Annotated in this window: 81 protein-coding genes, 1 rRNA gene and 1 pseudogene (1 of these 83 running past the window's edge); 9 read left to right on the forward strand and 74 right to left on the reverse strand. The window is 45.4% G+C overall.

Annotated elements, in window-relative coordinates; all coding sequences use genetic code 11:
• Positions 1 to 93, reverse strand: a 16S ribosomal RNA gene (locus tag BMW94_RS23215); the annotation flags it as partial.
• 704 nt (positions 94 to 797) lie between these two features.
• Between BMW94_RS23215 and BMW94_RS23220 the strand changes: the two genes are divergently transcribed.
• Positions 798 to 2150 (forward strand): molybdopterin-dependent oxidoreductase, encoded by a 1353-nt coding sequence (locus BMW94_RS23220; protein ID WP_091001233.1) that lies wholly within the window; start codon positions 798 to 800, stop codon positions 2148 to 2150.
• Positions 2151 to 2304: 154 nt separating this feature from the next.
• Here the strand turns inward: BMW94_RS23220 and ligA are convergent, their stop codons facing one another.
• The 14 genes from ligA to uvrA all read right to left on the reverse strand — a co-directional run bounded on the left by ligA (position 2305) and on the right by uvrA (position 26130).
• Positions 2305 to 4323, reverse strand: coding sequence for an NAD-dependent DNA ligase LigA (gene ligA / locus BMW94_RS23225; protein WP_091001234.1), 2019 nt, complete (start codon positions 4321 to 4323; stop codon positions 2305 to 2307).
• Between the two features lie 83 nt (positions 4324 to 4406).
• Positions 4407 to 6770: a DNA helicase PcrA gene (gene pcrA, locus BMW94_RS23230; protein WP_091001235.1), complete on the reverse strand. Its 2364-nt coding sequence runs from the start codon at positions 6768 to 6770 to the stop codon at positions 4407 to 4409.
• Positions 6771 to 7066: 296 nt separating this feature from the next.
• On the reverse strand, positions 7067 to 7762 hold the full coding sequence (locus BMW94_RS23235; protein WP_079695681.1) for a heptaprenylglyceryl phosphate synthase: 696 nt from the start codon (positions 7760 to 7762) through the stop codon (positions 7067 to 7069).
• Between the two features lie 280 nt (positions 7763 to 8042).
• On the reverse strand, positions 8043 to 8918 hold the full coding sequence (locus BMW94_RS23240; RefSeq protein ID WP_091001236.1) for a phosphatidylinositol-specific phospholipase C/glycerophosphodiester phosphodiesterase family protein: 876 nt from the start codon (positions 8916 to 8918) through the stop codon (positions 8043 to 8045).
• 188 nt (positions 8919 to 9106) lie between these two features.
• A complete protein-coding gene (gene rfbD / locus BMW94_RS23245) occupies positions 9107 to 9988 on the reverse strand; it encodes a dTDP-4-dehydrorhamnose reductase (RefSeq protein ID WP_091001237.1) in 882 nt (293 codons plus the stop codon).
• On the reverse strand, positions 9985 to 11010 hold the full coding sequence (rfbB, locus tag BMW94_RS23250; RefSeq protein WP_091001238.1) for a dTDP-glucose 4,6-dehydratase: 1026 nt from the start codon (positions 11008 to 11010) through the stop codon (positions 9985 to 9987). Before rfbB ends, rfbD begins: the two co-directional genes overlap by 4 nt.
• A gap of 55 nt (positions 11011 to 11065) precedes the next feature.
• Entirely contained in the window at positions 11066 to 11614 is a 549-nt protein-coding gene (gene rfbC / locus BMW94_RS23255) for a dTDP-4-dehydrorhamnose 3,5-epimerase (protein WP_091001239.1), read from the reverse strand.
• A 183-nt stretch (positions 11615 to 11797) separates the two neighbouring features.
• Positions 11798 to 12676 (reverse strand): UTP--glucose-1-phosphate uridylyltransferase GalU, encoded by an 879-nt coding sequence (gene galU / locus BMW94_RS23260; RefSeq protein ID WP_091001240.1) that lies wholly within the window; start codon positions 12674 to 12676, stop codon positions 11798 to 11800.
• 73 nt (positions 12677 to 12749) lie between these two features.
• A complete protein-coding gene (locus BMW94_RS23265; protein WP_091001241.1) occupies positions 12750 to 16355 on the reverse strand; it encodes a DEAD/DEAH box helicase in 3606 nt (1201 codons plus the stop codon).
• Between the two features lie 179 nt (positions 16356 to 16534).
• The gene (locus BMW94_RS23270) at positions 16535 to 19048 is read right to left on the reverse strand and encodes a U32 family peptidase (protein WP_091001242.1); all 2514 of its coding nucleotides are present in this window, start codon (positions 19046 to 19048) and stop codon (positions 16535 to 16537) included.
• Between the two features lie 303 nt (positions 19049 to 19351).
• Complete coding sequence (locus BMW94_RS23275; protein WP_254790338.1) at positions 19352 to 21250, reverse strand: stalk domain-containing protein; 1899 nt, start codon at positions 21248 to 21250, stop codon at positions 19352 to 19354.
• 43 nt (positions 21251 to 21293) lie between these two features.
• Entirely contained in the window at positions 21294 to 22460 is a 1167-nt protein-coding gene (locus BMW94_RS23280; protein WP_254790339.1) for a S1C family serine protease, read from the reverse strand.
• Between the two features lie 276 nt (positions 22461 to 22736).
• Entirely contained in the window at positions 22737 to 22949 is a 213-nt protein-coding gene (locus BMW94_RS23285) for a hypothetical protein (RefSeq protein WP_076287653.1), read from the reverse strand.
• Between the two features lie 322 nt (positions 22950 to 23271).
• Positions 23272 to 26130 carry an excinuclease ABC subunit UvrA gene (uvrA, locus tag BMW94_RS23290; protein WP_091001243.1) on the reverse strand — a complete coding sequence of 953 codons (2859 nt, stop codon included), beginning with the start codon at positions 26128 to 26130 and terminating at the stop codon, positions 23272 to 23274.
• Positions 26131 to 26382: 252 nt separating this feature from the next.
• Here uvrA and BMW94_RS23295 point away from each other — a divergent pair, with 252 nt between their 5' ends.
• On the forward strand, positions 26383 to 26793 hold the full coding sequence (locus BMW94_RS23295) for a hypothetical protein (protein WP_175480828.1): 411 nt from the start codon (positions 26383 to 26385) through the stop codon (positions 26791 to 26793).
• A 139-nt stretch (positions 26794 to 26932) separates the two neighbouring features.
• Here BMW94_RS23295 and uvrB read toward each other — a convergent pair whose 3' ends face one another.
• The gene (gene uvrB, locus BMW94_RS23300) at positions 26933 to 28924 is read right to left on the reverse strand and encodes an excinuclease ABC subunit UvrB (protein ID WP_091001245.1); all 1992 of its coding nucleotides are present in this window, start codon (positions 28922 to 28924) and stop codon (positions 26933 to 26935) included.
• Between the two features lie 169 nt (positions 28925 to 29093).
• On the opposite strand from uvrB, the gene BMW94_RS23305 reads away from it, so the two are divergent.
• From BMW94_RS23305 to BMW94_RS23315, 3 genes and pseudogenes are all read left to right on the forward strand, one after another.
• A complete protein-coding gene (locus BMW94_RS23305) occupies positions 29094 to 29891 on the forward strand; it encodes a flagellar motor protein (protein WP_091001246.1) in 798 nt (265 codons plus the stop codon).
• Positions 29875 to 30717 (forward strand): flagellar motor protein MotB, encoded by an 843-nt coding sequence (locus BMW94_RS23310; RefSeq protein WP_091001247.1) that lies wholly within the window; start codon positions 29875 to 29877, stop codon positions 30715 to 30717. Before BMW94_RS23305 ends, BMW94_RS23310 begins: the two co-directional genes overlap by 17 nt.
• Positions 30718 to 30885: 168 nt before the next feature.
• Positions 30886 to 31068, forward strand: a pseudogene (locus BMW94_RS23315) (response regulator transcription factor); the annotation flags it as partial.
• A 52-nt stretch (positions 31069 to 31120) separates the two neighbouring features.
• On the opposite strand, the gene BMW94_RS23320 reads toward BMW94_RS23315, so the two are convergent.
• The 5 genes from BMW94_RS23320 to ftsE all read right to left on the reverse strand — a co-directional run bounded on the left by BMW94_RS23320 (position 31121) and on the right by ftsE (position 37140).
• Entirely contained in the window at positions 31121 to 32446 is a 1326-nt protein-coding gene (locus BMW94_RS23320) for a PDZ domain-containing protein (protein ID WP_091001249.1), read from the reverse strand.
• A gap of 64 nt (positions 32447 to 32510) precedes the next feature.
• Positions 32511 to 33980, reverse strand: coding sequence for a S41 family peptidase (locus BMW94_RS23325; protein WP_064641954.1), 1470 nt, complete (start codon positions 33978 to 33980; stop codon positions 32511 to 32513).
• A 134-nt stretch (positions 33981 to 34114) separates the two neighbouring features.
• Positions 34115 to 35392 carry a murein hydrolase activator EnvC family protein gene (locus tag BMW94_RS23330; protein ID WP_091001250.1) on the reverse strand — a complete coding sequence of 426 codons (1278 nt, stop codon included), beginning with the start codon at positions 35390 to 35392 and terminating at the stop codon, positions 34115 to 34117.
• A 154-nt stretch (positions 35393 to 35546) separates the two neighbouring features.
• Complete coding sequence (gene ftsX / locus BMW94_RS23335; RefSeq protein ID WP_063567509.1) at positions 35547 to 36464, reverse strand: permease-like cell division protein FtsX; 918 nt, start codon at positions 36462 to 36464, stop codon at positions 35547 to 35549.
• On the reverse strand, positions 36454 to 37140 hold the full coding sequence (gene ftsE, locus BMW94_RS23340; protein WP_024631580.1) for a cell division ATP-binding protein FtsE: 687 nt from the start codon (positions 37138 to 37140) through the stop codon (positions 36454 to 36456). The genes ftsX and ftsE overlap by 11 nt, the downstream gene beginning before the upstream one ends.
• Positions 37141 to 37392: 252 nt before the next feature.
• On the opposite strand from ftsE, the gene BMW94_RS23345 reads away from it, so the two are divergent.
• Positions 37393 to 38829 carry a VanW family protein gene (locus tag BMW94_RS23345; protein ID WP_091001251.1) on the forward strand — a complete coding sequence of 479 codons (1437 nt, stop codon included), beginning with the start codon at positions 37393 to 37395 and terminating at the stop codon, positions 38827 to 38829.
• 164 nt (positions 38830 to 38993) lie between these two features.
• Here BMW94_RS23345 and BMW94_RS23350 read toward each other — a convergent pair whose 3' ends face one another.
• From BMW94_RS23350 to BMW94_RS23365, 4 genes are all read right to left on the reverse strand, one after another.
• Entirely contained in the window at positions 38994 to 40556 is a 1563-nt protein-coding gene (locus BMW94_RS23350; RefSeq protein WP_091001252.1) for an MDR family MFS transporter, read from the reverse strand.
• A 73-nt stretch (positions 40557 to 40629) separates the two neighbouring features.
• Positions 40630 to 41334, reverse strand: coding sequence for a hypothetical protein (locus BMW94_RS23355; protein ID WP_091001253.1), 705 nt, complete (start codon positions 41332 to 41334; stop codon positions 40630 to 40632).
• A 34-nt stretch (positions 41335 to 41368) separates the two neighbouring features.
• On the reverse strand, positions 41369 to 42094 hold the full coding sequence (locus BMW94_RS23360; RefSeq protein WP_091001254.1) for a polymer-forming cytoskeletal protein: 726 nt from the start codon (positions 42092 to 42094) through the stop codon (positions 41369 to 41371).
• A 14-nt stretch (positions 42095 to 42108) separates the two neighbouring features.
• Positions 42109 to 42732 carry a YhbD family protein gene (locus BMW94_RS23365; protein WP_091001255.1) on the reverse strand — a complete coding sequence of 208 codons (624 nt, stop codon included), beginning with the start codon at positions 42730 to 42732 and terminating at the stop codon, positions 42109 to 42111.
• A gap of 221 nt (positions 42733 to 42953) precedes the next feature.
• Between BMW94_RS23365 and BMW94_RS23370 the strand changes: the two genes are divergently transcribed.
• Positions 42954 to 43742 carry an alpha/beta hydrolase gene (locus BMW94_RS23370; RefSeq protein WP_091001256.1) on the forward strand — a complete coding sequence of 263 codons (789 nt, stop codon included), beginning with the start codon at positions 42954 to 42956 and terminating at the stop codon, positions 43740 to 43742.
• Between the two features lie 246 nt (positions 43743 to 43988).
• On the opposite strand, the gene argH is transcribed toward BMW94_RS23370, so the two are convergent.
• The 7 genes from argH to argC all read right to left on the reverse strand — a co-directional run bounded on the left by argH (position 43989) and on the right by argC (position 53178).
• A complete protein-coding gene (argH, locus tag BMW94_RS23375) occupies positions 43989 to 45392 on the reverse strand; it encodes an argininosuccinate lyase (protein ID WP_053779582.1) in 1404 nt (467 codons plus the stop codon).
• Positions 45393 to 45497: 105 nt separating this feature from the next.
• Positions 45498 to 46733: an argininosuccinate synthase gene (locus tag BMW94_RS23380; protein WP_091001257.1), complete on the reverse strand. Its 1236-nt coding sequence runs from the start codon at positions 46731 to 46733 to the stop codon at positions 45498 to 45500.
• Between the two features lie 85 nt (positions 46734 to 46818).
• Positions 46819 to 47787, reverse strand: coding sequence for an ornithine carbamoyltransferase (argF, locus tag BMW94_RS23385; RefSeq protein ID WP_091001258.1), 969 nt, complete (start codon positions 47785 to 47787; stop codon positions 46819 to 46821).
• Positions 47788 to 47987: 200 nt separating this feature from the next.
• The gene (locus BMW94_RS23390; protein ID WP_091001259.1) at positions 47988 to 49244 is read right to left on the reverse strand and encodes an acetylornithine transaminase; all 1257 of its coding nucleotides are present in this window, start codon (positions 49242 to 49244) and stop codon (positions 47988 to 47990) included.
• A gap of 367 nt (positions 49245 to 49611) precedes the next feature.
• Positions 49612 to 50451 (reverse strand): acetylglutamate kinase, encoded by an 840-nt coding sequence (gene argB, locus BMW94_RS23395; RefSeq protein WP_091001260.1) that lies wholly within the window; start codon positions 50449 to 50451, stop codon positions 49612 to 49614.
• Positions 50452 to 50769: 318 nt separating this feature from the next.
• On the reverse strand, positions 50770 to 51996 hold the full coding sequence (gene argJ / locus BMW94_RS23400; protein ID WP_302848010.1) for a bifunctional glutamate N-acetyltransferase/amino-acid acetyltransferase ArgJ: 1227 nt from the start codon (positions 51994 to 51996) through the stop codon (positions 50770 to 50772).
• Between the two features lie 132 nt (positions 51997 to 52128).
• Positions 52129 to 53178, reverse strand: a complete 1050-nt coding sequence (gene argC, locus BMW94_RS23405) for an N-acetyl-gamma-glutamyl-phosphate reductase (RefSeq protein WP_091001262.1) — start codon at positions 53176 to 53178, stop codon at positions 52129 to 52131.
• A gap of 330 nt (positions 53179 to 53508) precedes the next feature.
• On the opposite strand from argC, the gene cls reads away from it, so the two are divergent.
• Entirely contained in the window at positions 53509 to 54957 is a 1449-nt protein-coding gene (gene cls / locus BMW94_RS23410) for a cardiolipin synthase (protein ID WP_091001263.1), read from the forward strand.
• 226 nt (positions 54958 to 55183) lie between these two features.
• On the opposite strand, the gene BMW94_RS23415 is transcribed toward cls, so the two are convergent.
• From BMW94_RS23415 to BMW94_RS23435, 5 genes are all read right to left on the reverse strand, one after another.
• Positions 55184 to 56089: a YitT family protein gene (locus BMW94_RS23415; protein ID WP_091001264.1), complete on the reverse strand. Its 906-nt coding sequence runs from the start codon at positions 56087 to 56089 to the stop codon at positions 55184 to 55186.
• A gap of 99 nt (positions 56090 to 56188) precedes the next feature.
• A protein-coding gene (gene prfB, locus BMW94_RS23420) for a peptide chain release factor 2 (RefSeq protein WP_139209401.1) occupies positions 56189 to 57302 on the reverse strand; the annotation gives its coding sequence in 2 pieces (ribosomal slippage) (positions 56189 to 57229 and positions 57231 to 57302; 1113 coding nt in all).
• Between the two features lie 435 nt (positions 57303 to 57737).
• A complete protein-coding gene (gene secA / locus BMW94_RS23425) occupies positions 57738 to 60242 on the reverse strand; it encodes a preprotein translocase subunit SecA (protein ID WP_091001266.1) in 2505 nt (834 codons plus the stop codon).
• 817 nt (positions 60243 to 61059) lie between these two features.
• Positions 61060 to 61623 carry a ribosome hibernation-promoting factor, HPF/YfiA family gene (gene raiA / locus BMW94_RS23430; RefSeq protein WP_091001267.1) on the reverse strand — a complete coding sequence of 188 codons (564 nt, stop codon included), beginning with the start codon at positions 61621 to 61623 and terminating at the stop codon, positions 61060 to 61062.
• A gap of 417 nt (positions 61624 to 62040) precedes the next feature.
• Positions 62041 to 62238 carry a cold shock domain-containing protein gene (locus BMW94_RS23435; protein WP_024631599.1) on the reverse strand — a complete coding sequence of 66 codons (198 nt, stop codon included), beginning with the start codon at positions 62236 to 62238 and terminating at the stop codon, positions 62041 to 62043.
• A 326-nt stretch (positions 62239 to 62564) separates the two neighbouring features.
• Here BMW94_RS23435 and BMW94_RS23440 point away from each other — a divergent pair, with 326 nt between their 5' ends.
• Positions 62565 to 63707, forward strand: a complete 1143-nt coding sequence (locus BMW94_RS23440; RefSeq protein WP_091001268.1) for a DUF4309 domain-containing protein — start codon at positions 62565 to 62567, stop codon at positions 63705 to 63707.
• Positions 63708 to 63852: 145 nt separating this feature from the next.
• Here the strand turns inward: BMW94_RS23440 and fliT are convergent, their stop codons facing one another.
• The 37 genes from fliT to BMW94_RS23625 form a co-directional block, all read right to left on the reverse strand.
• Positions 63853 to 64215 carry a flagellar protein FliT gene (gene fliT / locus BMW94_RS23445; RefSeq protein ID WP_254790340.1) on the reverse strand — a complete coding sequence of 121 codons (363 nt, stop codon included), beginning with the start codon at positions 64213 to 64215 and terminating at the stop codon, positions 63853 to 63855.
• The gene (fliS, locus tag BMW94_RS23450; RefSeq protein WP_091001269.1) at positions 64205 to 64594 is read right to left on the reverse strand and encodes a flagellar export chaperone FliS; all 390 of its coding nucleotides are present in this window, start codon (positions 64592 to 64594) and stop codon (positions 64205 to 64207) included. The genes fliT and fliS overlap by 11 nt, the downstream gene beginning before the upstream one ends.
• Before the next feature lie 20 nt (positions 64595 to 64614).
• Entirely contained in the window at positions 64615 to 66114 is a 1500-nt protein-coding gene (gene fliD, locus BMW94_RS23455; protein WP_091001270.1) for a flagellar filament capping protein FliD, read from the reverse strand.
• A gap of 12 nt (positions 66115 to 66126) precedes the next feature.
• Complete coding sequence (locus tag BMW94_RS23460; protein ID WP_091001271.1) at positions 66127 to 66510, reverse strand: flagellar protein FlaG; 384 nt, start codon at positions 66508 to 66510, stop codon at positions 66127 to 66129.
• 676 nt (positions 66511 to 67186) lie between these two features.
• Complete coding sequence (locus BMW94_RS23470; protein WP_091001273.1) at positions 67187 to 67528, reverse strand: hypothetical protein; 342 nt, start codon at positions 67526 to 67528, stop codon at positions 67187 to 67189.
• A gap of 500 nt (positions 67529 to 68028) precedes the next feature.
• The gene (tagD, locus tag BMW94_RS23475; RefSeq protein WP_091001274.1) at positions 68029 to 68412 is read right to left on the reverse strand and encodes a glycerol-3-phosphate cytidylyltransferase; all 384 of its coding nucleotides are present in this window, start codon (positions 68410 to 68412) and stop codon (positions 68029 to 68031) included.
• 115 nt (positions 68413 to 68527) lie between these two features.
• On the reverse strand, positions 68528 to 72049 hold the full coding sequence (locus tag BMW94_RS23480) for a CDP-glycerol glycerophosphotransferase family protein (protein WP_091001275.1): 3522 nt from the start codon (positions 72047 to 72049) through the stop codon (positions 68528 to 68530).
• A gap of 27 nt (positions 72050 to 72076) precedes the next feature.
• Positions 72077 to 73954, reverse strand: coding sequence for a tetratricopeptide repeat-containing glycosyltransferase family 2 protein (locus BMW94_RS23485; protein ID WP_091001276.1), 1878 nt, complete (start codon positions 73952 to 73954; stop codon positions 72077 to 72079).
• Between the two features lie 158 nt (positions 73955 to 74112).
• Positions 74113 to 74928 carry a flagellin N-terminal helical domain-containing protein gene (locus BMW94_RS23490; protein ID WP_091001277.1) on the reverse strand — a complete coding sequence of 272 codons (816 nt, stop codon included), beginning with the start codon at positions 74926 to 74928 and terminating at the stop codon, positions 74113 to 74115.
• 143 nt (positions 74929 to 75071) lie between these two features.
• Positions 75072 to 75317, reverse strand: coding sequence for a carbon storage regulator CsrA (gene csrA / locus BMW94_RS23495; protein WP_091001278.1), 246 nt, complete (start codon positions 75315 to 75317; stop codon positions 75072 to 75074).
• 1 nt (position 75318) lies between these two features.
• Complete coding sequence (locus tag BMW94_RS23500; RefSeq protein ID WP_254790341.1) at positions 75319 to 75714, reverse strand: flagellar assembly protein FliW; 396 nt, start codon at positions 75712 to 75714, stop codon at positions 75319 to 75321.
• Between the two features lie 136 nt (positions 75715 to 75850).
• Positions 75851 to 76420, reverse strand: a complete 570-nt coding sequence (locus BMW94_RS23505) for a DUF6470 family protein (protein WP_091001280.1) — start codon at positions 76418 to 76420, stop codon at positions 75851 to 75853.
• Positions 76421 to 76437: 17 nt separating this feature from the next.
• Positions 76438 to 77358, reverse strand: a complete 921-nt coding sequence (flgL, locus tag BMW94_RS23510; RefSeq protein ID WP_091001281.1) for a flagellar hook-associated protein FlgL — start codon at positions 77356 to 77358, stop codon at positions 76438 to 76440.
• 25 nt (positions 77359 to 77383) lie between these two features.
• Positions 77384 to 78940, reverse strand: coding sequence for a flagellar hook-associated protein FlgK (flgK, locus tag BMW94_RS23515; RefSeq protein ID WP_091001282.1), 1557 nt, complete (start codon positions 78938 to 78940; stop codon positions 77384 to 77386).
• 19 nt (positions 78941 to 78959) lie between these two features.
• Positions 78960 to 79463: a flagellar protein FlgN gene (locus tag BMW94_RS23520; protein WP_091001283.1), complete on the reverse strand. Its 504-nt coding sequence runs from the start codon at positions 79461 to 79463 to the stop codon at positions 78960 to 78962.
• An 11-nt stretch (positions 79464 to 79474) separates the two neighbouring features.
• Positions 79475 to 79759 carry a flagellar biosynthesis anti-sigma factor FlgM gene (gene flgM, locus BMW94_RS23525; protein WP_063568400.1) on the reverse strand — a complete coding sequence of 95 codons (285 nt, stop codon included), beginning with the start codon at positions 79757 to 79759 and terminating at the stop codon, positions 79475 to 79477.
• Between the two features lie 152 nt (positions 79760 to 79911).
• Positions 79912 to 80319: a TIGR03826 family flagellar region protein gene (locus BMW94_RS23530; protein ID WP_063568399.1), complete on the reverse strand. Its 408-nt coding sequence runs from the start codon at positions 80317 to 80319 to the stop codon at positions 79912 to 79914.
• A 313-nt stretch (positions 80320 to 80632) separates the two neighbouring features.
• On the reverse strand, positions 80633 to 81127 hold the full coding sequence (locus BMW94_RS30635; RefSeq protein WP_175480829.1) for a ComF family protein: 495 nt from the start codon (positions 81125 to 81127) through the stop codon (positions 80633 to 80635).
• A 406-nt stretch (positions 81128 to 81533) separates the two neighbouring features.
• On the reverse strand, positions 81534 to 81728 hold the full coding sequence (locus BMW94_RS30640; protein ID WP_175480830.1) for a hypothetical protein: 195 nt from the start codon (positions 81726 to 81728) through the stop codon (positions 81534 to 81536).
• A gap of 109 nt (positions 81729 to 81837) precedes the next feature.
• On the reverse strand, positions 81838 to 83091 hold the full coding sequence (locus BMW94_RS23540; RefSeq protein ID WP_368086935.1) for a helicase-related protein: 1254 nt from the start codon (positions 83089 to 83091) through the stop codon (positions 81838 to 81840).
• 1206 nt (positions 83092 to 84297) lie between these two features.
• Positions 84298 to 84678: a hypothetical protein gene (locus BMW94_RS23545; RefSeq protein ID WP_091001286.1), complete on the reverse strand. Its 381-nt coding sequence runs from the start codon at positions 84676 to 84678 to the stop codon at positions 84298 to 84300.
• A 326-nt stretch (positions 84679 to 85004) separates the two neighbouring features.
• Positions 85005 to 85727 (reverse strand): response regulator transcription factor, encoded by a 723-nt coding sequence (locus BMW94_RS23550; RefSeq protein WP_063567747.1) that lies wholly within the window; start codon positions 85725 to 85727, stop codon positions 85005 to 85007.
• Positions 85728 to 85731: 4 nt separating this feature from the next.
• Complete coding sequence (locus BMW94_RS23555) at positions 85732 to 86892, reverse strand: sensor histidine kinase (protein ID WP_024631628.1); 1161 nt, start codon at positions 86890 to 86892, stop codon at positions 85732 to 85734.
• A 47-nt stretch (positions 86893 to 86939) separates the two neighbouring features.
• A complete protein-coding gene (locus BMW94_RS23560; protein WP_091001287.1) occupies positions 86940 to 89663 on the reverse strand; it encodes a stalk domain-containing protein in 2724 nt (907 codons plus the stop codon).
• Positions 89664 to 89987: 324 nt separating this feature from the next.
• Entirely contained in the window at positions 89988 to 93884 is a 3897-nt protein-coding gene (locus BMW94_RS23565) for an Ig-like domain-containing protein (protein ID WP_139209407.1), read from the reverse strand.
• 29 nt (positions 93885 to 93913) lie between these two features.
• The gene (gene metK / locus BMW94_RS23570; protein ID WP_063567744.1) at positions 93914 to 95116 is read right to left on the reverse strand and encodes a methionine adenosyltransferase; all 1203 of its coding nucleotides are present in this window, start codon (positions 95114 to 95116) and stop codon (positions 93914 to 93916) included.
• Between the two features lie 257 nt (positions 95117 to 95373).
• Positions 95374 to 95646, reverse strand: coding sequence for an alpha/beta-type small acid-soluble spore protein (locus BMW94_RS23575; RefSeq protein WP_053782866.1), 273 nt, complete (start codon positions 95644 to 95646; stop codon positions 95374 to 95376).
• Positions 95647 to 95794: 148 nt separating this feature from the next.
• Entirely contained in the window at positions 95795 to 96388 is a 594-nt protein-coding gene (locus BMW94_RS23580) for a hypothetical protein (RefSeq protein WP_091001289.1), read from the reverse strand.
• A gap of 147 nt (positions 96389 to 96535) precedes the next feature.
• Positions 96536 to 99142, reverse strand: coding sequence for a hypothetical protein (locus tag BMW94_RS23585; RefSeq protein WP_091001290.1), 2607 nt, complete (start codon positions 99140 to 99142; stop codon positions 96536 to 96538).
• A 134-nt stretch (positions 99143 to 99276) separates the two neighbouring features.
• Positions 99277 to 102879 (reverse strand): Ig-like domain-containing protein, encoded by a 3603-nt coding sequence (locus tag BMW94_RS23590; RefSeq protein ID WP_091001291.1) that lies wholly within the window; start codon positions 102877 to 102879, stop codon positions 99277 to 99279.
• Between the two features lie 517 nt (positions 102880 to 103396).
• Positions 103397 to 103738 (reverse strand): hypothetical protein, encoded by a 342-nt coding sequence (locus tag BMW94_RS23595; RefSeq protein ID WP_091001292.1) that lies wholly within the window; start codon positions 103736 to 103738, stop codon positions 103397 to 103399.
• A gap of 207 nt (positions 103739 to 103945) precedes the next feature.
• On the reverse strand, positions 103946 to 107836 hold the full coding sequence (locus BMW94_RS23600) for an S-layer homology domain-containing protein (protein ID WP_063567740.1): 3891 nt from the start codon (positions 107834 to 107836) through the stop codon (positions 103946 to 103948).
• A gap of 161 nt (positions 107837 to 107997) precedes the next feature.
• The gene (locus tag BMW94_RS23605; protein ID WP_091001293.1) at positions 107998 to 109125 is read right to left on the reverse strand and encodes a glycosyltransferase family 4 protein; all 1128 of its coding nucleotides are present in this window, start codon (positions 109123 to 109125) and stop codon (positions 107998 to 108000) included.
• 372 nt (positions 109126 to 109497) lie between these two features.
• Entirely contained in the window at positions 109498 to 110256 is a 759-nt protein-coding gene (locus BMW94_RS23610; RefSeq protein WP_091001294.1) for a WecB/TagA/CpsF family glycosyltransferase, read from the reverse strand.
• 6 nt (positions 110257 to 110262) lie between these two features.
• A complete protein-coding gene (gene csaB, locus BMW94_RS23615; RefSeq protein ID WP_091001295.1) occupies positions 110263 to 111417 on the reverse strand; it encodes a polysaccharide pyruvyl transferase CsaB in 1155 nt (384 codons plus the stop codon).
• Complete coding sequence (locus tag BMW94_RS23620) at positions 111393 to 113414, reverse strand: DUF5693 family protein (protein ID WP_091001296.1); 2022 nt, start codon at positions 113412 to 113414, stop codon at positions 111393 to 111395. The genes csaB and BMW94_RS23620 overlap by 25 nt, the downstream gene beginning before the upstream one ends.
• A gap of 245 nt (positions 113415 to 113659) precedes the next feature.
• On the reverse strand, positions 113660 to 115343 hold the 3' portion of the coding sequence (locus BMW94_RS23625; RefSeq protein ID WP_091001297.1) for a phospho-sugar mutase. It continues 38 nt past the right edge of the window; 1684 of the gene's 1722 nt are visible here — the last part of the coding sequence; its start codon lies off the right edge, out of view; it ends in the stop codon at positions 113660 to 113662.

The following is a 115343-nucleotide window of genomic DNA, read 5'->3' on the forward strand; positions in this document are numbered from 1 at the left end:
GGAGAAGCAAGCTTCTCTTCAAGTCCGCTCGACTTGCATGTATTAGGCATGCCGCCAGCGTTCGTCCTGAGCCAGGATCAAACTCTCCAATAAAGATGAATTTCAGAAGCATCGTTAGAAGCTATGAAAATCATCGGTGGTATTGAAAAGAGCGATAAGCTCATTTTGAAACTGACGATTCATTATGAATCAAAAGTTACTATCCATTTGTTCAGTTTTCAAGGAACTTGTTATCCGTTTGTGTTAATACTTGTCAACCGGACAGGAATCTTATCATATCATGTTGACCAACTAAATGTCAACTCTTTTTTTTCGTCAGCGTTCAAAGCGTTTCGACAATCATTCGTTTGAGGCGACAAGAAATAATATATCATGATCTAATTCATTTAGCAAGCACTTTTTAATAACCTTTATATAAATGCTTTATAATCCATAACTCCCGCTAATGAAGGAACTATCAACTACATTAATCGACATATTATATGAATCCAGATGGAGCAACTCTATTTACATACAGATACTTTGGGTTACTGAATACATGAATACTAATCACTAAAAATAGTTGAGCACATCTACTTTTACGCAAATAGTATTAGATAGCTATTTAGAGGATACTTTTATAATAAGAATTGTTTTCCCCTCCATTTTTGATACAAGTGATCCAAACGCTCTATAATAAGGTATATATAATGTAGAACAAGGAATGAATACGATACTCTCGTTCAAGTACTCAATAACACAATACTCAATTATATCGAAGATGCACAGGATGAATAACCTATATGGGGTGAACGCATATGAAGCAATGGCTGAAAAATATTCGAAAGGGTTACGGTAAAAAGCTCGTTTCCATTCATGCCTGGAATGCCTGGATTGTTGTAATCCTCGCAGTAACAGGCCTTATGTTGGTCGGTGGTTTCTGGCGCGAGTTACTCGGGATTGGACGCGTATGGTTAAAGTGGCTACATATTGTCGTCGGGCTAGCTATGCTGGCACCCGTGGTGTATTACTTACTTTTGGCCGGAAAGCATTGGAAACAACTTCGTAATCGGCCTTGGCAAAGAGCAAATACAATCGTTGTTCTTATACTGCTGGTAGGGTGGCTGGTATCAGGGATTGTGTTATGGCAGTTCAAGCTAGCGGGGCCGAGATGGTCGAATACCGCGCTTTTGATTCATGATTTGCTGACTTGGGTGGGCCTGCCTTATATTATCTACCACTCCATCACGCGAACGAGATGGTTAAAAGATCCTGCACGCCGTGCAGTAAAAGCAACAACAGTTGTAGCAGAGGGTAGAAATAGGGTGCATCCAAGTGATGCTCCTGATGAAAATACGACACCTGCAGCGGTAGTTTCTACCGAATCTATACGTACCACCCAGGAAAGTCCTCTCCATCAACCAGAGAAACCTCAACCCGTGTATACACGGCGGGCATTTATTCGGTCTGCTGTAGGCGTGGGCCTAGCTGTGACTTTGGGGCCTACTTTTATATCATGGGTTGGACGAAACCTCAAACTAGACAACAGTATCGATAGCATGCTGGAGAACGATTCCAATCACATGGTGCCTTTGCCACAAGCGCTGCCAGCTTCCTCACCGCCCGTCGGAGGCGGAGCTGAAGGTCATTTTCGCGTATACACGGTTACACCGATACCTTCCTTTTCCAATGCAAACTGGTCATTCCGGATTGATGGGCTTGTTGAACGGGCACAGGTATGGAACTGGGAGCAGTTCGTGAAGCTTGCACGTACCGTTCAGGTCAGCGACTTTCACTGCGTTACAGGCTGGTCTGTATATAAGAACACTTGGGAAGGAATATCTCTTAAGCAACTATTGACCCAAGCAGGCGTAAAACCCGAAGCGCACAGCGTCAAATTCTACTCCGGAGATGGTGTATATACGGATGCCATTACCATGGATCAGGCACAGATGGAGGATATTATGGTAGCTGTCCTGCATGATGGCAAACCGATTCCAGCCGATCTGGGCGGTCCGGTACGTTTGGTCATTCCCCAGATGTATGCCTATAAGTCCGTCAAGTGGCTGAATCGTATTGAACTGATCGACAGTGAACACATCGGCTACTGGGAAGAACGAGGATACGACAAGGATGCATGGCTTACTGGTGCTTCACAGGCGCGTTCCTGATTTAGTTAATGCACATATACAGTGGAGTTTAAATAAATGTACAAACCAAAGACCCCCGTTCCACTTATCGTGGTACAGGGGTCTTTAAGTGATTTATTACTTATTCGAGCGAGATAAGCTGCGATTTAATCAAAGCCTACTCCACATTCAGGATCTATCCCTGTTGATTCAAAAGACGTACAAGTTCGTCCTCATCCTCAATGGTAGGAATGCCGAGATCATGAGCTTTGGTCAGTTTAGAACCTGCCTTCTCTCCGGCAATAACGAGGTCTGTCTTTTTGGAGACACTACCCGTTACCTTCGCTCCAAGGGCTTCCAGTCGTTGCGTTGCCTCTTCCCGCGTAAGTTGATGCAGCGTTCCGGTCAGCACGACGGTTTTGCCACTGAAGAAGGAATCTTCCACAATCGCTGCTGGTGCCTCAGGTGCCTGGGCTTTCACACCCAAATTCAGCATCTTCTCGATAGCTGCCTGTGTAAACGGGTCTGCAAAGAAAGTCACAATGCTCTCAGCTACAATGCCGCCTACGTCGGGAAGTTCAACGAGCTCCTCTGCCGTTGCATTCATAATGGCATGCAGGTCGCGGTAATGGTCAGCCAGCATACGTGTAGTTGATTTACCTGTATTCGGAATACCCAGTGAATACAGGAACGAAGCGAGGTCACGATCCTTGCTCTGCTCCAGGGCAGCAATAAGGTTGTTTGCTTTCTTTTCACCAAACCGCTCCAGCTTCACCAAATCATCGAATTGCAATGTATACAGGTCAGCAGGCTCACGCACATTCAATTCATCGTACAGCTGAATCGCCGTTTTCTCGCTGAATGTCTCGATGTCCATAGCATCACGTGAAGCAAAATGAGAAATCCGGGCCACCGTCTGCGGTTTGCACGCCAGCTTATTGTTACAGAACAAATGTGCTCCACGCTGTTCCAACGGGAATCCACATGCCGGACATTGCTCAGGGAACACAATTTCCTCGCCGTCACTCTCTTCAGTCACTTTACCCAAGATTTCAGGAATGACATCATTGGAACGACGGATAAATACACGTGTGCCCAAAGCAAACTTCAGATTTTTCCGCTCAATGTCACCTACGTTATTCAACGTGCAGTTCTGTACCGTTACCCCAGCTAGCTCAACCGGTTCAACTCGAGCAAGTGGAGTCACTTTGCCGGTACGACCCACATTCCAGACTACAGAGTTCAGAACGGTTGTGGTCTCTTCCGCCTCGAATTTGTATGCTACCGCCCAACGAGGGAATTTATCCGTGTAGCCCAATGCCTCACGGGTGCGCATGTCTGTGATTTTGATAACAGCTCCATCGATCAGGTAGTCTAGTTGACCACGGCTCTCCTGTATCGCAGCCAACTGCTCCATCACATCATCAAACTCATGGAAATACGTAATGGACGGATTGACTTTAAATCGATTCTCACGGAGAAAGTCCATCATCTCCTTATGGTTGGCAAACTGAATATCATCCGAATAACCTACATTATAGAAATAGGCGTTCAACCGCCGCTCGGCGGTAGTCTTCGGATTCAGGTTGCGCAGTGCTCCTGCTGCGGCATTCCGGGCATTTTTAAGCGGCTCTGCTGCTGTTTCATTATAACGATTCAATACAGACAGGTTCATGATGCCTTCACCCTGGACTTCAATCGTGCCACCTGTATACGGAATTTTGAGCGGAACAGATTTAATGGTTCTAACCTGAGCCAAAATGCCCTCCCCTACAGCTCCGTTTCCACGCGTAGAGGCTTGAACCAACTCACCGTTTGTGTACGTTAGATTCAGGGTCAAACCGTCAAACTTCAGTTCAATCACATAGCCGGGTTCGGGCAACGGATTGTCCGGATTTTTGGTGTTGTAGTCATTAACCAGCTTGAACACACGAGTATTCCAGTTTCGCAGTTGCTCTATATTCTGGGCTTTGTCCAAGCTCCACAATGAGGATAAATGGCGATGCGGTGTAAACCCTTTGAGCAGTTCACCACCCACACGCTGTGTCGGAGAATCTGGCAAAACCATGCCACTCTCCTGTTCCAGCGTAACCAGTTCGTCGTACAGAAGATCATACTCCTTATCACTGATCTGCGGCTGATCCATCGTGTAGTACTGATAATTATGCTGGTTCAGCTCGGTAACGAGTTGCTCCATCCGGTGCATCGGGTCCATACAGGGCCATCCCTCCGTTATTATAATTTGGATCTATGTAGAACGAACGTTAGAGCAATCTCTACGTTCGTTCATGAATATCTCTATTCCACTTTGGTGATTGGGGCAAAGCCTGCAAGCAGACGTTTTAGGCCAACCGGGGCCGGGAATGCGATCTGAAGCTCTGTGTCATTACCAGAGCCTTTCACCCCAACAATGGTACCTGTTCCCCACTTGCCGTGTTGTACTTTATCTCCGGCTTTGAATCCGTCAGAACCAGCTCCGGCAGCGACCGGTTTAGATGCCGACGACGGGGCAGGCGTGCTGGATGTGCTGGACGACGTACTCATGGTCACCCGTGAGGAAGTAACTGACGAAGCGGAAGAACCACTTTGGCTCTGACGATCAAACAGCTTGCTTGCTCCGCCACCAAAGTTGCTTCCTCCACTTGCACCAAGTCCACGGCCACCATATGATCCACCTGCGCTGCTACCACGACGATAGCGGTCACGAGCGATGGAGGTATCTTCTTTTAACTCATCCGGAATTTCATCCAGGAAACGTGAAGGCGGGTTCGCCGTTGTGCGTCCGAACAAGGTACGCATTTGCGCGCAAGACAGGAAGAGTTGTTCTTCCGCACGCGTAATACCCACATAAGCCAGTCTGCGTTCTTCCTCCAGCTCCTCGTTATCCATAAAGGCCCGGCTGTGCGGGAAAACCCCTTCCTCCATACCAACGATAAAGACGACAGGGAATTCCAGACCTTTGGCACTGTGCATTGTCATCAGGGTAACTGCGTCACTCTGATCCTCTTCATCATCGTTCATACTGTCGATATCCGCAATCAGTGCGAGATCGGTGAGGAACGAAACGAGCGTTTTGTCTTCATTATTTTTCTCAAATTCCATAGTTACGGACAGGAACTCATCAATGTTCTCCAACCGTGCACGGGATTCGAGTGTGTTTTCATTTTGCATCTCAAGTCGGTACTGGCTCATCTCGAGAATCTTCTCGGTCAATTCAGTCACAGACAGATACTCTACCATCTGATGCAGCGCGGCGATCATATCATAGAACTCCACCAGCGCATTCCGCGTTCGACCGGCAAAACCGAGATCGTCCACAACCTGAAGCACACGGTATATTGAAATCCCCCGTTCTCCTGCTGCAGCTGCCAGCTTCGCTACCGTTGTATCACCAATGCTGCGTTTTGGTACATTAATAATCCGGGTAAGGCTGATGTCATCATCGGGGTTCGACAGCAGGCGCAGATACGCCAGAATGTCCTTGATCTCTTTACGATCATAGAACTTGATGCCGCCAACGATCTGATACGGAATATCAGACTTGATCAGAATTTCCTCTATAACCCGGGACTGGGCGTTGGTACGGTACAAAATGGCATGGTTCTGATAGGATTTGCCGTTCTTCACATTTTTACTAATCTCAGAGGTTACAAAATACCCCTCATCATGTTCGGAATCCGCACGGTACACCTTGATCTTTGAGCCACCCTCTTTGTCCGTCCACAGTTTCTTCGGTTTGCGCCCAGTATTCAGGCCGATTACCTCATTCGCTGCATTCAGGATATTCGAAGTGGAACGATAGTTTTGCTCGAGCAAAATCGTATTGGCTTCAGGGTAGTCTTTCTCAAAATTCAGGATGTTGCTGATATCCGCTCCACGCCAGCGATAGATGGATTGGTCACTATCCCCTACGACGCAAATGCGGTGGTGACTGTCAGCAAGCATGCGGCAAAGCATGTACTGCGCACGGTTGGTATCCTGATACTCATCCACGTGAATGTACTGGAATTTCTTTTGGTAAAAGTCGAGAACTTCCGGAACTTCTTTGAAAAGTTGAATAGTCGCCATGATAAGATCATCAAAATCGAGCGAGTTGTTGGCTCTGAGCCGTTTTTGGTACATCTTATATACCTTCGCCACAATGCCTTCGAAATAATCAGTAGCCTGCTTCTCATATTGCTCCGGACTGATCAATTCATTCTTCGCGGTGCTCATCATCGACTGCACGGCTTTTGGTTCAAATTTCTTAGTGTCGATGTTCTGGTCTTTCATACAGCTACGAATGACAGATAATTGGTCAGATGAGTCCAAAATGCTGAAATTGGAGGTAAAGCCGATGCGTTCAATGTCACGGCGCAGAATACGCACGCACATGGAGTGGAACGTTGATACCCAAATGTCACGACCCTGAGAGCCGCCAACCAGTTGGGATACCCGGTCTTGCATCTCGCGTGCCGCTTTGTTCGTAAACGTAATAGCCAAAATACCCCAAGGGGGTGCTTTTCGCGTTGCAATAAGATAGGCAATCCGGTGTGTGAGCACCCGTGTCTTGCCACTGCCCGCTCCAGCCATTATCAATAGTGGTCCATCCGTCGCCTCAACGGCTTGCCGTTGGGGCGGGTTAAGCCGTGCAACGGCATCATGTATATTTACAGGTTGCATGCATGCATGCTCCTTTCGTTGGTTGAAATATAAAGTCTAATTCAGAGGTTACACTAGGACTCCGATTGCAGAACCGTCCTTCGATCGCTGTTATCCCCAGATTTTTTTGCTTCCCTTCTCCAAAGGGAAAATCCGGTGATAAAGGCGAACACTTCGTTTCTCCAGATCGGTTCCGCCTTCTCCGTTTTAGTGTAAAAGATAATTAATCCTTATAAAAGCTGTTCTATAATAGTAAGGTCAAAGTTCTATTTTAACAGATCAGGAGGGGAAATTGGGGGAATGGTAAACTAAACCGATTAAATGGATTGTTTCACAGCTTGGACCGTCTCCAATGCCTTGTGCAAATCACTGTACACAATATTGCCAACCACAACGGTGTCTGCGACCTGTGCAGCTTGTCCAGCTTTCTCCGGACTATCAATCCCGCCGCCATAGATGAGATGCGCCTTGGTGAGTTGTCTGTGCGTCTCTCCAACCAGCTCCATATCTCCAAACGTTCCGCTGTACTCCATGTATACGATAGGCAGGTTTAGCAGACGTTCCGCAGCCTGGGCGTAAGCAACCGCAGCATCCGTCGTTAATTCCGTATCCGCTCCCGTCATTCGGGCAACAGTGGAGTCGGCATTAAGGACAATATAGCCTTCTGCAATAAGCAGATCCCATGGGATCAGATAACCGTACCGCTCGATGGCTTGCTGGTGCTGTCCGATCATCCATTTGCTATCCGTTGCATTCAGCACCATCGGAATCAGATATCCGTCAAAACCAGGCACAACTGCCTCCAGATCGGATACTTCAAGCACACAGGGCAACTCGTAGCGACGTACTCGGGACATCAGGTCCACCGTGTTGTCATAGGTAATTCCCGAAGACCCGCCAACAATAATGGCATCGGTTCCCGACATGCAGATCAGGTCGAGTGCTTCATCCGTTATTTCCCGGTCCGGGTCTAGCTTAAATACATGTCTCCACTGCTTAATCATGTCTATCAACGAACATTCCTCCAGAGGTTCTTCTGCATCCTAAAAAGCTTGTAAACTAAGTCTAAGTCAGCAGGGAGTGAGTGTCAATGTTCGTATAAAAAGGGGAACAAAAAATCACAGGCTTTTCCCTGGAATTGCAGGAGAAGCCTGTAATTTTATATGGCAGGGATGTGATGCAACAGAATTTATACCAGCGCCTGGTTGCCAGTTCGAACATCAATATCTTGAGTAGGGTTGGATCCAAAGTCTCAAATAGGAACACTGCATCCTTTGAATCAACATTTAATACTCAAGGCTTCCAGGCAAAACGTGTTTTCATCTCATCCAGTTCCTGCTCGGTCAATACATCCGAATACACGCCGTACACGCCCCATTTCTCATAGTTCGCTACTTGATCGGTGTCATTAATGGTATGCACGTAGGTGACGGCTCCTGCCTGCTTCAGCTTGGCAACGAAATTCTGGTTTACTTTATATTCCGGCATAGTAACGGCATCAATATCATTCTTTTGTACAAAATCAACCACCTGGGCTTCAGTATCCTGCGTAGCATAAAGGGTATAAATAATAGAAGGAAACGCGTAGATTTCTTTCACGGTTTCGAGCATTGGCTCGTTATAGATCTGTACTACAACCCGATTAAGGATTGAAGAGTCATGTTTCTTGGCTGCGTCCACGAGTGATTTTAGCACCTGCTGAATATCCTCGTCCTTCTGTTCTTTGGTATCGGTCACGATATACATATCCGGGTACTTGGCCAGTACATCCATAATGCCTTCGGCATCCATCGGTTGGTACATGCCCAGAATGGGCGTATTCATAAATTCATCATGTGTCAATGCTCCAGCCTGTTTGTCTTCGGGTAACTCCTCGTCCTGTCCCAGCATTTTGCTCATGTTGGCGGTCCATTCATGTCTGGCTACTGCTTTGCGGTCCGAGGTCAGCATAAAGTCAATCTCAAACACACGGGTGCCCTTCTCATAATTGGCAATCATCGCCTCATAGGCGTTCGTGTAAGGCTGCTCACGGATACTGCCCATGGCATGGGCAATCAGTCGATAGGCCGTAAACCCATCGTGCTGTTCCTCGCTCTGACTGTCATAGGCAAAAAAGAGTGTGCCCACGGTTACAATGAGTAGTATAATGACGGCGGCAATTCGTTTCATATGGCGTTCACATCCTTAGTAAGGTGGTAGGGAAGAAAGAGAGTATGAAAATGATGATATGACGAAGCATGTGCGGTTTTCCTTTTTGATAGCTAACTACCCTGATTCGAGAGGTGTAAAACAAAAAGCCGCTCGAAGGCGGCTGTTAAATGGTGGATTTAGAATTTCGGATGGATAAGAAGCACCATCTATTCGGCTTGTTGTACACTCAATTCATTCAGAAATGCGATCAAAGCTTCGCGCCAAGCTCTCATGGGTGGCAGACCGTTTGTACGAATAGCGAGATGATCCATTACGGAATATTGAGGTCGAGGAGCAGGACGTGGGAATTGCCCGGTGGTACAAGGCTCGAGAACAGCACTCGGTTTGAATCCGGATTGCTTGGATGCTTCTTCCGCAATGGCCTGAGCAAATTCATACCAGGTGCATGTTCCAGAATTAGAGGCATGGTAGATACCATATTTCTCAGTTAATGAAAGGTTGCTCACGAGTCTGGCTAAATCCACAGTATATGTGGGCGATCCTTGTTGATCATGAACCACCTGAAGTCGGGGACGCTTTTCTAGAAGTTCCAACATGGTTTTGACAAAATTACTGCCGTGGACTCCAAACACCCATGATGTTCGTATAATAAACCATCGCGTGCAGAGACTCTCAACCAGTCTCTCTCCGGCAAGCTTTGACTTGCCATACACGGTCTGCGGATTCGTCAAATCATATTCCTGATAAGGTCTCGTTGCCGTGCCATCAAAGACGTAATCCGTGCTAATATAAATCAGTTTGGCCTTCACTTTCTCTGCAGCAACGGCTATATTTCTAGTGCCTGTTACATTGACTGTATACGCCATATCCTCATCTGTCTCGGCCTTATCAACGGCTGTATAAGCAGCACAATGAACGATGATGTGAGGCTGAAAAGCGTTAATGGTTTCTCTGCATTGCTGTTGGTCCGTAATGTCCAGCTGATCCCTGTCACAAGCCATGACATCATGACCACCTGCTTGAAATGTCTTTACAACATCGTATCCGAGCTGTCCCGCAGCCCCTGTCACCATCACTCTGTACTTCATTCTGTAGGATCACCCATTCGATCACCATACTGAAGTTGAACATAATCTTGATACGTACCTGTTTGAATTCGTGTCCACCATTCCTGATGGTTCAGATACCACTGGATGGTTTCCTTGATCCCTGTTTCAAAATTGTGCACGGGCTTCCAGCCAAGCTCAGTATGCAATTTGGTCGGGTCAATCCCATAACGTCGGTCGTGGCCCAGTCGATCCTGTACATATTGAATCAAACTTGCAGGTTTGCCTAGTTGTTCTAGAATCTTTTCAACAATATATATATTGGTACGTTCATTATTCCCCCCAATGTTATATACCTCTCCAATCTTGCCATTATGAATGACCAGATCGATAGCACTACAGTGATCTTCTACATAGAGCCAATCACGAATATTAAGCCCATCGCCATAGACAGGAATAGCCTCATCATTTAATGCACGAGATATAATAAGTGGTATAAGCTTCTCTGGAAATTGGAAAGGTCCATAATTGTTCGAACAACGTGTAATGTTTACAGGCAAACCAAAGGTTTCATGATACGCTCTGACAAGCAAATCCCCACCCGCTTTACTGGCAGAGTAAGGACTGTTCGGCATCAAAGGCGTCTCTTCTGTGAACAAACCTGTTGGACCAAGTGAGCCATATACTTCATCCGTAGACACCTGAACATATTTAGTAACTTGATATTTCTTCGCCGCATCCAGCAACACCTGAGTTCCGAGTACATTGGTGCGCACAAAAATATCGGGGGACAGAATGCTGCGATCCACATGAGACTCAGCCGCAAAATTGACGATTACATCGATCCCTTGGGAAATAATTTGTTCCATCTGCTGAACGTCAGTGATATCCGCTCGGATAAACGTATATTGAGAATTCGATTCTACGGATTGCAAATTCTCAAGGTTGCCCGCATACGTTAAGGAATCCACGTTAACAATTTCATAATCAGGATGCTCACGAAGCATATACATCACAAAGTTGCTGCCAATAAATCCAGCCCCTCCAGTAACGAGCAGTTTCATGTTATCTCTCTCCTTCTGCCCCCAGATACTGTACGATCCGAGAAGCTTTTTTTAGTTAGCCAAAATTCAGTTCCGCCCCTTGAAGTAAAGGGTGCTTCTGGTCTTTCTCGGAGAGAATGGGATCCGACACAGGCCAATCAATTCCGAGCGCTGGATCGTTCCACAAAATACCCCGGTCATGTTCAGGTGAATAGTATGCATCCACCTTGTATGTCACCTGTGTATGTGGCACCAGTGTACAGAATCCATGAGCGAAACCTTGAGGGACAAGCAACTGCCGCTGATTATACTCACTGAGAATGACACTTTTCCACTGTCCAAAGGTTGGTGATGAGCTACGAATATCTACAATAACATCATAGATGGCCCCGGATATAACTCTGACCAACTTGGTCTGTGCTCTGGGCTGAAGCTGGTAATGAAGTCCGCGAAGAACTCCAGCTTCGGCGGACAGGGATTGATTGTCCTGAACAAACACATGATGGATACCATTTTCATACAGAACACGCTCATTATAACTTTCCATGAAATATCCCCGATGATCGCCATAAACCTTAGGTTCCAATATAGCTGCGCCATCCATAAACAGCGGAATCACCTTCATGTTATCCCTCCGTTATTGCTATTAACAGCATTTCTTCATATTAATCTATGTATATGTAAAGCATCGGGCAAGTGATCGTTCATTGGCCTGGTTACATCATGATATTTCAATACGTTGCTCCATAAAATAATTAAAACCCAGCCGTTGTTTTACTTTGGGCTGGGCTTGATCATAGCGATTTCTCTATTTGTTCTGTACTATATGCTCCAAATACTTCAACAAGTCCTCCCGCAAATCCGGGCGCTGAAGGGCATAATGAATCGTGGTTTCAATAAAACCAAGCTTCTCCCCAACATCATGACGCAGGCCGTCAAAGTGATAGGCGAGAATCTGTCGTTGTTCATTCAGACGGGACAAGGCATCCGTTAACTGGATTTCTCCACCCACGCCAGCAGACTGCTGACCAAGGATATCGAAGATATCCGGCGTTAGAATGTAACGCCCCATAATAGCCAGATTGGAAGGTGATTCTTCCGTCTTCGGTTTCTCGATCAAACGACGCGCACGGTACACACGATCTTCGGTGCGAGATACCAATTCCCCATCCACAATCCCGTAACGTGACACTTCGCTCCAATCAACTGGCTGTACACCTACGATCGGAGATTGCAATTCATCATAGACTTCAATCATCTGCTGTAGACAAGGATGATTGGACTCCACGATGTCATCCCCCAGTAACACGGCAAATGGTTCATTTCCGATAAACTTGCGGGCACACCAGATGGCGTGTCCAAGACCCTTCGGTTCCTTTTGCCGAATATAATGAATATCTGCCATTTCAGAAGACTTACGTACCTCATTCAACAGATCCCACTTCTGTTTGCCAGCCAGGTTCTGCTCCAGCTCGAATGAATAGTCAAAATGATCCTCGATGGCCCGTTTACCTTTACCTGTTACGATAATGATATCCTCAATGCCTGAAGCCACGGCTTCTTCAATAATGTACTGAATCGTTGGTTTATCAACGATGGGCAGCATTTCCTTGGGCATCGCCTTGGTGGCAGGCAGAAACCGGGTACCGAGCCCGGCCGCTGGAATGATTGCTTTGCGAATATGCACGCTAGATCCGCCCCTTCTGGTGGAGAAATAATTATATATTAGATAAATCGAATACGAATTTGGCTATATTTCATTATACCATCAACAGCTCCCGGATATCCTGCTCGGATAAGGTGGTCGATCCTCGATCTCCGGGTTCAATGACTTCGGCAATCAAATCTTTTTTGCGCTGCTGCAGCTCCAGAATCTTCTCTTCAATCGTACCTTCCGTAACGAGGCGGATAACCTGTACGACTTGTTTCTGCCCCATACGATGGGCACGTCCGATGGCCTGTTCTTCCACGGCGGGATTCCACCAAAGGTCATATAAAATAACAGTATCTGCACCTGTTAAGTTCAATCCGGTACCGCCAGCCTTCAAGGAGATCAGGAACAGCTCAGCTTCACCCTCGTTGAATCTGCGACACATCTCTACCCGACTCTGTGCAGGTGTCTGACCATCCAGGTAGAACAAATCTCTCCCTTGTGCAGCGAGCGTCTGTCGAATCAGATTCAGCATGCTAGCGAACTGGGAGAAGATGAGAATGCGTTTCCCAGCAGCGAGACAATCCTGGACCGTCTCCAGCAGCTGCTCCATTTTCCCGGAATCCCCTTGATACCCCTCCACAAAGAGAGCGGGATGACAGCACAACTGGCGCAGGCGTGTAATACCAGCAAGTATTTTAATCCGGTTCTTCTGAAAACCGTTCTCTTCCATATCCTTGGATGTCTCATCCTGAAGCTGGGACAGGTACGCGGCATACAGTTTCTTCTGTTCGTCCTTCAGCTCGGAACGCTGAACGGTTTCAATACGATCCGGCAGTTCCTCCAGCACATCTTTCTTCAGACGGCGAAGAATAAACGGACGGACCATCCGGGCAATGCGTTCAGGAGGCAGATCCCGGAATCTGCGATAGCTTGGAAATAGGCCCGGGAATACGGCTTCAAAGATCGACCACAGCTCATCCAGTGAGTTCTCCACGGGTGTTCCTGTAAGAGCGAAGCGACGTGGTGCCTGAATCTGTTTAACCGCCTGAGCCGTTTGGGAAGAAGAGTTCTTGATCGCTTGGGCTTCATCCAAAATAAGCGTATGAAACGTTCTTCCGATATATGTGTCCAGATCACGCCGCAATAGAGGATAGGAAGTCACAATAACATCTGCGTCATCCATGCCTGCGAGCATACTGGCTCGTTCGTCTTTTTGACCTGCTGCAATCAATACTCGCAAATGCGGCGCAAATCGGGCAAATTCATTCGCCCAGTTGTACGTTAACGAAGCTGGTGCAACGACGAGTACCGGGGGATGAGTAGCTTGTTGGTCCAACAGTCCGGCCTGTACTTCATCTGGGATGTTATTCCCGAAAGTCTCCTCATCGACAGTGTAATCAGCATCACCTGAATTGCTATTGTGCTGTTGCGGCTTTTCTTTCAGTTCAGCCGCGATATAGGCGATACTTTGCAGCGTTTTACCAAGTCCCATATCATCTGCCAGAATGCCGCCAAATCGGTAAAATGCGAGTGTACGCAGCCACTGGTATCCACTGGCCTGGTAATCACGCAGCACAGGAGCAAGCGCATCCGGCAGCGCAAAATCCATCCGCTCTGGATCACGAAGATCATCCAGGAAACGTTTCAGGGAACCTCCCCACTTCACATGGCCCGAAACCTCGTCCCGGCCCGGAAGCTGTAACGCCCGAACTGCCGGCATCCGTATATGACTGCCCTTGATGTCGCCCGACGCAAGACCAAGCGAGTCCGCCATGTGTGCGAAGCTGTCCGCTCCTTCATTCTCGAGAGAGACAAACACACCGCTGCGCAAGCGGAAATACGGTTTCTTTTCTACAATGCTGCGCATAATTTCCTGAAGCTCCAGCTCATCTACACCTTCCATCTCGAATGAGATCTCCAGCCAATCCAAGCCTTTGCCCAGATCTGCCCGAACTTTCGGCGGTGTCGGATAGGATTGCACCATGGCCTTCACCGCATTCGGGATATAGATATCTACCTGCTTCTCAAGCTCCGGCAGCAAATGATACATCACATCGTATACCGCATCTTCTCGTTCACTTGCCCATACACTGCCATCCCGTTCCAGGAAAGAGAGATCTAGCCGGTCGATCAGGTTACGCTCCGCATGACGGTCACGTACCAAAATCACTTTTTTTTCTTCCTCATCAATCAAATATTCGGCCAGCGGATTAATCACCATTACGCCATAATCAAACTCCAGACGCGCAGTAATCCGTTCCCGGTAGAAATCGATATACAACTTTGGCGCAAGCTCCGGCTCTGCGATTCGTTCTCTCACCTGGGAGTCGATGGAAAGATGTCCAAGTGTACGTAGTTCCGGCACTACATGCTGCACGAACTCATCCACCTGCTGAGCAGAAATATCGATACTTTCCTTGATTCCATAAGAAGTGAGCGCTCTGCTCAAATCCTCTAGACTTCGCATCTGCATCGGCTCCAACATATGCAATTGTCCTTCCACCACGGCTGCATCATAGGCTGGAAGAAGAATCAGCTCACGCAATCCGGAGATCTCCAGCTGATATCCTTCATTAGTCCCCTGTGCAATACGGTAAAATAAAGGCAGTGCCCCCTCACCCAAAGTGAGCGGACCATTGGCTAACCCTGTTCCCTCCATCCGGCTATCTGCCTGAAGCAGCAAATCCAGAAGAGGCTTCCAGACCAGAGGAGCAATCAATATATCTCTTCCATCTGAAGCACCCAAGTAACCGGAGATGGATTCGCGGTAAGCTTCCTCACTCTGCCTCATCCGAATAAGCATAGACAGGATGGCCTGATCCTGGGGACTAAAATAATGCATTGAAGGGTCGTAAAAGAAGAGCTTGGTAAACGACATCGGCTCACCATTCTCGATGCAGTTCAGGAACTGCTTCACTTTCTGAACGACATACAGGCGTTTATTTCCGACCTTCAGTTCAAGCGCGAGTTTGGCTCCGCCTTTGTGAACCTGCACAAGCTTGCATATAAATTGGAGCTGCAGCTCCTCCCGCAATGAAGACCTGGTTACAGGCGCAGTGTATTTACGATCATTTGATTGCAGGGGGCTGCGTTCTTTGGCAAACATGGAAAGAATCTGATCCGCTGTGCGGTACGAAGGTTTATCCGCTGAGCGACCCCACCCCGAAGCTGAGCTTGGACGACCTGCCTGGGAGAATGGAGACACCGTGGATTTCGAAGCAGCGTCAAAATGCGGCCTGGATTCGAAAGATGAATCGGGACGCTCCCAATGACTTTCCTCAATCAGTGTACCCACTTTGGAAATAGAGCCTGAACCAGAGGTAGCACCCCGCCGGGAATCAATTTGAGATGATTCTTGCTGTTTCCCGTTATTAGCCTTTCTGCCTTTTTGGCCCTCTTCATTGTTCGCCGAGTGGTCTCCCAGCTCTTCTACCCGTTCGTGGATTGCCAGCAGTACAGCCGCGACATGCTTACAATAGTCATAATAGTTACCGTAAGCCGGACAGTTGCAAGTTGCTTCAATCTCTCCCACATCATCCAAGTCTACGGTTACTTTGTATCGTTTGGTCCCTCTAACAACAGCATCGTAATGACACTCATCCTCACTAACGACCATATTGGTAACTCTTCCGGATAATTTATAATCTTCTCCACGCTTGAATGCCGTGACCCCGCACAGCAATTTGATATCCATCATGGTGAATGACGCCACTTGTCTAACCCTCCTTATCCGTACCACCTTGAACGAAGACTTATTAAAGACTGCATTGAAGTCACCTTATCCCTGGTATCCCTTTTATAGAAAAAACCCCAAGAGCTCCGTAAAGCAGAGATTGGGGTTGCAGTATAGTTCAACTTCATGCTTGTTCTATTTATTTCCGTTTCGATCTATTATTTCACCAGTTGACCACGCGTTACGCCAAGCTGGTTTGTTGCTTTCAGCGTTTTCCAAACTTGTGTACCACTGATCTCGCCACGCAGAGCACGGTTATACAGATCAATAACCTCACGCACCTGCTCTGGAGTTTCCTCCAGGAATTCAACACGGTAACGGGATACACCCAGATCCATGAAGTTGGTCAGGTATTCAGCACCAGATTGTTCCACTGCATTATACACGGTATTACGGCAGCCTTCGTCCACACGTACCGGGTGAGACATACCGATCCGGTCTTGCAAGGAAGCCCGGTGATCTTCACATGGACGTCCACAGTTCGTAAAGTCCGTTCCTTCACTCATAAACGTACAGTACACACAGTGCTCAGTATGGAACATCGGCAAATGCTGATGAATTACGACTTCCGTCTGACTTGTACGGGAGTGTCCCAGCAAATCAACCATTTGCTGAATGTTCAGGTCATAAGAAGGTGTAATCCAGTCACAACCCGCTTCCAGGAACAGTTCCACTGCTTTGTGATTGGCGATGTTGAGTGAGAAGTCACCGATCAATTCCGGGTGCTTCGCATCCGGGTTCTCCATCCGATGGCGCAAGTAGAAGTATAACGCACCCGTATTACGTACGAGCACAGCATCCGGCTGCAAACGCAGGATGTTGTTGTGATATCCGTTCTCGCCAGGCATATGAATGCGTGGTGTTGCCAACGCAATCTTGCGGCCTGCGGCACGAACAGCTTCCACCGCTGCCGGGAACTGCTTGATAAACTCGAAGTCGGCGTAGATCATGCCGACACCTGCTTCCAGCGCTGCCTCCACTTGTGGCAGGCTGCGGCAGAGCGCGGTCAGCTCCGCATGACCGCGAGCAACTGGCGATGCCGGTTTAACCGCATCGCCGTAGACTTCCACCGCCCGCTTTACGTAGACGGGCGGTTTAGGGCGCTCGCCCGCGAGTTGTTCCACCGCCTGACGGCGAATGTTATTCAACTCGCGCATCGGGATGATGACGTCACCGTGCAAGTTGACGTCCAATTCTTCCAGCTGGAACACAGTGCCGCCCAGACGTCCGAATTGCTCTTCGAGCAGTTCGTGCGTCATTGGACGCTTCTGGGCAATATCCAGTTCCATCTCGGAATTAACACGGACGATCGTGCCCTTCTGCACGTCCGTCCACCATGTGCTAAGCGGCTGCCCTGGGCTGCCGATAACTTTTACGTTTACCGGGAAGATACGATAAGGCTTCTCGGTTTCAAAGCTCTGACGCAGACGTTTGTCCAGCGCCGGATCATTCGTTTTCCATACTTTGTCGCCAACTTTCACGCGGCGCAGGTCCACGTCACTACGGCCTGGTACAACGTCCACGATCCAGCCTTCCTCTGCTTCGCCTTCAAGCTTCACACCTTTGCGACGTACATCGTAGACACGCCCGCCCTCTTCCTTCTTCGTCGGATCTCCGGCATCAAATACAATTCCGTCTCCACGTTTCACGGGTGCATCAAGCTTCAGGACGACACCATCACGCAATACTTGGTCTACACGACCCAGATAGACGCCACGGCTTTTCGGGAACGTACCGTCAACCAGCTGTTTATTATTCGTTCCGTCCAGGAAACCGTGTGTGAATCCACGAGAGAAGCTCTGCTGCAATTCACGAACTTCTTCCTTACTTGGAGGAGTATTATCTCCATCAAAGTAACGGTCGATCGCTTTGCGGTATTTACTAACCACGTTGGCCACGTATTCCGGCGTTTTGAGACGTCCTTCGATTTTGAAGGAAGTTACGCCTGCTTCGATCAGTTCCGGCATCAAGTCAATTGCAGCCAGATCCTTCGGAGACAGCAGATATGCCACATCGCCCATCGGCTTATGCTCGCCATCCACCATCAGGTCGTACGGCAGACGACAAGCCTGTGCACATTCCCCACGGTTGGCGGAGCGTCCGCCCCACATTTCAGAAGTCAAACATTGCCCGGAATAAGACACACACAACGCACCGTGAACAAATACTTCCATCGGCAACTTCGCCTGTTCTCCGATCTTCTGAATCTGCTTCAGGTTGTTCTCCCGTCCAAGCACGACACGTTCCATATCAAACGGCTTCGTAAACTCCACCGCTTCCGGTGACGTAATCGTCATTTGGGTTGAACCGTGAATCGGGAAGTCCGGCGAGATCTCGCGAATCATTTTGACCAGACCCAAATCCTGTACAATCACGGCGTCCACACCTGCATCGACACAAGCGTCGATTAGTTCTTTGGCATCCGTCAATTCATTTTCAAAAATCAATATATTAAAGGTCAAAAAACCTTTTACGCCATAACTGTGCAAAAACGCCATAATCTCTGGCAGCTCGTCCATACGGAAATTGTTCGCCCGTGCCCGTGCATTAAATTTTTCGACTCCGAAGAAAATCGCATCCGCGCCGTTGGCTACCGCCGAACGCATACAATCCCAGTCACCTGCGGGTGCCAGAAGCTCAACGTCTTCTCTTCGTATTGTTGCTGTTTTCATGTGTATCCTCCCCATAACCGGCATAGCCGGAGTTCATCCCTGTACCCTGTACGCTAAATTCTGTACCTTGATTCCATATCCTGCATTGTCACTGTATCGCTATATCTATACATTATGTCTGTATTGCCTGATTCCCAAGCCTACAGTCATTCTTATTTTTCAGAACAGCAGTCATAACTCCTGAACTAGTATAGTGTACCACTTCTGCAACGACTCTTCTACGCTTTCCTGAAAAAACCACGAAAAACCGGAAGGTCTTGTGACCCTCCGGCAACATACATCTATTTATTTCATCATTTTGCATTATTTGATAAAAGTAAATGAGTTCACGGCTTTTTCCAGCGCTGCTGCCTGCACTTCTGTCTTGTTGGCGTCATTCAGCCCGCTCGTAATGGTATACGTCGTTCCATTCTGTTCAAACACGATCTGACGTCCGGTATACGGCACACCATTGTCCACTTCATGATAGATAAAGGAAAACGCAGGCACACCCGCAAACGTCAACTCCTCACTGCTAATCAATTTGAAGTTTTTACGCGTTTTGGTTGCTTCCGCATACGCCTCTCTAAGTTGACTGACAGTCATTTCAATGGATTTGTCCTCACTCGCGGCAATGGAGAATTGACCACCTGTGAAGGTATACACGACAGGAGAATACTCAAACCGATCATTGTACGGCGTCCAGTAACGTGGAATATCTACACTGTAATGATAACGTTTGGACGTTCGTGTCACAGATTTTGTTTTATCCGTCAAATATGGGTCTTCATCCAACTGTCCGAAATTATCAGATACGGTATCAAAATCAATCTCAACACTCTTCATGATACTCTTAAACCATTCACGATCCTTCGTCTGCTCCTCAGGGAACGTATACTCTGCATAATAGCGATAGCCGTTTTTTTGCAAAAGAACATCGAACTCTGTCTGCCATCCATCGCCAAAGTTATAACGGAACTCATTCACCTCAGCAGTCTCGCCTGATACATCCATCGTATATGAACCTATCGGTTCATAACTTTCTGGTGTGAACGTCTCACGCATCCATTTGTCCAGTTGGCCGCTCCACTCTTTGACCGTCGCACCTTTCGGTGCAGATGTAACACGCAGTTGCAGATATGCACCATCCTTGGCTTCGTATATCATCTGTGTGTTGTCCATGGACCAACCTGCTGGAATCTTCAGTTCAATGCCATAATCGTCATTCCAGGTAGAGCGCATACCCTCATCCACGGTTGAAAGATCCTTAATGGTACGATCCGACTGAACATAAGTAGGCTGGAATGAATTGAGCAGCGCTGCACGTTTGCCCAGATCCTTATAATTCAGTGCGTCATAATCCGCCAAGTATACGTCGTATTGGCGACCATCATGGATATATTGGCGCATTTCCCATAACACCCCGTCTGCATCTTTAACCACAATCCGGGCATAAGGGGTTTTCCCTTTGGCAATCGATTCTCGATCGAGCACCGTATCTCCGCTCTCTTTCGCTTCCTGAACAAGCTGCTGTAACAAATCATCCGAATCCAGATTAACATCCTGGTCACTCACATACACTTCAAGATAATAACTGCTGTCTTCCGCGCCAAATGTCATCATGCGCTCCTGCTCACCCGTTTGCAGAATCATGAGGTCAGATGGGTAATTAATGGACCAGCCGTAATAACTGTTACCAATTCTCGTTTTGCCTTCGTCCAGATTAATGCCGCCCTCGTCCTCATCAAACGATTCATCCGTTTGCAATAATCGAATGACCATTTCTCCTGAACTGCTTGGGGCAAGTGTAGCGCCAATCCCCGCCGCTACCGGGCGAAGTGGCACCATGAGAACGCCATTCACCATTTTTGGGGCAGTGCCCATCTCTTTTTTGACTCCATCCACCCAGGCAATCGAACTGCCAATGGTTAAGGTGACAGTATGCGGGCCTTCCTTAACCTTGACCACATCATTCTTCTCCAGTCGGATCTCGCTACCAAAAGCTTTCTTGAATACACCGACAGGAACCATCGTAACCCCTTTGAACTTATATGGTTTGGCGATTGCCTGCTTGCTGCCATTGATATAGGCGCTCGTACTACCCGCTGTGATCCGCAGCTCACTTGTTATAAGATCGGATGCCCACGCAGGCAATGCCGCTCCAATGCTCAGCATCCCGGCTAACATTCCTGTGCTCAGCACACGTAAAAATGATTTTTTCATTCCGTTCATTCGTCCTCTCTGGATCCGGATGGCTCGCCGGGCTTTATTGATCTTCATCTACAGTGAACTGCTCATCTTCATCGTCTTGGATATCCGCTCGATCAGCAAGGACCACCGTACGAGTGACAATATCGCCGTCCGTTTGCATTAGCAGTTTGACTTTCTGTCCTGGCACATACTTTTTGAGCAACTCATTGATATCCACCACAGAGGACACACGTGTGCCTGCTACACTGTATAACACATCTCCCTCTTTAATTTTGGCTTTCTTCGCTTGAGCTGACAGCACACCCGTAATCGTCAAAGGATCATCTGTAGGCAGGCCCACAATCGCTGACCAGCTCTCTTCCAGTTGCAAGCCGAGGCTTGCACGCTTGATTTTTCCGTATTCAAAGAACTGATTGATAATATATTGAACGGTATCTACTGGAATTGAAAATCCCATGCTCTCGATACCCACTGCTGAAAATTTCATAGAGTTAATACCAACAACTTCACCTTTGAGGTTGACCAGCGGTCCGCCGCTGTTGCCAGGGTTAATGGCTGTATCTGTTTGAATCAACCGATAGGTAGCCTCCACTCCCCGATTAAGACCACTGATTACGCCCACTGTCGCCGAGTTACGCAAAGAGAAGGAAATCGGTGTGCCGATGGCAATGACGGTTTCTCCAACAGTTGTTTGGGAAGCTTTGGCGAAGGTCGCCGGTTTAAGAGATTTGGCATTAATTTTGATTAGTGCGATATCGCTTAACGGGTCACTGTATGTTTTGGTGATTTTATATGTATTGCCATCAGTCGTCACGACCAACGGATTTATTAATCCATCAACCACATGGGCATTCGTCACAATCCAGCCGTTGGAGCGGATGATCACGCCAGTGCCATGAGCTAGGTTATAGCGATCCGATGTGACGCCATCCTGTAATTCAGTAGATTTGCCGATAATGCCTACAACAGAAGGAGATACTTTTTCAATTACTTTCGGGACTGCTTCACTGCCCTTATACTGAAACGTTCCAGACTTGGCGTCATATTGCCCACTTCCTCCGAGCGCTTTGACCAAATCCTTTGAACTAACATAGACTTGTCCATCTACCATTTTGGCTTGCATACTTGATGAAGACTCCGCTGCCCCAGCCGTTGCTGCAACACTGATCGAGAGTACAGCAGCCATCAGTATGGCTACACCCTTTTTCCCCAACTCGCTCACGCTCATTCTCTCACCTAACCCTCTCTATATGTCCTCCGTTATGCAACCGAACCATATGATCCATTACTAAATCTCTTTCTCTATTATCTGCAATACCGGTATCCTCAAATTTAACATACAAATTATTCCTGTACAATCACTTTAAGACCTAATTTCTATAGAGAAGACCGTATGATCCGAACCACTCTGCAAAACACAAAAAAACACCCTCCTTCATTCACTGGAAAGTGTTTGTCTGTTCTTCTAATTGCTGTTTTCAAATAAGTTCAGCGTTGTCTACGAACCAAACCAACCGGTAATCATGGCATAGTCCGTCAAAAGGAATACCAGCAGACTGACCACTGCAAATCCGATAGCAAACAAATTCTTCTTCGGTGCTCGAAGCAGACGAACCACTCCGATGAAAATCAGGATCGTAAATAAGATGACAAAAATATCAAACGCATTAAAATTTGAAGTGCTCGCCGCGGCAGCTTCTGCAAACAGCATGGATAGACAGACCTCCTCACCATAGTTGAACAGCTAAACGCATACCCTAATATCTTCCTCTATGTTATCTGTACCCTGCTTGTAATGCAAGCCCTATCATCCAGAAAAATGAAAAAAATCCAGTTTGGCAGTCGATTGTTGGAATGCTTGCTCTACCGCATATGTAAACACTTTCACCGATACCTGAATGAGATTGGCACAACGGCAAAATATCAGAAAACCCTTCTCCTCGGAAGAAGAGGGCATCAGATCATACACCGATGCCGCCTACTTCATGAAAAGAAGGGTTAGATATTCACAAACAACCTGTAAACTGGAGCATTTACTCCGTCAATTGTAACGTCTTGCTTCGTTCTGTATCCCGCTCCAATACTGGCTTCAAGTACTTACCCGTATAGGAAGCTTCCACTTTAATAATATCCTCAGGCGTACCTGTCGCAACAATGGTTCCGCCACCGCTTCCACCTTCCGGCCCCAGATCAACGATATAATCGGCTGTTTTGATAACGTCCAGGTTATGCTCGATAACGAGTACCGATTCACCGGAATCCACCAGACGGTGCAGGACGTTCAGCAGACGATCAATATCATCAACATGAAGACCGGTCGTTGGCTCATCCAGAATATAGATCGTTTTACCCGTACTGCGACGATACAGCTCGGAAGCGAGCTTCACGCGTTGTGCTTCACCGCCAGACAACGTTGTTGCAGGCTGACCCAGGTTAATGTAGCCCAACCCTACGTCGAGCAAGGTTTGCATTTTGCGATGAATTTTCGGAATGTTCTCGAAGAACTGCGTTGCATCCTCTACCGTCATTTCCAGCACATCTGCAATATTTCTATTTTTGTATTTGACTTCAAGTGTTTCGCGATTGTACCGTTTGCCTTTGCAGACCTCACAAGGCACGTAGACATCCGGCAGGAAGTGCATCTCAATTTTGATAATGCCGTCCCCGCGACATGCTTCACAACGCCCACCTTTAATATTGAAACTGAATCGGCCTTTTTTGTATCCACGCACTTTGGCTTCATTGGTCTGTGCAAACAGATCACGGATATCATCAAAGACGCCTGTATACGTTGCCGGGTTGGAACGTGGTGTCCGTCCGATTGGAGACTGGTCAATATCAATGACTTTATCGATATGTTCCAGACCGCGAATCTCTTTGTGCTGACCAGGGCGTACCCGTGCACGGTTCAAATCACGAGCAAGCGTTTTATACAAGATCTCATTAATTAGCGTTGATTTACCCGAGCCGGATACACCCGTTACTGCGGTGAATACACCCACCGGAATTTTTACATTCAGGTTTTTCAGGTTATTTTCCTTCGCTCCGCGCACTTCCAGCCAGCGGTCCCCGACACTACGGCGTTCGGTACGTACCGGTATAAACTTGCGCCCACTTAGATATTGACCCGTTAACGAGTTCTCATCATTCATGATTTCTTCCGGCGTACCCTGCGACATGATGGTACCACCGTGGATACCTGCCCCCGGACCAATGTCGATAATATAATCGGCGGCCATCATCGTATCCTCATCATGTTCAACCACGATCAGTGTGTTACCGATATCCCGCATGTGAGCGAGTGTTGAGATCAGACGATCATTATCCCGTTGATGCAGACCGATACTCGGCTCATCCAGAATATACAGCACACCCATCAGGCTGGAACCAATCTGTGTCGCCAGTCTGATCCGCTGGGCTTCACCACCGGACAACGTTCCTGCAGCACGGCTCAGGGTCAGATAATCCAGTCCTACGTTTACCAGGAAGCCGAGACGGCTGTTGATCTCTTTTAAAATAAGTTTGGCGATTATTGCTTCTTTTTCACTCAATTGCAGCGAGTCGAAGAAACGACCAGCTTCTCCAATGGACAAACTTGTCACATAAGCCATGTTGTGATCGTTAATCGTAACAGCAAGGCTTTCACGTTTTAGTCGCTGTCCTTTACATGTTCCACACGGCTTGGCACTCATATAACCTTCAATGAATTCACGGATACCTTCGGATGCTGTCTCACGGTAACGACGCTCCAGATTATTTACAATACCTTCAAAGGTAACCAATGCTTCTTTCCGTTGTCCAAAATCATTCTCGTACCGGAAACGAATTTTCTCCGTACCTGTACCCTGCAACAGCTTGTTCATTTGTTCAGCAGGCAGATCTTCTACAGGTACGTTTTGCGGAATGTTAAAGTGTTCGCATACCGATTTGAGGAACTGCGGATAATAGGTGGATGTACCACCTGTCCAGGCATCGAACGCGCCCTCTTCAATGGTTTTGCTGCGATCCGGTACCAACAGGTCCGGGTCAACAATCATTTTGACACCTAATCCATCACAATCCGGGCAGGCTCCAAATGGGCTGTTGAACGAAAACATGCGCGGCGCCAGTTCTTCAATACTGAATCCACACACCGGGCAGGCAAAGTTGGAACTGAAACGCAGTTCTTCTTCACCCATAATATCTACCAGCAGTTGTCCACCGGACAGATTAAGTGCAGTCTCAATGGAGTCGGCCAAACGTGATTGCACATCTTCCTTGATCACGATCCGGTCAACGACGACTTCAATCGTATGCTTCTTGTTCTTTTCCAATTGGATATCTTCGGACAGATCCCGTAATTCCCCGTTCACCCGAACACGGACGAAGCCCTGCTTGGACACATCGGCAAATATACTTTTGTGTTCACCCTTGCGTCCCGAGACAATCGGTGCCAGAATCTGCAACCGGGTCCGCTCAGGATATTGCATGATGCGGTCAACCATTTGTTCTACGGTCTGGGAACTAATTTCGACGCCATGATCCGGACAATGAGGATGTCCCACACGGGCAAATAACAGACGCAGGTAGTCATAGATTTCCGTAACGGTTCCCACAGTAGAACGCGGGTTACGACTTGTCGTTTTCTGATCTATGGAGATAGCCGGAGATAATCCTTCAATGGAATCCACGTCTGGTTTCTCCATCTGCCCCAGAAACTGCCGTGCATAAGCCGATAATGATTCAACGTAACGTCGCTGTCCTTCGGCATATATCGTGTCAAAAGCCAGCGAGGACTTGCCTGAGCCGCTCAGACCGGTTAATACAACAAAACGGTCACGCGGGATGGTGATATCAATGTTTTTGAGGTTATGCGCTCGCGCGCCTTTGATGACAATGTTCTCGCTCGCCAATGGGTTTCATCCTTTCAATGTTGAAATTCCAACCTTTTTAAAGGCTTTTCGATCCCTCCCAAACCCTCCCTTCCAAGGGAGGGCCCCAAAGGGCGCAGCCCTCTGGACACCCGAAACAAGCGGTGCAATGGTGAATGGTCGGGTCTTGCTATGTGAAGGTTGTCGTGTGCCCGCAGCTTCGTCCAAGATCCCGGCCGATCGCCGGTCTCTTGGACGGCCGCTCTACCACGAGAGGACGCTCACGACTTCGCCTTGCTCGCGATGGTCGCCATTGCCTTTGGCTCGGCTCCCCTTGAACACCGGGACGCTCACGGCTTCGCCTTGCTCGCGAAGGTCGCCATTGCCTTTGGCTCGGCTCCCCTTGAACACCGGGACGCTCACGGCTTTGTCTCGCTCGCGATGGTCGCCATTGCCTTTGGCTCGGCTCCCCTTGAACACCGGGACGCTCACGGCTTTGCCTCGTTCGCGAAGGTCGCCATTGCCTTTGGCTCGGCTCCCCTTGAACACCGGGATGCTCACGGCTTTGCCTCGCTCGCGATGGTCGCCATTGCCTTCGGCTCGGCTCCCGGGTACACGACTTCCAAATGTTTTCCTATAAACCTTTTAACCAATTTCAACTTTTCTATCAGTATAGACCTGATTTTACGTTTTCAACATATCTAATTATAGGTAGATATCACTGATTTCCTGACTCAACAAGAGAACGGCCACCCGGCCGTTCTCTTGTTGCAGATCTATCCTTGCTGCGACACATTCATTAACTGTGCCTTTATCTTATAGCTCTACAGTCTGCCTTAATAAGCTATTCTGCGCGCAGTTCCAGCAATGCATCACGAAGTTCAGCAGCACGCTCAAACTGCAGGTTTTTGGCTGCGTCTTTCATCTCTACCTCTAGGCGCTGAATAAGCGACTGACGTTCCTTCTTCGACATCTTCTCGGCAGCGCCTGTAAGATAGTCTTTCTTGGATTCAGCAACTTTGGTTGCTTCAATCACATCACGCACTTTTTTGCGAATCGTCTGTGGTGTAATGCCATGTTTTTCGTTATATTCAATCTGGATTGCACGACGGCGTTCTGTTTCCTTCATCGCTTTTTCCATCGAATCCGTCACTTTGTCACCATACAGAATGACTCTGCCTTCACTGTTCCGTGCTGCACGACCAATCGTTTGGATCAGTGAGCGTTCCGAGCGTAAGAAGCCTTCTTTGTCGGCATCCAAAATAGCTACCAAAGAAACTTCGGGAAGATCCAGACCTTCCCGGAGCAAGTTGATTCCGATAAGGACATGGAAAACCCCTAGCCTTAGATCACGCAGGATCGCCATACGCTCCAACGTCTTGATTTCGGAGTGCAAATAACGTACCTTGATTCCGATCTCCTTCAGATAATCTGTTAAATCCTCGGACATCTTCTTCGTTAATGTTGTGATCAGGACTCGCTCATCCTTCGCAATCCGGTCGTTAATCTCACCGATCAGGTCATCGATCTGTCCCTTCGTTGGACGCAGCTCAATAATTGGATCAAGCAGACCGGTTGGACGAATGATCTGTTGTACCATCGTATCCGTATGCTCTATCTCGTAAGGACCCGGTGTCGCAGATACATAGATGATCTGATTCATCTTTTCTTCGAACTCTTCGAATTTAAGCGGGCGGTTATCCAGCGCAGATGGCAGACGGAATCCGTGATCAACCAATACAGTCTTCCGCGCTTGGTCACCATTATACATTGCACGAATCTGTGGCAGCGTCACGTGGGACTCATCGACCACAATCAACATATCATCCGGAAAATAGTCCATCAGTGTATAAGGTGTATCGCCACGTTCACGGAACGTCAGTGGTCCGGAATAGTTCTCAATCCCTGAACAGAACCCGACTTCCTTCATCATCTCGATATCGTAACGTGTACGTTGCTCCAGTCGCTGAGCCTCCAGCAATTTCCCCTGTTCTCTCAGCACTTCAAGACGCTCTTCCAGTTCACGCTCAATGTTCACCAGCGCGACGCGCATCGTCTCTTCTTGGGTTACGAAGTGAGATGCGGGGAAAATGGCGATATGTTCACGTTCGCCAACCAGTTCTCCGGTTAACACGTCAATCTCCGTAATTTTCTCAATCTCATCACCGAACAATTCCACCCGAATCGCGTGTTCACCCTTCGATGCCGGGAAAATTTCGATAACGTCGCCGCGAACACGGAACGTACCACGCACAAAGTTAATATCATTCCGCTGATATTGAATCTCTACAAGACGAGACAAAATCTGATTGCGTGGTTTCTCCATCCCTACCCGCAGGGACAGAAGCATGCTGGAATACGAATGCGGGGAACCCAAACCATAGATACAGGATACACTCGCTACAATAATGACATCCCTGCGTTCAAACAATGAACTCGTAGCCGCATGGCGCAACTTATCGATCTCTTCATTGATACTTGAATCCTTCTCGATATACGTATCCGAGGAAGGAATATAGGCTTCTGGTTGAAAGTAATCGTAGTAACTGACAAAATACTCAACCATGTTATTTGGAAAAAAATCTTTGAACTCACTTGCAAGCTGAGCTGCCAGCGTTTTATTGTGGGCAATAATCAGCGTGGGACGTTGCAGCTTGGCAATCGTCTGTGCAATGGTGAACGTCTTACCCGTACCGGTTGCACCCAGCAGCGTCTGATATCTCTTCCCCTCCTGAACACCCTTCACCAATTCTTCAATGGCTACAGGCTGGTCACCTTGGGGAGAAAACTCTGACTCGATTTCGAACGTTTTGTCGCTCATTATAATATCGCTCATTGCCGTATCTCACCCTATCGTCTAAAATAATAGTCACTATATATTGTCGAAGTTCCCCGAATTTACATATGGGAAAACTTATAGTAATAGGAATATTTGTTCCCGTTTAATTATACCTCGTCTGTGCAAGTGATGCAATCGCGAACTAAAGATAGGAGTGGGTTAATTTATGGATATTGCGACACTTATCGGCATTATTGCCGGGATTGCCGCAGTCATTAGTGGTTTTTTATGGGAAGGTGGCCAATTATCCGGTCTGATGCAAAAGACGGCTGCTCTAATTGTATTTGGTGGAACGATTGCCGCAGTTGTTGCCAGTTTCCCTGCACATCGGCTGCGTACGATTCCTGCTGCCCTCCGTATGGCCTTCGGGCGTAACAACAATGACTCTAGCCAGTGGGTTGAAGAACTTGTAGATATGTCTTCAATCGCTCGCCGATCAGGCGTGCTTGCACTGGAACGAAAAGTGATGGACCATCCGCATCCATTTTTGCAAGATGGTATTCAGATGGTTGTCGATGGCACAGATCAGGATGTTGTTCGCCAGATCATGGAGATGGAGATTGATTCCGTCGAACAAAAATATGAAGACTATGCCAAAATTTTTGAATCAGCAGGCGGTTATGCTCCAACGATGGGTATCATCGGTACCGTGATGGGACTTATTCAGGTACTTGGCAGTCTGACCGATCCTACCGGACTCGGACCAGCGATTGCTGTTGCCTTTACCGCAACCCTTTACGGGGTCGCCAGTGCCAATCTTATCTTTTTACCCATTGCTTCCAAAATCAAATCCCGTGGAGCAGACGAAATTCAGACGATGGAAATGCTGCTCGAAGGCGTACTGTCCATCCAGAACGGGGAAAACCCTCAGCTTGTGCGTAAACGGCTGGAGTCCTTCACACTTACTCACCGCCAGATTACACGTCCTGTAGTGAAGGAGGGATTGGATGAGTCGGCGCAGTAAACGGCGCGGAAAACGTGAACCTGGAGATCATCGAGATCGCTGGATGATTACCTATGCCGATCTCATTACTCTGCTATTGATCTTTTTTGTGATCATGTATGCCATGAGCCATCTGGATTCTGGTAAATACGATGTGGTTACTCAATCGTTGCAAAATACATTTAACCAATCCAACTCCCTGCTTGATCAAGGTGAAGGCATTGGTGGAACAGCTGGACAAGCCATTACCAAAAATCCACCTTCCCAGATTCAGGGCGAAGACCCTGGAGAAGGCGACGGACCCTCTTCCGGTTCCGAGACAGATAAGCCGGATGATGACGATCAGCCACTTACGGAGCGGGAAGAGCAATTCAGATCACAGGAGCAGGAGCTGCAAAATCTGTTCAATATGATTACCCAGTACATTGAGGACAATAAACTGGAAAATCAGATTTTTGTTGCGGACAAGCCGCAAGGCATCTCCATCACACTCAGCGACCGCTTCCTGTTTGATCAGGGAAAAGCCGCACTCAAAAGTGATGCTTCACCCACACTAAGCAAATTGGCAAGCCTGTTCCGTGATCTGAGCACCGTTGTCAGCATTGAAGGGCATACGGATAACGTTCCTATCGGGGCAAACGCTACCTATAAAGACAATTGGGAGCTTTCCGGGGAACGTGCACTGTCTGTATTGCGATTTTTTCTCGACAAAGAAAAGCTTGACCCTGACGGTTTTCAATATGCCGGATACGCGGATACCCGCCCAACTGCGGATAATACCACCGCCGCAGGGCGGCAAAAAAATAGACGTGTGGAAATCACCGTCTTGCGTCAACTCCAGCCCTAATCTCCAACATATCGTATGAAGCATCCTTGCTCTATTATAAAAAGCACGTTCTTACTGAATTCGATTCAGCAGAACGTGCTTTTAGTTTATACTTCTATCTCTTTTTGCTAAACGACAGACCCCTTATTTTACTCATTGTACAGACATGGCACACGATCTGAACACTCTTACGGACTAACCCGTATGGAGCTGGCTGTGGCAGAGGCTATATCAGAAGGGCTATCCAATAAAGAAATTGCCGCAAAACTATTCTTGAGCGAAGGCACGGTCAAAAACTATGTTACCGATATTCTCGGTAAGCTAAGTTTGCGTGATCGGACTCAAATTGCCATTTTCATGTTGAAAAAGTAGCAAAAAGGGTATTTCCCTCGCCTAATATGGCGGAGGAAATACCCTTTCTTCATTACATCTCTACAGATCTTTGCTCCCCCGCCGGGGCGGGTGGCAATGCTAGTGGAGCTTCAACATCAAGCTGATCTTTCCGACGTCGTGCAAACAACTTGAGACTTACGATATGAAACAGAGTTAGGGGACGCAAGCGGAGCGCCCAGGCTTCATGATTGTCCGGGGCCATGAGCACCCCGAGCTGATGATGCTCACCTTCATAGATCGCCCGTTGTATAAACTTGCTCTCACCCTGATGATTGCGTACCTCCAGCTTGCAAAAGGCCGGATTCATACGCAAAGCGCGATGTAATTGCTCAGGCGAATGCACCAATACGCCATTCACCTTGTACAAGGTCTCCCCAGCTTCAATTCCCAGTTCTTCTGCGGGACTATCAGGAATAACACCCAGCACCTTCAGGCCGTGCTCAGGGTGTACAAACAGCGGGCTGCGGTTTTGTTCTTCGAAGCCACTGTACCACACCAGGAACTCATGCCCAATGAAAGCAGCCAAGGCTGCAACAACCATGAGTGGAGACCACCATGCAGCCAGGAGACTGAGCACAAGTAGCCCTGTCCCATATAGCAGCAATCGTTTTGCGGAAATCTGGACTTTTTTTCCGGGGAGCATACTTTGCGTAACTTCTCCGAATCCCAGCATAATCGGCAGCGCAACGAGCATGTAGCCATTCCCTCCGCTGATTAAAGCGGTCCATGGCAATTCGGCCCCGCCCGTAACTGGAACAAGAATCAGCAGCGGAATGGGCCAGAAATGCTGCAACTGGTAGCCTCCAACGAGCTTGCCGCGTTTACCTTCGAAGAGCAAAGGCGATGCCATGGATACCCCTTGCATGCGTACCATCAATGCTTCACCGATATGTAATACAGCTGCGAGCACAAGAAGTGCAGGCATATCCAGCGCACGTAATGCTTCAGTGACAGTTCCCAACCATCCTGCGGGCTGCCAGCCCGAAGCCATATTTAAACCAAACTGCAACACGCCAAGCAAACCTGCAGCATAAGCAAAACATAAGTATCGGATACGGAATAATGCCAGAAATAACGTAGCTGCCCATATACAGATTAGGCTGCCCAATGTAAGATGTGCCCCAAGAAACAGCGACACGATTGAGACCATTGCACCAATCACAATACCTCCAAGTATTGCACGAATGGTCTGTGTGATCGAGCTTTGCAGACGAACGTGGAACAATTTACGTTCCTGCAAGAGCTGACGATGATAAACGAGAGCAATCAAGATTACCGCAATATAATAAAACGGCTGAATAAACAACTGCAACAATGCTTCTCCTAATGTGGTCAACCATGGCCAAGCCCATTCCATTGTGGACGGTCACCCCTCTCCTTCAGCCGGTTCAGAAAAAAAGAAGGCTGAAAATCAGCCTTCTTTATGGCTTCGACACTGCGGACGAAATATCCTTTGAGACATTTTCGATCGCGCGCTTCAGCTGTGCATCATATTGAGGATTGGCAATGCGTTCAATCAGAGCCGCTTCCAGTGATTCCGCGGTTTTCTCATCAATCTGGCCCGTTGCCTGAATGCCTTTTTGTTTCTGGAATGCTTTGACCGCTTCTTCTGTCTTCTGGTCATAGTATCCGTCTACACGATCCGGCTTAAAGTCAAGTCCTCTCAGCATCGTCTGCGCACTTTTCACATCCGTGCTATTGCTGTCGTATTTCAAAGGTAATTTTTCTTTGTTGATTGGTGCCACCGAGAAGTAATCCGGCTGGTTCACCGCGATATCCGGTTTGATCCCTTTTTCATGAATCCAGTCTCCGTTCGGAGTCAGCCATTTCGCGATGGTGATTTTCAGCAGACTGCCATCACCCATCTGCTTGTCATAACTCGTTTGTACGGTTCCTTTACCAAAGGAGTTTTCTCCAACCAGCGTTGCGCCTGCCGACTGTTGCAATGCACCAGCCAAAATTTCCGACGCACTCGCGCTTCCTTTGTTCATCAATACCGTAATGGGGTACGATTTACCTGATCCGTTCGATTTGCTTTGTTCCTTTTTACCGTTCTTGTCTTCGACTTGAACAATAACTTTGCCTTTCGGAACAAATTGCTCTGCAATATCAATAACGACCTGCAAAACACCACCCGGGTCATTACGAACATCAATGATCAGGCCCTTCATGTTCTGCTTCTCCAGCTTCGCCAGTTCTTCCTTAAAACGATCTCCTGTGTTCAGCGAGAATTGGGTGATCGTAATCACACCAACACCGTTATCCTCCATGTGGGCGTACACCGTCTCCAGATCAATGTCATCACGTACAATGACAAAGTCAATCAGTTCGGAAGATCCGGCACGTTTAACCTGTACCTTCGCTTCACTGCCTTTTGGACCTCTGATTTTGTTAACGGCTTTGTTCAGTTCCAAACCTTGCAGAGATTCACCATTCACGGACATGATCATGTCTTTCGCGCGAATACCCGCTTTCTCGGCAGGTGATCCTTTGATCGGTGATACCACTACGACATTCCCGTCCTGTGAGGATACCTCTGCGCCGATTCCGGTAAATGAACCTTCAATCGACTCCTCGAACTGGGCTGCTGTTTCCTGCCCCATATAGTTGGAGTACGGATCACCAAGGGATTCCATCATGCCGTTGATCGCACCATCAATCAGTTTGGTTCGATCCACGTCTTTATAATAGTTGCTTGAGATCAAATCCATCGCGGTTTCAATCTTCTTCAAATCGTTCTTCTGCTGCGAACTGCCAGTAACGCTGGCGAGCAATCCTTCGCCAGGTGTCGTCTGTGCCAAGCCAGGAGAGCTCATCAGCACCAGCGTAAGCAGGCTGCCTCCGAGAAGGGCTACAATGACAAGCAGCAGGGCCGATCTTTTCTTCATCATCCGTTTGTCACCGCCTTTAGTATTGAAGCGTGTCAAATTCAATTGTTCCGTGAATCATTCCCTGAACATGCCAGCTTAGTATATGCCTAGCTTGTACGGAATATGTTTGTTCCATTCCAACTGTTGGCTAAAAACTACAAATAGTTAAATGGATTCACAGCTGTTCCATTATCACGTACTTCAAAATGCAAATGCGGTCCAGTAGAGTTGCCTGTACTACCTGATTCAGCGATAATATCGCCACGGCTTACCGTGTCACCCTTGCTAACCTTAAATCCGCCTTCACGTAAATGACCATATAGCGTCCATAATCCGCCTCCATGGTCAACAATGACGGTGTAACCATATCCGCTATACCATTCAGCCATGATGACGATTCCGCCTGAAGCGGCATGAACGGACGTTCCTTGAGCAACAGCAAAGTCTACACCTGCATGCATTTTACCTACTTCACCCGTGATCGGGTGAATACGAGGTCCAAAACCGGAAGATACACGCGCACCTGATACTGGCATGCCAAAGATGCCGTTACCACTGGAGTATGTGCTGCTACTGCTGTTGGAGCTGACCTTGGTCGGCGCCTTCGCAGCAGCAGCGGCACGTGCAGCAGCAGCTGCTTTTGCTTTGGCGGCCGCCGCCGCTTGCTGCTCACGCAATTTATTTTTCTCTTGCAGAAGGGCCGAACGCTTGCTGGCAATCTGCATCAATACGTCTTCCTGTTCTTGCGTCAGCTCTTCAGACTCTTCAATTTTAGCATCATAGGAAGCGAGAAGCACTTGCTTCTCCTGTTCCTTCTCATTCAATTGGGACTTACGCTGTTTCTTCTGCGCATACAGACTCTTGGCTTCTGCATATTGCACATCGAGTTCTGCTTTTTTGTCCACGACGAGCTGCTTGTCCTTTTTGTGTTCATCCAGCAGATGCTGATCCTGATCCACAATCGTTTTCAGTGAATCGGCACGAGTCAAGAAATCGGAGAAGCTTGTGGAAGTTAACAACACATCGAGATAAGAAACGGCACCGTCTGTATACATCAGCCGTACACGTGATTCAAGTAATTTCTCCCTTGCAACGATACGTTCTTCTGCGGCCTGCAGATCTTTTTTCGTTGTCCGAAGATCCTCTTCCGTATTTTCAATCTGCAAGGATACGTTTGCCAGCTCATCACTAACTACATTGATCTGCTCCATGACGACTTTCAAGTAAGCATTGGTCTTGTTCTTGTAATGTTGAGCTTCCTTTTTGTTGCTGGCAGCCTTTTGCTGCTCCTTTTTGGCCGAAGCCGCCTTGCTCTCCAGTTGCTGAATCTGCTGATCAATGTCGCTAATGCTACTCTTGGCATATCCGTCAGAAGGTTGAAGCGTCAAACTGGCCAATAACGTTAAGGCCAGCAGCGAAGCTGTTTTTTTCAAAATGTGATCCCCCATCCTATGAATTCACAAGAAAGCAACCTGCACAGGTGGTGAACAGCATGTTCTTTTGCTTTCTTTACACTAAAGACTCCGTCTTTACTACATATCGTCAAACAGCGTTCAGTTGTGAACCTGCTTTGCCATTCTTTTTCGATTAAACGTTAAGCGATTTGCGGATGGACAATGTGCTTCCCAAAATACCAACCAGCACACCCAGTCCGATCAACAGTGTTCCAAACAGCAGCCAAATATCACCGAGTGGAATCAGATTAAGCATCTGCATGAATACATCCTGACCGATCGTAGCCATCAGGCGGCTGTAACCGAAGAACAGTACCGCTACCGTAATCGCCGAACCGATCAATCCAATCAATGCCCCTTCGACAAAGAAAGGCCAGCGAATGAACGTGTTGGTTGCTCCAACCAGTTTCATAATACCGATCTCCCGGCGCCGGGCCAGAATCGTTACGCGAATCGTATTCGAGATCAGGAACATGGACATCAGACCCAGTCCCCCAACAAAAATAAATCCGATATTCCGGACAAGCTTCGTAAATTTGAACAACACTTCCACCGTTTCCTTGCCGTAGTTCACTTTCATAATCGGCTTCTCTGGGTGTTTATCGTTCAATGCTTCGATTTTTTGCGCCACAAAAGTGACGGTTTCCGGTTCAATGACCTCTACTTCAATGGTCTCCGGCAGTGGATTGTTATCCACATCGAAACCGCTTAGCACATTGTCTGCACTTTCTCCGAGACGTTCACGGAACTCTTTGAGTCCCTCTTCTTTGGAGACAAAACGAATTTCACTGACTTCAGGCATCGCACTGATTTCCTGCTCGAGCGTGTTACGCAGATTTTCATCCACGTTCAGCTCGAGAAACGTACTGATCTCGACCTGACTGTCCACCTGGTTGGCCATGGAATTCACATTGAGCACCAGCAGCATGAACACGCCCAGAATGAGCAGAGACACGATAATGGACATGATGGAGGCCACGGACATCCAGCCGTTGCGGAATACGTTTTTGAATCCCTCCCGTAAATGGCGCAAGAGAGTACTAAAATTCATAACCGTATTCTCCTCTCATCTGATCCCGTACAATCTGTCCCCGTTCAATCGCAATAACCCGTTTACGCATCGTATTAACGATATCCTTGTTGTGGGTCGCCATAACAATGGTGGTTCCGCGAAAATTAATTTCATCCAACAGCTGCATAATGCCCCATGACGTCTCCGGATCAAGGTTCCCCGTAGGCTCGTCCGCGATAATGACAGACGGATTATTCACGATGGCACGTGCGATGGCAATACGCTGCTGTTCCCCACCCGACAACTGTGAAGGTTCACGGTTCGCCTTACTGCGCAATCCCACCAGATCAAGCACTTCCATCACTCGTTTCTTGATATGGCGCTTCGGTGCTTCAATAACTTCCATGGCAAATGCCACGTTCTCAAATGCCGTCATGCGTGGCAGCAATCGGAAATCCTGGAACACAACACCGATATTCCGGCGTACATAAGGAATCTTGCGTGGCTTTAACTTTCCGATATTAAATCCGTTAATGGATATTTGTCCTTTGGTAGGAACTTCTTCCCTGTACATCAATTTCATAAATGTCGATTTGCCTGCGCCGGACGGACCGACGATATAGACAAATTCATTGCGGTCGATCTTCACCGACACCCCTTGTAATGCGTGGGTACCATTGGCGTAGGTCTTCCACACGTCCTGCATTTCTATCACATCATCACTTCCCGTTGCATAGTTAGCCATTATCATTTCGACACAATCCCGGCATTTCCTTTAAAAAGACCTGAATTTCATCAGGGAAAATCCATTTCGCCCTTTTTTCGATGGTGAAGCATGGATTCATATGAATTTTATTGTAACAAATTTGTTACCTATTGAGTACCCGAAAGTTTTCCATCATTGGATCATATATATGGAAAGTGTTACGAAATGCGGAACAACAGAAGTACAAAGGAGCGTACGGATATGAAAAAAATACATTTGATGGTCATTGTACTGTTCTCCATCCTATTAATCGGTTCCGCGTCCTATGGATTGCTGTATATGTACGTGAACCAACCCGCTCTACCGGCAGGGGTACGTGTTGGGGAGTGGTCGGTTGAGGGCGTGAAGCGCAAGGAAGTTCTACTGGGACTGGATGAACGATTGAAACAAATGGAAGCGTGGCCGATCACCCTGGAGGTTGACGGTTCTACACCCAGAGCAATGACGTTCACCGCCGCCCAGACAGGCGCACGCTACAGTGCTGACGACTTCCGGACAGCTGTGCAGCAGCTGGATGAAGGCAATCTGTGGGAGCGCGCTTATGCCCGATATCATTTCATCAAGGAATGGCCCCTGAAGCTGACGTATAATTCAAAAACACTGAAAGAGCAGCTTACCCCTGCCTGGGAAAAGGAAACCTTCGGTACACCCGCGAACGCCGTTCGCCGCATTACCGCAAGTGACAAGGTCCAGTACATCCCGGAAAAAGGCGTCCGCCGGATCGCCTGGGATGAACTCGCGAGCCTGATGCAGGCTAAGCTGCACCGGGGTTTCGCTCCACTGGACCAAGATGCGAAGCCCAACCCGCTGTTGATTCAGCTGCCGTTGTATACGCTGCAGCCCGAAGTGACTCTCGACTCGCTGCGCCAAGAAGGAATTGACCGGAAGATCATTCAGTTCTCAACTAGCCTCGGAAACAGCAGCGCAGGCCGGATACATAACGTCAGCGCAGCAGCGCAAGCCGTTAACGGTATGATTTTGCCACCAAATGGTACGTTTGATTATGAGAAGGTCATTCGCAAGGCCGAGGAGGACTATGGTTTCCGGGAAGCCCCGGTTATCGTGAATGGGCAGCTGACCCCCGGCATTGGGGGCGGTATCTGCCAGGTATCGAGCACGGTTTACAATGCTGCCCTGTTGACCGGACTGGACATTGTAGAACGCCGCAACCACTCCCTGCCCGTCAAATATTTGCCGAAGGGACTGGATGCTACGTTCGCCTCAGGTTCCATCAATTTTCGGTTCAAAAACAATACCGGCAAGTCTCTGCTCATTTATGCCAAAGTGGAAGGCGGAAGCTTAACCGTCAAATTTTTCGGGACCTTCCCGGAGAACGTCAGTTATGCCCTGGAATCCCGTACAATTGAGACATTAAGTGCTCCCGTCAAATATGTATCGAGTAATGTGCTGCCTGACGGTGCCCAACAGGTGCTCCAAAACGGTCAACCCGGATATATTGTAGAGACGCTGCGTACCAAAAAGGTGGATGGAAAAGTCGTCGAATCCAAGACCATTACTCGTGACACGTACAAAGCCCAGAATCGCCTGATCGCCCGTTCTTCCGGTCATATTAACCTGCCCGACCCTCAGGAACCTTCTGTTGTAGAGGATGGCATAAGTGACACGAAGCAGCCTTAATCTTTTTTTCACATGCGTGCACATGGATAGGATAGGCTCAACTCATCAAACGAATTACAAATAGAAAAAGACACATCTCCTGTTCCCCATTATGGGTCCCTCGAGAGATGTGTCTTTCGTTTGTTTTACAGATACATATTGTGTATTGATTAGACTGAAACCTTTTAATGTCCGCCTGTGTACTCTTTCTGCTCCTCGCTGATAACCATCTTCTCATTACCCATGAAGAAAGAAGCTATCAACGCGAGTGCAGCCGGGATCGCAGCCCAGGCAAAGAGCTGCACGATAGATGAAGACAACGCGTGCGTAATGGCGTCCAGTACCTGAGGCGGAATCGCCTTTCTCAGCTCTGGCGACAGCAACGCATGTGGATCGCTCAGATTCACTCCCTGAGGCACGCCGCCTGCTGCAGGAGCACCAGCTCCACCCGCTTCCGCCGCTGATCCGGCGAGGGCATCATTCATTTTGCGCGTAAATACCTGACTCTGCACGATACCAAAGATCGTAATGCCCATCGTCATCCCAAGTGAACGCAGGAAGTTAAGTGTGGAGCTTGCCGCTCCGCGTCTTTGCGGTTCAAACGCGTTCATGGCTGCATTGCTGAGTACCGAGAACGACGCCCCGACACCGAGACCAATCATCACCATGAATATACGTATCGTCCATAGAGATGAAGTTTCATCCAGCGTTGTCAGCAATCCAAGACCAACCACCAGCAAGGCCAGCGTAGGAATCATAATGTTCCGGTACTTGATTTTGGTCATCAGTACGCCACCCATGGAAGCCGTCACAACGGAACCCAACATCATGGGCAATAACACGAGACCAGAGTTGGTCGCTTTGCCACCGAGTACCCCCTGGATGAAGATTGGAATGTATACGGATGCGGTAATAAACGCCGCACCACTGAACATGCCAATAACGTTACTGGACCAGTACACCCGGTTACGGAACATCCCGAAGGAGATGATGGGTTCCTTGGCTCTCGTTTCTGCAAACAGGAAGAGCAGCGCTAGCACCACGAATCCGGCAAACAAACCAAGGATCTGCCACGAGCCCCAGGCATACGTTTTGCCACCCAGTTCAAGTCCGAAGATGAGACAGACTACCGCACCAATCAGTGTGATTGCACCGAGCCAGTCAATCTGTTGGGATTGATGCTGATGAGATTCTTTGTAGAAAAATGCAATAAACACAAACGCAATCAGACCAAGCGGCAGGTTGATATAAAATACCCATTCCCATGTCGCATACTCCGTAATGTAAGCACCCAGCAGCGGACCAAATACGCTGGATAAACCAAACACGGCTCCGAACAAACCGCCCAATTTGCCGCGTGATTCCGGTGCCACCACATCAAACATGATCGTAAAGGCAATCGGCACCAATGCACCTGCACCAATACCCTGAATAGCTCTGTACATCGTCAACTCAACGATTGATGTTGCCGTTCCACATAACGCAGATCCGAGCATAAATACCAGTATTCCGAAAACAAAAAACTTCTTTCGTCCGTACATGTCGGATAACTTACCGAAGATTGGCATACCCGCCATCTCGGCCACCATGTAAGCGGAAGTCACCCATACGAACTTGTCGAGTCCACCCAGCTTCCCGACAATATCGCCCATAGCTGTTGCCACGATGGTATTGTCCATCGAAGCCATCAGTATGCTCAGCAGTAACCCTGCCAGCACCAATCCAATATTATTTCTACGTGTAGCCATTCTACTCAATCTCTCCCATTCACATCCGATTCATATGACTGAATTAGTATATCCGAAAAGTTACGGCGGATAATCAGTCCAAGGACCGATTGCTTTGCACCAAAACTTCCGATTGTGGATGAATTTGCAGAGAAGAGCGGTATTCTACTGTACCAATCCGGCAGCCTGGGCCAATTTTTATTTTATCCCCTCGTACAACCTCGGCCTCCGTGTTCTCAAGTTCAATTTCGTCGCCTTCGATCATGTTCACTTTGAGAATCGATTTGTTACCAGTGAACAAACCCTCCAGCAGTTTCCCCCGCGAACTCTTCACTGAAATGATGGAACCGCCCATTTCCTTCACCTCAGATGGCCCCATAATTTTGAGTGTCATATGTTCGGCACTGAGCATACCCGTTATCGTAAAACGGCCATTCAGCTTCATATTCTCCACCTGACAATCGCCTGACACATGAAGCTCGCCTACTATTTTCATATGTTCAGCTTTGGCATACAGGTTAGAGGAAAAATCGCCCTCCTGATCTTCGTCGCCGGCAGCAGCCCGCTCTTTCAGGGTAAGGGTTCCTGTAATTTTGATATCGGTTGATTCCAGAGATCCGTATACGACCGATGTGCCAGTGCATTTGAATTGATCACAGATCAGATTATCGTTAAATGAGGAATCCCCCACGACCTTGACCTTGCCGTACACACCGCCAGAAGAACTGCCGTCGCCGATGATGCTAATATCGTGTTTTTTAGCCAATGAACCAGCAATATGGTTATTCAAATCGATCACATCCCTTTCTCTCCAGGTCAAAACAAATTAAAACTTAAATCCGCTGACTGCTGCCCACCTTGGCGTCTGGATCAACCTCTAGTTCACCCGAATATTCGACCAACCTGATGTTACAGCCACGACCGATATGAACCTTGCTGCCACGAACAATATCAGCCTCGGTATCTTCCAGCACGATTTCATCCCCCTCAATTAAGGATGACTTAAATGAAGGTGTGCCCCCCAGGCCAATACTTTTCCAAAAACCAGTCTGTTCCTTACGACGAATATCGATGCGTTCCCCGCCAATTTCTTTGGCCGAAGAGGATGTATGCAGCCTGATCTCTACCGTTCCCGCATTCAGAAAGCCACTAATTTTAATATTGCCCTGTACATTCAAAGACTCACATTGTACGTCGCCTTCGATATCAATCACGCCACCAATATCGATCCGTTCCCCATCTACCCGACCGCGTACAGTACACTTCCCGTTGACTTCAAGCTCAGGGCTTCGGAGGTCTCCGTTAATGGTTGTTAAGCCATCCACACGAACACGAGAGCTCATCAAGGGACCGTTCAGCGTGCACATACCGTTGATTGTTGCACTCTCTGAGCTCAAAGCTCCGTGCATCTTCATTGTTCCATTCACATTCAGGGAGGTACAGTCCAGGTTACCGTTTACTTTAGCCATGCCATCGATAGATACCCGGTGAAAATTCCCGCCTGCCGTTTGGCTCATGCCCGCTACGTTCAGATCATTGCGCAAATTACGTTCCTCCATATATGATCCTCTCCTTATCCCAATTTGAGTTTTAATTCTTCCATGAACGTCCCCATTGGCTGCCTGAGAACGACCTTCACTCCATTGTCAAAATAAAGCTCTGTTCCTGCCGTTACCAGCAAGAATGAAGGGACACCCATCTTGCGAATAAGCACCAGCTCGCTTGGTTTGCCTGTGAAACGATAATAATGCTCGGACATGACATCGATCAGCAGCGTACCCTCCTGCCGGGTAATATCTCCGCTCATTAGCAGCTTATCGAGTACATAGAGCATCATAATCTGCTCCAAAGCATACAGCGGCCGCTCCCGACCCGCTTCTTTCAACAGCTCAAGTGAAATGTTCGAAACAATGTTTCGCTCTAACAGCTCCTGAGCGGACATTTCCACTTCACCCAACGTTGGTGAAAATACGTCTGCCAGTTCATCCAGTGACAAGCCGTCTTTCATATTGAGTATCTTGTCAATCCGCAGTAAAATCTGTTGTTTTGGAAAAAAAGTTTCTTGTCCCGTATAGGACGACTTCCGAATAAACCATTCCTCCGGAATGAGATTCTTCCGTTTCCAGCGGTACAACTGGCCGTAGGAGATACCCGTCAGGTCCAGCAATTCTTTTTTGGAGATCAAATCATCCGTCATATATGGTCCCCCTTTGTGTTGAAAACAGTGTAACATAACATTGTTACGCTGTAAAGAACGTGAATAACTAGTGGAGAATTTCTTATTATTGCAATGAAAAGGCTTTGCGTATAACCTGTTTATTATAGATACTATGGAACCATTATGGATTCAGATCCCATCCTATTGAATCGGGTCTGGACACATCGTTAATGGACTTATGAAAGGGGTTTCTCCTATACATGGCACTTATTAAATGCGACTTTTACTCTGACACGCTTGGTCTGAGCACCAGCATGCATGTCATTCTTCCACAACAGACCCACAATCAGATTGGCATGGAGAACGTATCCGGCCAGGGGTTACATCCCACGCTGTATCTGCTGCACGGGCTATCAGATGATGACTCCATCTGGCTGCGCCGAACATCCATTGAACGATATGTTGCGGACCTCGGTATTGCCGTTGTGATGCCTCAGGTACATCGCAGCTTCTATACGGATATGGCGGAAGGTGGACGCTACTGGACATTCATCAGTGAAGAGCTGCCTGCACTTGCACGTTCCTTCTTCCCGCTTTCACACAAACGTGAGGACAACTTTGTTGCCGGCTTGTCCATGGGTGGCTATGGAGCATTCAAGCTGGCACTTCACAAACCGGAGCAGTACGCCGCCGCGGCAAGTTTGTCCGGAGCGCTCGACATGGTAGCACATATGGACAACCGAATTGTTAAGGCATTAAGTGATGCTGAATTCAAGCGGATTTTCGGAGCAGAAATTAAAGGCTCGGAGAATGACTTGCTGCATCTACTTGAAGAAAGCAAAGCAATTCAGGGCCCAAAACCTTTGCTCTACCAATGCTGTGGAACAGAAGATTTCCTGTATGAAGAGAATCAATCGTTCCGTCAAGCTTGTGCACAGACCGATTTCCAGCTGACGTACGAGGAAGAACCCGGTGGACATGACTGGGGATATTGGGACGAGAAGATCCAGAATGTGCTGAAATGGTTGCCTTTGCGTGAACGTAAGTAGTCGAGAAATTTAAATGAAGCCACTGCATTTTAGTTAGATATGTACAGAAATAACTATATAAGTTCAACTAATGAATATTTACACTGGCACTCCAATGACAGATTAATCTTCCGATCGCTGTTATCCAGTAAATGTTGAGTTGAACATATCTAAATCGTTGTAATACACAAAAAGCAGGCCCTTGAGAAGAAATTCTCGGCCTGCTTTTGCGTTGTATATCTTTATTTCATTATAGTAAATGCTTTATTATCCTCGATTGGTGATCCATTGCTCCGTAATTTCCAGCACCTTTTCACTACGTCCAATCGCCTCAGCCACCTGATTGGAAGCTGTTCCGCCGTAAACATTACGAGCATTTACAACCGCTTCTGGTTGCAGCACATCGTAAATACGCTCATCGAACAACGGAGAGAACTGACGGAATTCATCGATGGTCAGATCCAGCAAATACTTGCCGTTCTGGATACAATACAATACCGTCTTACCGATAACTTCATGCGCTTGGCGGAATGGCAAACCTTCGCCCACGAGGAAGTCCGCAATATCTGTAGCGTTGGAGAAATCCTGATTGACTGCTTGACGCATCCGACCCTTGTTGACCGTCATCGTTGCAATCATCGGAGCGAACAATTGAAGTGCACCTTCCAGCGTCGCTACCGTGTCAAACATGCCTTCCTTGTCTTCCTGCATGTCTTTGTTGTAAGCGAGCGGAAGAGATTTCAGCACTGTCAGCAAACCGATCAGGTTGCCGTACACACGTCCTGTTTTACCACGAACGAGTTCCGGAACGTCTGGATTTTTCTTCTGTGGCATAATGCTGCTGCCCGTGCAGAATGCATCATCCAATTCAACAAATCCAAACTCCGTGCTGCTCCAAAGTACCAACTCTTCGCTCAGACGGGACAAGTGAGTCATGATCAGTGAAGCGGCTGCCAGGAACTCTACGATAAAGTCACGGTCGCTGACCGCGTCCAGACTGTTCTCATATACACCATCGAAGCCCAGTTGTTCCGCCACAAAATGACGGTCAATTGGGAACGTTGTGCCTGCAAGCGCACCTGCACCCAGTGGCAAAACGTTAATGCGTTTGTAGCTGTCCATAAGACGCTCTGCATCCCGTTGGAACATCGATACATACGCCATCAGGTGATGAGCGAACAGAATCGGTTGTGCACGTTGAAGATGCGTATATCCCGGTACAATCGTATCAAGATTATCTTTGGCTTGTCCGATCAGCGCTTCCTGCAACGAGTGCAGCATGCCAACAAATCCAACTACGCGCTCACGCAAGTACAAGTGCATATCGGTTGCCACTTGGTCATTCCGGCTGCGTCCTGTATGTAATTTGCCGCCTACAGGGCCGATGGTGTCGATCAGGTTTTTCTCAATGTTCATGTGGATGTCTTCATCCGATACGGAGAATTCCACTTCGCCTGCACGGATTTTATGCAGAACAGTGATCAAACCTTCCTTAATCGTCTCTACATCCTCCGCTGGCAGAATGCCGCATTTGCCGAGCATCGTTACATGAGCCAGACTTCCTTGAATATCTTCCTCGGCTAACGCTTTGTCAAAGTTGATTGACGCTGTATATTCCTCAACCAGGTGATTGGTTTGTTTGGTAAAACGTCCTCCCCACAGCTTGCTCATAGTGAGTACTCCCCTTTCGTTCATGGACAAAGCCGCTCCTGCCAGATGTGCAAGAACGGCCCGCCTTGTCAGTTATTATCGTAATGCTTTATATGCATGATGAAATTAGTTTTTGTTTTGTTCCACACCGGAATTTACTTTCAAACGCAATGCGTTCAGGCGGATAAAGCCCGTTGCATCCCCTTGATCGTATGCTTGTGTTGGATCAGCTTCCATTGTGGCAATGTCCGGGTTGTACAGGCTGACAGGGCTTTTCACACCTGCGCCGATGATGTTGCCTTTATACAGTTTCACACGAACGGTACCTGTTACATTTTTCTGACTTTCGGTCACCAGGGCTTGCAGCGCCAGACGTTCCGGTGCGAACCAGAAGCCGTTGTATACGAGTGTGCTGTAACGTGTGATCAGGCTATCACGCAGGTTCATGACTTCACGGTCCATCGTGATGGATTCCATTTTGCGGTGTGCCGTGAACAGAATCGTTCCACCTGGTGTCTCGTATACACCACGGCTCTTCATGCCGACGAAGCGGTTCTCTACCATGTCCACACGGCCGATACCATGTTTGCCACCAAGTTCGTTCAGTTGCTCCATCACTTGTAGTGGGCTCAAGCGCTCACCATTCAGTGCAACACAGTCGCCTTGTTCGAATTCAAGTTCAACATATTCCGCTTGATCCGGTGCATCTTCAGGTGCACTGCTGAGCAGGAACATGTCTTTGTTCTCGTCCGCACTTGGATCGAACCAAGGATCTTCCAGCACGCCGCTCTCATAGCTGATATGCAGCAGGTTACGGTCTGTGGAGTACGGTTTAGCCGCCGATGCGGTTACCGGAATGCCGTGTTTTTCAGCGTAAGCGATCATTTCGGCACGTCCCGGGAACTGGTTGCGGAACTCTTCCAGACGCCAAGGCGCGATGACTTGAATGTCTGGTGTCAGCGCAGCTGCGTTCAGCTCAAAGCGAACCTGGTCATTCCCTTTACCCGTAGCGCCGTGAGCAATCGCTGTAGCGCCTTCTGCACGAGCAATATCCACCATACGTTTAGCGATCAGTGGACGTGCGATACTTGTGCCAAGCAGATATTGTCCTTCATAAAGGGCACCAGCCTGGAACATTGGATAGATGAAATCTTTGACGAACTCGTCGCGCAGATCGTCGATGTACACTTTGGAAGCGCCTGTAGCGAGAGCTTTCTCCTCAAGGCCGTCCAGTTCATCCTTTTGTCCGATATCCGCCGTAAATGCGATAATCTCCGCATCATATGTTTCTTTCAACCATTTCAAAATTACAGATGTGTCCAACCCGCCAGAATAAGCGAGTACAATTTTTTCCTTAGCCATGTTCGATGGTCCTCCCCAAGTTCAGTTGCTTAATCTATCATCGCGAAATCTGTGCCTAAAATCAACCCATTCAGGCAAACAGCATCTATTCACTCATTAACGCAGCCATCAATGCTTTCTGCGCATGCAGTCGGTTCTCCGCCTGATCAAAGATCAGGGAGTTTGGACCGTCAATCACTCCAGCACTCACTTCTTCTCCACGGTGAGCTGGCAGGCAATGCAGGAACATATAATCCGGCTTCGCGCCTTTCATCAGTTCCTCATCCACCTGATACGCAGCAAATGCTTGTTCACGAATCTTCTGTTCTTCTTCAAAACCCATGCTCGCCCATACATCCGTATACACGATATCTGCATCTTTCACAGCTTCCTGTGCACTGTACGTTACAGTCACCTGTGAGCCGCTCTCCTGTGCAATGCTGCGCGCCTGCTCTACGACTGCGCTATCAGGCTCATAGCCTTCCGGAGTCGCTATTGCAACATGCATACCCATCTTCGCTGCACCAAGCATAAGGGAATGAGCCATGTTATTGCCGTCTCCGACATAAGCCATTTTCAGCCCTTCCAGCTTTCCTTTGTGCTCCAGCACAGTTTGGAAATCTGCGAGTACTTGGCATGGATGTGCTGCATCGCTCAGGCCGTTAATAACCGGAATATCCGCATGTTGTGCCAGTTCAGTCACATTATGGTGTCCAAAGGTACGAATCATGATGCCGTCCAGGTAACGGGACAGAACTTTGGCTGTATCATGTGTCGTTTCCCCACGACCAAGTTGGATATCGTTTTTGCTCAGGAAGAGCGCGTGTCCGCCCAGTTGGAACATGCCGACTTCAAAGGATACACGCGTACGCGTAGAAGATTTTTCAAAAATGAGTCCGATCGTTTTGCCTTGCAGTGGCTGATACGGCACACCGTTTTTTTGTTTGCCTTTAATCTCAATCGCAAGATCCAGCAAATAACGGATTTCCTCCGCTGTATAATCTGTAAATTCAATAAAATCACGGCCTCTAAGATTGACCTTCTGTACCTTTTCCGTCTGTTGCGCTTGTGTCATGTTAGTGTTGTCCTCCTTATTTCCGGTTCCCTGCACCCGCATGGGCAGAAGAGTATAGAAGGTTGAGATCTTGCCATCCGGCTGCTCACTTTCATCTTCCGCTAGTTTACCGCGCGGCTACAGGGATTCATGATTCATCATTTTGGTTCCGCTTCGAGGCCCGCGAAGGCCCCGAGTCAGAAAGGTTGTATAAAGTCTTATTAAGCGTTCTTCGCAGCCACATGCTCTTCAATCAACGTAGCTACCAAGGATACCGCCTCATCGATCTCTTCCTTGCTCACATACAAGTTTGGAAGCAGACGAATGACATTCGGTCCTGCGGAAACAAAGAGAATGCCTCGTTTCTGACCAGCAAGCACGATGTCGCCTACCGCTTCAGCACATTCGATTCCAACAAGCAGCCCCATACCCCGAACTTCTTTTACAAACGAATTACCAGCCAAACGCTCCCGCAGAGAGTTCATCAGGTATTCGCCCATTTCAGCTGCACGTTCTGGCAGGTGATCTTCGAGCATGGTTTCAATCGTTGCAATGACAACGGAGGAAGCAAGCGGTGTACCGCCAAATGTTGTTGCATGACTGCCTGCAGTAAACGCATCCTTCAGATAACCTTTACCTAGCATCGCACCTACAGGGAATCCACTACCAATACCTTTGGCTACCGTGAAAATGTCCGGCTCAATACCATAATGCTCATGCGCGAACAGTTTGCCTGTACGTCCCATTCCGGTCTGTACTTCGTCTACAATCAACAGCAATCCGTGCTCTTCACACAGTTTGCGAACGTGGTGGACAAAATCAGGTTTGACCGGATGCACGCCACCCTCGGCTTGCACCATCTCCAGCATAATCGCTGCTGTATTGGGTCCGATTGCAGCTTCTAGAGCCGCTGTGTCATGCAATGGTACGGTTACGAATCCGGCTGGCAATGGCAAAAATCCTTCTTTCACCTTATCCTGCCCAGTTGCTGTCAAAGTTGCAAGTGTCCGTCCGTGGAAAGACTGGGCAAATGTAATAACTTCGTACCGACCTGTGCCTTTTACCTTCTGATGATAGCGACGAGCCAGTTTGATTGCCGCTTCATTCGCTTCTGCACCACTGTTACAAAAGAATACAGCGTCTGCGCACGTATTTGCTGTCAACAAAGCCGCTGCTTTTTCCTGACCGGGAATCTGGAACAGGTTGGATACATGCCACAGCTCATCAATCTGAGCTTTCAGCTTGGCTCCGACTTTCTCCGGTGCATGGCCCAGACTCGTTACAGCCAACCCACACATGAAATCAAGATACTTATTGCCCTGATCATCCCATAGCCAGCTGCCTTTACCCTTGACCAGACTGATTGGATAACGTGCATACGTTTGGAAAAGAGAGCTTTCCGTCGTTGCCGCTGCACCTGTTGCTGCTACGCCCGCTACTGCTGTGCCAGAACCTGGCTGTTCATTGCCTTTTGCCATCACCTATCACTCCTATTGGTTGGTGCAACGGCAATCATATAAGAGCTATAATTTACACTAGACCACTCCGATTGCAGGACCATCTTTTGAACGTACGCATACTCCACTTCGATGACAGAACAACCTTTCGATCGCTGTTATCCCCGGATTTTTTTGATTGATCCTTAAAGGGGAAAATCCGGGGATAAAGGCGCACGCTTCGCTTCTTCAGGTTATTTCTGTCCTCTACGTTATGCATTTTTATTCTTCAGATCGGTTCTGCACCCTACGTTATTGTGTGTGTAATATTAGATTTCTTATATAAAAAAGCGATGCACATATTTTTTTTTACTATAAGACCATGAAGACACTAGCGCACTGAGAATAATTATTGCATACGGATAATTCGGGTTCCGATTGTTTCTCCGCCAAGCACACGGCTCAGGATCTGTGGTTCGCTGCCATCTACGATGATGACTTCACGCACTTTGCCGTGAATACAAGCGATGGCTGCACGCACCTTTGGAATCATGCCGCCATAGATTTCTCCGGTATGGATCATATCCTCAATCTCCTGTACAGAGACGGATGGCAGTACTTTTTTCTCGCCGCCTACATTCTTCATAATTCCAGGGACATCAGTCACTACGATCATCCGACTCACTCCGAGATGGGAAGCTACCGCACCTGCGGCTGTATCCGCGTTGATGTTATAGCGTTGACCGGATGCATCCACACCAACTGGCGCGATAACTGGCATATAGCCCATTCCCACAATACCTTGAATAATCTCCGCGTTAACGCCCGTCACGTCACCTACCCAACCGATCTCTGCGTGATTGCTAACCGGTTTCGCTTGGATCAAACCACCGTCCACACCCGACAATCCCAGCGCACGTCCACCGACACTTTGGATTAGACGTACGATCTGTTTGTTAATATTCCCCGCAAGAACCATCTCCACGACGTCCAGCACGGGTTCCGTTGTTTTGCGCAATCCGTTCACAAACTCGGTCTCAATGCCCAGCTTCGCCAAGTTATCCGAGATCGCAGGACCGCCGCCATGTACGATCACAGGCTGAGTTCCCTGGGACTGCAAGTCACGCAGATCTGCAAAAAAGGATTCAGGCAACGCCGCCAACGTGCTGCCTCCGCATTTCATTACAAACGTCTGCTTCTCGGCACCTGCTTCAGTTCCGGTACTCTCATTTTGCAATGTTGAATTCATGAGGGCACTCCTTTCGTTCAAATATTCTAAAAGGCCTAACACTTAATAAATCCAGATTAGACGGGAATAGCCGTTACAAATTCGGATCGTTCTTTCGATCGCTGTTGTCTCCAAGTTTTTTGGATTCCCCTTCTCTAAGGGAAAAACTTGGAGACAAAGGCGAACGCTACGCTTCTACAGAATCGATTCCGACTTTTTCACTATCCCCGTCAATGATCAAACTCAAAAAGTTTAATCCTTATAGATGTTCTACATATTTTTGTAAAGCAGCTTTTCAATAATGAAGCTGCTAGATTAACTAAAACTAACCACAAAATATTACGTGCGGTATGCCGCGTTAATTCGTACATAGTCGTACGTCAAGTCACAGCCCCAAGCGATGGCTGTTCCGTCGCCGTGGTGCAGATCGACTACGATGCGTACGGTATCCGTCTGCAAGTAGGCCAGCGCCGCTTCTTCGTCAAATGCGACTGGACGGGATTGTTCAAGTACAGAGATGTCACCCAGACGGATATCCACCGTCTCCGGGTTCACCGGCTGTCCTGCTCGCCCAACGGCTGCAATAATTCGTCCCCAGTTGGCATCTGCTCCAAACATCGCGGATTTCACCAGGCTGGACCCAATGACGGTCTTTGCAATAGCTTGCGCAGATTCATCACTTACGGCACCCGTTACCTGTACTTCTACCAGCTTGGTTGCTCCTTCGCCATCGCGCGCAATGGCTTTGGCAAGCACTTCGCACACATAAGTGAATCCGGCAGCAAAAGCATCCCAATCCGGATGTTCCACGGTCAGTTCTTCGTTGCCTGCCAGACCGCTGGACATTGCTACCAGCATGTCGTTCGTGCTCGTATCTCCATCCACTGTAATCATGTTAAATGTATGATTGGTCGCCTGGCGAAGCAGGCGTTGCAACGCTTCCGCACCAATGACCGCATCAGAGGTCATAAAAGCCAGCATCGTCGCCATATTCGGATGAATCATCCCCGATCCCTTGGCGGCACCTGCAATCGTAATCGTTTTGCCGTTCACCTCAACGGAGACGCAGGCTTCTTTTTTCACCAAATCGGTTGTCAGAATAGCTTGGGAAAAATGCTCCGCTTCTGCTGCTTCCTTGCCCAAACGTGCCGGAAGTGCGGTAATCCCCGAATGTACAGCGTCCATCTTCAGTAATTCACCGATAACACCTGTGGAAGCGACAGCAACATCCTCTTCCGCTACACCCAATTCACGTGCAGCTGCGGTACGCATGGCGTAGGCATCCTCTTCACCTTGTTGTCCAGTACACGCATTGGCATTTCCGCTGTTCACGATGACTGCCTGAAGGCGTCCATTGCTCAAGCTCTCACGTGTGACTTTCAGAGGTGCGGCCTGGAACACGTTTGTTGTATACACCGCAGCTGCAGTTGCCGGCACGTCACAGCGGATCGCTCCGATGTCGTTACGAGACGTTTTTTTCAATCCGCAGTGCAGTCCACCAGCAGTGAACCCGTGCGGGGTTACAATCGTTCCGTTCTCAACTATAGTAAAAGCCTTTTGCTCCACATTTGTTCCCATATGTTATCCCCCGTTATGCGTTCGGCTGCATGCCGATTGTCCGCTTGCTTTGCCTGATCCGTCTTCCCCATATGGTTGGTTTTGGAATTGCGTCTAGGCGCTCTCCCAATGATTCAACCCTTATGGATATACCGGCGTCATGTTCAGCCCGAGGTTCTCCTCCCATCCCATCATCAGGTTCATATTTTGAATAGCTTGCCCGGATGCACCCTTCACCAGGTTGTCGATGACCGAAATAATCGTCAAACGACCTGTACGAGGGTCAGCCGCAAATCCGATATCACAATAGTTCGATCCGTACACTTCCTTCGTTGAAGGCCAGATCCCTGGCTCACGTACACGCACAAACGGCCGATTTTCATAATATTTGCGGTACAGATCAACGATTTCACGGTCACTGTGTTCACCAGTTAAATTGGCATACATCGTGCTCATGATTCCACGCGTCATTGGCACCAGTTGAGTTGTGAATGTTACTGTCACTGGTGTTCCAGTGATATCCCCCAGCACTTGCTCGATTTCTGGAATATGCTGATGTTTGTTCAGTTTATATGCTTTGAAATTCTCATTCATCTCTGCATAATGATACGCCAGAGCTGTTCCCCGCCCCGCACCCGATACGCCGGATTTGGCATCAATGATGATACTGGAAGGGTCAATCCATCCTGCCTCAACAGCTGGAATCAATCCGAGTAACGTAGCCGTTGGGTAGCAGCCTGGGTTGGAAATAAAGTTTTTACCCTTCACTTCGTCGCCATACACCTCTGCCATGCCGTATACCGCCTGTTCCAGCAATGAAGCAGATGGTGCCGGATGTTTATACCACTCTTCATACACCGTTCCGTCCTTGAGTCTGAAATCTCCAGACAAATCAATGACCTTAAGACCTGCTTCAAGCAGGCTCGGAACGAGCTTTGCGCTTACACCAGACGGGGTCGCTGTGAACACCAGATCTGCACGACTTGCGATCTCAGCCGGGTCTACGCCGTCGAGTGGCCTCTGAATCACGTCCGTCAAATGCGGGAATCCATCTGCGATGGACTCACCACTGCTGGATGAAGAGATTACCGAAGTAATTTCAACCTGCGGATGATTCTGAAAAAAACGAATCAGTTCCACCCCGCCGTAGCCGGTGGAACCGACGATTGCCACTTTTAATTTGTTATTCACTCTCGCTCCCCCAATCTTGTCGTATGCGCTACTTATACTGTTCTCCTGCTCCCAATGAGCTTTCATACAGCAATTCCGTCGCTTCTATGCATATTTGTGTATTATTATACGACTCTAGTTATATAAATACAACACTCTATCATCAATTTTACATGGATTCTCATCACTTCCGAACATATCTTTCCAACATCTGCGGACGAACCCGTATACTTCTGCTAAAATACGTATTATAGGAAACATTACAACCAGGGTCTAATTCATAATCAATCTACACGACGAAGGGTTTATGAATGGATTCATGATGGTCATTATGAGACATGGGGGACTACAGTGCATATCGAATCCATTTTACTTGTTGTACTCCTGGGCCTGAATATTATTTTCGCTGCAGCGGTCGTTTTCTTCGAACGAAAGGATGCCAGTGCATCCTGGGCTTGGCTGCTCGTCTTGAACTTTATTCCGGTGTTCGGGTTTGTACTCTACTTATTAACAGGGCAAAACCTGACGCGCTACCGACTTTTCCAGTGGAAAGAGCGCAAGAAGCTTGGGCTTGAAGAACGTATTGCTGCCCAGCTTGCACAGCTGCAAGACAATCGAACACCTTTCCGCAATCAAGCGACAGAGAGTAGTCAGGACATGATCTATATGAATCTGAAGCAAAACGATGCTCTGTTGACAGAAGACAATGCGGTCGAGATTATTACCGACGGAACAGACAAATTTCAACGTTTGCTCGATGATATCGAGGCAGCGAAAGATCATGTTCACGTGCAATATTACATTTATAGAGGCGACCGACTCGGTAAAAGAATCCGGGATGCACTCATCCGTAAAGCGCGCGAAGGTGTCAAAGTTCGTCTGCTGTATGACGCGCTGGGATCACGGCGGGTATCCAAACGCTTTTTCAAAGAGTTGCGCGAAGCAGGCGGTTTGGTTGAGGTCTTTTTCCCATCCAAATTCAGTCTGATTAACCTGCGTATGAACTACCGAAATCACCGTAAAATCGTCATCATTGATGGCAACCTTGGATATACAGGCGGGTTTAATGTAGGGGATGAATATCTCGGCTTGAATTCCAAGTTCGGTTACTGGCGCGATACTCATTTGCGTATTCAGGGTAATGCCGTCCATGCTCTTCAGACTCGTTTTCTCCTGGATTGGAATGAAGCGTCCAAGCAGCACGATACCCCATATGTTCCGGCGCATTTCCCTCATATTGAGGGCACAGGAACAACCGCTATGCAGATTGTATCCAGCGGACCGGATGCAGAGACAGAGCACATCAAGAACAGTTATTTGAAAATGATTAATGGAGCCAAACATTCGATTCTGATCCAAACACCTTATTTTATTCCAGATGCCAGTGTATTCGAAGCCATCCGTCTTGCGTGCCTGTCAGGAATTGATGTTCGCATTATGATTCCAAATAAACCGGATCACGCCTTTGTATACTGGGCTACGCTATCTTATATCGGTGAGTTGTTAAAAGTGGGAGCAACCGTGTTCATCTACGATAACGGCTTTATTCATGCCAAAACGCTCATTATCGACAGTATGGTCGCATCTGTGGGAACCGCTAATATTGATTACCGCAGCTTCCGATTGAACTTTGAGGTAAATGCATTTATGTATGACGAGGCGATTGCAACTGCTCTTGTGCAGACGTTTGAGCATGATCTTCTTGTATCCCGTGAGATGACGCTGGAGGAATACAATAAACGCAGTGTGAAGATCAAATTTAAAGAAGCGATTTCTCGTCTGCTGTCTCCGATTCTCTAGATACAGTAGTTATAGCAGATACAGTAAGTAGTACAGCGATTTTCGTTCCAAAAGACAAAACAAAAAGCAGGTACTTCCTTTCCAGCTATTTCTGGTGGAGGAGTACCTGCTTTTTTTGGATTATATATTTACTTTCTTATAAGTTAAACGAATGACCTCTAGAGTGCTCTCCGTTATCATGTGAATGTGTTAAGTTTGATTTATAGAGTGCCCTACTCGCTGTACCTTACAATTCCCCACGCTTAAAGCCTTCGCCCAGTACTTCATGCGCATTGCTAATAATGACAAAAGCCCCCGGGTCCACGGACCGGATCAACGCTTTCAGTCTCGGCACCTCATTCTGTCCGACGACCACCATCAGTACGGTTCGCTGATCGTCGGTGTAGCCACCTTTTGCCTCCAGCTTCGTCAGTCCGCGATCCAGATCATCCAGTATCACCTTCGTAATCGGTTCGGTCTGGTTGGAAATAATATAAGCAACCTTCGAGTTACCAAGCCCCATCTCCACGGCATCAATGACTTTTCCGGTAACGTATAACCCGATCAGAGCAAAGAGCGACTGCTCCAATGACAATACAAAGGCAGCCATTATAATGACCGTAGCATCCATCATCACAACGCAAAGGGAATAACTCAGCCCACTGTATTTTTGTACGATCCTGGCCAGAATGCTCATGCCACCCGTTGAACCTCTACCCCGATATACGATTCCGATCCCGAGACCAACCCCAATTCCGCCATAGAGTGAACCGAGAAGTGGATTCGTTGTTGGAATGGCCCAGTCTTTCGTGAGGTATACAAACAGTGGCAGTACAACGCTGCCGAGTACAGAACGTATACCATACTGCTTGCCAATCAGGAGAAAACCCGCGATCAGAAGCGGAATATTAATAGCCCACTGGGTGTATGCCGGCTCAAGTCCCAGCCAATGTTTGCCCAATATTGATAGCCCGGACACCCCACCTGAAGCAATCTGGTTCGGTAGTAAAAATAAATTAAAGGCCACGGCAATCAAAAACGAACCTAAAATAATGGATACGGTATCTACAACGTTTCTCCATGGGCCGTTCAGGGGAATGAGCGTGGTTAACCTCTTCTTGCGGTTATTGTGTAACGGTTGTTGCTGTTGCATGTCATCTTGCTCTCCTTTTTTGTATATATGCTCAAAAAAAAGCCCCTGTATACACCCAGCATACGCCTACTCGTATCGGGTCTATACAGGAACTTTTGATTAATCGGTATCTACTTTAATCTGGCTGCGCAAATAACCATCGATGAATCCATCGAGGTCGCCATCCATTACTGCCCCTGTGTTTCCAGTCTCTACGCTCGTACGGTGATCCTTTACCATACTATAGGGATGGAATACATAGGACCGAATCTGGCTACCCCACGCAATATCCGACTGTTCTCCTCGGATTTCGTCCAGCTGTTGTTTTTGTTCTTCAATTTTACGTTCATACAGTTTGGAACGAAGCATCGTCATCGCTCGCTCACGGTTCTTAATCTGTGACCGTTCATTCTGACACGTTACAACCACACCTGTTGGAAGGTGAGTAATCCTTACGGCTGAGTCAGTGGTATTGATATGCTGTCCACCCGCGCCGCTCGCACGGTACGTATCGATCTTGAGATCTTCTGTTCGAATATCCAATTCAATGGTGTCATCAATCTCAGGCACCACATCACAGGATACGAAGGAAGTATGCCTGCGTCCTGATGAGTCAAAAGGTGAGATCCGCACCAATCGGTGGACACCTTTTTCGGCTTTCAGATACCCATAAGCATTATGCCCCTTGATGGATAGTGTGACACTCTTGATTCCTGCTTCATCTCCTGCCAGATAATCCAACACCTCAACCTTGAAGCCACGTTTCTCGGCCCAGCGAGTATACATCCGCATCAGCATCTGTCCCCAGTCCTGTGACTCGGTACCACCAGCACCCGGGTGAAGCTCCAGAATCGCATTCATCTTGTCATACGGCTGATTCAGGAGAAGCTGTAGCTCGAACGCTTCTACCTTGCTTACGATGGCTGTCACGCTGTTGCCGATCTCCACAGCCAGATCATCGTCGCCTTCTTCGTCAGCCAGTTCTGCCATCATGACCGCATCGTCATAATCCTGCTGCAGCTTGGTGTATTGATCCACAGATCCCTTCACCGCGTTCAGCTCGGCGATTAAAGCTTGTGCCTTATCATTATCATCCCAGAAATCCGGGGCGGACATCTTCACTTCGAAGTTCTCGATCATCTCTTGCTTAAGATCTAAGTCAAAGAGACCCCCTAAGATTGGTTAGTTTTTTGCCTATTTCACGCAGGTCCTGCTTCACGCTTGGATCGATCATGTGCAATTCCTCTTTTCATTAAGATAAGCTCCCCGCATCCAGGGCATTCCTCCAAATCAAGCTTCCGATGTTTCACCTTGGAGTCTCGGTTACCTTTATATCGGCAATCCTCTTCTCCATGATCATGGTCACATAGTTATAACTATGCACCAATTACAGGTTATGCATCCTTCACTTGATCATTTGAAATACCCGGCTGCAAGGAGCCGTTCATGTCATTCTATTTAAGTTGATCCAGCATTCGTTACACCTTACCACTCCAATTGCAGTAGCATCTTCCGATCGCTCTTATCCCCAGATTTTCTCAATTCCCTCTCACAAGGGAAAAATCCGGTGATAAAGGCGAACGCGTAGCTTCTCCAGATTGCTTCCGCACTCTCCGTTATGGTGTAAAAAATTTAGATCCAACTTATACACAGGGTAATATAAGAGAGTCTACTCTTGACCGTGGCAATGTTTAAACTTTTTGCCGCTGCCACATGGACACGCATCGTTACGTCCGATTTGGTCAGACACTTTTACCGGACGTTTCTCCGTAGGTTCGCCGCTTGTCGAGATCTGACTTTCGTCAACAACCGCTTGACGCTCCTGGTTGCTCTCGATTTGTGCTCTCATCACATAGGTTGCCACTTCTTCCTGAATCGAAGCAATCATCTGATGGAACATTTCGAAGCCTTCGAACTGGTACTCACGCAGCGGATCTGTACCGCCGTAGGCACGAAGGTGGATACCTTGACGCAATTGATCCATCGCATCAATATGATCCATCCATTTGCTATCTACTGCACGGAGCACAACCACTTTCTCGAATTCACGAACCATCTCTTCACCGATTCGCTCTTCACGTGCATTGTACTTGTTCTGAACTTTCTCAAACAGGTAGTCAATAATCTCTTCTGCTTCTTTGCCCCACAGATCATCCTTCGTTACTGAGCCTTCATCCAGCAATTTGCTGTTCATGTAGTCTGCAACTTCCTGCAGTTCCCAGTTTTCCGGAATATCGTCACTGCAATGAGCTTCCACAATACGTTCAATGGAAGGCTTGATCATATCCATAACGATCTGTTTGATATTCTCGGACTCAAGCACCTCACGGCGCTGTTTATATATAATTTCACGTTGTTGGTTCATGACATCATCATATTGGAGAACGACTTTACGTACGTCAAAGTTATTACCTTCAACCCGTTTTTGTGCCGACTCTACCGCACGGGTAATCATCCGGCTCTCAATCGGTTGGTCTTCTTCAAAACCAAGACGCTCCATCATGTTCAGTACATTGTCTGCACCGAAACGTCTCATCAGCTCGTCACCCAGTGACAGGTAGAACTGTGTAGAACCAGGGTCACCCTGACGTCCTGCACGTCCACGCAGCTGGTTATCAATCCGGCGAGATTCGTGACGCTCTGTACCAATGATATGAAGGCCGCCCACTTCAGCTACACCTTCGCCCAGGATAATATCCGTACCCCGTCCAGCCATGTTGGTTGCAATCGTTACTGCACCGGCTTGTCCAGCTCCTGAGATGATCTCCGCTTCTTCCGCGTGATATTTGGCGTTCAATACCTGGTGACGGACACCACGGCGTTTCAACATATCGGAAATACGCTCGGAGTTTTCAATGGAAACCGTACCAACCAGAACCGGCTGGTTCTTGCTGTGACGTGCCACGATTTCTTCCACAACCGCGTTGAACTTTCCATCGATGCTCTTGTACACCACATCAGCCATATCATCCCGTTTGTTTGGACGGTTGGTTGGAATCTGCAATACTTCGAGACCGTAGATTTTTTTGAATTCTTCTTCCTCGGTCTTCGCTGTACCCGTCATTCCCGCGAGCTTGCGGTACATCCGGAAATAGTTCTGGAAGGTAATTGTAGCAAGTGTCATGCTCTCGTTCTGTACTTCAATGCCTTCCTTGGCTTCGATCGCTTGGTGCAATCCATCGCTATAACGACGTCCTGCCATCAGACGGCCTGTGAACTCATCGACGATCAGTACTTCTTCATCACTCACCACATAATCGACGTCACGACGCATGATTACGTTAGCTTTCAATCCCTGTACGATGTGATGGTTGAGCGTAACATTGGCATGATCATACAAGTTTTCGATACCAAATGCTTTCTCCGCCTTCGCCACACCAGCTTCAGTCAGCGCTACGGATTTCACCTTGATGTCCACCGTAAAGTCTTCTTCTGGAACCAGACGTTTCACGAAACGGTCAGCTGCATAGTACAGGTCCGTGGATTTCTGAGCTTGTCCGGAAATGATTAGAGGTGTACGTGCCTCATCGACCAGAATGGAGTCCACTTCATCAATGATACAGAAGAACAATGGACGTTGAACCATCTGCTCTTTGTACAGCACCATGTTGTCACGCAGATAGTCAAAGCCAAATTCATTATTCGTTCCGTACGTAATATCACATGCATAAGCATGTTGTTTCAAAGCATGGTCCATACCGCTCAGGTTAACCCCTACCGTCATGCCCATGAATTCATAAATTTGTCCCATTTCCTGGCTATCCCGTTGAGCCAAATAATCATTGACCGTTACCACGTGTACACCTTTGGACATCAATGCATTCAGGTATACCGGGAGTGTTCCTACCAGTGTCTTACCTTCACCCGTCTTCATCTCTGAAATCCGGCCTTCATGAAGGGCAATGCCTCCGAGCATCTGTACGTCATAGTGACGTTTGCCCAGTACACGGCGAGATGCCTCACGTACGGTTGCAAATGCTTCAGGAAGAAGTTCATCTGTTGTTTCTCCCTTTTCAATGCGGGCACGGAATTCATCCGTTTTGGATTTCAGTTGTTCATCAGACAGAGCCTGAAATTGTGGTTCCAGTTTATTGATCACATCGACTGTCTTCATCAGACGTTTAACATCACGTTCGTTCATGTCGCCGAAGATCTTTTTGACAAGTCCTAGCATGGTATACCCCTTTCGTGCAAAACAGAATAGACCCCCTGCTGCCGCCGCGCGACACCATCGGATGGATATGTATCCACTTGCCCGGGGGTGACAAACGATATAAAAAATAATATAAATGAATCAACTCCAGGCTTGCCAAGGTTCCCTCATGAAGCTGATTCGGTATTCAACCGGACCCGGTTATTAGAAATAAGCCGAATACCGACCCTTATGAATCATGTTCATGGTGCTGTGCCTGTCATTGATTATGATTAGCGATCATTCGTTGACAATTCCTCATCAGGACAATGATTCTCTTTGTATAAATTGTAACAGTTTGTAAGGGTCGCCGCAACACGCCACGGCACACTTCTTTGAACTTCTGAAGCCTCTCCGATGGAGTTTAAGTGCAAAAAATCGTAGTCGTTAGCGGAAGCCTTGGATTCTATCGTTTCATTTTCCAGTTAGATAAGGCATGTTCACGAATTCCGGTGGTAAATTTGGATGAAAATCTCAATACAGAGAGAAAGAATACATCTTCAACGAATTCTCCGTGAGTATTGAAAATTTATCATTCACTTTGCACAGATTGGTCTCATTCCTACTATCTATTAGACGCAGTAGCATGGGAAATAGTTTCACAATCTTGCCTCAGCGACTTTTTTCCAGCCCCACTACGCACAAAAGAGCCCCATCCCATAAAGGATGGAGGCTCTTGTTAGTTTAATCCAATACAGGAATGCAAAGTATCCCTGTCTTCATTCGTAATCGTTAAAGAATCATTTTCGGTTGAATACGTTGGTTAGGTCATTAAACTGGGTTAGGTTTCAGTCAACCATTAACCTTGTTCAATCAAACCGTATTTACCATCGTTCCGTTTGTACACAACGCTGACTTCTTCGTTCTCAATGTTGGAGAATACGAAGAAATTGTGGCCGATCATGTTCATTTGGAGGATAGCCTCTTCCACGTCCATGGGTTTCAACATAAACCGTTTCGTCCGTACCACTTCCAGGTCATCATCTTCGGTCTCCGCATCCAGTTCAGCGGTAGCCACTGTACCTGTCGGATCTTCGACGAAGAGCGTTTTCAGGCTGCCTTCCTGGCGGAACTTACGGTTGATTTTCGTTTTGTGTTTACGGATCTGACGTTCCAGCTTGTCCACCACGGAGTCAATGGAAGCGTACATATCGTCGCTCTCATCCTCGGCGCGGAGCACAATGCCTTTCAAAGGGATCGTCACCTCTACTGTATGCAAGCCTCTCGTCGTGCTCAGGGTAACAGCACCGTCAGAGTTAAGGGGTGCATCGAAATACTTCTCGAGTCTACTCAACTTTTTGTCGACATAATCCTTCAAAGCATCGGTAACCTCGATTTGTTGACCTCGAATACTTAAATTCATAGGGCACTCCTCCTTTTCCTTTGCCACTTCATTATAACACGAATGTAAGCGCCATGTAAAAACTCCCGGTGACCGAATAGTGACATCTGTTTAAGCCACCTCAGCCAACATAGGCTTACCGCCATATTTCGCGATATTTCACCATTTTGAGGCATAATCATTCATTAACATGGATTGTCTTATTAGGCGCTTGATGATGTAATTAACCGTTTCCGAGCTCCTTCAATCTATTATGTAAAATGAATACAATCTATTTCTTGAATATATCAAATTCATGAGAATAATGTTGTTCGGCTGATTCTCAAGTTTCGAATCTATTAAAACAAAAAAAGACCCCGGAAAAACCGGAGTCTGATGCTAGCGATAATTCAATTGGTAACCATCTAACCATATATGTAGGTCGGATTGTCCGGATGATTATAATTTGATTACGTTAGCTGCTTGCGGTCCACGCGCGCCTTCGACGATATCGAATTCTACGGATTGACCTTCTTCCAAAGTTTTGAATCCTTCGGATTGAATTGCGGAGAAATGTACGAATACGTCGCCGCCGTCTTCAGTTTCAATGAAACCATAACCTTTTTCTGCGTTGAACCATTTTACTTTACCTTGCATGCACTAACATTCCCTTCGTCATCAAATGAAGTGAGGTTGTGTCAAAGACCCTTGCCCACAACTCAGATAATACCATCCAAAGTTATCCATTGTCAATTGGTAAAGTAAATGTTTTCTTGGAATTTTTTGTAGATTAATCGGGGATCCTGTTGAACGATGGGATATTGCTAATATATCAGGTTATTAGACTAGTGATACGGCTATTTTTATGTATTAATTACAGATTAATTGGAATTCCTCTACTGTGCGGATAACAGCAAAAATGATACAATTTACTAAGTTTCAAATTACATATTTTTACTAGAATAGCCAGAGGAGAATCAACGATGATTTATTCAAAGTATTACAGAAAGTGGAGCTTACTAGCAATACTAATTTTCGCCAGTATCACATTATGCACATTACTAATACTACCGACAACTTCCGCTGCAAAAGAAAAACAAATCTCTGCCGATCAACTCAAAAGTAAGAGTCGTCTCTCCTTCACCCTACGGGATGCAAATCAAACGTCTTACACCGTTTATATATTCGCGGATGACGAGCAGAAATATACCCTTACAGAGCCTAATGACTGGACAAACAATAAAACAGACGACAAAAGTTATTCTGGAACGTATCGTGCAGTGCTTCTAAAAAAAGGAGCCAAGTATGGGACCGTTCAAACCACGAAGTTACCCATCGAAACCATTATTTTGCCTCAGACCTGGAATTATACAATCAAAGGGAAAGAAGCAGGGACACCTGACATGTTAATGCTTACAGATTGGGGAACTTCCAACTTCAATGAGGTGCACACTTATATAATCCGTTCTGGTGTGTTACAACCAATAAAATTCACCGACAATAAAGGAAAAAAGATTTCCGGCGCATACTGGGCTTCCAGAAATAATGGTATCCGCAGTTTGTCAGGCTCCAGAGTACAATTCAAATATTATAACAATATGCAGTTCAAGTATGCAGTCGATACGTTCAAGCTAAATGTCAGCAAGCTGGAGCTGCGTCTCAGCGATACCCGCTATGTGGATCAATCCTCTTGGCCAAACTCCGGAATGGGGGACCGTGCCTACCTGGAGAGTCTTAAGGCCGCTGCATCAAAGGGCATGTTGCCAGGTCGCTCTGACATCAAGATTGGAATGACTCTCAAGTCCGTGCAGAGTAATCTAAATAAACCTAAGTCTCGTGGAAACGAGGAGTGGGGAGCCTTTTATTACTACTCTCAATTTGGCTTAGGCTTTGATTCATATATGCATGAGCTTAATGCCAAGTCACGCATTGCCATTCTGCAACTATACAACGAGAAACAAAATCTTGCTCCACAAAATGTGAGGCTGTGGCTAGGTAAACCTTCTAATGAATATTATAACGAAGCAGCCGGTGGATATGAAATGACGTACAGACTGGGGAAACATACATTAGTGTTTAATTATGAGGAAGAAGACGATTTAATAGATTTTACAAATATTTATTGATTATCATTCGCTAAAAGAAAATAGTTTTCTGAAAAAAGAGGAGCCTGTGGAATTATCCACAAGGCCCCTTTTATATATATCGATCATATTAGACCAACATGTAATATTTAACCCCAAAAAGTCTACCCTAGTATTGATTAATATGCTATTTCCTTCTATCCATCAAATAACTATCAGGTGCATATTTAGAATCATAAGCATTTCTTTGTGATTTAGCTCGACTACGTTGGACTAGCCAATCTTTGGCTTCTTCTTTAAGGAATTGCATACGCTGGTTTATCTGAGCATCGTGACTTAAAATACGTTTCAACATTTGTTTTTGTTCTACAGTAATTAATTGTTCATCGAGTATCTTGAGTAAATGATCTACATGATCCTGACGTTCTTCTACAAATCTCTCAACTTCTTCATAGTCAGTATCATCAAGTTGTAAGATGAATTGCTGCGTTTTCTGCTCTAAATAGTTAAGACTTTCCTCTAACATATCACCGTTACTATTACTCATCATGTAATGACATACCTGCTGTTTGTTTAGTTACTATGATCCAGGTTTCACGAAGCTCTTGAAGGTAACCCAAGACCTCTTCACCTGATTCCACTTTCTTTTTAATATTCGTTTGAATTAATAGATAGTTCATATATTCATAAAGAGCATACAAGTTTTTCGAAATATCATAAGAACGATTCAATGTAGACATTAGCTCGCTTATAATGGTTTGAGCCTTTCCTAGGTTCATATTAGCTTTAGCATAATCATTCGAAGAAATTCCATCCAAGCCTGCTTTAACAAAACGAATGGCACCATCATACAGCATGATGACAAGCTGACCTGGTGTTGAAGTTTGCACTGATGAGTTTTTATATTTTTCATAAGGAGATGTAATCAAGTTAAATCATCCTTTCTTTACTATTGTAGAAGACTTGTTAAGCTGGATGACTGCGATTGGTATTTACTCATTGCAGACTCCATCGCTGTGAACTGTTTATAGTAACGTGTCTCAGCATCTTTCATTTTGCGTTCGAACTCTGTAATCCGACTGTTGTAATCTTTAAGTTGTTTACCCATTATACTGTCAGCATTTAATGTGAAGCTTCCGTCTGTGTCTACTTTCGATGTACCTACTTTTTTTACGAACATTTCTAAAGGAGCGTTTAGTTCACTTCTTAATTGACTAAAGAGCGGTTTATTCGTATCACTTAAAGATGAACCCTGGAATATATTCACAACTTTTTCAGGGCTTGTTGTCAAGGCTGCTTTCAATTTATTCTCATCAATCTTCAACTTACCATTTTCGTAATATTGCCCAGTTGTTATGCCGATGGAACTCAAGTCTCCTAATTTACTAGAAATAACCATACGCATTGAGGAAACAGCAGAACTCAAGATAGAGTCATTTTTCAGAAGACCGCTTTTTGCCTTCTCTTCCCATTGCTTAATTTCTTCTTCCTTCATGTCTTTTTTTTGATCAGCTGTTAATGGAGGGAAATCGCGATACTTCTGTTCACTCATCTTGGTATTCATTAAGCCTAATAATTCGTTATACGTATCAACGAAAGACTTAATAGTCTCCATAGCTTTGGTTGGATCTGATTGCGTTGTGACTTTGGTCGGTCCTGTGGTTCCTGTAGTTTCCAATAGCGTAAGTTTTACACCATTAACAACAAGAGAATTTCCATCTGGTTTGTAAGTCTTCGTGCTATTGTCTGTTGTGTTGGTGACAGTTACCTCACCTGCTTCAGCTACTTTTACATCAGCACCGGTAATTCCGAATAACTCCATTAACGTACTATCTTTAGGCTGCTTATCTGCACCCGTCAATATAATATTATTTTTTGTCCCATAATCTTTAGCTGTAATAGAGAATTTACCACTAATTTCATCAAAGGTCGCTGTTACGTTAGCATTCTCCGAATTAATGCGTCCAATTACCGTTTCAATTGAATCTGTTTTAAGAAATGTTATCGTTTTATTGTTAATATTTAATTCATATTTATCAGATGCGGCACTTCCCGCAATTTGCTCCAATGTAGTAGTTTTAGTAGCATCTGTCGGAGTAGTGCCCGCAGTGCGTAATCCACTCGCAGTCTGCATCCCAGACTTTGTCGCTAATTTACTGACTACCACAGACATAGGTGTACTGCTCGCATTAGCATTGGCATCTGCTTTAACAGCAGTTGTATTTCCTGTAACTACGGATTGTTGTGTGTTCATTGCATCCGAAATATTCATTTTTTGCAATTTATCACTTAGCTGAACAATCTTACTATTTAACTCACGGTAACTATCTCGTGTCCACTCTAAAATTTGTTTTTGCTGAGTTAATTTATTTAACGGTAATTTCTTAGCAGTCATTAGTGATGTCACCATACTATCTATATCCATACCAGAAAAACCATTTATACGCATGTCAATACCTCCTTATACTTTTTCGTCTATAAGAATTCCTGCAATCTCCATCATGTTAGCCACAAGATCAAGCGTTTTTTCAGGTGGGATTTCGCGAATCAACTCGCCAGTTTCTTTGTTCAAAACCTTAACTAGGATCTGGTGTGTTTTCTCATGGACACTCATCTCCAAAGTTGTAGTGGGGCCTTGTAATGCTTTGACAGCTTTGTCAATTGCCTTTATAAGTTGCTCGTCTCCAAATGGGATGTTAACTCCTTGGCGTTCGAGTTTAGACAACTCTACTCCATTTTTAACAGCCTGCAGAAGCTTACTATCATGATTAGTATCACTGGATTGATTTATAGAACCTGACGTGCCATTCACCATATTGGTTGAAAGTGAGAACTGTAGATTCATCGTTTATCCCCCGATGGAATTATTTATTATATTATCGGTTAGTTTTGTATGAGATTGAATAGGAGTATAAAAATATTAACAACACAAAAAACAGAGGCAATTTGTTTGGAGAACTCTGTACATAATAGAAAATATAATTTAGTAGTTAGATTTTTTTTCAAATATTAAATCAATCGTTTTCAAAGCACCTTGATTACTCATATGATCTATATCGACAAAGTCTGAGTCTTCATATGATCCACTCGTTGCTAAATAAATACTGAAAACTGCCAAAATTCTTTAAATCTTGAATGATTTCATAATACTTTTTTATAAAACCCTCATCAAAATACTTGAAATAGTATTGAGTTGCTGGAAAATTAACTACCATTAATTCTATTGATTGTTCATTAAGAAACTGTATAAATTGACCTAACATCTCCTTTTTTCTGTTTCTTTGTATTTCAGGTTTGCTCTAAACTCTCCAATTTCTAATTTTCTTTTCAAGTCTAATTCATCTAATGTATGCGGTGCTATTTCTCTACAATTTTCTCTGCTTATGACGGCATTGAAATAGGTACCCCCATAACTCATAAAAACTATACGATTTAATATGTTGTATATTGATTTAAGGTTGAATATATTTTTGATTAAAATATCAGAGCCTATATCTAAAGTGGTAATTTTTTTATTTTCGCTAGTTGTAATGATTGCTATCTCCAAAGATAGGATAATAAACTTTTTCTATTCTAGCAGCTTTACTCTTGATGGATTTTGACAAATCAATATTAAAAGTCCAGTAGCCTGTACCCATGTAACATCTTTTTATATTCTTGTTACTGTTGATTACTTCTTTCGCTTTCAGAATGGAATAATAGATATCTTGTGAAGGTAAAGATAAATTTATGACTCCTGCATTGAGTTTTTTCTCATCCATTCCGTACATGGAGTAAGAAGATCCCACAATAACTTCATTTATGAAAGGTTTTTTACATTCCTCAATAGCATTCGACAAAAAAATTATAGTCATAATTGGCATGATAGAGCTTCTGAGTAATATCGAATAATTCATTCATAACTTGATCATATAAAACAACATGGTCATACTTCTCAATGTCTACCTCTTGAAGACTTACCTTATCACCCAAAATTAAAATTCTAAATTCATTTTCCTGCCTCACATTTTCATTTTTTCCATAAATTTAACATTATCATTTATGATATTATCAATGATTCCATACTTATCAATACCACAAACATAATGATTGAAAGTCGTCCCATTACAATAATCAATTAGATTAACAGTGATTTTTGCTAATTCATCAAAACTTGGAATAGAACAATATTGCTCTTTATATTAAATGAAGTCTGCCAAAACATTGAAGAAAGAGAACAATTTATTTTCATCATTCTCTTCATTTGCTATTAATAAAAACTGAGATAATATTTCTATATTATTGATATGATCTTTGAAAGTATATATATTCATATGAATTTATTCCTCATTTATAGTTTAATCAATGAAAAAGAGAATATATGCTAAAGTACCTTTATCACTTCTTTAATACTACTTGTGGAGATTTTGGGAGTACGGGGCAAGTAAATAACTTCACATTCTAATTGATCAAATTTACCGCTCCAATCATCACCCATGACAAAAATATCTATTTTTCTTTCTTTAATATCCTTAGCCTTCTGACTCCAATTTTCTTCTGGGATTATTTTGTCAATAAACTTAATTGACTCAAGGATGTCTTTACGTTCAGAGAAAGACATATAAGATTGCTTGCCCTTTAAAGTATTAAAAGAATCAGTAGAGAGTCCTACCGTTAAATGGTCTCCAAGTTCTTTCGCTCTTTGGAGTAACAATATATGACCATAATGCAACAAATCAAAAGTTCCATATGTGATTACTTTTTTCATAAACATACCTCCTTAGAGAAAATTCTAATGATTAAACTTTATTGATAACGACATAGTTCCCAGACAACATTTACTGTATTTCAAGTGTTGTCTGGGTACTTATAATTGTGATAACCTACACCAACTTTAATTTATCATTTATACTCAATTCCTGATCTATCAATTCCCACACGCGGTCGGATGAATTAAAATCATTATACTGATGAATTAAGCTTCTGATTTGTTTTCTTTCGAAACTGAAGTATTCTTTATCCCCTAAACTCTTTGAAATCTCTTCTTGGAAAGAAACTTGATCATATACTTTAGGTCCAGGTGTCCAAAATTCATAAGGTTCAAGTAAAAACCCTCTATTTTTTTTGTAGGATTCAAGATCAGTAGGAGTAAAGATTATCGGACGGTCCAACAACAAATAATCAAAAAAGATAGAGGAATAATCAGTTATTAAAAGATCTGCACTACTAAGTAATTCATAAAAGTCCATGCCGCTATCGACAATATCTCCTTCGGTAATAAGTCTAACTCTAGGACAGTTTAAGTTTGATATATGCTCTTTTGCAGTAGCCTCTTCTACCCAATGATACTTAACAAAAAGAGTTATTTTACTTTGTTCTAAGAATTCATTGAATCTTTCTTGCTGAAAATGTTCAAATCCAAAAAAATTGGACCAACTTCTTTCACCCTCCACTTTAGAAGGATTAAACATTGAACTTCTAAATGTAGGGGTATATATTATAATCTTTTCATCTGTCAAATCAATTCCACTTAATTGATAGAACCATACCCTGTTATTTTGGGCCAATAAATCATTTCTCGGAGCCCCAGTAATCTTATATTTGTTCGCTCTTAAACCAATGCAAGAATTAAAAAGTGTATTAAACATACTTGAATATGAAGATACTATATCGACATTCTCCCACCACTTATCTAAAAATTCGCTTGATTTCCTTTCAGTGAGATCCATTCTTTCCATAGCTTTTATGGGAAATCCATGCCATAGTTCAATATTTATCTGTCTGTTATTAAAAGGATAGTTTGCCTGAGTAGTAATTACCATATCACTTTCTTTCACAAACAGGTCATATGCATCATAGCTCTGCTCTTGAAATAATCTAATTTCATACTTTTCTTGTATATACTCAGGTATATTTACTGAAAGAGCTCTAGCATTACATCCTGAACTTGTGGTTGTAATAAGTGCTATTCTAGTTTTATTAGTGATAGTGCTTAATTTATTATATTTATGCAATTGTCTATTACTTATATTTTCAAAGTAACATGTATATCCTTGCAAAGCTCTAGTTCTGTTACCTTCTTCTCCATATAATTCAGCAAGTAATAATCCCGATCTATGGTTAGGGCTGGTTCTTTCTATTTCTTTCAGAAATTTGAAGACTTCTTCTTTCCTACCATCTTTAACTAAAACTCTGGCTTTCAAAATTTCAACAAATAATTTGTCGGACAATGAAAAGGCACTTTCTTCAAGCTTAGAAATCACTTTCATAACAGGCTGAACGGACTCAATTTCAAGCCACTCTATAATTTGTTCCTCAATCTCCTTTTCAGTGAGATTTAGTAACTGAGATTCAAATTCAGTAAACAAATTAAAAAAACCACTATCAACCATTAATTCATACATTGGTGACTCTTTATCTAAATTACTCGGAGTTTTTCCTGAGGTCACGTTACCTAATATATAGTTCCAATAATTATTGTATAAAAATATAATATTCTCATCAGAAATAAGTTTAATATACCTATCATAAGAAGACTTATCATTTATGCAAAAAGTAGCAATTAACAACACACATTCATATTCCAATCTTTCGATACGAAAGGTTAATTCATTTTTTAATTCTAAGTTGATATTGTTGGATAAACCAATTACATCTATTAATTCAGACAAATTATTATTGATAATAAGTACTCTTAAATACTGTTTCTCGATATATTTCGTAGGCAATCTTTCATATGCTATTTTTAAATTAGCCTCAGATTGCACTCGGTCATCTTTACTTAAATAAACTGCATATAATGCGTCAAATACTGGAAATCGGAAACGTTCCTTTAGAATTTCAAGATTTCTACCAATTAGCTCGAATTCTAATCTTTGCTCGAATTCGGTTATTTTTCCATTAACTAAATTCAAAAGCAGCGCTGCTCTTAAATGCCAGTTATTTTTGATTATAAAATCGGTAATATTAACATTATTCATCTTTGAATTTAAAGCTGCATTAATAACTTTAGTAAACTCTTCTGCAGTATTAGCTAAAAAGGTATGGGGCTTTTCTATACCACTATCTGGTATTAATGTAGTCACAACAGGAAGTCCACAAGCTAAGTACTCATAATGTTTTATAGAATCTGTATTTATGATAAGATCAGTTTTGTCTTTAAAGGGAATAATACCAATTTGCATATGCTTTAAATATAATTTAAGTTCGTTGTGCTTCTTAGCCTCGATAAAATATAGATTTGGAAGCCTGTCCTTCAAGAGCTCTAACTTACCAAAGCCGATAACGACAAAAGACTTATCAGGATTTAGTTTCACAACTTCATAAAAGAGTTCTACATCAAATCTTTCGTAAATTGCCCCTGTATAGGCTATTCTTGGTTCTGGTATATTGACTAAATCAGTCGGGATAGCTCCTTGTACTGAAAAAAAATCCGACTCATTCACTGCATTTTTTGACATATAGACATTACTTCTATTCTCAATAGCCACTCTCTGTAAATAAAGTGCGGTAGCAGTAGTTGTAATTGCATCAGCAGAATCCATTAACTCCTGTTCCCATTCTATATCGTGTTTCCCCCCCCAAAATGCATGTTCTAAATCTGAATGATCGTCCACACATTCGTAAATATGAGTAAACTCCCCTTTTAATTCTTTAATGGTATTCACCTGATAAGGGAGGTAAGAGATAAGGGTTGGAACTTCATCGCCATCGTCTACATATGCATCTAATATATCTTGAATTATATCAGTATAGTTATTCAGATAATTCCCCCCCCCCGTTCTCACAATAATTGGCTGAATAATGTTCACTCCATCAATTACACGCATATTATCCCATGAATATCTTTTGAGATGATGCATACCTAAATCTACGAAACTACCAGAATTAAGGTCCGCTTCGACACTCGGCGCGATGTATAACACTCTGTGACCATACATAAATAGGGAACGAGCAATATGATGCATTCTCTGATATATATCACCCCATCCACAGGAAGAAAGCATAATGAACATCTTCTCTTTCGAAAATGCTGCTGCCTCAAAAATTCTTTTCAATTCAGAGCTTTCACTATACGAATTTAACAAGTTGCTTTTTATATCTTCATTAGTCAAGAAACGATAAGCGAGTCCAAAATACAATGCAGAATCACTACTTCTATTCAAACAGTTAAGAGTATATGCATAATTATAGAGTGTCTCACCATTCGTCTTATTAATATCTAATGATTTCATAAAACAATTAGCTGCAGTTTCAAACTCCTGAACCTTTAAGCATAATATTCCTTTAAGATTCCAGAACTCCTCGTTCTCCAGAAAATCTTGCTCATTAATACTAATAAGATTGTAGGCTTCTTCTATATTGTTAATTTCAAGCTCTTTAGCTATTAAACTTAATATTTCCACATACTCACTCTCCTTCTCACCTTTTTGTTATAATTCTGTTTTGACCCATTGGCATATAGGAAATAACTTTTTTATCTCCTCAATTATTATCTCTTTTTCATTCTGGTTCCCCATCTTACTGTTAACTTCATACAGATGTTCATGGATCTCATATTTCCGAGGAGAGATTCTCGAATAAAACAGGTTAGCATCTTCAAAATAATTAGATTTATAGCAGACATCACCTAAAATTAAATTCAAGCTTTCATTCCTAGAATTATGCTCGTATAACTTAACTAATAAATCTATCGCTATTTCATTAAAACCATATGCTATAAGATGCTCGCAAATTTTCATTTTTATATCAATGCCACCGTTCCACAAGCACCCTAACACCGACTCAAATGTTTCAAACTCATGTAGGCGAATTAAATGAATAATAGATTTTTCTAATAGACTTTCAGTATGAGTTGTTAATTTCAGATTCCCTGGTGAAATATCAAATATGCATTTTTGAAGCTTTTTTTGTTCGCTAACACTCAGGTTAAGTAACGGACGAGAAATTTTAAATAAGTTTTCATCCTTTAATAGGATAGATAATAATAGAATATCTTCACCATTTTGATCAGTAATTTCATCTATGGTTATCCATTTATCTCTAGATTTTTCATATTCACCGACATATTGATATGCAATAGCTTCCACACTATCTTGAACAATCACGTTATACTCTGTAATAAATCTATGAAGGAGCGGATGTCTCAATTGATACAATACTTCTAAGAGCCTTTCCAATTGCGCACTGTTTGAAATAGTATACAATTGCTTAATGCTTATAAACACATCATCCAAAGGAATGTTAGCCTTTTCGACAATTTTGAAATACTTCCCCATAACCGGTATGAAATTCATATTCAATTTAAATGCTTCTAGTATATGTTCATAACTCTTAACTAAGTCATTTCTTTCTTCATACCATTCAGCTAGTCTAAAATGTGCCAGGTAACTACCGTTACCTTCAGTAACAGTAATTCCCTGATCTCCGATTTCAAGACACAAATTCATTTTAGCTATGGCATCTCTATAGTAACCAATTTCCTTAAAGAATAATGCCTGAAGATGCACCAAGTCTACTTCTTGTGGGAAAACAAGGACTGCTTCTTGCAATACATATAAAGCTTCTTCATATCTTTTCATTTCCCCAAGACTTCGACATAAAGTTGCTACTAACTCAGGTACAATTGAGAGATTTCCACTCAAAGAATAGGCCCTTTGTAAATATTCAATTGCTTTTCCATGATTCCCAGTCCAGTTATACGTCCTACCCATATTGAACAGATTGTACACATTAGGGTTTTCTTCAACTTCTTTTAACATCAGAGACAAATTTCTTTTCGATTTCTCTCTTCCTTCTAACATGTCATCTGTATAACCAGTATGCATAATGGTAAATTCAGCATGTCCTGCTTTATATTTTTCTTCATCTTCATACGTATTTAAATGCTCATGTAGACGATTACGATAATATAAATCCTTATTATTGGCAAAGATTCGAATAGCCAAATGATCTATGGCTCTACCTTGGGACATCATATTATGAATTTTTATGAAATAATAATCTGCTTCTACTTCAATACTACTCAAGATATCTACAGAATCTTCTAAATACTCATCTGCGTCCAGAACGAGAATATAGTCCGCCTTTGCATACTTAATTGATTCATTTCGCGCTGCTGCAAAATCATTAATCCAATCGAAATGATAAACTTCATTTGTATATTCATTGGCAATCGATATCGTCTCATCTGTTGAACCAGTATCTACTATAACGATCTGATTCACTTTATCTTTAACACTTTCCAAACACCTTCTAAGATACTCTTGCTCGTTTTTCACAATCATACACAACGCAATAGTTTTCATCATGCATATCCCTTCATTTCGCGTTTGCGAATTCAACGTATTACTAGTTATATCGGTAAAATCCGAAACAGAAGTTAGCTCTCTTTATAAGAAAATAGTGGTTTTTATATACAAAAAAAAGGTTACTGAGAAAATTCTCAGTAACCCTTTCATTACTTAAATTAACGAAGCAATTGAAGAACTGCTTGTGGTTGTTGGTTAGCTTGTGCCAACATTGCTTGAGAAGCTTGTGCAAGAATGTTGTTTTTCGTTTGGTTCATCATTTCTTTCGCCATATCTACGTCACGAACACGGGATTCTGCAGCAGACAGGTTTTCAGAAGTTGTACCCAAGTTGTTGATTGTGTGCTCCAAACGGTTTTGGTTTGCACCCAGTTTAGCACGTTCGGAAGAAACTGATTTGATAGCAGCGTCAAGAATCGACAATGCTGCGTTAGCACCAGTTTGTGATCCGATTGCAACGGAAGCCAAGCCAAGGCTAGCTGCACCCATGTTACCGATGGACAGGGAAATAGATTGTCCAGTGTTTGCACCGATTTGGAAGACTGCTCCACTTACACCAGCACCATTCAACAATTTTTTAGTGTTGAATTCAGTATCAGTAGAGATACGTGTTACTTCTTTAGTCAACTCTGCTACTTCTTTTTGAAGTTCAGCACGATCATCATTTGTGTTTGTATCATTCGCGGATTGAACAGCCAATTCACGAACACGTTGCAGGATGCTGTGTGTTTCGTTCAGTGCACCCTCAGCAGTTTGGATCAAAGAGATACCATCTTGAGCATTTTTGGAAGCCATATCCAAACCGCGGATTTGTCCACGCATTTTTTCGGAAATTGCCAGACCTGCTGCATCGTCACCAGCGCGGTTGATGCGAAGACCGGAAGACAATTTTTCAATTGCTTTGTTTGTGTTAGTTGTGTTTGAGTTCAGTTGGCGATGAGTGTTCATCGCAGCGATATTGTGGTTGATAATCATTGAGTGTTTCCTCCCTGAAATAAGTTAGTTCCACATCCTTGTGGTAAACGCCGCGACATTAAGGTCGGCCGCCCTGCCGAAGCAGCGTCTAAATTATATATCGACAGATTGTGAGGAACTGTTTATAGCAAATTGGAATTTTTTTATTTTTTTTTATTTTCCGTCTCACGAAGTAATTCCATAAATGCCTTGACGTTAGGTGCAAGGGGTGTCGCAGACTCGCGGTTTGTCTCCTGGATAGACGCGTAAACCTCCTCACGGAAAATATCGATGTGCTTAGGAGCGGAAATGCCAATCCTCACTGTATCCCCTTCTACGGCCAGTACAGTCACCTCAATATGATCTTGGATGATAATGGACTCTCCCTTTTTACGTGACAATACCAGCATCTCAAACTCCACCCTTCACTGAATTTGTATCTCTTGCTGGCCAGATCTGATGACGTGTCCCGTATGAAGACTGATGAAGGACTACTTGTTTTCCTGTTCTTTTAACCGGGTTAAGCACCACTGGTGCAAGTAAATTCATCGTGGATTTACTCACTTCTGATTGAATTGTTACGATTGAGTATACGGAGACCTCTTCACTAATCTCCAGTTCAGCTCGATCTGCCTCAGGAAGCTCAAAACTATAGTCTGGAGCGAAAACAAAAGGGCTGACTAGCAAGAAAGACAATTCAGGTTCTTTTATAGACTGCAAGTAGATAAAAGGAGTGTCCTCCCATGGAATTATTGCAAATTGAGTCTCTTCATCAAATCCGGGTAAGCCTTTTGAAAAATAATACACCTCTTCTTCTCCAACTTCGAGTTCTCCCCACATGCTTGTCTGAATATTAATAATAAGCGCCCCCTTGGCGAAGATTTTATACAGAAAGAGCCATAGAAGTCTACAATGAAGACCGTCTATAGCTCTATTATAACTATTACATCCCTATTTCTATAACAGGCGGAGTATATTGAATTGAAGCATACTGCTTCACATAGATATCCAATTTCCCCCGATGGTACTCAATCTCTGGTTTGTTCACGGTAACGTTCATTTCAGAGACAGCCGATTCAAAACGAATACTCGGTGCTCGAGTCTCAATTCGTATATCAACGTTATCCATGGAAGCAGGCGTCCTTATTTCAGGAAAAGGTTTCGATTTCCAATTAGTCCCCACAATGTTGGCAATCGTATTAGCAGGTTTGTGAATAGCCGCCAGTTCATTGCCTTGTTGAACACGTTCAGCCATGTTTTCAAGAAAAAGTTTCTCAATTCCCGAATAGATACGTGCGTTCATATCAATCATGTTTCCACCCGTATAGGCAGAGAGCGCCCTGCTCTGATCCACCTCGAATTGGATCGGATGACTCTCCACGGTCAGCTCCGACGGGCGTGTCTTCATTTGAACATCTGCCTTAGGCTGACGAATGGAATACTGCCCCAGATCAGCATCAATTTGCAACACGGGAGGAGTTGTATGAATTTGAAGGATGGGGAGAGTTTTCAAAAGATCACCCTTCCTATTTATCTAAGGAAATCAACCAAGGATTGAGAAATGATTTTAGCACCTGTAGACAACGAAGCATTGTAGATATTTTCCTGAATCTTGGATTGGATAGACAACTCGGCAAAATCCGCGTCCTCCACTTTCGATTGCAGGTCGGTTAGGTTAACTTCAAGATCACTCAATCTTCCTTGCATAAGCTCAACCCTATTCGTTTTGGCCCCAACCTCAGCACGAATAGCCAGAATTTTATCTGTGCGACTGTCAATCGCATCAAGCTGATTAGACAATTCACCTAAGTTTCCGTCAGTAAGGGCCTGGCTAATCGTATTAAAGATAACAAATAAATTGTCTGTTTCTGTAGAGTCTCCAAAGAACTCATTCCCGGTAACGTTAATCGGCATTTGTATGCTCTCACCAACGATAAAGTTGATTTTCCCAGGATCGGTTATCACAGCAGCTGCATTAGTTGTATCAAATGAACCATCCGCGCTTGCTGGAAAATCATAAGGTTTTTGATCATAGGTTTCGCCATTGAAAATGTATTTCCCATTCAGCTTACTGTTCGCAATATCAACGAGTTGTGCTTTAAGTTGCTTTACCTCTTCGTTAATGCTATCCAGTGCCTCTTGGGGATTAGTTCCGGTAGCCGCTTGCACTGTTAGTTCCCTCAGACGTCCAACGACACTTCCAGTCTGGTCCATCACCGTATCATTAAATTCCAGCCATGAAATCGTGCTATCCACATTTTTTTGATACTGCTCATTGGAAGAAAGTTCAGTACGATAACGAAGGGAGTAAGTTATCCCTACAGGGTCATCAGAAGGTTTATTGATTTTACGGCCTGTTGCCAGTTGAGTTTGTGTATTGTTCATCTGCTGTGCATTCCGGTTCAAGTTAAGAACCAACTGTGAGCTAAGCATATTGTTTGTAATTCTCATCGTCTTCTATGTCAGTCCCCTCTTATTATCTGCCGACCGTACCGGTAGAATTAATCAATTTATCAAGCAGCTGATCGTAGGTAGTCATAAAACGCGCAGAGGCGCTGTAAGCATGCTGGAATTTGATCATGTTCGCCATCTCTTCATCCAATGAAACACCACTAACCGATTGGCGGCGAGTATCTACTTGTTCTACAAGAAACTCCGAATTAGATGTCTGACGTGCCGCTTCCTGAGATTGGACACCGAGTTGTCCCACAATGGCACTGAATTGAGCACCAACCGTTGCATTACGCAAACCGTCAGCTGATTTCATCGGCGTATCTTTAAGATTGGCAAGCAGATTCGCCAGTGTATTATTCCCCTTGATTACGGTCTCTGCTCCTGAGGCATCAGTAGTTGTTCTTAAAGATGTTGCGATCTTATTCGGATCCGCCAGAATCGCGGCGTTCAATGAGATATTGCCTGCTGTAATTGCGGTTCCACCATCAGAAGATGTGAAGAATGGCAATCCAGGAGAGGTCGTTCCATCCATGCTATATCCAAGTTGATGTAGACCATTCAAACCTTTGACCGTAACGGTCAGATCAGCTGACAGTGTACGTGCAGCCCCTGTATATGTCACCCCACCCAGAACAGTATTGTCTGGCAGGACTGAGCCTGCTGGTAAGGTAATCTGAATCTCTCCGTTGGCAAGCGTATTGGCCAGGTCATCCATTTGTTTCTTATAGTCACTGACTAATGTATCTCTCGACTTAATCATCCCATGAACTTCACCATTCGTGAGATTACCCGCAGCATAAGCAGTATTAAGAAAAGCCGAATCTACCGTTGTTTGTACTGCCCCACCTGTAACCAGTGCTTGCCCATTCATCTGGATCTGGTAGCCTTGGGGAGAGTCTGTAACAGTAATATTCATAATCTTGGACAATTTGTCTGCCATCAGATCACGTTGGTCACGAAGATCATTGGCGTTATCACCAAGAGACTCTACTTTAACTATAGCGCTATTAAGGTTGGCAATGTTACCAAGATATCCTTGAATTTCACTGCCCTTCACTTCAATATTGTTATCCAAATCCTGACTCAGTGCATCCAGTTGGCGGCTGATCTGATTCATCGCATCTGTCAGGGCAAGAGTCGTCTCTTTTACGATTCGACGAGCTGTAACATCCTCCGGATTTTTGCTCAAATCGGACCAGGATTTATAGAAGTTATCCATTACAGTCCGAAATCCGGTGTCAGATGGTTCGTTCACAATGGCTTCAAGTTTCTCAAGTGTATCCCGTTGAATAGACCAACTTCCAAAGTTGTTATTTTCATTACGAAACTGGTCATCGAGAAACTTCTCTCGGACACGGGTAATAGAATCAAACTCCACCCCTGTTCCCAGTTGTCCTGGTGTTGTACTATGTAAAAATGCAAACGGCTCCATTGGAATGGATGCTTGCATGTTTACCTTCTGCCGCGAGTATCCTTCAGTGTTGGCATTGGCCACATTGTGACCAGTTGTGCTAAGAGCTGTCGTCTGTGTGAACAAACTGCGTTTAGCCGTTTCGATTGAATGAAAAGTAGATGTCACCTTGTTTCCCCCTAATTAATCAGGCACGTGTATCAAAAAGACCGATTCGCCCTGGATTACCGTTCTTATCAGCAGGATGCTGATATGTGGCATCCTGTTCCGGCCGAGAAGCAAATATGTCCATTGAGAGATCAATAAACATCAATGATTGCTCGATCAGTTTTTGATTCAATTGATTAATTTCTTTCAATTGCTGCAATGTTCCCGCGAGCTTCTTCTGGACTTCAAGCAATCGCTGTTTGTCAGCCGGATCAAAAATAAGCTTGGAGATCTCTGTGATATTCAGGTTCAACATAGATTTGATCCCACGCTCCTGAAGTAATTCATGAACTGCGCTCAGTCGTTCACTTTCAAGCGGCTCCTGCTGTTTCATAAACTTGGATTCCCTATTCATCAGAGAAATGAGTTGGTCCACATCATTTTTGACAATGACCTGCCTCTTAATCTCGCTGAGTGCCAGCATGTCCCGGTGGTTTTGTTCCATTTGCTGCAAAACTGCAATTAATCTGTCCAGCGCTGCCATTGCATAATCACCTATTCCTTATCAAAAGACTTAAAATACGGCAGTAACTTGTCAGCAAGTTTACTGCTGTCCACCTGGTAAGTTCCTGAACTCACCTGTTCTTTTAGTTCCTGTATCCGCTGTATACGTCCTGCATCCTGTGTACGACCTTGTTCCTCAAGCATCTTCATCGCCTCCGGAGAAATGGATACCTCGTCCTTACGGCGGCTCTTTTTGGCATCAGCCTGCTGATTGGATTCAACGTTCCTCTGATAAGAATTGATTGCACCAATTCTATTGGGTTCATTGATTTTCATACGAAATGCACTTCCTTCCACCTTAGGATTTTCACATTATCTTTATGTTCTCGAACGATTAGGATAATAAAAAAAACCGATAATCTTTAATAAGTTTATCGGTACGTTCCAAAACATTTGTTATAGCAAAACTTGTATTTAAGCCCTCATTCCTATGAATCGCGCAGTTTGTCGACAGCATTGTAGGTTCGCCCGCCTATATTGCCGTTATCCTTCTGACCTACTTCTCGAGCCGCTCCAGCCAAATCTTTCGTCAAACGATTCCGGCAGGAGTCGCACATATGGCCTTCACGAATCAGGGTTGCGCATACTTCACAAGGATACATCATATTTGGGGCGTTTTCGATGGAAATCCGTCCCTCACGAATGAACTTGGTAATATTTTTAATTGAAACTTCTGTTGCATCAGATAGTTCCTGTATGTTAGTGCCTTTGTTTTTGCGTAGATATTCCACACAAGTCTGGTATTCCAGTTCAATTTCCTTGATACAATTCGAGCATACATCCCGAAAATTCAACGCATATAATTTGCCACAACGCGGACAATTACCCAGATTCATCGCTAAAACGCCCCTCTCAAACTTCCTCTTCCGAATGGATAATAACTATACATTACCTTATTTTCTCACATCAAGTCCATAGCCTCTTTGCGAATATAAAAGGGGTATAGGATGCATGTATGCGCAATCTTATGGATATTAAACAAGTTGTTTTTGCAGAATTACACATTAATCTTTCTCAACTGAAGAACTAATGAACATAAACCCAGATATGTTGTTATTCGAAAATCAGTAAAGTGATCACCAGTAATGGACACAGGCATCACGTTAAATATAATATGCATTTTCATATATCACTTATGGGTTCTTAAACTTAAGATCTGGCCAAAGTCAGCGTGTAAATCTCTATTGGAAGGTTAATAGAAGATCCAGCGCTTAAGATCACCTGTCCACAGGCATCCAAGGTGCTACCGGTTGTGTAGATATCATCAATTATCAGCAAGCGTAAGGGAGCAACTTGCCAGCCTTGTGGGGTTGATCTGAAATGTGAAGACCCTTCCTCTCCATTAGAGAATGAATTAGCTGCTCGTGAATACATGTTCTTTTGAACGGATTGAGATGCGGCTTTGGCTGCTTTATAGAGTTCAAGCAACATATCTATTCCACCTGGCTGAATTGCAAATGCATCCTGCATCGTCTGGATACGCTCGCCGCGTGTTTTGAAGCTTTGTTTGGTAGTGTTGATCCGACGCTGCAGCAGATCAACTACAGGCAGGCGGACGGCTGCGGCAAGTCCTGCTGCGAGCCGCTCGGCCTGGTTGAAGCCGCGCTCGGCAAGGCGTTCGTTGCTAACGGGGACGTAAGTCACCGCGTCTGGCCGCCATCGCGGCTTATTGTTTTGGAGCAGCGACTGGCGGTGGTGCGGTGCTGCATCGGGATGAGTGTGCGTGTAGTAAGCGTCTGAGCTGTGGCTGTTGTGTTGCGCGTGTATATGCACGGGCGCAAACACGGCATGTAAGTGAACGGGCGCGGGTACTGATACGCGCCCGTTAGGTCGGTGAACGAGTGCGTCGGTTGGATGTGAGTTGGCATCCAACCGGTATTGAGCAGGCGTAGCGGGATGAGCTACGGGGGCCAGGGTTTCTTTTGCCAAAACAGGGTTGAGTTCTTCAATCATTGCTTGAAATGCTTGAATAATTAGTGCCGTTAAAAGTGGTGCGTAGCGCTCATGGCCTCTAAACTTGTACATCCCAATCCATTCCTTCATTAGAGCGTTATACTGGACGGCGCTGCGGTTGCATACGAAAGAACGGTTTTGCATGTGTGGACGGACGCAGTCCGGGCAGCCAATCCCTCGACCACAACGCAGACAGCGGATGGAACGAATCCATGGAATTTGCTGCACACAACGCGGACAGATGCCGGGGTAGATTGGAGACAACATCGCTCGTGTACCACAGGTTAGACAAGTCGCTCCGGGTGGGGCGAGTAATCCATGCAGGCGATGGGTAAGTTGGTGTACATGATCAGCGATGCTGCTTAGCCAGTTCGACATTAGATTGTTGCCTCCCTCAGTATCTATTGGTGATTTGGCGGGTGAAGGTAGCCTTTGCGGCGGGCGATGGTGTTCATCTTTTGGATTTGTGCCACCGCTTTCACCTGGGAACGCGTACGGCGGGATGAGGCAAAGACGACTCTCCCTGCTGGATCATCCATAGATCGACCTGCTCTACCCGCCATCTGTACCAAAGAAGCTTCATCAAAGAGACCATTATCCGCATCCAAAATAAATACATCGCTGCGCGAAATGGTGACGCCCCGCTCCAAGATCGTGGTGGTCACGAGCAGACGTATGGTCCGTTCACGAAAAGCAATAACTTTGCTCGCGCGATCCGGATCTTGGGATGATGTTCCTTCAATATGGATTTGTGGAAACATGCGACGCATAAGATTTACAAATGCCTCGATCTGAGCGATCCGTGTCACAAATAAAAATACCTGAGCTTCCCGCAGCAAGGAGGTTTGAATACTCTTTTTTAGTGTGGCGGGCAGCTCTCGCTTTCGAATACATTCGGCGACGGTGGGTATTTTCAATAGACGTGGTACGGGTAAAGGGTGGCGGTGGAAGCGGACCGGAACTTTGGCGTGAGTGAGTTTCCCTTGCGCCGCTTCCCGCTGCAGTCTAGCTGGTGGCGTAGCGGACAGATAAACAAAATGACCATCAGGCTTGCATGAGGACGCAGCCGCATGAGCGAGCATGGGATCATTATGGTAGGGAAATGCATCAAGCTCGTCGATAATGACCAGATCGAATGCCTGGTAAAAACGCATCAGTTGGTGCGTGGTCGCGAGTGTGAGCTGTGCGTCTTTCCAGCGCTCGGTGCTGCCCCCGTATAGCGTAGCGAGTGAGATGTCAGGGAATGCCTTCGCCAGACGAGGGGCAAGCTCCAGCACGACATCCCGGCGCGGCGTAGCGACAAGCGCTCGTCCTCCGCGCTCCAATATATATTGGAGCAAAGGGAATATCATCTCGGTTTTACCTGCCCCGGTCACGGCCCACAGCAAAAACCGCCCCGGCCCTTCCCCTGCGGATAGCTGGGCCAAAAACGCCAGCGCCGCGGCAGCTGCCGCGCTCTGCGCAGGGCTTAACCCCCACCGGGCAAGTCCGCCCTCTGTGGGGACAACGGCCGTGCCACGCGGTGCTGCGCCGCGTCGTGGCACGGCCCCTGGCGCTGCGCTGCGCAGCAGCAGCGCACAGGCACGGCTGCGCCCCAGCGCGAGGCAAGCCTCGCAGTAGGCGCACGCCGCCAGGCCGCAGGCAGCGCAGGGCACGCGCTCCCCGGCAAAGCTGCCGCATCGGCGGCAGCGGGGCGCGCTGTGCGCGCGACCAAGCCACGCGAGGCGTTGCCGCCGCGTGGCAGGCCCTTCCAGGGCGGCTGCTATGCTCAGCCGCCCACGCAGGTGCGCGAGCTGTGCAGCCGCGCGCCAAACCGAGGCAAGCTGCGGCGACGTGTCCGCCAGCAGTGCCTCTGCCTCGGCCGCCAGCAATTGGCGGCCGCGAAGCCGCTCAGCCAGCAGGGCCGCGCCCCGCTCAAGCTGAGCCCATTCCCCGGCGGGATACGGCTCTGGCATCCCGCCCACTTCCGCACCTCTTTCAGCAGTAATCCCCGCTTTGCCCGCTATCTCTCCCCTAGCCTCCAGATCCCCGGAAGCCCTCTCGTACTCTCCCAGTTTGCGTCGCATATACACCTGCCAATGCTCCCCTCCCCACTGATCCATTCCTCGCTCCATCTCAAAATTCTCTACCATCCATGAGGCCTGACTTAAAGGCAACTCTCTGTCTAACAGCAACCATCGCAGCACCCGCTGACCGCTTACCCCCTCAAGCCACCACGCCACATCCACTCGGATATCCAGTGACAGCACCATCTTCCACTCTTCTCTCACCCGGCACACATACAACCCAACCTTCATCTGCTCTCCTCCCTCATCCTCCATGTCCCAAAACGCAAAAAAAGCACATGCCAACCGACTATTTGTCGGAGCATGTGCTTCATGTCCATATCTTATTCAGTTCAATATCTACTTGTATAATCACTATATCAATTATGCAGTTGTCCCACAAGTCGTGTAGTTTCCAAAAGCAATCGTTACGATCATTTTACCCATTCAATGAGTAGCGATAATCTTTCTTTGATCATGCGAAACTTTTTCCAATCTGCATCGTCTATACTTTTAACTTAAGAGTTCTGAATTCAAAAAGGTTCGTGCTGCGATCCCCACAAGGCTCCAACAGGGACAATAACCATAGATTGCATAAAAACCCATATTTAATTTAACAGCAAGCTTGGCTACAATGACAAAAAAAGACTACAGCATACGCTGTAATCTTTAACCTCAAACATGATGAAATTCAAGCTCATTTTGGCAAACTGGCATAAATTCATTGAAAGTGCATTCTGTCTGATGACACGCTTTAGCCAGTCTGTCTCAGCAGCCTGCACGATGAATGAGCCCAACTGTTGCAAAAAAAAGCATCTACTGCTTTGGCTCACGCAAATCGATAAGGCGAATAGAACGATTGCCAGTCTGATTCCACTGTTCCATATCGGTAGGGACAGCAGACAAGTAGGATAACTCCATTCCTTGCCTCAGCATAAGCTTTTCAATAATACGAACCGTTTCGGCTTCCGTACGATCAGCGACAACCGTCAATGTGAAGCTCTTTCCACGGTAAAATAATTCCCGGCAAAGCGCTCTTACAATGCCTTCAATCCGCTGCTCCTGATTGGAAGGAATGAGCATAATCTGCTCGTAGCCTTCGGGGTCCGGACGGGAAAGATGGCGCTGGTGCATGGCATGAACGGCCATTGCCGCCAGGAAGTATATGAGCAGAATCATAGTCAGATGAGCAACCATGGCAACTGCACCTCCTCGGAAGGTCATGCTCACCCATGGCGAACATCCCTGTATACAGCAGTATATGCCGCATTCCTCGAAGGGTTACACTTGCAAATCCTAAACGCGCATATTCCATTCTGATCGACACCGGACGAAGAAGACAGGCCAGGTCGTTCACTCATTCATGCCGAAGCTTGAACATAAGTTCGCCTAACTTCACACTTTGCTCATTTGCAGTAATAAAGTCCATTAACCCGCTAACCAGTCCAACATTCTGGAATGGGCGCGAGTAAACAGAATCCTATAATTGCTATAATCAAACTGCATCTAAATACAATCGTATATTACAGGGTAACCCAACCATATTTGATCGAGTTGATAACCGCTTGTGTACGATCATCCACTTCCATCTTCTGCAAAATACTGCTGACATGGTTTTTTACTGTTTTCTCACTGATGAACAGGAACTCACCAATCATTTTATTGCTCTTACCTTCAGCCATCAGACGCAATACTTCAGCCTCACGACGAGTAAGCGGATTATTGTCGCCAGCGACAAATTTAACGCCTGCTTCCTTCGAAGCTCCTTCGCTCATTGCCCCTGTCTCATTAAGGTACGTCATCCGACGCAACTGCATGATCAGTTTGCCAGTTACTTTAGGGTGGATGAATGCATGCCCTTCATGAACAGAACGAATCGCATTGATCAGGGACTCGGCCTCCATATCTTTGAGCAGGTAGCCATTAGCACCTTTACGCAGCGTCTCGAACACATAACTCTCATCATCATGAATAGACAAGATAATGACTTTGACATCCGGGAACAGCTCACGCAATTTCTCCGTCGCTTCAACCCCGTTTTCCACCGGCATGTTGATGTCCATCAATACGATGTCCGGTTTATCCTGATTACAGAATTCGAGCACCTGAATCCCATCGCCGCATTCGCCGATGACCTCAATGTCGTCCTCCATATTTAAAATGCGTTTCAGACCTTCACGGAACAGCTGATGATCATCAGCCAAAAGAACTTTAATTGATGTCTTTCCAGTATCACGGTTTTCCATCCTGCTACTCCTTTCCCTTATCCACGTTTGTCGGGATATGAATCACTATTTTGGTTCCTTGATTTTCCGCGGACTCGATCTCTATTCTTCCTTCTAACAGTTCAACCCGCTCTCTCATCCCAATCAGACCGAAGTGGGTATGATCCTTGCTCTTCTTCGCAAGAAGCTCCGGTTTGAACCCAAGCCCATTGTCCTGCACGACAATCTTAACGAGCTGAGCCTGGTATGTAATTTCCACTACAACATAAGTGGGATAAGCATGCTTCGCAGCATTGGACAGACCTTCCTGCACGAGGCGGTAGATCGCAGCCTCCATTGCCGAAGATAAACGGTGTTCCTTGCCTCTCGTTTCAAAAAGCGAGCGGATTTTTGTTTTTTCTTCAAAATCCTGCACGTACTTCCGAAGCGTTGGAATCAATCCCAGGTCATCCAGTGCCATAGGACGCAAATTGAAAATAACTTTTCTCATTTCTCCAAGACTCGAACGAACCTGGCCTTTCAAATCTACTATTTCGGCCTGGACCATCTTAAAATCCTGCTTTATGAGCATTCTTTCTACAATTTCCGTCCTAAGCACTAGATTTGCGAGCATCTGTGCAGGTCCGTCATGGATCTCACGGGCAATACGTTTCCGCTCTTCTTCCTGGGCCAAAATTATTTTCAAACCAATCATTTGTCGATTTTTGGCGGATTCAATGATGCGGGTCACTTGACCCAGCTCACCCGACAGATACTCCAGTACAACCCCCATCTGGGAACCGATCGTCTCGGCGCGCTCCACGGAAGCTTCCACATTTTTGGCACGCTTCTGCAGATCATCCCGACGGGCTTTCAGATACATTTCCTTCTCACGGTAAATCATCAGATCCAGCTGTAACTGCGTCGCTTTCTCATACGCCTGCTTGATATCATGCTCGGAATAACGGACGAAGTCGCGGCTAACCTCAGTTAGCCGGATCCGAGAGCGGCGGTAGTTCAGCTCCAATTGATCTACTTTCTCGATCGTTTCCGCCGTCTCCTTCAGAACCGACTTCAATTCCTCGTTCAGCGTTTTCAGCTCATTCCGAGTCGAGTCCATAATCTCAAACATTTGATATTTACTGTTTTCCATGACTTGTATGGCGTTTTTTATGACGCGGTCTATGGCATCGGCTTGTAAATCCACGTTTGTTCGACTCCATTTCTATCGTTTCCGGTATATATCATACCATATCACGATGAGATGGTAACGGTCTTCGTGTTCTGTTCCCATTTTACAGTCAGTCCAAGCTGCTCTGAAACGAGTCTGAGAGGGACTAAAGTCCTACCACCAGATACGTAAGGTGCTACTGTTGCACTTTGTCTTTTGCCATTGATGATAAATTCTTTCTGGCCTACAACCAGATCAATCAGCTTGCCACCGCGCACGACGGTAACTCGTTGATTTTTGCTATCCCAGCTCGCTTGTCCGCCAAAAGCATCCAATACATGCTTGATTGGAACATATGTTGTACCATTTTTCAGTACTGGCGCAGAATCGATTGCCTTTTTCGTTCCATTTACGGTCATAGATTTCTGTCCAAGCACCAATGAAGCAGTTCCTGTAGGCAAGCCCACTTCACTGGATTTGGATGGCATGGTGAAAGCAATGTTGTCAAAAGCAACCGTGCCTGTCTTCGCACGCTCATCCTGACCTTCTTCCACATTCACCACATAAACCCGTTTCAGCTTCGCCGGATAAGAAATATTCAGCCCATTCAGGTCCACGTTCAGTTTTTTCCAACCATCCCAATCAATTGCCTTAGCGAGATCGGCATATACCGTTTTGCCACTGGCATCTGTAAATTCGGCACGCAGCCAGTTCAGGCTCTTATCTCCCATAACATCCATCGACATGGATGTCGCTGTTGCAGATACCTCTTTGCCAGTGGAACCGTTCAATTGGGCATATGCATACATTTTCCCTATTCCTGCGGTCATGTCATAGCTCAGCTGCAATACCTTGGAGCCAGCTTTTTCACCTGTTCCCGCTGTCACGGACGCCGATCCAGTTACACCTGATGCATTGGTCGTGAAGTTGATCGGGTAGCTAACATTCTCGAAGTTCTCCCATATCGTTTCACTTGCCGCAGCGGAGAGCACAACCACCGTGCTGTAGCCATCATAACGACCGATCGCATAGCCAACTTGAGCGCCAGCGTTCACTGAGGATACGGTTAATTGGTCTGCAGACACTTTACCTTTGAATCCAATAAACTCCCAAGTCAGCGAATCCGCCGGAACTGTCACACTTTGTCCGTCTTTGGTCTTCGCCGTTACTGGAATGGAAATCGTTGTACCCGCTTGAAGCGATCCCAAGCCAGATCCTGCTGTCAGCGAAGCCAGTTCACTTCCGCCCAACACGGTAACTTTAATGGAAGATGAAGCTCCATTGCTTGTTGCAGTCAGCGTCACTGTACCTGGTTTCACACCTTTGATCGTTCCATTACTTACACTCACGATGCCGTTGTTGCTCGATTTCCATGTCATCTTGATATCGCCTGTAGCAATCGGGTTGTAGTAGGTGTCATATCCTTTGGCTGTATACTTGCCCTCTTGCCCTACCAGCAACGTTTGGCTGCCACTCACGGCAAAGCCCTGCAGCTTACCTTCCGGAGCCGTAGAGAACACGCCCAGCGTGTTTACGACCTGACGCTGCTCTGTACCGTACTCCGTGTTGAACGTAAGCCCTGCTGTCTCCTCACCAAGCGGACGAGTTACCATCGTTGTGGAGCCGCCTCCGTCCAGATTCATGCCTTTCCATACACCAATGCTGGTCATGAAGGATTGCAGTTCCGTCAGCGACAAACCGCTGCTGTTACTGTTTTTCTCCGCTGCAATAATGTAGACATACCGACCATCTTGAGAGTAGCCGACTGCTGTTCTCGCACGAATGCCACCGATACCGGAAGCCGCAATATCGCGGGAAAACGTAGCTGCCTTGCCACCATTCACCAGAATGGTATGACCCCCGATCATCATCTGCAGGTTGCTTGGATCAACGGTCTCCCCCGTCGTTTTGGCTTTCAGCTTGTAATCTGCATTCAACGTCTGCCCTACCGCCAGGTGAGTCATAATCCATGTCGCTGCCGTTCCATGCGCACGCAAAATGTACCCATCTGCCGGCACCGTCATGTCTAACGCCTTTTTATCGGAAATTTGGGTAATCACACCGTTCTGCACAAGTACCTCGGTTGGTGTTGTGGAAGGATCATTCGGCCGCTTCGTTGACGTCCAAGCTGGTGTATAAATATACATCGAATTGGCATGACTGTACTTCACCGAGCCCGATTCGACCGTGTAGTCCTCTTTATTTATCCCACGCAAAGCAAACGTTGAACCATCATCTGCCTTCACGGTGCCATCGAATGAATATTCATCAATCATTGGCTTGCCGTCCTTGGTTACGGTGAGGGCATACATCCCTGACAGTTCGGATGGAGTAGATACGAGGACCCCATCCGAGACCTGTCCACCGATTGGGGCAAGTTCCCCGGATACATTGAAATAATCGCCGTTCACGGCGGCTACTGCACCATTTTCCTTAGCCATGCCACCCGTGCTTTGTTTACTATTCAGATTGCCACCTTTGCCTGTCATGACATCCAGCTTCACATAGGGATTTTGCAAATCCACTTGAATGACGTCTGCCAGTACGTTCACCTTCGAGCCGGAACGTGTTGTTGTATAATTGTATTTCATTAACTTCGCACCCGAAGTCAGAATTTCTTCGCTCAGTTTGCTTGTTGTTGTAGAGGCTGCTGCAGCCACCGACTGCCATAAACTTCCCGACCACACCTGTTGTCCCGCTCCCAGAACCGGTGCAATCCAGATCACGCCTGCCAGCGTCACAATCGCCCATTTCTTCGCCTTGCTACCCTTAACGTCGTTCAGCCGTTTCCCTTGTTTCCCCAGCATGTTTGAAACGTCTCTCCCATCTTGTATATCAATCTTAGATATCACGATCTCTACCATGTGGCAGCAGACAGCGAGATTTCTAGTATACTCTTCTATTAATAGACTACTTTTTGTGGAAAAAGTTACGCCTAGAGCCTATATTAGCACTCATTGATTAAAAATATGGATTTCAAGCTTATGTTTTGAATTTTTTTCTGAATTCTAATTTCGTAGTTAAATTTCATGTTCCTTACAAATGCCCAAGAACTATCTCATAAAAAAGAAGCATATCAGCTAGTTTTAATCTGATATGCTTCTTTTTGAGTCATAATATTTTTTTTTATTTTATAGATATCCTATTTTGTTAAGCATGCGCTTTAGCATGACTGCTGCCTGCGCTCTTGTTGCGTTTTCCAAGGGCTGAAATTCCGTTTTAGTCACCCCTTGAATAATTCCTGTCTGTACTGCTTTAGCAACAGAATCTTTGGATTTTATACTTTTGTTATCCTTGAATTTAGATAAGGTGTCTTTAGCTGATGATTGAAGAGTCGCTGATTGCCCAGCATATTCCATCCCCCTAATCATCATAATTGCCATCTGTTCTCGGGTTATTAAGCTATTGGGTTTGAACTTATTGTCCTCAACCCCCTTAATAATTCCGGCTTCTGCCGCAGCTCCAACATAAGCAATCGTTGTACTATTCCCATTAAGATCACGGAAACGTTGCGCAGCTTCACGATTCCCTTTCAGACCCAGCCCTTTAGCAATCAATTCCGCAAATTCTGCTCTCGTAATTTTCTTATCTGGCTTGTAAGCAGTAAGATTGTCGGCACTAATGATCCATTTTGATGCCAACTCTGTAATAGCATCACGCGCCCAGGGCTTTGCATCCGGGAAACTAACCAAATGAGTTACAGGCACTACAATCTGATTGCCATTTAATTGCCCTTTAGCAATTATTCCAGCTGTCGTGTTTCTGAATGTTGTTGGTACATAGGATAAAGTCTGTGTAACTGGATCAACAGCAGTCATACTAGATAAGGTTGTTGACGTGTTTCCAGGGAGTTGCATCCAAAACTGGCCTTTGATGTTCTGTTCTACATTTTGTCCGGTATTACCATTGTAAAGATCAATATGGACTTCTGTTACATTAGCCAAACGTTGAGCGTTGAAACTTGACAGCATGTACTCCAGCGTTCCTAAGGAAAAAATAGGAAGAGCCTCCAACTGTACGTATAATATAGCAGTACCAGGAGCAGTCGTTATACCTGCACTTTGTCCCATAGACACAACATCTAGTTTGGAAAAGGGAACGATCCACACACTGTCACTATACTTAATTCCAATTGAACCCGACCGATAGTTTGCAGCCATCCGAGAGAGTGTATGAAACGGGATGCCAACAGAAGCAGTCGCCTCACTTTCTGGTACTTCAAACATTACGGGTTGATTTAATTTCCCGCTTGAATAAGCATACTCGAATGCTTGGGCAAGCTTCGTCTCATCTATGGTAAACTGCCGCGTAGAACGATTATTGCGTGAAGTTGAGGTTTCTACAGAAGCCGTATCATTATTCATTACAAACATCGCTTGCCCAAATCCGGATTCAGCAGCACTCCATTCGGTGATCCAGGAAGGTTTTCCCTCCAGTGGAGTGGTAGTAGGAGTAGAGCTTACACTTTGCTGCAACGTCAGTGGGCCGAATGCCCCTACTTCAGAATTAAGAGCATCTCTAAGCGAAACTAAACCTGGGGCATAGCTAACTGTACCCGTCTGGCCCGCAGTTACCGAGCTTGGTAATTTCAAGGTAACGACTGAGCCGGATACAGATGCTGAGTTAACGGATACTGTGTTGCCACCGATCTGAACATTGAACTGAGAAGGTGTTAATACCGACTCTGTCTTTAAAGCATGACGGAAGTTGATAAGTATTGTGTCTCCTTGAAGTACACCCGACAAGATCGTTCCGTTTCCGTATGTATACTTCACGGGGATTAAATCCAAGTATCCAGCAGGGTTACCGTTCAGGTCCGTTAGACGGCTCGCCCCCGGAACGTAAGACAGCGTAACGGTCTGTGTGCTCGTCACCGCTGAAGCGAGTGTAAGTGTGACAATATCATCCTCGATTTCCGAATCGTTTACAAACAAGGCTTTGCCGTCTACCAGTACGGAATACTGACTTTTCAGTGGCTTGTTCGATCGACTTAGCGGCTCGTTATAACGAATCCACAATTTATTGCCGCTAACCTCTGCACTCTGGAATTCAGGATTCTTGGTATCGATGCTATTACGAACGTAAAAGCCGCTAAAACCCGCAAGAGCCTGACCGCGGCTATCCTTCACAGACCATTCACCCGGCTGATAGGATACACGGACGACTTCACCATTCGTGATCGAACGACTCAAGTTCAGAGTAACAAGAGAGCTGTTGTTAGTCGACATACTACTTACACCCACTGCTGACCCATCTGCAGTCACACTGAATTGTTTAAATGTTTCACTAGAATTAATATATACGGTCTCCGGATAATAGAGATTAATCGTATTATTATAGGCACTACCTTCTCTTGGTTTGGACATAATCGATTCAAGACTGTTCTCCACATCTCTGGCCGAGAAAGCAGCGGCGGAATTCAGAGATAAATCCTGAATCTTGCGCGTTGATGATCCAGGAGAGTAAGCAATTCGTACCACTTGCCCTACAGCTACGCCTGTATCTAGTACAACATAGACGCTATCCCCAGACACATAAGACGTGCTCACACTTCGTGACTCCCCGTTAACGGTAACCGTGAAGCTTGAAGTATAAGGATCTATACTAGAGAGCAATTTATCATAAGTGAGACGAATAATAGTATTACTGTACATTTTAGATGTCTTTAGAACCGGAGCCGTTCGATCCAGCGTTAATGTTCTGAATGTCCAAGACGACGCTCCGTTCAGCCCCATGTATATATTTCCTGATTTGTCCTGTAATACCCCTCCTGGAATGTCCACGATATAGCTGGTATTACTCGCTAGACTATTTAGCGGAATGATTCGTAACTGTCGATTATTCGAACTGTTCACTGCTGTTGTTGTTGCAATTACTGCACCACTGGCATTTCTCAGCGACACTGATCCCGGATAACGAGGATCCAGTTCTTTGTTAAACGTAACTATCAACTCTCCTGTCAGCGCCACCTCACTTGCTCCATTAGTCGGTGAAAGGGAAGATACTGTTAAGGAAGTAGGATCAGATTGAAACACTTTAAAGTTCCATCCATTAAGTCCTGTTCCAGCAACATCGTTCCCCGCCTTATCTCTCAAAGCCCCTTGAGATATACCAACTGAGTATGTAGCATTATTGGAAAAACTTCTTATAGGATCAATCGTAAGTGTATTCCCACTAATCACAACACGAGGTTGCGTTAATGTCATATCATATTTCTCAAACAGCACACCATCTTCGAAAATTTCAATTTCTCCCACACCAGCCTCAATAGGATTGCTATAAGTCACCCGTAAATTTGAGTCTCGTGCTACGGATACTGCACCGTTAGCTGGTGAAAAGGAAACCGCCGTTGTCGCCCCTACTCCCTTGGTACTGAATGACCATGCCTCCTGATTCAATCCATTAAAGGGTTCATTAGCTTCAAATTCAAAAGATTTACCACCAATTCTAATTGCGTAATACCCACCTTTAAGAGATTCAGGTAGCTGGAAAGTAATTGTTTTTCCTACATCTGGAGTTCCTGGCGAGTCAGGAATGAGGTTCACCCCAGAACTCACAGGAACCTCAGCTACAAGCCGTTCCTCCGGCAATCTGTATATGGATATGTTCTCTTGCGTTCCTACAACTTTTTTAACCGGCTTCTTAAAAACAAGAATAAATGGTGATGTACTATCAGCATTGCTTGCTCCTAATGCTGGTACGGAAGACTCAATTCCTAAACTTGTCAAATCATCAGCATACACTTTACTTTCTTTCCAATCAAAACCACTATACCAACCTTGCGTGATCAACAACGCAATTAATAACCCGATGATCCCCTTACGGATCAATCCTTTTATGCTCACCTTTCGTTCCTCCTCGTCCATATTCATCTGTCTGAACAATGTATAGACCTCTTTATGTATTTCGGTTAAAAGGAAATATTTGATTAGTGAATAGTTATAATATGTAAATTTATTTTCTTTTCCTAAGCTAAAGAAAATACGAATATCTAAAGTAAAAAGCCCCTGATTCCATATCGGAACCAAGGGCTTCTATTGATGACTTTATCGTTAACTTACAGACCTGCTTGCTCTTTCAAAACGTCTGCTTTGTCCACTTGTTCCCAAGGTACATCGAGGTCTGTACGACCGAAGTGACCGTAAGCAGCCGTTTGTCTGTAAATTGGGCGACGCAGATCCAGCATACGGATGATGCCAGCCGGACGAAGATCGAAGTTGTTACGCACAAGCTCAACCAATTTCTCTTCGCTGACTTTGCCTGTTCCGTATGTATCCACGTTGATCGATACCGGGTTGGCTACCCCAATCGCGTAAGCGAGCTGGATTTCCACTTTGTCAGCAAGACCTGCAGCAATAAGGTTTTTCGCAACATAACGAGCTGCATAAGCTGCGGAACGGTCTACTTTTGTTGGATCTTTACCGGAGAACGCGCCACCGCCGTGACGTGCATAACCGCCGTAGGTATCTACGATGATTTTACGTCCAGTCAGGCCTGCATCTCCTTGAGGTCCGCCAATAACGAAACGTCCTGTTGGGTTGATGAAATATTTAGTCTGCTCATCCAGCAATTCAGCTGGAACGACAGGCAGAATTACGTGTTCTTTGATGTCTTTTTGGATCTGCGCAAGTAGAGTCTCTTCAGCATGCTGAGTAGACACAACGATTGTATCAACACGTACCGGTTTGTCACCGTCGTATTCAATCGTTACTTGAGTTTTACCATCTGGACGGAGATATTCCAATGTACCGTTTTTACGCACTTCAGCCAAACGGCGAGCGATACGGTGGGACAATGCGATTGGCAAAGGCATGAGTTCAGGTGTTTCGTTGGTTGCAAAACCAAACATCAGGCCTTGGTCACCGGCACCAATATTCTCTGTCTCGCGAGCCATTTGTTCCGGGTCACGGTTCTCCAGAGCTGCGTTAACGCCTTGTGCGATGTCAGCAGACTGCTCGTTCAGAGAAGTCAGGACTGCACAAGTATTATAATCGAAACCGAACTTGGCACGAGTGTACCCGATTTCCTTAATCGTATTACGAACGATGGACGGAATGTCCACATATTCAGACGCGGAGCTGATCTCACCGATGACAAGCACAAGTCCTGTTGCTACGGAAACTTCGCACGCTACACGAGCGTTTGGATCATTCGCCAGGAACGCGTCCAACACGGCGTCCGAGATCTGGTCGCAAATTTTATCCGGATGTCCTTCAGTTACAGACTCCGATGTGAATAGATGTCGGCCTTTAATAGACATTGAAGTTTCAACCTCCCATAACGAGTAGTATGGCGATTGCCCGAACAAAACATTTACGTTGATTCGTTCACTGTACCCTCGAAAGCTTTCCGGGCGGAATAAGGACGCAGGGTCCGCAGTTACGAAGATAAGGATTTTTCAGGTAATGGCCTCAACAAAAAATCAACCTTTCCCTAGCGGAAAAGGTTGCGTACCTCAACTGCCATCTTAACGTATTTGTCAAGACGTGTCAAACAGATTGGGATAAGGAAAACACCCTATAAGTGCTGCTGTGCCTGGCGAATCAGCCTTTTTGTAATCTCTCCACCAACCGATCCATTCTCACGGGAAGTCAGATGGCCCCAGCCTTTGTACTGGCCATAGGAGTGATCACTTACCTCACCCAGTTCAGAACCAAATTCGGTATCTGCACCAGCAAGACCTCTACCGCCATATCCCACATTCAGACCAAACTCAGCGGCAATTTCATACTTCATCTGATCCAGCATCTGACGACTTTCGGGTACCACTTTGCGGTTGCTTCTAGCCATGATTCCTGCACCTCCGGTTATTGGTTGTGTACAGTTATAGAGTGAGCAGGAACAGGGCTGGCTAGCCGTATTAATGTTTGTTAGAACTGGGTAATCTCAGCAATCCTTATTACGTAATGTTGAATAATTTCAGGTTACAATGCTCAAACTACTTCAAAGAATATCCACCGCGAACCATAACGGTCAGACTATATTTGTTACCCTCAAGAACTGTAATGCCTCGACCATCCTTTGGAAAAGAAAGTAGGTGATTGGTCGGTGCTTCCTGACCATTCGTCAGGTCCACCCCGTCCGTCAGATCGGCTACACCATTTGTACCTTCACTGACGATCACAGCCTTACCGCTACGTACGATGAACTCCGCACCAGTTGCACCGATCAACTGTTGACCTGGTTTCACCATAACGATCTCAAGTGCATCCGAAGCACCGGATACTAATGGAGGAAGCGTGGTATCGCCACCTGAATTACTTGAGTTTCCAGTTCCAGTTGAGCCGGTATTGCTACCATTGCCTGCATTACTCTCTGCACCACTACCGGTATTACCGCTACCTGTGGAGATCTTGCCCCCCAGCGCCTGCTGAATTTGTTGATCTACATAACTTTTGGTGACTACAGGATCATCTGCTGTTCCTGGTTGAATTGTGCCTGCACCTATTGCCGTATTGCTGTATACTGAGCCAACCCATACGCCAACACCAATTGCCAGCGCAGCCAGGGATACTTTCATATAAGGTTTCATGTGATTTATTTTCCTCCTCTGGAAATCTATTAACTTTAACTATAGAGAAAAAATGTTGTGGGGACAAGCAAAACCTCGCTCCCGATTTCTCGGGAACGAGGTTTTGTCTGTATTCCGCTATAGAAGTATAGATAATCTATCTACTTATTATTTTGTATTGTTGTTGCCGGAACCCTCTTCCGGAAACTCTGGTTCTTCTTTTGGCAGTTTGGACACATCGTAGCTGTATCCTTGCTCTGCAAGGCGAATCCGTTGCCCCTCAAACACATCATACAAAGCTACACGATATGAACCTCCGCGTATTTTATCAAAGACCGTGTCATCGATGCTCCAGTTGAGTGTCTGATTAATACCCGTTTTCAGATCAGTACCCGGCGTGAGCTCTTTATCGAACACTTTACCAGATCCATCTGTGAGAGAAAGAATCAATTTATGTCCGTATTCACCGCTGTCCACGGCCTCTTCCTGGGTTAACGAGTAAATCATCTCAATCTGTACCGCTGTACCACCTGTGAGATACGCTCTGATATTGCTGCCAGAGAATTTGTACGGATACAAGTCGATATCATTCAGAGACGACAGGACAGGTAAGGATTTTGGCTGCACCTCAAATGACATGGCATTAACATACGCCGTTGCTTCACCTTCGCCGGATACAAATTTGTTGTCAGCCACACCTTCACCCACGATCAGTCGCATATCGGATGTTGACGTTACACTCTTCGGTACTTTGGCCCAGAAGGTCACAACACTCTTCTGACCCGGTCCTGGTACACGATCAGCTTGTTTAGCCGTTGCCTTGTAATACTGGCCATCTGCTGTTTTATAGTATCCTACTAATTTCGCAAGACCGCTCTGACGCAATGATTTGTTCGTCATTTCGAATTCAGTATAGACAATATCGGACGAAGATCCCGGATATACATAGGTTCTGCGTACACCCAGCTCGGTTTCTTTTTCTGCAGTACCTTGAGTAAAGGTCTTCCCTGCACCTACATAAGAAAGTGGTTGAATTAAGCCTGACGTACTGAGGGTAATCCAATCATTCGTTTCTTCTTCGCTTACCTTCTCTAGCAAAGTTACTTCCAGACGGCTCATGTTCAATTCCGATGGGATTTTGGTCAAGAGATAAGCTTCTGTTGTCATACCTGGGCCGAGCAACTTACCACCTTGCGCACGAATCAGCTTCGTATCTCCATCAATCCGTGCGGAATCGATAGTGAACATCGCTTCCAGTTCAGGTAATTGAACCGTTTTGGCCGATGCGTTACGAATGGTCACCTTGGCAGCAATAATATCACTGTCTGTCCATGGCAGGCGTTGGAGAGAGCCGACAGACACTCCGAATGTGCCTTTGCTGTTCTTGATCACCGTTTCAGTAGTAAGCCCATCTCCACTAGTTACCGACTCTGGAATAGCATAGATTCCCACAGGATAGGAGAACTCAAAGCTACTAGCATTCGTGTTTCCTTCCTTACTTTCTTCTTTCGTTATCGGAGTCATGGCATACAGTTTAATTTTGCTGGTATCCCCTTCACCTTGAATGGTAGTGATCAGCTTAATCGTCTTGGTTGCACCTGGCTTCAACTTCAGATCATCCAATGCCTTAGTCTCAATCGGATAAGATGTACCATCTGCTGTACGGATCTCTAATGCGTATTTAGGAATCTTTACTTCTTTCTTCCCTTGGTTCTTAATAACCCATTGCATCGTTAGATCGTATTCTTCATTTTCTCCACGAACACGTGCAGATTCAAGAAGTGTGGATACAGGTTGGCCATCAATAGAAATGATATTCGGTTGGTTTACTGCTGTATCTACATTAGATTGACTAGCTTCTGGCAGTTGCAAAGCGGCCACAGGAAGGGCTGTCTTCTCTTCGCCTTGTTCTTCCACAAGCAGCAATTCGGACTTTTCGAGTTTCAACGCTGTGGGTAAAGAGGCCATTAAGCTCAATGTTTTATTGGCCTGCGCCTGAATGCTGATACCTGTACTGTCTTTGTCCGGCGTTAATGGATAATTCGTGCCATTCGGTGTACGCAAAATCCATTTGATATTCGGATTATCCAGAAGTTTATAGCTAATGTTATTGAGGTTCACGCCAACTTTGACGTATTGCTTCTTATCTTCACCTGGATATACTTTGATTCCGGACACCTTAACTTTGACCGCTGAATCACTCAAACGAACCGTTTTGGTCTTGCCTACAGGTGTGGTAATGCTATATGAAGCTGGAACGTTAAATTTACCCAAAGTGCTTTCATAGTTAGGTTTACTGAAATCCCATTTCACAATGAGGAAGTTCAGATCACTCAGCTTAACCTCACGTCCAACCTTCATGACGTATGTGAGATCAACCGTAGAACCAGGCGATACCGTCTTTTTCTCCTGATCCTTGGCGATCAGTTTCGGAGAGAAAATCGTCCCGCCTTTGGTCTTCACTTTGCTCCAATAATCGAGCATCATCATTGGTGTGCTGTCATTGTTTTTATAGGTCAGTGTATATGTTACCGTGTTCCCATCGTCTTGAGACAAGAGATTCACATCCGTTAATTTCACGGTACTCCGCGCAGTGACTTTCACTGCTGGAACGTTGGCCAATGTATGTACTACTTTTGTAACTGTGGATGTTTGTTCTTTCTTCGATGTTTTATTTGAACTCGTCGACGTATTCGCAGCTGCTGCGATACCTCCACTTGAACTGATCAACAACATACTTGCCATTAAAGTCATCATGACCTTTTTATGATCCACTTCCAAACCTCCCATAAGTTGCTTGTTGCTATATAGTATAAACGTTTGAGAGGGAGAGAAAGTTACGATGTTGTTGGTTTTTAAAACGAAAAAAGCTTGCCCTATAGGGCAAGCTTTTTTCGAAAAAATAATGATTAGTTAGTAGTAACAGTGATTGTTTTGCTTGCAGCTGCTGTATCAGCAGTGAAGATCACATCTGCACCATTATTAGTTACGTCATAACCGTTCAAGTTACTGAAAGCAGAAGCGATTTTCGCAGCAACCACGCTTGCAGTGTCTCCATTAGCTACAGACACGTTTACTGTAGTTCCTGCAGAAGCAGCATCGTCTTTGAAATTCACTTTAATTGTTCCAGCCGCAGTTGCTGCAGAAGCAGTAACTTTTACAACTTGTTTAGTACCTGCAGAAGCATCTGTACCTGCTGTAACTTCATCAACAGTACCTGTAACACCTGTAGCAGCATAAGTAGCAACAATGTCAGCTTTATTACCAACAGTAGTAGCTGTGAACGTTACAACATTTCCAGCAACTGTGGAAGTATATCCAGCAATTGTTGTGTTTTTAATTTTAGCAGCAACAGCATCTGGCGTAGTTTCTACTGCTGGATCTACCGCTACAGTTGCTCCGCCGATAGTCAAGTTACCAATAGCATTTGGAGCTGTAGCAATTGTTAAAGTTTGAACTTCTTGAGTACCAGCATTTCCGGCTGTACCAGCTGCTACTTGGCTAACTGGAGTTGTAGTTACACCTGGACTTACAGGAGTAGTACTTTCAGTTGTTCTGTAAACAGAAGACTTAGCAGCAAATTTAGATGGATCTACGCTGTTACGGATCAATGTTGCATCCTCAGTTACATTTACCAAGTATGCATATCCGTTCGGATTAGCCTTGCTAACAGTAACAACAATTTTATTACCATCTACAGTTGTTGTGTAATCGTTGATAGCAGACAAACGATCACTAGTAGCATCCGCTCTTACAATACGCAATTGTGCACCAAGTTCACTTTGCACACTTGCATCAAGATTGGTTGTAAATGGAATTTCAAATTTGTTACCAACCAATTTAATAGTGTTGTCAGTCAATGCACTCTCATCAATTTTAGGGCTAACTTGACCAGTAGTTGCAACACTCAGAGGACCAGTGTATTTATTACCAGCATAAGTTTGCAATGCATTGTTAGAGTTGATAGTTACAGCACTATTTGCATTGATGTCAGAAGTTGTTTTCAATGTCACTTTGTTGTCGCTAATGGAAACAGAAGATACTGTTGTTCCAGCTACTGCAAAGTCAGATGCTGTAGCATTTACTACTGGAAGATTGAAAGCTACCTCAACTGTTCTGGAATCTTTTTGAGTTCCAGTTGCAGTGTTGAATGGAGTAGCATTCAGACCAGCATTGTTCAATACCGTTTTAGTATTGATGTAGCCTGTAGCTTGACCTGTTGTAGATTTCAAACCTACTACACTTACATATTCAACTGTTTCTGGGAATGCCACTTCAGAACCTTGAATAGTTTCTGGGAATACCAGAACAACAGTTTTACCACCATTGTTTACGTTCAATGAAACTTCAGCTGGCAACGCAATTTCTTGCAATTGGCCTGTTCCATTTTTCTTGAATCCAATGTAATAGTTAGCTTTGTTGCCAAGTGTAGATAGATCAATTGCTTTATCGAATGTCAGAGCTACGCGCTTATTAACGCCAGATTCGTTAACATCGATATTTGCAGCTTTTAATGCCGGGGCAGCGCTATCACTAGCTACAAATGTACCTTCATAAGGTGTCATAGTGTTTTTCAGAGCAGTTTTGTCCTGAACACCAGAAACTTTAAGGTTATAAGTTCCACTATCGAGATTAGAATAGAATTCAATATTGAAAACTTTGCTATCCGAACCAGATGCAACAGTTACATTTCTTACAGCAATATCGTCACTACCTTTTTTAACTGTGTAGTATTTGATATCATCAGCAGTAACTGCTTTATCAAAACGTACAGTTAAACGGTTCGCAACTTCTGTGCCGTATGAAGCATCAATCAACTTAGGTTGAATCAGGTCTACACTTGCAGTAACTTTATGCTCTTTTGTAGCATTAGCGTTACCGGAATAGTCTTTAACATCAACATAAAGTGTAGTTTCGTATCCTGGCAGACGGTTTTCAGTGAAATCAACTTCATACACGTTACCAGAAATTTGAGTTGCTTTACCTACTTTTTTAGTAGTTCCGGACAACCAGTAGAAACTTTCGCTGTTAACTGTTTGTGGATCGATTTCTTCATCGAAGGTAACAGTTACTTTTTCCAAAGTAGCAGTAATTTCAGTCACTTTAGGACCTTCGTTATCAACCGCAACTGTGAAATCAGTAGTAGAAGCCAAAGATTTCAACCCAGCATAATCTTCAATCATAGAAGTTGTCAATTTATGAGCACCTTCGGAGATTGTTCCTGTGTAATCACGCAGGATCACTTCTCTATCGTTAGCACCCAGAGTAACGTTACCAACATAAGCTTTGTCATCCAATTGGAAGTTGCTGCTTGCTGGTGCTTTGATTGGCTCAGAGAAAGTTACTTTGATAACTTTAGTTCCCAGCGCTTTAACTTCTGTTACTGTAGGCAGAACATTATCTGCAGATGTGAAGGAAACTTCACCTTGTGGTACTACAGTACCTGTAGAAGATTTCACGTTTTTAACAACAACTTTGTAAGTTGTTCCTTGAACAAATCTGCTGGACTCATTCAACAACACGCGAGCTGTTTTACCATCAGCCAACAAAGTTACAGATTTAACAATTTTAGAACCACCATCTACACTGTAGTTAGCTTTATCAGTTGCAGTAGCTTTGTCTACTTTACCGTCAAAAGCAACTTCTACTTCTTTCAGGTTAGTGGAAGTAGCAGATTGTACTTTAGTTGCAGCTTCTACAACATAAGTAACTTTTTCAGTGAAAGATTTATCTTTGTAAGTAAATTTCACTTCAGTTTCTTTGTTAGCTTCAAGAGCTTTATCCAAAGTAACTTTTACAGTTTCGCCGTCACTGATTGTGAAAGTAACGACTTTACCGCCTTCACTTACTTCGTATTTAGTAACTTTCAAGCTTTGCGCTTGGTCAATTGCGTAAGCAGCGCCTACAAGCAATTCACGGGAAGCGTTAGCACCGAAGTTAGCTTTAGAATCGATCAAACCAGCGTTGATTGCTGCTTGAACATAACCTTTAGCCCAATCAGCTGCATTGTTGTTAGTTTCAGCTGGGATTTCCAGGTCAAGTGCACGAGTCAAGATGGTAGCCATCTCGGAAACAGTTACTTTACCGTTGAAGTCGAAGATTTTCTTCTCAACGTTTTTACCTTCCATGATACCCGCAGCAGTTACTGCTTCGATGTAAGGTACAGCCCAGTTTTTAGCTGTGTAGTTTTTGTCAGTGTAAGAAAGAGTTCCAGTGATCTCTTTCAGACCCAGCAATTTAGTGATGACTTTAGCGAACTCAGCGCGAGTCATGTCTTTATCCAAACCTGCAGTACCATCTGGGTAACCAGAGAAGATACCTTTTGCTTTCAATGCATCAAACTGTTGTTGTGGTGAAACTGCTGTGTCACCGAATGCTACAGATGCAAACATCGAGAATGCCATTGCTGTAGACAATGCTACGGATAAAATTTTCTTCATAACCTTTTTTTCTCCTCCTTGGGTGTTCATAACATTTGAATTTTCTTTAATAGGGTCGCTCGTATTCCTCATATATTGTTGCACCCCCTTTCCAGAGTTGTGAGCAAGTTAATATAAATGATGTCTGTGAGCATATCACAGAAACTTGTAAACTAGGTTGTAAAGCAGAACCATACGAAAATAGAGTAGTTTCCTAATCCTACCTTCGTATTATACAATGGGTCTTCCGAGTCGTAAAGCAATTTTTTCTAAAAAATAGACAAGATTCTTCACGAGGTCATTCTTGGTAACAGGCCCAATGTTTTTGACTCTACATCTTAAACGCAGCAGATTTCAAAAAGTTGCGGATTCCACAAAAAAAGTTTTGAATTTATTTATGTATAGGTACAGTGCGGGTAAGATAGCCATTCAAAACCCATATAAAACATTGATACGACTGTGTTCTTTCCAATATAAAAGGTGCTTCTTCTATGTTGCCAACGTTTATTTATACCCAGAGTTTCACACTATGAAGCGACAAAATCCACAAAAAAAAAAAATAAAAAGCATCCCTGAATGGGATGCTTTCGTACTATTCTGGTTATATAGGTTAGCGAATTTTCATCGCAAGGTCGATAATTTGAGCTCGCATCTGCGGATCACTGTTCAATCTCAGATACATATCATCGATTGGTTGTCTGTTCTCACGATACGTTTTCTCATGCTTCATCGTCGTGTGAGACCATTCAATCAGTTCATTCTCAGCCAGAACCAGATTGTTATACGCATCATGGAAGCCAGTAGTCTGTACAAGCCCTTCCATCACTTCCTGAGAGATCTCCTCCGTCTTACGTGTATCTTCCAACTTTTTCTCCAGAATGACTGCCTGCTTCTCGAACTGTGTCTTTGCCTTCATGTAGCCCAGCTGGGCTCTCGAATAAATCGGTTTCATTAGCTAACTTCACCCTCTAGATCATTGTGTATTTACCGTTATTGTATCTTAAACTCTAGCAAATTACAAAAATAGTTATTGGTAAAAAACTTATTTCTTCTATTATAAAAGTGTTCTTTATCAGTTATATAACACTCATAAAAAGGACCTGCCCCTTTAGCGCAAGGGACAGGTCCTTCCTAAAATGCATCCATGCTATCACATAAATTAACTCAAGTTTTTAGGAAATACTTTGGTACTCTTCTTGAGCAATTCAACCGCGATCTTACCTGCTTCTGCACGAGTCAGGTTTCCTTTCGGGTTAAATGCATACTGTGGTTTGCTTTGGCCGGTAACTGTTACAGGAGATCCTTCCATGATCTTCGCTTTGGTAACGGCTTGTACAGCAGGACCCGCGTAGTTCTCCATGCTGCCCGAGTCGATGAAAGACTTGGCCAATGCACTTTGGAGCTTGTTGTCATTTGCAGCTAATTTGAGCTCAAGTGCTCTCGCTATCATGACCGCTGCCTGTTCACGTGTGAGAGGACGATCCGGCCCAAACACACCATCGGTCAATCCTGTAATGATACCTGCTCTGGCAGCTGTCTCAATACTGTCATAATCCCAAGTATATGAACTTGTTCCAGGCGCCACATCTGTAAATGTTCTTCTGCTATCAGAAGTAATCGGAAGATTCAATCCTTTTACCAAAAGTGTGGCAAACTCTCCTCTGGAGGTCCGATCATCTGTTCCAAATTGTTCAAAACGCAATGGTGCCATAAATCCTTTGGCGTATAATGCATTAAGAATATTTCTGGCCCAACCGTGGTTCGTGATATCGTTGTAACTTCTTCTAAGCTTCATGACCTTATAGTACCCGAAATTATCGAACGGAACGGTTACTGTATGCTTCTTGGAATCCACTTCTCCACCAATACGTTTCCATTCTCTACTTGAAGAGTAGTAGAATACCGAGATTGTGGAGCCCGCGTCATCTACCACGTTAGAATCGTAAGTCAATGTCAATGTACCACGTTGAGATGGTTTGATTTTGCGCTCAGTTGGTGTTAATGGGTTACCATACAATGAATCTATAGTGTATGGACCTATCCCATTTGTTGGTTCTTTGTAGTTGTCAGTGCCTCTTGTGCCCGACTCCCCTAAACCTCCACTAATCCAGTAAATGTCTGAAATCGGACTAAAGTTCACAGAATCTCCCGTGATTGCCGAGAACCTTCTGTAATAATCATCCGGTACGCTTAATGGATTGGGATCTCCTTCTTCTGTTTTGAAACCAACAATACTTCCGTAATCGTTACGACGTTCCACAATACCAGTATTCGGATCTGCAATACCAAACAACAGTTTGTTATTAGGATAGAACTTTGCGATTCCACTGGTGTCTAAACTTTCCATTACCGTCCCTTTGGGGAAGCTTAGCTCAAGCTGTTTATTGAAGGCAGAGTACTTAGTGGCTACTTTAGGAGCCATATACTGTGAATCCACTCCGGTAGCACTAGTATAGTACACTTCAATTGTATTCGTTGTTTTCACACCATTACGATCAATTGTTAGTTTAATTTTGTTCACTTTATCGGATTTGAGTCCAACATAATCAAGAGCAAAACGGTCCGTTTCTGTTCCTTGAAGCTTTTTAGCTGTCTCTTTATCAATAATAACGGACGTTGCTCCCTCTGCCTCAATATCAAAATGAACAAAGTTTTTGTTGACAACAATCTGACTACCTGAAGTAGGTTGCGGAGCTATAATACGATAACCTGCAGCTTCTCTGACCACTTCTACTTTTTGACTTGTCTTTGCTCCAGTTTTGTTGTAAAGGTCCAGTGTGTAGATGTATGTCCCTGGCGTCTCAGCTTTCAGATCTCTTAACCGTACAACAAAGTCCTTTTGATTTCCGGCACGATCCACAATAACGTTACCATTGTTCAGGGCATACTCCGGAGAAATTATTGGATCTGCCCAAGTTGTATTACCTGCCGATCCTTCTGGTATATTCACGTCAAAAATAGTTTGAGTCCCCATACTCAGGCTCATTCGAATAGCCCCTGCACCACGTATTGCCAAGTCGAAATTTTTAAGGCTGGTCGTGTATTTCTTGTCGGCAAATGTGAAATCCGTGGACAGGTTAAACAGGTTTTTCACCCATTGATCATCCGGATTATACGGATCAAGGAATGTGGAGCGATTTTTACTTGGTGCCGGCTGGAAATTGTTGATTGTCGATACATTATTATCATTAATGTATATGCGCAATTCTTTGGTTACTTCATTCAGCTGGCCTTTCTCTCCAGTTCCTGTACCCGTTAATACGATGCGGTTTTCCCCAAAGAATAAAGGTCCATTATCCCCGTCAATGTCAATTTGAACGTCTTTAAAGCTTCCATCCGCGCCCAAAGTCAACTGTTTTTGAGTCGTGTTTGCTGCAGGATGTGTCGAATACACTTTTACACCATTTGCGAAAATCTCTGCTACAAAGTACTTGCTATCTAATGTTGCAAAGTCAACGTACTTACCTTCAACCAATAATTTATCTGTTTTTTTGGAGTTCATGTCATACGTCTGACCATCCGTCAGGTTGCTCACGAAGATGTAGTTTTTGGATGCAAACGAGATCGTCGCATTACGACTTGATGTTGATCCAGCAAACTTGAACTGAACGGTTTGATTTCCGTTTTTGAAGCCTTTGATTTGATAGATGTATTTAGTTGGTGATACTTGTATCGGTGGTGAGAGCTCAATCGAGCTTGTGCTTCTTGGAAGATATTCGGCTGTCAACACACTTCCATTAGGATTTCTGCTGGTTTCTACGAGGATATAGAAATCCGCAGAAGTGACACTTGAACCCGAAAGAGGCACCCCTTCTGGTGCATCACCAGAGCCGCTATAGTCCTTAAGATATTTTAAATTCGTAATAACCGTTTCATTCTCTAGATATTGAAAATTCATATTTACACTTGCTGTGTTTTTTCCATACTTCACACTCAACGAATGATTTTGCAAGCGATCGATCGTAGTATTAGGGGCAGTTCCTGATTCTGTAAACTTCAATGATGGTATTTTAAACGAAATCAGAGCATATGAAGGCGTGTTGATTCCCACACTAGGAATGGGTTCAATTTTTGGAACAATGCCACTCAATGCGCCATCCACCGAGATTTCAGGAACAGCAGTTGTTTTATCATCCGGCAAAAGTAATTGAACAGTTACACTGGCTTGTAAAGGGTCACCTCCATAAGTAGGCCTTTCCGAGAGCATACTCTGCGATAGTCCATCCGAACCCTCATTCAAATCCAGTTGAGAGAATGGATTTTCCTCATCATAGTAGAGAAGAGAATAAGTGTATTTATTTTTGTCTACGCCGCTTTCAATTGTGATGATTAGATCATTCTTGCCTGCCTTCAATCGAAGCATTGGCGAGAAAAATGTGCCATCTTGTTGAGACAATGCTGTTGGTAATGCCTCACCATTATTCAAACTTACTGTTACTTTAGAGGAGTTGTGGGCTACACCTTGAATAGTCACATCACCCGTATCTACAACAACCTGTGATCCTTCATTTAGATCAAGATTATCGGCTCCACCCAAAACTTGCAGCTTTTCAATGTATGGTACAGAGTCATACAAGATATAGAAGCTTTCAGAACGTTCGCTTGGTCCCTGGGAACCGGTAAACGTTACTTTGTTCATTCCGGGAAACAATGTAAGTGTTGCTTTAAAACGATTGTCTGGCCGATCTGGATCAACCGTTACAACCGCTGGTGCTACTCGCGTGCTGTCTGGAACCCAAGTGCCATCCTTTAGATTCATCAGTTGAACGTTGGCACCCAATGTAGAGCCTGTTACGTTAGTGAACGTACCCGTTACCGCCTGTTCACTGTTAGTTACAACAAAAGCAGTTGAACGTGATAGCACATCCAAGCCAGTTCCACTCATTTTGAGACCTACTGTATTTTTCAATTGGACGTTCCCAGCATTATCTGGAGTAAAATAACTCGTCTGTCCTGCCGCCGACGCGACTGGTGCAAGGCCTGCTGGTATTAGAGATACAACCAGTGCCACCATCATCAGCCAAATCATCGGCTTCTTCGTACGCTGCATGCAATCATCTCTCCTCTATTTAAGTCAGTTAACTTTTTTATCGGCCGAAAGGTTCCAATTATTTAGTAAAAACAGCAAAATAAACAAAAAACCTTGTCCACAAGGGACAAGGTTTGGGTCTGAAAGAATATTCAATAAGATCAGTAAACGAGCGTTTCTATTTAGGATTTTGAACGGGTCTCCGGGTTCAACTTGACGCGCATACGCATCAGGAAGTTAATGACCGGCCTTCTGGTTTTACTTACCAGTCCGATGACTTCTGCTCCCACCTGGAGGAAGAACATCATGATACAGATCACGACGAACGTTACCCAGTTGGCTTCGAACATCGCAGCGGAAGATTGGATAATCGCCAGTACACCGAAGAATGCGGCAATACCGTAAATGATCAGCACTGTCTGACGGTGACTGAATCCAAGTTCACGCAAGCAGTGATGCAAGTGACCTTTATCCGGTGAGAAAATCGGTTTCCGTTGTACCGCACGACGAATGATCGCGAAGAAGGTATCCGAGAGCGGCACACCGATAATGATCAGCGGTGTAATGAAGGACACGACAGCAATTTGTTTGAAACCAAGCATGGACAGCATTGCTAGAGAGAAACCAAGGAATAGTGATCCCGTATCCCCCATGAAGATCTTGGCTGGGTGGAAGTTGAAGAACAAGAATCCCACAATACTACCAAGCAGTACAAGACACATCAATGCAATCATCATATTACCCATCAGGAAGGACATCACGGCAATTGTACCAATGGCAATACCGGATACACCAGCAGCCAGACCATCCAGACCGTCAATCAGGTTAATCGCATTTGTTACACCAACAATCCAGAGAATGGTCAGCGGAATGGACACCCAAGCTTCCAATGAAGAATAGGAATCCTGAAAAGGAATATTAACGAAGTCTACACGGATGTTAAATCCGAATACGACTACAGCAGCAGCAACAATTTGTCCGAGCAGCTTCACTTTGGCTGACAGTTCAAAACGGTCATCCAACGCACCAATCAGTACGATGATCGATCCACCAATCAGAAAAGCACTGACAAAGCTCATGTCTCTTGTCGTAAACCATGCTGACACAAAAGGAAGCAGTGCAGCAACCGTAATGATAAAGGCCAGGAAAATCCCTAGACCACCAAGACGCGGCATAATTCGAGTATGCACTTTACGAGCATTCGGCGTATCCATTGCTCCAATTCTGACTGCGAACTTTTTGACAAGTGGTGTCAGGGCAAGAGCCAGTCCCATTGACACGATAAATCCAATGATAAAGATCGCTACCATTTGAACATTCGACCCCCAATTATAATACCTGTAAGAAATTATAAATCCCCTGATCTCTTTTTATATATAAATTATTGTTCGTCACTTTTAATAAAAATACCATTTGCACCAGAACGGAGAGGGCAGAAATAACCTGTAGAAGCGAAGCGTTCGCCTTTATCACGAGATTTCAACCTTAGAAAGGTTGATAAAAGAAATCCAGGGATAACAGCGATCAAAAGGTTATTCTGACATCGGAGTGGCCATGTGCAACTAAACGTTTTTATTTGAGTGGCACACATGTAATCCGGAATGAATTATACGCTGATCACAGGTGAAATGCCAACCTCAATTTTTAGCAAAAACGTGCATTTTACGCGTAATAGCCTAATTTTAACGGACTTTAGTCACGTTTTCTTTGTCCCGCATCACTTTGACAGCGAATTTCGGAAGCGCAAGCATTCGGCCAGCCCGACTAGGTTCGCGAAGTAGACGATAAAACCATTCCAGTCTTAACTTTTGGAACACTTTAGGTGCACGTTTGGTTTTGCCCGAAATCACATCAAAGCTGCCTCCAACCCCCATGGTAACGGGAACTTGAAGCGCATCTTTGTACTTGTGAATCCACGGTTCCTGCGTGTCTGCCCCACGTGCAACAAACAGCAGATCAGGTGCAGCTTCACGGATGGAAGCGACAACCTGCTCGTCCTCAGCCGGACCAAAATAACCGTCACGATAACCTACAATTCGAATCGCCGGATATTGCTCTTGTAACCGAACTGCCGTTTCTTGAATCACCTCAGGTGTGGAACCGAGCAGATACACGCCCCACCGATAGTTTTCTCCAACACGCAGCAATTCATGTAAAAGCTCAAATCCAGGCACCCGCTCTGCCACAGGCTCCCCACAATAATTGGCAGCCCATACAACACCTGTTCCATCGGGAACAATCATTTCTGCAGATTGCATAACCTTCATCATCGCTGGATTCTCCAGCGCGGCCATGACCATGATGGGATTGGCTGTAATGACTTGGTGCGGCTGCTTTGTAAGCACTGCTTGGCGTAGAACCTCCACCGTTTCATTCATCGTTAGTTTGGAAAAAGGAATACCATAGATTGAAACGGTAGGTATTGGTCCGGTCTGATTCATCTTATTTCACCCTTTGCGGCCTAAATATTTAATAATTTGCTGAGCAGGCACTTTGGCTTCCTGCTTCAATTCGGTAATGCCTTCTTCATGTTCCTTCAGCCACTGTGAACGCTGATCCAACAGGTTAGCCACTGTCTTCGCCAGTTTATCCCCATCCAGCGCATCCGTACTGCCCACGGTTTCACTATCAAGACGCAGCATGAACTGATCAATCTTCGGATCATACGAGATACCAACAGGAGGAACATACTGTGAAGCTGCATAGATCAGACTGTGCAGACGCATGCCGATAACGACATCACAATTGCTGACTTCCTGAAGCATCAGTTGGGGATCAGTGAGATCCTTGGTAATGCTGACCTCGCTACCTTTGTTCCCCAGATCACCGAGCATTTCCATGACAAACCTTGAAGCCTGTTCATCAATCGGTAAGTGAAACGGCATAAAGCGCAAGTGAACGGCCTTTTTGGAGCAAAGCTTCTTAAGTCCAGCAGCAATGGCTGTAAGCTCTTTACGATCCGACTCCCAGAAACGTACGGATACGCCGATCACCGGGAGTTTGGTATGAACGCTTGCTCCTTGAGCATTAACCGCGATTGAACTTACTTCTTCCGCTTTGGCTTCAGGCAACGGCAGACCCATCACCGGGTCAGGAACCACATGAATCTGATTCCACTGCAATCCGAGCCCGCGCAAATATTCAGCAGATTGTTCATCACGCACAGATACATAATTACAGGCTTTGAAGACCGAACGAATCATCGGATTGAAAATTTTGTGATTTACAGGTCCAATGCCCTGCGCATAAATAAATGTTGGTTTTTTCAACCATTGGGCCAGTTTGATGACGCCCAGGTAGTAAGGGATAGATTTCAGTCCAGTTGCATCCTGCAGCAGACTTCCTCCTCCACTTATTAAACCATCACTTTCCTTGATCGCTTCGCGAACTTCCTTCAACTTCATCCGATGTACTGAACGTACACCATACATTGAAGTGGTCCACTCCGGATCACCGGAGAGCACAATCGGCTCAATCGTGACATTCGATCTGTGACTCTCCTCTTCCAGCGCAGTCAAAATTGACTTTAGTACCGCTTCGTCTCCACTGTTGTGGAATCCGTAATATCCTGAGATGACTAACTTTTGAGAAGTGGTGACCATTTTTTCCAACATCCTTCCGCTACTTGCCACACACCCACAGCAACGATACCGAAGATTAAGCCAAGTCCCAATCCCATCACTCCACGAATGAGTGACAATACAGCTGGCGTATGGATATGCGCGAACGTATCCACCATGGACAATTGTCCAATTGCTGCAATAATGAGCACAAAGATGACTTTACGATATTTTAAAGCGGCGAACACGCCAACGATAAACAGCGGGTGTCCCAGCATAAATTCTTTGAATCTTGGCCGTACGCCAAATGTGTCTTCCAACACAACACGCAGGAACATCTCGAAAGGCGTAACCGAACCCGAGTTGCCTGTACGGCTCAAATAGTAATACCCAACAACGGCAGCAACAAGTGCCAATATAACCATAACTACAGTGATTGGTGTACGCAACAGTTCTTTGACTTGCTTAATGGAGAACGAACCCGAACCCCGGTAAAACACAATATAAATTGCTACCAGCGCCATAGGTGCAAAGTGCAACAGGCTAACGCCTCGGAACTGGTTGATAACCAGACTGTACGTAATGCTGTTCAGCAATGCGATGACAAAAGGCACCGCCAGGAACGACAGAATCGATGTTCTTACATATAAGAATAATGTTTGTGCCAGTCGACGACCCGCAGGCGCGTCTGGCTGCCGCTGCTGCTGATAGTTCACTGTACGAACCGCCAGCACCATCGCAATGGTTGGCGCACTAATGGCTACCAGTAATGCAATTCCTTGCTCCAGCAACGTCGGTTTGAGCAAGAATAACCCGGCACTACCCACCAGAGCCAGTGCAAATACAAGCAATGTCAGCAGTGGTACAAAATATGAAACCATAAGCGTAATCATTGCGATTGCACCAATCAAGGCAACCAGCTTAGCATAACGCTGAATGGAAGAATCCTTAACCGTGAACGCTTCAGCTTGTCCGAGTTCGAAGCCGTGTTTACCCATACGTTCAATCGCATGACCTGGCTCACCCAAACTATTGATCAGATTATCAATTGGATTGGTGATCATGGCTTTGGCCGTATTCCGACTTGGCGAAGCATTCATATAGATCATACGAATGTTGCGGTCTTTGGTAGCCAAAACAAAACGGTCAGCAATGGTGTCTACATCCAGATTGGCATCCCCATCACTTAAGGAGTACAGACGAGTTACATTGTAGTCAATTTTATAGGAGAGAGTCTCAAAACCGGATTGTGGTTTCTTCAAATTCTCAATAGCCGCCAGTCCAATATGGTGCTTGTTCAGCAACTGGGCAAACATATCGATACTCTTCATCTCTGCATTATCATTGTACCCTTTCACAGCATCACCATCAAACAAGATGCGCTTTACCCCATTTTCTTCGAAGAAGGTAAGCAGGCGTTCCATGGATTCCTGATTATAAGGCACACTGTCTGAAATCCGTGGCAAAATGTAAAATCCTTTATCACGCAGCATCTTCACGGCAACCGGATCTGGTTGCAAAGGCTGCATGTTGGCATTCTCCGGTGGAGTCTGCAATATTAAGCCGCTACGACCTTCATATTCCCATGGAAGCACAGGAATCTCCCGATCGGCGAACGTTTGTTCAATGATAGGGGTATACGTTTGTGCATTTTCCTCATTTGTGAATAGAACATACGTGTAATTATCGTTAGCAGGAATGACATTTTGGGTCATGTTCGCAAGATCCTGCCCGTTATATACCATCAGACGGCGGGACTTCTTCAACTCATCCAGTGTACTTTCGAACACCGCCATGGTTGTCACTCCGGCGTCTTTCAACCGAGTCAGTTGTTCATTCATAAAGTCTTGCGGATGGGCCTGATAAGCCGAGATATCCAATAGCCCCCGATAATTGAAGACAAGCTCCACCTTTTTGGCGGAAGATTCCGTCTGCACCCGATCACTGATGACAGGGATGGAAGCAATCAAACCGATAATGACAACAATCCACAGCCACTTCCGTGAAGCGGTATTCCAATAAAGCCATTTTTGACGCACTACATGTACCTCCTCAAGTGTTGGAACCAAATGCACGTTCAGCTCATGATTTTCATTGCAAAATAGTGAATAAATACCGGATACAAACAGCTTGTGTCAACAAACGTGCATCTATCCGCAATTCATCCAAAATAGACGTAGACTTTTACCTTTTACCTTTTTACCTAAAAGAAAAGCCCCTCCGCCAACCAACCTTACGGTGCGGAGAGGCTTTCTCATGTTCTTGCTCAGTACTGCATTCGTATTTATTGTGCGTCTACACGCGTCATCACCGTAGTAGCCAAACGCTCGATACGGCTTTCGGCGTCTTCCAGGTTCTCTCCGCGCACGGCGAAGTATACTTTGATCTTCGGTTCTGTTCCCGAAGGACGCAGGCAGAACCATGATCCGTCTGCCAAAATAAATTTCAGAACGTTCTCTTTCGGCAAGCCATCCAAGCCAAGGGAGTAATCCAGCACATCTTGTACAGCGATGCCGGCTACTTCTTGTGGCGGATTAGAACGCCAGTCGGTCATTTTCGCCTGAATTTGAGCTACGCCATCCTTGCCTTTCAGCGTACGAGACTCCAGCTTCTCCAGGAAATATCCAAATTGGCTGTACAGCTCTTGCAGGACATCATAGAGTGTTTTGCCTTGGTTTTTATAATAAGCAGCTGCTTCAGCAATCAGCATTGCAGCCAGGACTGCATCCTTGTCACGTGCGTAGCTGCCTGCCAGGTAACCATAGCTTTCCTCATAACCGAACAAGAACGTATGACTGCCGGTTGCTTCGAACTGGTTCATTTTTTCACCGATATATTTAAAGCCTGTCAGGGTGTTCATCACTTCTGCACCGTAATGCTCAGCAATGACCGCTCCCATCTCGCTTGTTACAATCGTTTTGACAACTGCACTGTTCTTCGGCAGCTTACCTGTCTCTTGCAAACGGCTCAACACATAGTGCACCATGATCGCTCCGGATTGGTTACCCGACAGTACGAAATACTTGCCATCCTTGTCTTTCACTACCGCACCCATGCGGTCTGCGTCTGGATCTGTACCAATCAGAATATCTGCACCCACGGATTCACCCAGCTTCATTGCAAGCGTAAATGCTTCGCGCTCTTCCGGGTTAGGTGATTTCACTGTGGAAAATTCAGCATCAGGCTGTTCTTGCTCTGCCACGATGTGAACCTGCTCGAAACCGATCTGTTCCAACACACGACGTACAGGCACATTACCTGTTCCGTGCAGTGGAGTGAAGACGATTTTGAAATCACGGCCGACGCCGGATTGAATCAGGTCACGACTGAGACTTAGACTGGCAACGGTATCTACAAATGCCTGATCTTCCTCTTCTCCAAGCCATACGAGCAATCCTTGAGCTTCAGCTTCTTCCTGCGTCAGCTTTTTCACATCCGCGAGGGAAGGAACTTCCTGAATGTATTGAATGACTTTCTCTGCTTCGTGTGGTACCAATTGGCCACCCTCATGGTTGTAAACTTTGTAGCCATTGTATTCAGGAGGATTATGACTCGCCGTCACCACAATACCGCCGGTTGCTTGCAGATGACGTACACTGAAGGAAAGCTGAGGCGTAGGACGCAGGGATGTAAACAGCTTAGCCACAATGCCATTTCCAGCCAGAACCAGGGCAGCATCCAGTGTGAACTCCGGTGAGAAATGACGGGAATCATGCGCGATCACTACAGAAGGTTTACCTTCTTTGTCGCCATGCTGCTCCAGCAAATAACGGGCAAACCCTTGCGTTGCACGACCCACCGTATAACGGTTCATCCGGTTGCTTCCCGCTCCGATCACACCACGCAATCCACCTGTACCAAACTCCAGATTTCTGTAGAAACGATCTTCCAGCTCTTTCGGCTGATCCTGCAAATCACGAAGCTCCTGTTTCGTCGCTTCATCAATCGAAGCATCCTCCAACCACTGC

Source organism: Paenibacillus sp. OK003, from assembly GCF_900109515.1.
Taxonomy (GTDB): Bacteria; Bacillota; Bacilli; order Paenibacillales; family Paenibacillaceae; genus Paenibacillus; species Paenibacillus marchantiae.

Bases quoted from the DNA above. Each gene is read 5' to 3' on its own strand.
- BMW94_RS23580 (WP_091001289.1), bottom strand. From the start codon at position 96,388: ATGAAACCTTATATGAAAGTATCCCTGGCTGCGCTGGCAATTGGTGTT.
- BMW94_RS23285 (WP_076287653.1), bottom strand. From the start codon at position 22,949: ATGCTGTTTGCAGAAGCTGCCGCGGCGAGCACTTCAAATTTTAATGCG.
- BMW94_RS23240 (WP_091001236.1), bottom strand. From the start codon at position 8,918: ATGAAACGAATTGCCGCCGTCATTATACTACTCATTGTAACCGTGGGC.
- flgL (WP_091001281.1), bottom strand. From the start codon at position 77,358: ATGAGAATTACAAACAATATGCTTAGCTCACAGTTGGTTCTTAACTTG.
- BMW94_RS23600 (WP_063567740.1), bottom strand. From the start codon at position 107,836: ATGCAGCGTACGAAGAAGCCGATGATTTGGCTGATGATGGTGGCACTG.
- raiA (WP_091001267.1), bottom strand. From the start codon at position 61,623: ATGAATTTAAGTATTCGAGGTCAACAAATCGAGGTTACCGATGCTTTG.
- fliD (WP_091001270.1), bottom strand. From the start codon at position 66,114: ATGCGTATAAATGGTTTTTCTGGTATGGATATAGATAGTATGGTGACA.
- BMW94_RS23380 (WP_091001257.1), bottom strand. From the start codon at position 46,733: ATGGCTAAGGAAAAAATTGTACTCGCTTATTCTGGCGGGTTGGACACA.
- tagD (WP_091001274.1), bottom strand. From the start codon at position 68,412: ATGAAAAAAGTAATCACATATGGAACTTTTGATTTGTTGCATTATGGT.
- BMW94_RS23275 (WP_254790338.1), bottom strand. From the start codon at position 21,250: ATGAAAAAATCATTTTTACGTGTGCTGAGCACAGGAATGTTAGCCGGG.
- BMW94_RS23485 (WP_091001276.1), bottom strand. From the start codon at position 73,954: ATGATGAAAACTATTGCGTTGTGTATGATTGTGAAAAACGAGCAAGAG.
- BMW94_RS23435 (WP_024631599.1), bottom strand. From the start codon at position 62,238: ATGCAAGGTAAAGTAAAATGGTTCAACGCAGAAAAAGGTTATGGTTTC.
- BMW94_RS23575 (WP_053782866.1), bottom strand. From the start codon at position 95,646: ATGGCTAGAAGCAACCGCAAAGTGGTACCCGAAAGTCGTCAGATGCTG.
- secA (WP_091001266.1), bottom strand. From the start codon at position 60,242: ATGCTAGGACTTGTCAAAAAGATCTTCGGCGACATGAACGAACGTGAT.
- BMW94_RS23520 (WP_091001283.1), bottom strand. From the start codon at position 79,463: ATGGCAGCGCTGGACAGATTAATTGCAGTTTTGCAGCAAATGGAACAA.
- BMW94_RS23350 (WP_091001252.1), bottom strand. From the start codon at position 40,556: ATGGCTACACGTAGAAATAATATTGGATTGGTGCTGGCAGGGTTACTG.
- BMW94_RS23370 (WP_091001256.1), top strand. From the start codon at position 42,954: ATGGCACTTATTAAATGCGACTTTTACTCTGACACGCTTGGTCTGAGC.
- BMW94_RS23325 (WP_064641954.1), bottom strand. From the start codon at position 33,980: ATGATGAAGAAAAGATCGGCCCTGCTGCTTGTCATTGTAGCCCTTCTC.
- flgM (WP_063568400.1), bottom strand. From the start codon at position 79,759: ATGAAAATCAATGAACCCAATAGAATTGGTGCAATCAATTCTTATCAG.
- argB (WP_091001260.1), bottom strand. From the start codon at position 50,451: ATGAATTCAACATTGCAAAATGAGAGTACCGGAACTGAAGCAGGTGCC.
- argF (WP_091001258.1), bottom strand. From the start codon at position 47,787: ATGACACAAGCGCAACAGACGGAAAAGGTACAGAAGGTCAATCTTAGA.
- fliT (WP_254790340.1), bottom strand. From the start codon at position 64,215: ATGATGAGTAATAGTAACGGTGATATGTTAGAGGAAAGTCTTAACTAT.
- BMW94_RS23440 (WP_091001268.1), top strand. From the start codon at position 62,565: ATGATTTATTCAAAGTATTACAGAAAGTGGAGCTTACTAGCAATACTA.
- BMW94_RS23390 (WP_091001259.1), bottom strand. From the start codon at position 49,244: ATGGCAAAAGGCAATGAACAGCCAGGTTCTGGCACAGCAGTAGCGGGC.
- csrA (WP_091001278.1), bottom strand. From the start codon at position 75,317: ATGCTGGTATTGTCACGTAAAAAGGGAGAGTCCATTATCATCCAAGAT.
- BMW94_RS23550 (WP_063567747.1), bottom strand. From the start codon at position 85,727: ATGGAAAACCGTGATACTGGAAAGACATCAATTAAAGTTCTTTTGGCT.
- uvrB (WP_091001245.1), bottom strand. From the start codon at position 28,924: ATGAGCGATATTATAATGAGCGACAAAACGTTCGAAATCGAGTCAGAG.
- BMW94_RS23320 (WP_091001249.1), bottom strand. From the start codon at position 32,446: ATGGAATGGGCTTGGCCATGGTTGACCACATTAGGAGAAGCATTGTTG.
- BMW94_RS23460 (WP_091001271.1), bottom strand. From the start codon at position 66,510: ATGAATCTACAGTTCTCACTTTCAACCAATATGGTGAATGGCACGTCA.
- BMW94_RS23220 (WP_091001233.1), top strand. From the start codon at position 798: ATGAAGCAATGGCTGAAAAATATTCGAAAGGGTTACGGTAAAAAGCTC.
- BMW94_RS23305 (WP_091001246.1), top strand. From the start codon at position 29,094: ATGGATATTGCGACACTTATCGGCATTATTGCCGGGATTGCCGCAGTC.
- BMW94_RS23610 (WP_091001294.1), bottom strand. From the start codon at position 110,256: ATGAATCAGACCGGACCAATACCTACCGTTTCAATCTATGGTATTCCT.
- BMW94_RS23365 (WP_091001255.1), bottom strand. From the start codon at position 42,732: ATGACGGATGATTTGATCTCCAAAAAAGAATTGCTGGACCTGACGGGT.
- rfbC (WP_091001239.1), bottom strand. From the start codon at position 11,614: ATGAAGGTGATTCCGCTGTTTATGGATGGCGCAGCTATATTGGAACCT.
- ligA (WP_091001234.1), bottom strand. From the start codon at position 4,323: ATGGACCCGATGCACCGGATGGAGCAACTCGTTACCGAGCTGAACCAG.
- BMW94_RS23560 (WP_091001287.1), bottom strand. From the start codon at position 89,663: ATGCTGGGGAAACAAGGGAAACGGCTGAACGACGTTAAGGGTAGCAAG.
- BMW94_RS23360 (WP_091001254.1), bottom strand. From the start codon at position 42,094: ATGGAGGAACGTAATTTGCGCAATGATCTGAACGTAGCGGGCATGAGC.
- BMW94_RS23270 (WP_091001242.1), bottom strand. From the start codon at position 19,048: ATGAAAACAGCAACAATACGAAGAGAAGACGTTGAGCTTCTGGCACCC.
- csaB (WP_091001295.1), bottom strand. From the start codon at position 111,417: ATGGTCACCACTTCTCAAAAGTTAGTCATCTCAGGATATTACGGATTC.
- BMW94_RS23605 (WP_091001293.1), bottom strand. From the start codon at position 109,125: ATGGTAGCGATCTTTATCATTGGATTTATCGTGTCAATGGGACTGGCT.
- BMW94_RS23345 (WP_091001251.1), top strand. From the start codon at position 37,393: ATGAAAAAAATACATTTGATGGTCATTGTACTGTTCTCCATCCTATTA.
- pcrA (WP_091001235.1), bottom strand. From the start codon at position 6,770: ATGCAACCTGTAAATATACATGATGCCGTTGCACGGCTTAACCCGCCC.
- rfbD (WP_091001237.1), bottom strand. From the start codon at position 9,988: ATGAAGTACAGAGTGATGGTGACAGGGGCTGCGGGACAGCTCGGATAC.
- BMW94_RS23310 (WP_091001247.1), top strand. From the start codon at position 29,875: ATGAGTCGGCGCAGTAAACGGCGCGGAAAACGTGAACCTGGAGATCAT.
- BMW94_RS23590 (WP_091001291.1), bottom strand. From the start codon at position 102,879: ATGAGGAATACGAGCGACCCTATTAAAGAAAATTCAAATGTTATGAAC.
- BMW94_RS23470 (WP_091001273.1), bottom strand. From the start codon at position 67,528: ATGCCAATTATGACTATAATTTTTTTGTCGAATGCTATTGAGGAATGT.
- BMW94_RS23595 (WP_091001292.1), bottom strand. From the start codon at position 103,738: ATGAAACCGATTTATTCGAGAGCCCAGCTGGGCTACATGAAGGCAAAG.
- BMW94_RS23530 (WP_063568399.1), bottom strand. From the start codon at position 80,319: ATGAATCTGGGTAATTGTCCGCGTTGTGGCAAATTATATGCGTTGAAT.
- BMW94_RS23545 (WP_091001286.1), bottom strand. From the start codon at position 84,678: ATGGTTGCTCATCTGACTATGATTCTGCTCATATACTTCCTGGCGGCA.
- rfbB (WP_091001238.1), bottom strand. From the start codon at position 11,010: ATGAAACTGCTCGTTACTGGAGGGGCTGGATTTATTGGCAGCAACTTT.
- BMW94_RS23490 (WP_091001277.1), bottom strand. From the start codon at position 74,928: ATGATTATCAACCACAATATCGCTGCGATGAACACTCATCGCCAACTG.
- metK (WP_063567744.1), bottom strand. From the start codon at position 95,116: ATGTCTATTAAAGGCCGACATCTATTCACATCGGAGTCTGTAACTGAA.
- argH (WP_053779582.1), bottom strand. From the start codon at position 45,392: ATGAGCAAGCTGTGGGGAGGACGTTTTACCAAACAAACCAATCACCTG.
- ftsX (WP_063567509.1), bottom strand. From the start codon at position 36,464: ATGAATTTTAGTACTCTCTTGCGCCATTTACGGGAGGGATTCAAAAAC.
- BMW94_RS23415 (WP_091001264.1), bottom strand. From the start codon at position 56,089: ATGCAACAGCAACAACCGTTACACAATAACCGCAAGAAGAGGTTAACC.